General features: G+C 39.5%; 106 protein-coding genes, 2 tRNA genes and 1 pseudogene (2 of these 109 cut by a window edge). 13 read left to right on the top strand and 96 right to left on the bottom strand.

Annotation, left to right across the window (positions count from 1 at the left end):
• The 8 genes from WAA20_RS06270 to WAA20_RS06235 all read right to left on the bottom strand — a co-directional run.
• On the bottom strand, positions 1-902 hold the 5' portion of the coding sequence (locus WAA20_RS06270; RefSeq protein ID WP_073384758.1) for a S8 family serine peptidase. It extends 1,135 nt beyond the left edge of the window; 902 of the gene's 2,037 nt are visible here — the first part of the coding sequence; the start codon lies at positions 900-902; its stop codon lies beyond the left edge, outside the window.
• 32 nt (positions 903-934) lie between these two features.
• Positions 935-1,741: an ATP-binding cassette domain-containing protein gene (locus WAA20_RS06265; protein WP_338802491.1), complete on the bottom strand. Its 807-nt coding sequence runs from the start codon at positions 1,739-1,741 to the stop codon at positions 935-937.
• Between the two features lie 29 nt (positions 1,742-1,770).
• Positions 1,771-3,039 carry a cysteine peptidase family C39 domain-containing protein gene (locus tag WAA20_RS06260; RefSeq protein WP_338802748.1) on the bottom strand — a complete coding sequence of 423 codons (1,269 nt, stop codon included), beginning with the start codon at positions 3,037-3,039 and terminating at the stop codon, positions 1,771-1,773.
• Complete coding sequence (locus WAA20_RS06255) at positions 3,017-3,772, bottom strand: flavodoxin family protein (protein WP_073384760.1); 756 nt, start codon at positions 3,770-3,772, stop codon at positions 3,017-3,019. The genes WAA20_RS06260 and WAA20_RS06255 overlap by 23 nt, the downstream gene beginning before the upstream one ends.
• 141 nt (positions 3,773-3,913) lie before the next feature.
• Complete coding sequence (locus WAA20_RS06250) at positions 3,914-4,147, bottom strand: lichenicidin A2 family type 2 lantibiotic (RefSeq protein WP_073384761.1); 234 nt, start codon at positions 4,145-4,147, stop codon at positions 3,914-3,916.
• Positions 4,148-4,170: 23 nt separating this feature from the next.
• The gene (locus WAA20_RS06245; RefSeq protein WP_073384762.1) at positions 4,171-4,365 is read right to left on the bottom strand and encodes a lichenicidin A2 family type 2 lantibiotic; all 195 of its coding nucleotides are present in this window, start codon (positions 4,363-4,365) and stop codon (positions 4,171-4,173) included.
• A 57-nt stretch (positions 4,366-4,422) separates the two neighbouring features.
• Positions 4,423-7,407, bottom strand: coding sequence for a type 2 lanthipeptide synthetase LanM (gene lanM / locus WAA20_RS06240; protein ID WP_073384763.1), 2,985 nt, complete (start codon positions 7,405-7,407; stop codon positions 4,423-4,425).
• A gap of 200 nt (positions 7,408-7,607) precedes the next feature.
• The gene (locus WAA20_RS06235) at positions 7,608-8,324 is read right to left on the bottom strand and encodes a LytTR family DNA-binding domain-containing protein (protein WP_073384764.1); all 717 of its coding nucleotides are present in this window, start codon (positions 8,322-8,324) and stop codon (positions 7,608-7,610) included.
• A 437-nt stretch (positions 8,325-8,761) separates the two neighbouring features.
• Between WAA20_RS06235 and WAA20_RS06230 the strand changes: the two genes are divergently transcribed.
• The 5 genes from WAA20_RS06230 (at position 8,762) to WAA20_RS06210 (ending at position 12,580) form a co-directional block, all read left to right on the top strand.
• Positions 8,762-8,983, top strand: a complete 222-nt coding sequence (locus WAA20_RS06230; RefSeq protein ID WP_073384765.1) for a helix-turn-helix transcriptional regulator — start codon at positions 8,762-8,764, stop codon at positions 8,981-8,983.
• Entirely contained in the window at positions 8,980-9,297 is a 318-nt protein-coding gene (locus WAA20_RS06225; protein WP_073384766.1) for a hypothetical protein, read from the top strand. Before WAA20_RS06230 ends, WAA20_RS06225 begins: the two co-directional genes overlap by 4 nt.
• 490 nt (positions 9,298-9,787) lie before the next feature.
• Positions 9,788-10,354: a hypothetical protein gene (locus WAA20_RS06220; RefSeq protein WP_073384767.1), complete on the top strand. Its 567-nt coding sequence runs from the start codon at positions 9,788-9,790 to the stop codon at positions 10,352-10,354.
• Between the two features lie 248 nt (positions 10,355-10,602).
• On the top strand, positions 10,603-11,907 hold the full coding sequence (locus tag WAA20_RS06215; protein WP_073384768.1) for an ATP/GTP-binding protein: 1,305 nt from the start codon (positions 10,603-10,605) through the stop codon (positions 11,905-11,907).
• A 4-nt stretch (positions 11,908-11,911) separates the two neighbouring features.
• Positions 11,912-12,580 (top strand): RloB domain-containing protein, encoded by a 669-nt coding sequence (locus WAA20_RS06210; protein ID WP_073384769.1) that lies wholly within the window; start codon positions 11,912-11,914, stop codon positions 12,578-12,580.
• A gap of 134 nt (positions 12,581-12,714) precedes the next feature.
• Here WAA20_RS06210 and WAA20_RS06205 read toward each other — a convergent pair whose 3' ends face one another.
• The 17 genes from WAA20_RS06205 to WAA20_RS06130 form a co-directional block, all read right to left on the bottom strand.
• Positions 12,715-14,730: a hypothetical protein gene (locus WAA20_RS06205; RefSeq protein WP_073384770.1), complete on the bottom strand. Its 2,016-nt coding sequence runs from the start codon at positions 14,728-14,730 to the stop codon at positions 12,715-12,717.
• Complete coding sequence (locus WAA20_RS06200; RefSeq protein ID WP_073384771.1) at positions 14,717-15,208, bottom strand: hypothetical protein; 492 nt, start codon at positions 15,206-15,208, stop codon at positions 14,717-14,719. Before WAA20_RS06200 ends, WAA20_RS06205 begins: the two co-directional genes overlap by 14 nt.
• Before the next feature lie 3 nt (positions 15,209-15,211).
• Entirely contained in the window at positions 15,212-16,156 is a 945-nt protein-coding gene (locus WAA20_RS06195; RefSeq protein WP_073384772.1) for a hypothetical protein, read from the bottom strand.
• A gap of 4 nt (positions 16,157-16,160) precedes the next feature.
• A complete protein-coding gene (locus WAA20_RS06190; RefSeq protein WP_139263571.1) occupies positions 16,161-16,355 on the bottom strand; it encodes a hypothetical protein in 195 nt (64 codons plus the stop codon).
• 295 nt (positions 16,356-16,650) lie between these two features.
• Positions 16,651-18,099 (bottom strand): hypothetical protein, encoded by a 1,449-nt coding sequence (locus tag WAA20_RS06185; protein ID WP_073384774.1) that lies wholly within the window; start codon positions 18,097-18,099, stop codon positions 16,651-16,653.
• Entirely contained in the window at positions 18,099-18,314 is a 216-nt protein-coding gene (locus WAA20_RS06180; protein ID WP_073384775.1) for a helix-turn-helix transcriptional regulator, read from the bottom strand. The genes WAA20_RS06185 and WAA20_RS06180 overlap by 1 nt, the downstream gene beginning before the upstream one ends.
• A gap of 529 nt (positions 18,315-18,843) precedes the next feature.
• Complete coding sequence (locus WAA20_RS06175) at positions 18,844-19,683, bottom strand: hypothetical protein (RefSeq protein WP_073384776.1); 840 nt, start codon at positions 19,681-19,683, stop codon at positions 18,844-18,846.
• Positions 19,684-19,802: 119 nt separating this feature from the next.
• On the bottom strand, positions 19,803-20,651 hold the full coding sequence (locus WAA20_RS06170) for a hypothetical protein (protein ID WP_073384777.1): 849 nt from the start codon (positions 20,649-20,651) through the stop codon (positions 19,803-19,805).
• Between the two features lie 26 nt (positions 20,652-20,677).
• Entirely contained in the window at positions 20,678-20,833 is a 156-nt protein-coding gene (locus tag WAA20_RS06165) for a hypothetical protein (RefSeq protein ID WP_338802481.1), read from the bottom strand.
• 19 nt (positions 20,834-20,852) lie between these two features.
• Complete coding sequence (locus tag WAA20_RS06160; RefSeq protein ID WP_073384778.1) at positions 20,853-21,137, bottom strand: accessory gene regulator B family protein; 285 nt, start codon at positions 21,135-21,137, stop codon at positions 20,853-20,855.
• Between the two features lie 17 nt (positions 21,138-21,154).
• The gene (locus WAA20_RS21045; RefSeq protein WP_081373618.1) at positions 21,155-21,298 is read right to left on the bottom strand and encodes an accessory gene regulator B family protein; all 144 of its coding nucleotides are present in this window, start codon (positions 21,296-21,298) and stop codon (positions 21,155-21,157) included.
• A gap of 141 nt (positions 21,299-21,439) precedes the next feature.
• Entirely contained in the window at positions 21,440-23,140 is a 1,701-nt protein-coding gene (locus WAA20_RS06155; protein ID WP_073384779.1) for an ABC transporter ATP-binding protein, read from the bottom strand.
• A 157-nt stretch (positions 23,141-23,297) separates the two neighbouring features.
• Positions 23,298-24,506 (bottom strand): S8 family serine peptidase, encoded by a 1,209-nt coding sequence (locus WAA20_RS06150; RefSeq protein ID WP_338802477.1) that lies wholly within the window; start codon positions 24,504-24,506, stop codon positions 23,298-23,300.
• Positions 24,507-24,509: 3 nt separating this feature from the next.
• Complete coding sequence (locus WAA20_RS06145) at positions 24,510-24,752, bottom strand: hypothetical protein (protein WP_073384781.1); 243 nt, start codon at positions 24,750-24,752, stop codon at positions 24,510-24,512.
• Positions 24,753-24,763: 11 nt separating this feature from the next.
• Positions 24,764-25,819 carry a TIGR04066 family peptide maturation system protein gene (locus WAA20_RS06140; protein ID WP_073384782.1) on the bottom strand — a complete coding sequence of 352 codons (1,056 nt, stop codon included), beginning with the start codon at positions 25,817-25,819 and terminating at the stop codon, positions 24,764-24,766.
• Between the two features lie 5 nt (positions 25,820-25,824).
• Positions 25,825-27,300, bottom strand: coding sequence for a Cys-rich peptide radical SAM maturase CcpM (gene ccpM / locus WAA20_RS06135; RefSeq protein WP_242951122.1), 1,476 nt, complete (start codon positions 27,298-27,300; stop codon positions 25,825-25,827).
• 310 nt (positions 27,301-27,610) lie between these two features.
• Complete coding sequence (locus tag WAA20_RS06130) at positions 27,611-28,183, bottom strand: hypothetical protein (RefSeq protein WP_073384785.1); 573 nt, start codon at positions 28,181-28,183, stop codon at positions 27,611-27,613.
• A 473-nt stretch (positions 28,184-28,656) separates the two neighbouring features.
• Here WAA20_RS06130 and WAA20_RS06125 point away from each other — a divergent pair, with 473 nt between their 5' ends.
• From WAA20_RS06125 to WAA20_RS06115, 3 genes are all read left to right on the top strand, one after another.
• Complete coding sequence (locus WAA20_RS06125) at positions 28,657-29,175, top strand: DUF6431 domain-containing protein (protein WP_139263575.1); 519 nt, start codon at positions 28,657-28,659, stop codon at positions 29,173-29,175.
• 62 nt (positions 29,176-29,237) lie between these two features.
• On the top strand, positions 29,238-30,482 hold the full coding sequence (locus tag WAA20_RS06120) for a DDE-type integrase/transposase/recombinase (RefSeq protein ID WP_026512086.1): 1,245 nt from the start codon (positions 29,238-29,240) through the stop codon (positions 30,480-30,482).
• Complete coding sequence (locus WAA20_RS06115; protein WP_073384787.1) at positions 30,482-31,285, top strand: AAA family ATPase; 804 nt, start codon at positions 30,482-30,484, stop codon at positions 31,283-31,285. The genes WAA20_RS06120 and WAA20_RS06115 overlap by 1 nt, the downstream gene beginning before the upstream one ends.
• 180 nt (positions 31,286-31,465) lie before the next feature.
• On the opposite strand, the gene WAA20_RS06110 is transcribed toward WAA20_RS06115, so the two are convergent.
• The 37 genes from WAA20_RS06110 to tnpA all read right to left on the bottom strand — a co-directional run bounded on the left by WAA20_RS06110 (position 31,466) and on the right by tnpA (position 75,000).
• Positions 31,466-31,720, bottom strand: coding sequence for a hypothetical protein (locus WAA20_RS06110; protein WP_139263577.1), 255 nt, complete (start codon positions 31,718-31,720; stop codon positions 31,466-31,468).
• Positions 31,721-31,733: 13 nt separating this feature from the next.
• The gene (locus tag WAA20_RS06105; protein WP_073384789.1) at positions 31,734-32,843 is read right to left on the bottom strand and encodes a TIGR04066 family peptide maturation system protein; all 1,110 of its coding nucleotides are present in this window, start codon (positions 32,841-32,843) and stop codon (positions 31,734-31,736) included.
• A 20-nt stretch (positions 32,844-32,863) separates the two neighbouring features.
• Positions 32,864-34,282, bottom strand: a complete 1,419-nt coding sequence (ccpM, locus tag WAA20_RS06100; protein WP_073384790.1) for a Cys-rich peptide radical SAM maturase CcpM — start codon at positions 34,280-34,282, stop codon at positions 32,864-32,866.
• A 57-nt stretch (positions 34,283-34,339) separates the two neighbouring features.
• Positions 34,340-34,483 carry a hypothetical protein gene (locus WAA20_RS06095; RefSeq protein WP_167562633.1) on the bottom strand — a complete coding sequence of 48 codons (144 nt, stop codon included), beginning with the start codon at positions 34,481-34,483 and terminating at the stop codon, positions 34,340-34,342.
• A gap of 118 nt (positions 34,484-34,601) precedes the next feature.
• Entirely contained in the window at positions 34,602-35,375 is a 774-nt protein-coding gene (locus WAA20_RS06090; protein ID WP_081373621.1) for a hypothetical protein, read from the bottom strand.
• Between the two features lie 50 nt (positions 35,376-35,425).
• The gene (locus WAA20_RS06085; protein WP_073384791.1) at positions 35,426-36,262 is read right to left on the bottom strand and encodes a FlxA-like family protein; all 837 of its coding nucleotides are present in this window, start codon (positions 36,260-36,262) and stop codon (positions 35,426-35,428) included.
• Between the two features lie 261 nt (positions 36,263-36,523).
• Positions 36,524-37,897, bottom strand: a complete 1,374-nt coding sequence (locus tag WAA20_RS06080; protein WP_073384792.1) for a sensor histidine kinase — start codon at positions 37,895-37,897, stop codon at positions 36,524-36,526.
• The gene (locus tag WAA20_RS06075) at positions 37,894-38,607 is read right to left on the bottom strand and encodes a LytTR family DNA-binding domain-containing protein (protein WP_073384793.1); all 714 of its coding nucleotides are present in this window, start codon (positions 38,605-38,607) and stop codon (positions 37,894-37,896) included. The genes WAA20_RS06080 and WAA20_RS06075 overlap by 4 nt, the downstream gene beginning before the upstream one ends.
• 202 nt (positions 38,608-38,809) lie before the next feature.
• Positions 38,810-40,204: a nucleotidyltransferase domain-containing protein gene (locus WAA20_RS06070; RefSeq protein ID WP_073384794.1), complete on the bottom strand. Its 1,395-nt coding sequence runs from the start codon at positions 40,202-40,204 to the stop codon at positions 38,810-38,812.
• A gap of 55 nt (positions 40,205-40,259) precedes the next feature.
• Complete coding sequence (locus WAA20_RS06065; protein ID WP_242951129.1) at positions 40,260-46,370, bottom strand: YodL domain-containing protein; 6,111 nt, start codon at positions 46,368-46,370, stop codon at positions 40,260-40,262.
• Between the two features lie 1,478 nt (positions 46,371-47,848).
• Positions 47,849-48,184, bottom strand: a complete 336-nt coding sequence (locus WAA20_RS06060) for a TnpV protein (protein ID WP_330392021.1) — start codon at positions 48,182-48,184, stop codon at positions 47,849-47,851.
• 1,030 nt (positions 48,185-49,214) lie between these two features.
• Complete coding sequence (locus WAA20_RS06055) at positions 49,215-50,345, bottom strand: DUF5688 family protein (protein ID WP_073384795.1); 1,131 nt, start codon at positions 50,343-50,345, stop codon at positions 49,215-49,217.
• Positions 50,342-50,497 (bottom strand): hypothetical protein, encoded by a 156-nt coding sequence (locus WAA20_RS06050; RefSeq protein WP_167562635.1) that lies wholly within the window; start codon positions 50,495-50,497, stop codon positions 50,342-50,344. The genes WAA20_RS06055 and WAA20_RS06050 overlap by 4 nt, the downstream gene beginning before the upstream one ends.
• Positions 50,484-51,014: a hypothetical protein gene (locus WAA20_RS06045; RefSeq protein WP_073384796.1), complete on the bottom strand. Its 531-nt coding sequence runs from the start codon at positions 51,012-51,014 to the stop codon at positions 50,484-50,486. The genes WAA20_RS06050 and WAA20_RS06045 overlap by 14 nt, the downstream gene beginning before the upstream one ends.
• Before the next feature lie 5 nt (positions 51,015-51,019).
• Positions 51,020-53,119, bottom strand: a complete 2,100-nt coding sequence (locus tag WAA20_RS06040) for a type IA DNA topoisomerase (protein ID WP_073384797.1) — start codon at positions 53,117-53,119, stop codon at positions 51,020-51,022.
• 10 nt (positions 53,120-53,129) lie between these two features.
• Complete coding sequence (locus tag WAA20_RS06035) at positions 53,130-53,618, bottom strand: hypothetical protein (RefSeq protein WP_073384798.1); 489 nt, start codon at positions 53,616-53,618, stop codon at positions 53,130-53,132.
• 6 nt (positions 53,619-53,624) lie between these two features.
• Positions 53,625-55,298, bottom strand: a complete 1,674-nt coding sequence (locus WAA20_RS06030; RefSeq protein ID WP_073384799.1) for a CD1107 family mobile element protein — start codon at positions 55,296-55,298, stop codon at positions 53,625-53,627.
• A gap of 58 nt (positions 55,299-55,356) precedes the next feature.
• Positions 55,357-55,671: a hypothetical protein gene (locus WAA20_RS06025; protein WP_073384800.1), complete on the bottom strand. Its 315-nt coding sequence runs from the start codon at positions 55,669-55,671 to the stop codon at positions 55,357-55,359.
• 12 nt (positions 55,672-55,683) lie between these two features.
• Positions 55,684-58,176: a CD1108 family mobile element protein gene (locus tag WAA20_RS06020; RefSeq protein ID WP_073384801.1), complete on the bottom strand. Its 2,493-nt coding sequence runs from the start codon at positions 58,174-58,176 to the stop codon at positions 55,684-55,686.
• A 13-nt stretch (positions 58,177-58,189) separates the two neighbouring features.
• Positions 58,190-60,742: a VirB4-like conjugal transfer ATPase, CD1110 family gene (locus WAA20_RS06015; protein WP_330393593.1), complete on the bottom strand. Its 2,553-nt coding sequence runs from the start codon at positions 60,740-60,742 to the stop codon at positions 58,190-58,192.
• Positions 60,654-61,097 (bottom strand): PrgI family protein, encoded by a 444-nt coding sequence (locus WAA20_RS06010; RefSeq protein ID WP_073385026.1) that lies wholly within the window; start codon positions 61,095-61,097, stop codon positions 60,654-60,656. The genes WAA20_RS06015 and WAA20_RS06010 overlap by 89 nt, the downstream gene beginning before the upstream one ends.
• An 80-nt stretch (positions 61,098-61,177) precedes the next feature.
• The gene (locus WAA20_RS06005) at positions 61,178-62,050 is read right to left on the bottom strand and encodes a VirB6/TrbL-like conjugal transfer protein, CD1112 family (protein ID WP_073384802.1); all 873 of its coding nucleotides are present in this window, start codon (positions 62,048-62,050) and stop codon (positions 61,178-61,180) included.
• 17 nt (positions 62,051-62,067) lie between these two features.
• Positions 62,068-62,283 (bottom strand): Maff2 family mobile element protein, encoded by a 216-nt coding sequence (locus tag WAA20_RS06000; RefSeq protein ID WP_073385030.1) that lies wholly within the window; start codon positions 62,281-62,283, stop codon positions 62,068-62,070.
• A 321-nt stretch (positions 62,284-62,604) separates the two neighbouring features.
• Positions 62,605-64,509 (bottom strand): VirD4-like conjugal transfer protein, CD1115 family, encoded by a 1,905-nt coding sequence (locus tag WAA20_RS05995; protein ID WP_081373625.1) that lies wholly within the window; start codon positions 64,507-64,509, stop codon positions 62,605-62,607.
• Positions 64,506-64,982 carry a PcfB family protein gene (locus WAA20_RS05990; protein ID WP_073384803.1) on the bottom strand — a complete coding sequence of 159 codons (477 nt, stop codon included), beginning with the start codon at positions 64,980-64,982 and terminating at the stop codon, positions 64,506-64,508. Before WAA20_RS05990 ends, WAA20_RS05995 begins: the two co-directional genes overlap by 4 nt.
• A 253-nt stretch (positions 64,983-65,235) precedes the next feature.
• The gene (locus tag WAA20_RS05985) at positions 65,236-66,189 is read right to left on the bottom strand and encodes a macro domain-containing protein (RefSeq protein ID WP_073384804.1); all 954 of its coding nucleotides are present in this window, start codon (positions 66,187-66,189) and stop codon (positions 65,236-65,238) included.
• Positions 66,182-66,790, bottom strand: a complete 609-nt coding sequence (locus WAA20_RS05980; protein ID WP_073384805.1) for a hypothetical protein — start codon at positions 66,788-66,790, stop codon at positions 66,182-66,184. The genes WAA20_RS05985 and WAA20_RS05980 overlap by 8 nt, the downstream gene beginning before the upstream one ends.
• 119 nt (positions 66,791-66,909) lie before the next feature.
• On the bottom strand, positions 66,910-67,566 hold the full coding sequence (locus WAA20_RS05975; RefSeq protein ID WP_073384806.1) for a hypothetical protein: 657 nt from the start codon (positions 67,564-67,566) through the stop codon (positions 66,910-66,912).
• Positions 67,567-67,653: 87 nt separating this feature from the next.
• A complete protein-coding gene (locus tag WAA20_RS05970; protein WP_073384807.1) occupies positions 67,654-68,889 on the bottom strand; it encodes a zinc-ribbon domain-containing protein in 1,236 nt (411 codons plus the stop codon).
• A gap of 4 nt (positions 68,890-68,893) precedes the next feature.
• Entirely contained in the window at positions 68,894-69,214 is a 321-nt protein-coding gene (locus tag WAA20_RS05965; protein ID WP_242951123.1) for a DUF6050 family protein, read from the bottom strand.
• A complete protein-coding gene (locus WAA20_RS05960; RefSeq protein ID WP_073384808.1) occupies positions 69,207-70,331 on the bottom strand; it encodes a DUF6017 domain-containing protein in 1,125 nt (374 codons plus the stop codon). Before WAA20_RS05960 ends, WAA20_RS05965 begins: the two co-directional genes overlap by 8 nt.
• 2 nt (positions 70,332-70,333) lie before the next feature.
• Positions 70,334-71,254 (bottom strand): ParB/RepB/Spo0J family partition protein, encoded by a 921-nt coding sequence (locus WAA20_RS05955; protein WP_073384809.1) that lies wholly within the window; start codon positions 71,252-71,254, stop codon positions 70,334-70,336.
• Complete coding sequence (locus tag WAA20_RS05950) at positions 71,244-72,029, bottom strand: AAA family ATPase (protein ID WP_073384810.1); 786 nt, start codon at positions 72,027-72,029, stop codon at positions 71,244-71,246. The genes WAA20_RS05955 and WAA20_RS05950 overlap by 11 nt, the downstream gene beginning before the upstream one ends.
• An 18-nt stretch (positions 72,030-72,047) precedes the next feature.
• Complete coding sequence (locus WAA20_RS05945) at positions 72,048-72,245, bottom strand: hypothetical protein (protein ID WP_073384811.1); 198 nt, start codon at positions 72,243-72,245, stop codon at positions 72,048-72,050.
• Positions 72,246-72,615: 370 nt separating this feature from the next.
• Positions 72,616-73,614 carry a serine hydrolase gene (locus WAA20_RS05940; protein ID WP_073384812.1) on the bottom strand — a complete coding sequence of 333 codons (999 nt, stop codon included), beginning with the start codon at positions 73,612-73,614 and terminating at the stop codon, positions 72,616-72,618.
• 122 nt (positions 73,615-73,736) lie between these two features.
• Positions 73,737-74,516 (bottom strand): GNAT family N-acetyltransferase, encoded by a 780-nt coding sequence (locus WAA20_RS05935; RefSeq protein ID WP_081373626.1) that lies wholly within the window; start codon positions 74,514-74,516, stop codon positions 73,737-73,739.
• 79 nt (positions 74,517-74,595) lie between these two features.
• On the bottom strand, positions 74,596-75,000 hold the full coding sequence (gene tnpA / locus WAA20_RS05930) for an IS200/IS605 family transposase (RefSeq protein ID WP_073384813.1): 405 nt from the start codon (positions 74,998-75,000) through the stop codon (positions 74,596-74,598).
• Positions 75,001-75,230: 230 nt separating this feature from the next.
• On the opposite strand from tnpA, the gene WAA20_RS05925 reads away from it, so the two are divergent.
• Complete coding sequence (locus WAA20_RS05925; RefSeq protein WP_027203693.1) at positions 75,231-76,370, top strand: RNA-guided endonuclease TnpB family protein; 1,140 nt, start codon at positions 75,231-75,233, stop codon at positions 76,368-76,370.
• 153 nt (positions 76,371-76,523) lie between these two features.
• On the opposite strand, the gene WAA20_RS05920 is transcribed toward WAA20_RS05925, so the two are convergent.
• The 14 genes and pseudogenes from WAA20_RS05920 to WAA20_RS05855 form a co-directional block, all read right to left on the bottom strand.
• Positions 76,524-77,342, bottom strand: coding sequence for an ATP-binding protein (locus tag WAA20_RS05920; RefSeq protein WP_073384814.1), 819 nt, complete (start codon positions 77,340-77,342; stop codon positions 76,524-76,526).
• A 152-nt stretch (positions 77,343-77,494) separates the two neighbouring features.
• Positions 77,495-78,586: a hypothetical protein gene (locus tag WAA20_RS05915; protein WP_073384815.1), complete on the bottom strand. Its 1,092-nt coding sequence runs from the start codon at positions 78,584-78,586 to the stop codon at positions 77,495-77,497.
• A 15-nt stretch (positions 78,587-78,601) separates the two neighbouring features.
• Positions 78,602-79,273 (bottom strand): Type 1 glutamine amidotransferase-like domain-containing protein, encoded by a 672-nt coding sequence (locus tag WAA20_RS05910; RefSeq protein WP_073384816.1) that lies wholly within the window; start codon positions 79,271-79,273, stop codon positions 78,602-78,604.
• Between the two features lie 171 nt (positions 79,274-79,444).
• Positions 79,445-79,642, bottom strand: a complete 198-nt coding sequence (locus WAA20_RS05905; RefSeq protein WP_073384817.1) for a hypothetical protein — start codon at positions 79,640-79,642, stop codon at positions 79,445-79,447.
• Between the two features lie 13 nt (positions 79,643-79,655).
• The gene (locus tag WAA20_RS05900; protein WP_073384818.1) at positions 79,656-79,883 is read right to left on the bottom strand and encodes a hypothetical protein; all 228 of its coding nucleotides are present in this window, start codon (positions 79,881-79,883) and stop codon (positions 79,656-79,658) included.
• Between the two features lie 28 nt (positions 79,884-79,911).
• Complete coding sequence (locus WAA20_RS05895) at positions 79,912-80,394, bottom strand: GNAT family N-acetyltransferase (RefSeq protein ID WP_073384819.1); 483 nt, start codon at positions 80,392-80,394, stop codon at positions 79,912-79,914.
• A 45-nt stretch (positions 80,395-80,439) separates the two neighbouring features.
• On the bottom strand, positions 80,440-80,979 hold the full coding sequence (locus tag WAA20_RS05890) for a hypothetical protein (protein ID WP_073384820.1): 540 nt from the start codon (positions 80,977-80,979) through the stop codon (positions 80,440-80,442).
• A gap of 53 nt (positions 80,980-81,032) precedes the next feature.
• On the bottom strand, positions 81,033-81,761 hold the full coding sequence (locus WAA20_RS05885; protein ID WP_073384821.1) for a class I SAM-dependent methyltransferase: 729 nt from the start codon (positions 81,759-81,761) through the stop codon (positions 81,033-81,035).
• Between the two features lie 118 nt (positions 81,762-81,879).
• A tRNA-Met gene (locus WAA20_RS05880) sits at positions 81,880-81,955 on the bottom strand.
• 158 nt (positions 81,956-82,113) lie between these two features.
• Positions 82,114-82,198 (bottom strand) — tRNA-Ser (locus WAA20_RS05875).
• A 167-nt stretch (positions 82,199-82,365) separates the two neighbouring features.
• Positions 82,366-82,878, bottom strand: coding sequence for an RNA 2',3'-cyclic phosphodiesterase (gene thpR, locus WAA20_RS05870; protein WP_073384822.1), 513 nt, complete (start codon positions 82,876-82,878; stop codon positions 82,366-82,368).
• Positions 82,856-83,173, bottom strand: coding sequence for an HNH endonuclease signature motif containing protein (locus tag WAA20_RS05865; RefSeq protein WP_073384823.1), 318 nt, complete (start codon positions 83,171-83,173; stop codon positions 82,856-82,858). The genes thpR and WAA20_RS05865 overlap by 23 nt, the downstream gene beginning before the upstream one ends.
• Positions 83,174-83,417: 244 nt before the next feature.
• A pseudogene (locus WAA20_RS05860) lies at positions 83,418-83,564 on the bottom strand (RNA-splicing ligase RtcB); the annotation flags it as partial.
• A gap of 56 nt (positions 83,565-83,620) precedes the next feature.
• Positions 83,621-85,108 carry a DUF2828 family protein gene (locus WAA20_RS05855; RefSeq protein ID WP_073384824.1) on the bottom strand — a complete coding sequence of 496 codons (1,488 nt, stop codon included), beginning with the start codon at positions 85,106-85,108 and terminating at the stop codon, positions 83,621-83,623.
• 340 nt (positions 85,109-85,448) lie between these two features.
• On the opposite strand from WAA20_RS05855, the gene WAA20_RS05850 reads away from it, so the two are divergent.
• Complete coding sequence (locus tag WAA20_RS05850; protein ID WP_073384825.1) at positions 85,449-86,435, top strand: WYL domain-containing protein; 987 nt, start codon at positions 85,449-85,451, stop codon at positions 86,433-86,435.
• A gap of 118 nt (positions 86,436-86,553) precedes the next feature.
• Here WAA20_RS05850 and WAA20_RS05845 read toward each other — a convergent pair whose 3' ends face one another.
• The 14 genes from WAA20_RS05845 to WAA20_RS05780 form a co-directional block, all read right to left on the bottom strand.
• Positions 86,554-87,447: a DnaJ domain-containing protein gene (locus WAA20_RS05845; protein WP_073384827.1), complete on the bottom strand. Its 894-nt coding sequence runs from the start codon at positions 87,445-87,447 to the stop codon at positions 86,554-86,556.
• Positions 87,448-87,629: 182 nt separating this feature from the next.
• Complete coding sequence (locus WAA20_RS05840) at positions 87,630-88,799, bottom strand: HipA domain-containing protein (protein WP_073384829.1); 1,170 nt, start codon at positions 88,797-88,799, stop codon at positions 87,630-87,632.
• A 1-nt stretch (position 88,800) separates the two neighbouring features.
• The gene (locus tag WAA20_RS05835) at positions 88,801-89,208 is read right to left on the bottom strand and encodes a hypothetical protein (protein ID WP_073384831.1); all 408 of its coding nucleotides are present in this window, start codon (positions 89,206-89,208) and stop codon (positions 88,801-88,803) included.
• A 116-nt stretch (positions 89,209-89,324) separates the two neighbouring features.
• Positions 89,325-90,347, bottom strand: coding sequence for an NAD-dependent epimerase/dehydratase family protein (locus WAA20_RS05830; RefSeq protein WP_073384833.1), 1,023 nt, complete (start codon positions 90,345-90,347; stop codon positions 89,325-89,327).
• Between the two features lie 162 nt (positions 90,348-90,509).
• Complete coding sequence (locus tag WAA20_RS05825; RefSeq protein ID WP_073384835.1) at positions 90,510-90,788, bottom strand: LuxR C-terminal-related transcriptional regulator; 279 nt, start codon at positions 90,786-90,788, stop codon at positions 90,510-90,512.
• Positions 90,785-91,261: a hypothetical protein gene (locus WAA20_RS05820; protein ID WP_073384837.1), complete on the bottom strand. Its 477-nt coding sequence runs from the start codon at positions 91,259-91,261 to the stop codon at positions 90,785-90,787. Before WAA20_RS05820 ends, WAA20_RS05825 begins: the two co-directional genes overlap by 4 nt.
• A gap of 468 nt (positions 91,262-91,729) precedes the next feature.
• A complete protein-coding gene (locus WAA20_RS05815; protein WP_073384839.1) occupies positions 91,730-94,192 on the bottom strand; it encodes an HD domain-containing phosphohydrolase in 2,463 nt (820 codons plus the stop codon).
• Positions 94,193-94,203: 11 nt separating this feature from the next.
• Positions 94,204-94,962, bottom strand: a complete 759-nt coding sequence (locus WAA20_RS05810) for a response regulator (RefSeq protein WP_073384842.1) — start codon at positions 94,960-94,962, stop codon at positions 94,204-94,206.
• Positions 94,963-94,990: 28 nt separating this feature from the next.
• Complete coding sequence (locus tag WAA20_RS05805) at positions 94,991-99,274, bottom strand: response regulator (protein WP_073384845.1); 4,284 nt, start codon at positions 99,272-99,274, stop codon at positions 94,991-94,993.
• Positions 99,275-99,361: 87 nt separating this feature from the next.
• A complete protein-coding gene (locus WAA20_RS05800; protein WP_073385038.1) occupies positions 99,362-101,446 on the bottom strand; it encodes an HD domain-containing phosphohydrolase in 2,085 nt (694 codons plus the stop codon).
• A 188-nt stretch (positions 101,447-101,634) separates the two neighbouring features.
• On the bottom strand, positions 101,635-102,426 hold the full coding sequence (locus WAA20_RS05795) for an ABC transporter permease subunit (RefSeq protein WP_073384847.1): 792 nt from the start codon (positions 102,424-102,426) through the stop codon (positions 101,635-101,637).
• A gap of 67 nt (positions 102,427-102,493) precedes the next feature.
• Positions 102,494-103,189: an ABC transporter ATP-binding protein gene (locus tag WAA20_RS05790; RefSeq protein ID WP_073384849.1), complete on the bottom strand. Its 696-nt coding sequence runs from the start codon at positions 103,187-103,189 to the stop codon at positions 102,494-102,496.
• Between the two features lie 159 nt (positions 103,190-103,348).
• Complete coding sequence (locus WAA20_RS05785; protein ID WP_073384851.1) at positions 103,349-103,816, bottom strand: DUF3021 domain-containing protein; 468 nt, start codon at positions 103,814-103,816, stop codon at positions 103,349-103,351.
• 2 nt (positions 103,817-103,818) lie between these two features.
• Positions 103,819-104,259 carry a LytTR family DNA-binding domain-containing protein gene (locus WAA20_RS05780; protein WP_073384854.1) on the bottom strand — a complete coding sequence of 147 codons (441 nt, stop codon included), beginning with the start codon at positions 104,257-104,259 and terminating at the stop codon, positions 103,819-103,821.
• Between the two features lie 431 nt (positions 104,260-104,690).
• On the opposite strand from WAA20_RS05780, the gene WAA20_RS05775 reads away from it, so the two are divergent.
• Positions 104,691-105,644, top strand: a complete 954-nt coding sequence (locus WAA20_RS05775) for a hypothetical protein (protein WP_073384856.1) — start codon at positions 104,691-104,693, stop codon at positions 105,642-105,644.
• A 216-nt stretch (positions 105,645-105,860) separates the two neighbouring features.
• Here WAA20_RS05775 and WAA20_RS05770 read toward each other — a convergent pair whose 3' ends face one another.
• From WAA20_RS05770 to WAA20_RS05755, 4 genes are all read right to left on the bottom strand, one after another.
• The gene (locus tag WAA20_RS05770; RefSeq protein WP_073384859.1) at positions 105,861-106,520 is read right to left on the bottom strand and encodes a lysoplasmalogenase; all 660 of its coding nucleotides are present in this window, start codon (positions 106,518-106,520) and stop codon (positions 105,861-105,863) included.
• 227 nt (positions 106,521-106,747) lie between these two features.
• On the bottom strand, positions 106,748-108,748 hold the full coding sequence (locus WAA20_RS05765; RefSeq protein ID WP_073384861.1) for an aminopeptidase: 2,001 nt from the start codon (positions 108,746-108,748) through the stop codon (positions 106,748-106,750).
• Positions 108,749-108,936: 188 nt separating this feature from the next.
• On the bottom strand, positions 108,937-109,200 hold the full coding sequence (locus WAA20_RS05760; RefSeq protein ID WP_073384863.1) for a hypothetical protein: 264 nt from the start codon (positions 109,198-109,200) through the stop codon (positions 108,937-108,939).
• Positions 109,201-109,248: 48 nt separating this feature from the next.
• On the bottom strand, positions 109,249-109,659 hold the full coding sequence (locus WAA20_RS05755; RefSeq protein WP_073384866.1) for a hypothetical protein: 411 nt from the start codon (positions 109,657-109,659) through the stop codon (positions 109,249-109,251).
• Positions 109,660-109,992: 333 nt separating this feature from the next.
• On the opposite strand from WAA20_RS05755, the gene WAA20_RS05750 reads away from it, so the two are divergent.
• Both WAA20_RS05750 and WAA20_RS05745 read left to right on the top strand, forming a co-directional pair.
• Positions 109,993-111,366 carry a CapA family protein gene (locus tag WAA20_RS05750; protein WP_073384868.1) on the top strand — a complete coding sequence of 458 codons (1,374 nt, stop codon included), beginning with the start codon at positions 109,993-109,995 and terminating at the stop codon, positions 111,364-111,366.
• Between the two features lie 137 nt (positions 111,367-111,503).
• A complete protein-coding gene (locus WAA20_RS05745; RefSeq protein WP_073384878.1) occupies positions 111,504-112,373 on the top strand; it encodes a hypothetical protein in 870 nt (289 codons plus the stop codon).
• A gap of 139 nt (positions 112,374-112,512) precedes the next feature.
• Here WAA20_RS05745 and WAA20_RS05740 read toward each other — a convergent pair whose 3' ends face one another.
• The gene (locus WAA20_RS05740) at positions 112,513-115,068 is read right to left on the bottom strand and encodes a glycoside hydrolase family 2 protein (RefSeq protein WP_167562636.1); all 2,556 of its coding nucleotides are present in this window, start codon (positions 115,066-115,068) and stop codon (positions 112,513-112,515) included.
• Positions 115,069-115,158: 90 nt separating this feature from the next.
• Positions 115,159-115,343: the 3' portion of a LacI family DNA-binding transcriptional regulator gene (locus tag WAA20_RS05735; RefSeq protein WP_073384882.1), read on the bottom strand. It continues 877 nt past the right edge of the window; only the last 185 of its 1,062 coding nucleotides appear in the window; its start codon lies off the right edge, out of view; the stop codon is at positions 115,159-115,161.

Below are 115,343 nucleotides of genomic sequence, written 5' to 3'. Positions count from 1 at the left end.
TTATAATTATCTAAATTTATGCCATAATTTCCAGCAGAAGCTACTACAATGACATTTCTATTTTGAGCATATCGAATAACTCTTTTGTATGCATTTATTATCAATTTTTCGCTTGATTCGGAAAGGCATTTATACGTCCCTAAACTAATATTTATTATATCATTACCATCGTTAACCGCATCTATTATTGCTTTTATCGCCCATATTGATTCGCCGGTAGAATCCCCTAATACTTTGTAAGGTGTTATCTCCACTTTTGGAGCCATCTGACAAATTAGCCCGGCCATCATAGTCCCATGCGTATTATAATCATAAAGAGTTTGATCCCCTTCAACATATGACTTCGCATTATCCCAATTAATTCTATTTTTTATATATGGATGATTCCCATCTACCCCACTATCAATCAGAGCGACCTTAACACCATCACCTTCTGTATATGAAAACGATTTCCTTTCACCTGTTATTTCATCTATATGCCATGACAAACGTTCGAACAAAGAAAAATCTTCATTTTCACACATTATCTTCTCATTTATTTTATCATCTTCTCCAACTAAATCCGTGACATAATTATTTGTTGCATTAATTTCTGGCAACTCCCCAACCAACTCTACACATGTTTTTATATTTGCTCCTTCTATTAGTTCCGATTCGCTCATTTCCCCATTATATTCCAAATGCAAAAGATTTATCTCTTTGCATTCATCTATATGAAGAGTAGAATTGAATTCTAAGAGCTTATCCTTTACTTCATCTATAGTAACATCATCATTCAGAAGCAAATCAATTTTTTCATTAGATTCACATGCCATAACATCCATGTTTGCATATGCACCAATTGTCAAAATAATAAACATTTGTACTACTAAAAACTTAACACATTGTAAAAACAATCTCATCCTTACCTCCAACATCATACTTATGTATTATTTTATCCGTTTGCATTATATAATCTTGCATAATAGCCATTTTGCTTCAATAGTTCATCATGCCTTCCAATCTCTACAATTCGACCTTTATCCATAACTATTATTTTGTCAAACTTCTCTATGGTAGATAGCCTATGTGCTGCAACTACCATTGTTATGTTCATTTTGATCAAATTTTCCATTACTATTTTTTCAGATTCATTATCCAATGCACTTGTAGGCTCATCTAAAAAAATAGCTTTAGGATCTGATACAATTGTTCTGGCAATGGCCACTCTTTGCCTTTGTCCTCCGGAAAGATTTTGACCACCTTCAGAAATCATTGTGTCTAACCCCAAAGGAAAGCTGTACACTAACTCATCCAACTTTGATGCTTTTATACTGTAAGATATCTTCTCGTCTGTATAGTCACGTCCCATGCAGATATTATCTCTAAAGGATCCGTTAAACAGCATACTCTCTTGTAAAACAATACCAATTTTTTCACGCATATTATATATATCAAGGTCACGAATGTCTTTTTTATCATATAAGATTGTACCGGAAGTAGGCTGATATAAACCTGACATAACTTTTAATAATGTTGATTTTCCCGAGCCACTCTCTCCTACTATAGCTATTTTCTGTCCAGATTTTATCCTAAGCGATATATCACTAACAGCAAACGGTGAAAAAGAACTATATTTATACGAAATATTATTCAGCTCTATTTCGCCCGAATAGTTGTCTATTTTTTTATCTCCTGTAAAAGACGCTTCATCCGGTGTATCTAGGATATCAACCAATCGATCAATATATAACTTGACCATTAACAATTGAGCATAGGAGTTCATTATCGTTAAAATAGGTCTAATAAATGATTGTCCGATTGTACAAAAAGCAATAATCCCCCTAATGTAACCTCTTCTTTACTGACTAAAAAATATCCAACCAATATAATTAATAATGGATAAAATGAATATATTGACTGGGACAGATTGGAAAATACCGAATTACAATTCGCTCTACTCTTTTCATATTCCACTTGCTTATCAAAATTTTCTTTCCACTTATTAAATATATTTTTTTGCGAATTTGTTGACTTAATTGTAAATACATTATTTATTAATTCATTAACGAGATCTTGGGATTTGGTTACTACTACAATCTCATTTTGCTGAATCTTATAGTTGACTTTTGCATTTGCAAATGATGATATACATAATATCCCCGCAATTATCAATGTTACAAGCGACAACTTAGGACTATATAGAATCATGGCGAATAAATAGATAAAAAAGAAAAACAAATCTATCGCAAGTTCCATCATCTGATCAACCAATATTTGTCTGATATATGAATTTGAATTTATCCTATATATTATTTCTCCTTTACTTCTGTTCACAAAATATGAATAAGGTAAATGTAACAATCTTTCTATAGTGTCACCCAAAAAGCCTTTATCAAAGGATGTCTGCATAATTGTTATAACTCTTGTTCTGACAAAGTTGGAAAAAAAATAACAAATGAAAACCAGAAACACCGATAGAACTATAACTCTTGGGTTGAAACTATCTGTTCCTTCAAAGCTATCAATCACTTGCTGTGTAATATAGGGGATTGCTAGGCTTAAAACCTGAACAATCATTGATATTAACAGAGTCGCAAATAATAGTCCCTTATTTCTTCTTATATTATTTTTTATTACATAGTGCAGTCTTGGAATCTGTATTTTTCTATGCCTACCGTTTAATACGTATAATGCAATTTGGGAATAATTACTTTGAAATTCCTGTCTGCCAATTGTCTTTCTACCATTTGAAGGGTCGATAATAACTACCTTTTCGCGAGTTATCTTTTCTACAATAATAAAATGTCTCTTCTTCCAAAATGCTATAAAAGGAACCGGTAAAGTCTCCACATCCAATCCATCCGTTTTTACCGCCCTTGAATCAACGCCATTTTCACTCAAAACTGTTTTTAACTGTAATAGGTTATACCCTCCATTTGGGACACCATATTTTTCCCTTAAATATGTAAGCTTTGTTTTTTTTGCAAAAAAATCTATAATCATAGCCGCACATGCCAAGCCACATTCAGAATGCTCACATTGCTGCTGAAATCTCACTTTCAACGTAACAACCTCCAGTATTCTTTTTTTCTAAGTAATCACTGAATGTTTGATAATTCAACATTCCCATATTCTTCCAATAATTATATTCACCAGGATCAATACCGAGTTTTGTTTTATATTCACGCTGCAACTTAATTACTTGCTTCATTCTGTCAAATACTTTTTCTATGTCTTTATTTGATTGAGGCGGTAACTCTGCATATTCTTTAATTCGTTCAGAAATCTGCGATGCAACTTCATCAAGCCATTCTTCATTGTTTATTTGATTTGGAATAACCGCAGCATTTGAAGTAGCAATTATATTTCCACCCATTCCAGTTATTATCTCTCCCAGTGCTTTAATTACAGTCTTATTCCCATTACTATTACATGTACTCAAAATTACTGTTGGTTTACCTTGTAACCTTAATGTGTGCGCCCACCATGAGCATTTATCAAGTATCAATTTCAAATCTGCTGTAAAATAATGCAAGTAAACAGGTGACGCAATAACAAATACATCTGATTTCAGTATTTTATTTTGAAGATTAATTAGTTCATCATTCGCTACACATTTGCATTTGCTAAAGCAAGTGTTACATCCAATGCATGGTTCAATCCTATAGTCCTGAGGAAATGCATATTCCATTACATAACTATTACCCATCCTTTCCTCAATTGATTTAACAAATTTATAGGTATTTCCATTCTTTTGTCTGCTTCCAATTAATACAAATATTTGCTTCACTACTCATTTACCTCACCATGTATAGTTCTAATCAACCTTTACTGTTTTCTATGTATTGAATATCGGATTAAAGAATTGCTTTATTTTTCAATAAAGCAATTCTTTATTATCCAAAATACTATTTATATTTTCCTGTATTTCTTAGCACTTTATCGCTGAAAGTACCGCACTTCCAATTGCAGATAATGAACCAGATATAGCAACAGCGCAATTATTTGAAGACTGCTGTGCCGCTGCTACTGTAAGAGCTACGCAGGCAGGTGATGTAGTAAACTCTGCGCCAAGATCCCCCGATCCCTGTACCATTGTCATCTCTGCAACGCTCATATCCTCAAAAGTTTCTCCAACAATTCTGTTCATATTTTCCTGTGTCATAAATAAATCCTCCATAGTTATTTTTAACATGTTCCTTTAATTGTTTTTACAACCTGTATTGCCCCTGCCGCGGAACCAACAGCAGCAGACACCGCAAGAAGTGTTGCAATCACAGATTCTCCCTCAAGATCTCCTGATCCCTGTACCATTGCCATTTCAGCAATGCTCATGTCTTCAAAAGAATCTCCAACGATATTTTTCATATCAACACTAGACATCATTTTTCTCCTTTCTCACATTTTTATTTCAAAATCAAAAAAGAACTGTACACATTCTTAATTGACTTCAAGCAAGAGAACATTATCAATGTGTTTTGCTAAATACATATACATCCATGCTATCCCAACATATCCGTCAAATAAGCCTTTAGACGTAATTCCTGCAATATGCGGCAAATCATATCCTTCATATAAGGACTTCGAATATATATCTGACAACCATTCTTCCATCTTCTTTAGCCATTTACTTTCTCCTGAGTATTCATATATCATTTTCATGGTAGTAATAACACTTCCGTTTCCATGGCATAATGTATCATTACTAACAGTTTTATCTAAAAGTTTTTCGAATTTTTCAATAAGACCAGCAATTTCACTATCATCAACACATTTTTCCTCAATTTTTCGAAGCGCCAACCTAGCCTGAATCATTCCGGACAATCCCCAACACCATTTATAGTTGTCCTTATTTTTTACACTTATCTGCATTTCTTTTTTTAGCATTTTCTTTGCCAATTCGTTTGATATAACCTTAGAAGAGAATAAGCCATAAACAATTCCACTGATACCATGTGCAATCCCTGCTTTATTAAATACATCTGGATTCTTGATGCGTTTTAGCAACTCTCTTCCAAATTTATCTATTAGAGTCCTATCCACATATTCGTCTCCAAGCACTTCTTCCATCAGCACAAACAACCTTAAAATGCCTGCTAATCCAGAAATATAATCATTACCCTTTATTCCCGTTATATCTTCATCACTTAATCCTCTTAGTTTCTCTGAAGAAAATCTAATAAAATCTTCATTCTCAATTGTACCAAGGTATCTTTTTTCAAGAATCATTGGATAAATCGGGGATAGCCAACCAGTAAATGCACTTTCAAACATGGTGTTCTTCGTTTGTTCTATAGCTGTATTAATTGTTTCTTTATACTTCCCTAAATAAAGGCCATCCCCAGTACATATATACATTTGCAAAAACAGAATGGCCACACCACTTAATCCACCATACAATGAGGCATCCATTGGTATCAGCTTCCATTTCTTTTCAGAGTCACAATCAAGATTAATAAATGAACACCTATCTTTTCTGATATATTGTTCTGACGATAACTGATGTATTATTTTTTCAGCCTGCCTAAAACAATCCACCTTACGAGTATTCTTTAATAAGCATCTTCTTGCGACCTTCATATTTAAATATGGATTTGGAATATCTAATGCCAATAATAGAATTCCTTGCTGTCTCAAAATCTCTTCTTCAGTTAACGATGATATTTTCTCAACAGCTAAATCATAGCCAGATTTATTATGATAATCTTTATATATATTTCCTTGACTATCTATTAAATCTCTTGAATCAACATAAGAGAAAAAAATCGGAATATCATTGAAAAGCATATCTCCTATCTCGCTCTTAACAATACGTTTATCCCGGTACGGATATGCCCACACATTCATCATCAGTCTTTCTCTATACTTCATTTTCCGATTATAATTAGGATGGTTCGCATATCTTATCATTGATGCATATTTTTCAGTCGATTTAGCGAGAAAACGAATTTTATTCCCCTTAAAGATACTGATCTTCTCAATACATTCAGCTTTGTTACAAAAAACAAACTCTATAAATTCTGTAAAACCCTCATAAATGTAAAAGTTGTACCTTTTAACATCTGCTTCACTTTTCTCACCGATTTGAGGAATATTTTTTCCACCAAGAAATTTACTGGCTTCTTTCTCATAATGAAAATCTGAAGTATTAACATTCTTCGGAACAAGAATTTTAGTTTCAACTTCTGTCTCTCTCCCATTTAAAGCACTAAGATCTACTGTATCTGACAATCCTATATGTGCCTGTCTTGGAAGAAGAAAAGAATTAGCAACAGACTTTGTTTCAAGATAATTGAAGAGGTCCCAAAATACCGAATCTCCTTCTACTTGCGTTTCTGCCTGAAACAGTGTCTCCAAGTCAATAATTATAGGATATTCACCACATGCAATAACATTTTCCAAATGTAAATCATTAATATTTAGCAAGTAACATATTGCTATTAAATAACCGAATCTAGTATAAAATCTCTCTATCTGCTCCTCACTTGTGCAATACGCCGATTCTATGAATTCGTTATAGCAATAGTCTTTCCTATATATTCCCTTGGGAATGATTACATCCAAAAGCCCTGACTTTTCGCTACACCACCTAGTAAATTCTTCAAATGCCAAACTGATATCTAAATTTTTAGGTTTATATACCAGTTTCTTTCCATCAAATATCAACACAGAAACAGAATTACCTCCTCCATGCGAATCACCCGAAGAAAGCTTTATATCAGTAAGGCTTAAATCTTTTTTATTTAAAAATCTGCATATTTCCTCATAATCTTTATCTATTCTTTTTAACAATTCCGAATAATTCTTTACAAAAAAATTCGTTCTAATCGTTGCAACTCTTGCTGCAACAGGATACTCTGCATAGAATTCATAGAATTTTTCTTTAGAATAAAAGCTTTTTTCCAAGAACTCCTCAAACTGCTCATTTTGGTTTTCGGAAGCAAACGAATATGCATCTTTGAACGTAGCCAGCTTTACAGCTACCAGCTTTCCAACAACGTTAAACATTTCTATCGCATGAGAAGTAATAAACGCCTCAATTACATTTTCTGCAACTGTTAGTTTTGTTAATTCAGAAACAACACTCTTCACCTTTTGGCTAAAATATTTGCAAAATGGCAATGTGACATGGTTTACACCTGCTTTATAATCGATGTTTTCATAATCAAACTCTTCCAAAATTGAACAGAAGAGGTTATACCACTCATCGCCTTCCATATATTCATCATCAAGATTTTGTACAGAATATGCGAATTGTTCCTTTGTCATATTGCACAGGGATAACATTTCAGAAAAATATTTATCCGATAAAAGTGTTTTAGCCTTTCTCCATTCAGCCAATTCAGCATAATCAACTTGTTTTTCAGCAGTATAGTACTTGCTTTTCTCCTGAATCGTTCTTGCATTGTCAATGATCACATTCATGACTAATTCCCTTCACATCTATTTTTGTAATCAATCTTATTTACATTACATATATTATCAATTTAGTTCTTACCATTAGCGTAATTCGGAGTAAACATAATAAAAAAAGGAACTAACTGCATTTTGTTTACAATTAATTCCTTTTTTATAACTATAATCTTTATCATTTTCCAACAAATACAATAAGCATATCGTATTCATCATGTTCTCGTCTTAACGATGTAGCTTAAATATGTTTTGTTGAAGTCTTTATATTTTAGTCTGCTAATTGTAAGTTTATCTCCGGTGCTCAAAGTAACTTCATCATGATTATACGATTCAACCTGAGCTAGATTTATAAGAAAAGATTTGTAGCATCTGTAAAATTTGTGAGCAGACAGACGTCCCTCAATTGCTCCAAGTGTTTCATGACATTCCATTTCCTGTCGGCCATCACAAAAATGTAAAATACAATTTTTACCCATGCCTTCAATGTAGGATATAATACTTTCCTTAAAAAAATAGTTTTCTCCATCTAACCTTATTTTTAATACATTATCTGCTTCTATGTCTTTTATAAAAGCGTTTAGAACATCAAAAAACTTCTTCTTGTCAATAGGTTTTGTCAGGAAGCGAAATGTACCCACCTCAAATGTATCAAATACAATTGATGGATAACTTGTAACGAAAACTAACGCTGAATTCTTATCATATAATCGTATCTTCTTGGCAATCTCAATCCCATTATCACCATTGTTTTCAAATTCATAATCCATAAAAATCAGATCATACTTCTCATTGGAATCAATCAACTTTTCTCCAGAATCGTACTCATTAATCGTGTATTCAATGTTCTTTTTAAGAGAATACTCCAAAATTCTCTTTTTAATATCTCCACGTATAAATTTAGAATCATCACATATTGCTATTTTAATCATCATCTTCTCTCCAAATCTTATGAGCAAAAAATAAACACTTTTGATTCCGTAGTTACATATGTATAATTGTTGTCATAATTATGCCAAATCAACAATAAATTATCAATCATTGCCACAGTATTTAGCTATTCCTTCCAGTAAATTACTGAATTATCCTTAGTGTGCGAATTTATCACTTTTTTCTACCATAACAATAGCTGTAACAATATTTATTGAGTATAAGTTCATCGTTCATCTATGCATCCGGTACATGCAATTGCCCTCTCTTTCAGTACACTCATGATGTTATGGTCTATTTTGATTAAATGCGGATTTTCTCAAATAACTATTGACATATAACTATTCTTGTGTTAGCATGAAATTACCTTCATGTGAAGTACGCTTCATGTGAACGATGTTTCATGTACATGATGAACTACTATACTCAAGGAGGTCTAATGAAAAATCAAATAAAAGAGCTTCGAAATGCCAAAAACATGACACAAGTTGAACTGGCTAATCTAGTCGATGTGTCATCAAGAACTATTATTTCTCTTGAGAATGGTAAATACAATCCATCTTTAGTTCTTGCCTACAAAATCGCTAAGATATTTGATGTAACAATTGAACAACTTTATTATTTGGACAAAGTTATTGAAATGGAGGCTATCAAACAATGAGCAATCAACTTCTTTTTCTTATTCTTACTATTTTGGCTTTAGTCTTTACTCTAGGAATGTACATCTACAGAGCTGTAAAGCAGGTCAAATATAAAGATGATGAACGTTGGAAAAATGTTCTTCTTCACGCTAAAAGAATTGCTGAAATATCAAATTGGGGGCTGATTATCGCTATATTCATATGCATGATAATCCCATCTATTCAAGAATACCCTATCATGCTAAAAAGAGTCGCCCTTTTGGGGCTTCTATATTTTGGCTTGCATAACCTCATGGAATGGGTTGGAATTATTTATTTTGACCACAAGCTTTGATAAACAATATCCAGCAAAGAATAAAGCATATTTAACATAAAAAACTAGGATTAAATTGTTGAAAAAAACAACTTGGTTCTATTTTTCGAATACTTTAAACCACCCTAATAGATACCCACCTCCGTCCTCCATATATTAACGGATAGATGGACTGGAGAAGATTTGAGAATAATAGTTCACAGATTATTAACAGTACACGGTATCAATGTGGTCAAATTTAGCTGTAAATCCGCATAAACACTGGATTTAACACATCTTAACATTTAAGAAAACGTGCCTAACTCCTTAATCTATATGCCTCAACAAATTGTTAATAATCTATCAACGCCCGAAATCCTTTATTTTTCGGGCGTTTTTTAATTAAAATTTTCGTAATTATTTTATAAAAGGGGTTGACAAAATCCAAAATTTGCCGCTTCGCGGCCTTAAAAAAAGGGATCTGTTTCCGTTCGCATCCGGAACATCAATTCAAATTTTGGAGGTGTTCATTATGACAAAGAATGAAATCAGTAGTCTGATCATCCAGACAATCAAAGACTACCTGCCAACCCCATCTCGCCTTGATCTGTTCAAGGCAAGTAATCATTATGTCAGAAATCGTTTACTATCCATGCTTCACATAATTATGTATCCGTTTTTCTCAAGCAAGGCTTCTATGGCTACAAACCTTACAAACATCAGACGTGAATTCTGCTCATTTACTACCTTTCCGAAAAAAATCAGTAAGCAGGCAATTTCATATGCCAGACAATGGATCAATCCTATTCTTTTTAAGGAACTGTTCAATATCTCTGTTGATACTTTTTATAATAATCTCACTATTCGTAAGCTATGGCATGGTTTCCATATCTATGCTATTGATGGTTCCAGATTTGAACTTCCCAATTCAAAAAAGAACTTTGATGAGTTTGGTGAACTCTTCAATTCGCATAATCCGGATGTAAAATTCACTCAGGCTCTCGCATCCTTGGCTTATGATGTCCTCGATGATTATATTGTCCACGCTACAATAAACAGGTACCTTTCTTCTGAAAGAGATGCTGCCATGCTTCAGTAATTTCGTCAGTTTACGGGTCAACAAGTTCGGCTGTATCACCAGCCCAGTCAACCTCAACCTATTCACCGGGCTTCGGTTGATATGCATGGTAGCACGACGCTTGTTTTCGTCTAGTTGTATATAATAACAGAACCGGGAATGAAATAGCTCCATATTATTTAATTTTGGCGTTATTTTCGATTTTTTCACATTTTTGCCTTGAATAAATTCTAATAATGTGTATAATATAAAATTGGAGGTGATAAGCCATGCTTATGCGATTCAAGGTAAAAAATTATAGATCCATCAAGGAAGAAGCTGTCCTTGATCTCGAAGCAGTTGGTCTGAAAGACCATAGAGAATGCCTTATCAAATATAAGAGCAATAATTATCTGCCTGTAATATCCATTAATGGCAAGAACGGCGGAGGCAAAAGCAATGTCATCAGAGCCATGTGGGTTGCTGTTCAGTTTATCAGAAATGCTCAAATGACTCAGATAGAAACTGCCGAGATTCCTGTCACTCCATTTGCCCTGGATGATGTTTCAAAAGACTTACCAACTAGTTTTGATTTCGAGTATGAATGTGATGGAATTTGGTATCAGTATGGTTTTTCAGCCACAAGAACCGCAATCACGGAAGAACATCTGAACTGGGCTCCCAAAGGGCAGATTTCCAAAGTCTTTTCCAGAACAGGTCAGGATTTCGTTTATCCGGCCAATAATGAAAAGAAGATGAAGGAAATGATTCAAAAAGCAGTTGCTCCAAATCAGCTGTTCTTTGCAGTGTCCTGCACCATGAATTATCAACCATGCATTTCCGCCATGAAATGGTTTCGCTCAAAAGTTTTCTTTTCCAGGGATTATTCCGATATAGGCCGAAGTATACTTGATTATGGAGAAGACAAACAGATGCTCCAATCCATTGTCAATATTGCAAAAATTGCCGACATTGGAATATCTAACATGGAATTTGAATTTAACAGCCATGAAATTGCATCTCTTGATGATCTTGGATTGAAAGTGGCTCCCGAACAAATTCCCCAATTAAAAAAAGCCTTAGAACAGTTTAGAAAAAATCTGAACATTGACGCTGATGGAAATGGTGGAATGTTGAAGGTAAGCGAGTTAAAAGCAACTTCCATGCACCGGGGAATAGATAACAATGGCAATGAAAGAGATTATCCGCTTTCCTTGATGGATGAATCAGACGGCACCATCAAATTGATGGCTAGATCTATGGCTATAGAACAGGCTCTACGTGAAGGCGGGATTTTTATTGTTGATGAGATAGAAAACCGCTTGCATCCTATTCTGGTAGAATATATTCTCAACCGGTTTCAAAATCAGAAGCAATCGACTGGCGCACAGCTAATATTCACGACTCACAGTACAGATATACTTAATCGTGAATTATTGCGCCGGGATCAGTACTATTTTGTTGATAAGAATAATCGGACAGGAGCAACTGAGTTGTATTCCTTAGCAGAATTTTCGCCACGCAACGACGAAAGAATCGGTAAGGCTTATCTTGTAGGTAAGTATGGGGCAATCCCTTATGTAATGGAGGGATAGGATTATGGCCAGGAAAACAAATACCAGAGAACGGAAGCCTTACATTATTGTTTTTTGGGAAGGCGAAAGCGAAGAAGCCTATATGAAATTCATGCGAAATGAGTTTCACGAGCACCTGAACCTTACTGTGAATCCGCAGAAAGGCGTATTTGATGCAGCCAAAAAGGCTTTTAGCACATCCGGAATATACGCCGATGACACTGCATTGGTGGATGAAATATGGTTCGTATTTGACACCGAGCCAGAATTGCGTGGGAAATGGGATGAATACTATGCCACCATCCGTAAACTTAGAAAAATATGCAAGCGGTCAAATATCCGGCTGCTGATGACAAAAGGATGCATTGAATACTACTTCATGCTCCACTACGAACAGACAGCTCCACAAATCATAAGTCCTGCGGACAAAGAGCGAGTCCTTAACGATCTGAAGAAAAAGCACTGCACAAATTATAAAAAGGGCGATACTGCTAGCATATACGAAATTGCCCGGAACTATCCTACCGCTGTAAAAAACGGAATTTGGAGTCTAAAACGGCTTGAGGATGAGGTGGAAGATATTCTGATTAAGAACGATGAACGTGATCGCAAGCTTTTCATCACTGACCAGACTTTTTCCAATGTTCATGAGGGGATTGAATATCTATACCATCTAAAAGATAAAAGCCAATAGCAAAATCACTATAGCGCAAAATATCAGCGGATTATCAAAACTGGTAATCCACTGATATTTATATAGGAGCATTTACCCTAGAAAAAACAAACGTACAATACTTCTATCAGTTTAATATGTACCAAAGAAATGTTTTAAGCAAAAGCTCTATCTTCTATGTGAATAAAATTGATTTTATTTTGCAGCGAATCTACCACCCGCTTAATATCCTCACTATTTAACGTAATTCCTACTATTATCTGTTCTTCATTTGCCATATTTATTGAGTTTATAAAAAATGATTTCATATCTTCAGCACCAATGCTATGCTGACCAGGTTCATCAAAAATCATAATCCCCGGCCAATTGGCTTTTACTGTCTTTGATGTTTGCGCCAAAGCCATAGTATATGCCCAAATAGCTCTAATATTATCACTTGCTGAAGAATCAAACTTCATATCAAAATCATCTATTACCGGCATATAATTGTCCTTAGAAATATCAATATTCAAAAGATTATCTACGCTCGTATAGTTATACGCTTTAAGATTTTCTACAAATCTATCTTTGAATTCACGTATAGTATTTATATCGTCTTGATCACATACTTCTTGAGGCAGCATACTCTTTTCTTTCTGCAAATCATTCCACTCATTGCTTGCTTTTACAAAATCATTCAAAACACTATTGATCTGTATTTTAAATTCATTAAGTATTTCAATATGCCTCTCAATTTCAATCCTTTTATATATAATAGTCTCCGAATAATCATCGTCCACAGAATACACATCTCTACGTAATGATTTCGCCAATCTTAAAAGAGTTATTTTTCTACTTCTTAACGACTCAATAGCTTCCTCTAGTTTTTTGATCCGCTCCTTATAATGACTAGCCCAAAAAACTATCATTTCTTTTTGAGCTTTCAAATGATTGATACTTTCATCAAAACTCATAACAAAGGTATCATGCTGTATCGGAAGCAAAGAGTCATGTATTTTTTGTCCACAGACTGGGCATTTTTCTCCAAACACTTCTATTTCCTTATCACTACCCAAATCTTGAAGTCTTTTGGCATCTTTATTATTCTTAATGTCATTATTTAGAATCCATAAATTATCTTGTGCAGTTTTAACTTTTCTTCTGCACCCTGACAACTCTGCACATAAATCTTTCTCTTCCGTATCTATATCTGCGAGTTCAGCTTCTACAGACTGTAATTCTGTCTGCAATTGCTCATAATTATCTACTATCCGTGGGCGCTTTGTTTCAAGTATCTCATGCTCTCTCTCTAATTCTTTAATCCAATCATCTATACTTATTTCTTTACCAACAGATCTCTTTATAATTGTTTTTTCGACAAAATTTGACGGCAATATTTCGGGTTTTGATGGTATGGTATCAACTCTGCATTGCGCCTTAGCCTCTTCTACCAACAATAGCTTATACATGGACGTCCATCGTTCGGTCTGATACCTTTCTCGATTTAATATTTCACTTCTTTTTCTCTCATTTTCAAATGTATGCAAGTTTAGCAAGTATTCTGTAACCCTTTTTTTGGGGTCTCTTATCCCAAGATACGGTATTCCAGCATATATAGAAGACCATCCCTTTTTTTGTTCAATAAACAACGCAGCAAATACTAATTGAAGATACAACTTTCTATCTTTTCCATCCGAAGCTGGAACCATAGGCAATTCAGCACCAATAAATTTTTCCAAAAAGGTGTGAAACCCTTTTTCGTTTGTAGCTGCATTGGGCATATGCACATAATAATCTTCAAATCCAGTGCCATCATCATTTATCATATTTATACCTGAAAAAAACACAGTTACCAGCCTGGTATCTCTTCTCTCATCCTTAGCCGAGCGGTAAAGTGTAACGGTGTCATTTCCATTATTTATTTCAAGATATACTGCGGAAGATAATACATTCCAGCTTCTTTTTTCATCTTGAATTTTAGTCTTATATACAGATGTCAAAACCTTTTCATTTATACCACCTATTATTTCTTCAAAACCAAGTGCATAATATATTCCCGCAAGTATTGAACTCTTTCCTTTGGTATTATCATCACTAGCAATAAGGTTAAGACCGGTCTTAAATTCCTTATCAAATGTATACGTTTTGTTGGTCGCGGTAATTTTTATCAATAATCTGTTAATCTTCATCATTAAGTATCTGCCACCTTTCGTGCATCTCAGATATCATCTCTTCTGTCAAATTAATAGAAATATCGTCTAATACATTTTTTTCCTCCATAAGCAAACAATAATCTCGCATTATTTTATCAACTAATAATCTCCCTTTAGGCAATAATTTATATCTACCATTTACCTGCTGAGTTACTAATTTGTAAGCCATTGAATACTCCAGTGCCCTATTAACACTCGGATTAAAATGTACACATAAATCCATCTTCCCATGCTGATGTATAAATTTTCGCAAATCACCTAATTCCTTGTCATTTTCTAGCACACTAAAGAGAATATGAATTTTCACAAGCGAGCACCCTCGTCTGCCTCCACACATTTTTAGAATCATGCAAAGTAATGATACTTTGTAACTTATTCTATAGTTGTACGGAATAGCATCAGGCTTCATATCAAATATTATTCCATTTTGAGTTAATTCATGTAATTCTTTACTCATACCTTACCTTCTAAATTGCATCGAACAATCAGCAAGCCAACTACTTATTAGGTCTAACTTAAGTTCACCAATAGAAGCAGCTGAAATATACGGAAAATTCCCCTCAAGTTTCCTTTGAAATTCATCCATAATATCATTAAACAATTTTTGGTTCATTCCGCTATCAGTATTCATTCTCGTTTTCAATGATACCTCTTTTTTGTATGACTGTTCTAATGCCATAATATTTTCATATGTATCAATATCATCATTCCTTAGCTTTTCTAAAAGTTCAATGCCCGTAACATATGATTCCAGGAAAGTATGTAAAAGTTCTTTGTAATCATCATCTTCATCATCGCAGCCCATCACCGCTTTTACTTTTCTGCTTACGTTTGCTACTTTTTCACTATCACATTTGCTCCAGTCAATTTCATCTTTTTTCAATACTGTGAAATCCAGCTTCACTCCTAAATTTGCACGTACTGTTGTAGATATTTCAACCTTAAAATCATCTATTATTTTAATTAAAATAACGAAGTCATCGCATATATAATCACATTGATCCTCATGTGTCTTTTTATATTCCAATACTTCTTTTCTTTTAGCTTCAGCATGTTGTAAAATTCGCTTATCTTTATATTCTGGCACAACCAAATGCCACTCATGAACATTTCTAACGCCTAAGCTCTTAAGAGTCCTTGAATAGTCAGGATTAATAAATTTTGATATATCTTTCGATAGCTTATTTCTTAGGTGTTCATATAATTCATCATCAGCATACTGTTTTTCAGGGCAATAGCATTGATACACAATTCCCGACTGTGTAAAACCTTCTATTCCTCCATCTCCGCAATATGCGGCGGGAATAGACTGAAAGCCCTCATTTTTGTATCTTAATCTATAGCATGCAGTACAAAGATTTTCCCATTCATCGCCATTTAAATATGGCTCAATAAAATCCAGCATCTTGTCACCTTCTCAACAATCTAATTGATTTTTCTTTATGCGATAAAATAGCATCCTGATCAACCACTATTTGCTTATTTGTATCGATTAATACAATTTTTACTAAATTACATAATGAATATTTCTTTATTATTCGAACTTGATAAGCACCCCAATATAATGCTTCATCTATTATTTCTTTATCTACGATTTTTCTCAATTCCAACTTTCCTACTTAATGGCCGATTTTACTGTAATATAATCATCTATTCGTTATACATCCGTAATAAATCCACCTCAAATATAATCTTATCATACAATGCTTTATGTCATAATAATTACCCTGTTATAGAACTGCACAAAAAAACAAAATACAATTTCCGTTCATGACATTATCCCCAATGTGATAAGAACATTTCTACGAAACATTCAGAAGATCCATCATTTGATTGGCTTAAATACATATTTTTTAAACAAACCAAACTCAATTTCACAGTTCCTCTGAATCACAGAAATCATTCACTAACCATATCTTTTACTCTTGTCTTTAAATCACTAACATATTTTTCATAACAAGAAATAATACCATTTTCAGTAGTTGCCTTAACATAATTCATATCATCCCACTCTTCGGGATTGCTAACCTGTTGTTTTAAGGAAACAAGGAAGCTTGTATTTTGTAAGACCATATGTTCAATCTGACGCAAAGACACTATTTTTATATGACTATGAATATACTGTCTTTCCTCTTCTGATAAATCTTTTGAAAAGAACACCTCGTCATATACCGCTTTTCTTGAAACGTATGAATCATCCCATACTACCACAACACCAAATATTTTATGTTTTTCATATGGTTTGTCTAGTGAGTAATGTCCATTAATATAGTTATTCACTTGGATATAGATCTCAATAATAGCGTCAGAATATAGCTTTATATTCTTATCTATTTCGTACTGATCAAATTTTCTTACTTTTAAACTTGGAGAAAGCGCTTTCGTATCATAAAATACACAATAATCATTCTCTGCAACTAGCACATCCGAAGTTCGTTTATCGTCCTTTCCGATTTTATACTCAATCTCAGGACTAATCCACGTAACTGTAGAAACCTCAGAGTATATATCATACAGATATTTCTCTAATACTTCTTTCCCAAAACTATTTCTTAATGCATTATTGCTCATGGTAAGGCGTTGAAGTAATGATTCGGTCACCGCATTGATCATCAAATATGGAAGAGGAATATAATTATATTCCTCTCCTCCAATTATTGGCCAAAGATACTGAACCTTTAATCCATAGTAATAATCCGTTATAGTGTCCTTATATGTTTCTCTCACCCTTTCGAGATAGGCCTCTTTATTTATCTGAAGAGCTGTCATCACTTTATTATCTGATAATGCAATCTGCAGTAATCTTGCTCTTTCAGCTTCGTCAATTCCAGTTCCATTACAGAACGAAATGTATACAGCAAATGCGAATTTATCAAATGCTTTATACTCTGTCGAAAATGTATCGTAGAATAGTTTTCGAAAGCTCACTTTATCATTTTCAAAGCCAAAGATATACGCATATCTGAATAGTTTTTGTAATGCTAACCCTTGGGTAGGAAACTGTTGAATTGCTGATATCATAAAGAAAACTTCTGGATAAGTTCCATTCTGTTCCGCAATTGTTAACTCAGGATGCCAATAATTTCTTAAAACAGTAATAACTTTCGCAAATACATCACTGGTAATAAGCTCCGTAGAAGAATCATCATTATAGACTATTGCAAACATCGCAAAAGTCTCCAATTCCCAAGGCATAATATTTTCTTTCAATGCCCGACTCATACTCACTTCTGAAATATCCATAATCCTACTTGCGTATTTTTGGCATACAAGCATTTTACTTTCTAATGAAAAATTCTTTAATATCTCTATATATGACAAATCCTTTAATACCAAATCGTTTTCCATCAATTAACATCCCTCTCAACATATTGTAATTCAATATCATACCCCAGTGCCTCCATCATCTTAACGAAGGTATTATTGACCACACTTTCATTTTTCTTGATCACTCGATTCACATAGGTTTTGGTGGTGTCAATCTCTTCCGCCAGCTTTGCTTGCGTCTTCCCTTGTTCAATACACTTTACTTTCACGTCCACTTCAATATTGTTTCTGACCATTATCTTACTCCTAGCAAAAGCACTTGTTATACGAATTGTATAATTAATAGCATACCATTTCCCTATGATTTTTCAATCGAATGCACAAAAAATGTACAAAAAAGGCCTGTCACCTCTGACAAGCCTCGAACTTTTTCGCATCTATTTCCCGGATGAGCCTATATGCCCTCCAAATAATCATATCGAAATCACTTGGTCAACTTCGTTTACGCGAAGCTTTCTTATTTCTTCTTTCAGTTCAGCTCCTACCATTCTGCTCAGTATCAGCCATTCTCTCTTCAAAAACTCATTTTATAGCGTATGCAGTATCCCCACATAGATAGGCTGTCAACTATTACTCCGGCCACAATAAATCGACACAATCTATTGTTAAACACCTTGCTAAACCAATAGATCAATAGCCTAAACATGTCTATTTTTAATGACCGGGGTAATATAATATTTATCTCATTTTTTCTTGCTTCTTCAACAGTTAATAGATGAGAACCAAATACTCGAACACTTTAAAATTTTATAAACCATTGCTTATTTAATCAACAGTACTCATTTTCGGAAACTCTATATCAAAAATATCTTCACCATAAGGGATATCCAGTTTGCGTTGTTCATTCAATACATACTCTTTCCCTCCAATTTTAAATACAGAACCAACCTCATATTTATTGAACAGCGCGGTTCCTCTTTTTACAAACATATCATATGTTGCATCATACTCAAACTGTCTTACAGTAACCCCCGCATTCCCATTTGAAAAAAAGTATTCCTGTTTGTTTTCCCCAATTTCAACTGAAAAAAATCCTTTTGTGATCCCCGCATCATTTAATAACTGTTTCTGTTCCTCTTGAGAATAGTATAGTCCAATGTATGTACCATCTCTCGATAGCATATTCCAAAACTTGCAAATTTGATAACTTTTATTATTTTGCCTCCCTGAAATCAAATCCGAATATGGTTGTTCAAGTCGATTATTGGCACAAGAAAAAACATGTTTTAAACCACTCCTGTCTTGATAACCATAATAGCTCATATTATTAAGAATAATTCTGTTTTTATTTGCTTTAATAGAACAGCATCTACTATAATCGACTCTTGGCAAGTCCTTTTTTAAGTACTCTTCGTTATTCACAAAAATGCTCTCAACTGTCTCTCTTTTTTGTTTCAAAATACTCTCAGTATTAAAATTTATAATGTCTATTGATGAATCTGGACATTTTTTCTTAATTGTAGCCTTTTCATATGTTGGGCTAGTTAAAATGTCAGCGTGGATATATTGATCCCGGATTTCACTTTTTCCACTTTTGTCCTCACTTCTTCTGCTTGATTTATATCCAATATTTTGCACGTGCCCGCCAACACCTGATATTCTCATGTTTTTTCTCATCTCCTTTTCAGTAATTACGCAGACCGTACAATGAGGCGCATCACCATGCTGTACGGTCTACGTATAGCATCCCATAAAATGGATATAAGTTTAAGTGCAATAGATAATCAATCTACCATCGTTGAATATACAGGATAAACAAAATCAATCCTCAAAACCGGGGTAAATGTTGTAACCTTGTTATACCCAAATATTGCAGACCACATGGCTGATGCCGGCATATTTAACCCTACTAATCCACTTTTATCCCATGTATATGTATTTAAATTGATAGTATTTCCACTTGTCCCATTACTCAATTGGATTGAGCTTACATCAGTAGAACGAACGTTCTTCATTCTAACAGAATATACCACTGCATCTTCAGGAAAAGATGATAAATTTCCAGCGAAATGACCCGTTTGACTTCCACCTCCAGATGTCATAGAAATGGATCCTTCTACACAACTGATATCACTGCTAGACACTGAATATGTGGGACTCCCTATCGAGAACAAATAGCTTTTTGAAGTCGATACTACGCCTACTATATTTACATAATAATAACCATCCGCACTTATATTCAAGCTATACGCTGTAGGTCCAAAGCCAACTTTAGTATATGTCCCAGCTCTTACTGTTGAACCATTCGAATCTTTCACTTCATAATCAAATGAATTTCCGTTGCATGTTAAGTATTTGACACCACTGGTAAGATATACCACAAACCAATCTTCATCCGTATTAGATGTATATCCATTAATAACATGTTGGCCAGTATAAGATCCATTTACCGTACCAGCGGCTGTTTCATTATTTGCACTAATTGACTGTGCTGCAGCCATAGTATCGTTTGGCTCAACCTCATTTGTGCTTTCAGCTCTCGCTGTAATTCCAGTTATACTTATAAAAAGCATCACAATACCAATAGCAAGAAATGTTTTTACTATACGATTTAAATAAATACTTGAATTCATATTAATACCTCCTAATCGACATGTATTTACTGCTTACTGTTCCAAATATATTTCTCTTTTTGCTTTATCCCACTGTCTATTGGTCTCTCCGGCTGATGCAATATTCCCGCACAGATGGGTACCCAACTATAGCTGTTTGCCTTATCTTCCGCCATCATTGCCATCACCTGAAGTAAAGCCATTTTCACCATCTTTTTTCTATCATCTCACCACCTCCTGTTTTGTTATTTTTGCTACCACATCACATAAAGCACATAATATAATTCCCCAGGACATAAAGCATGTGTACTGCTCAGATGCCCCTAACGTCCATAGAGACACTATAATAAATGTTTCTAATAACAGCATATACCTAGCTGATTTTTGGGATTCCTTGAGTACATGCTCACTATAATTCATGTTCGGATGATTAATTGTACCTACTACTAGCATTATTAAAACAAAAGAAGAAACAAACGCTACATAAGACAAAATCTGATTTGGCATGATTTTATCTCCAAATATCATGTTCTATATAAAATAAGCATTGACTCTAAATAACACAAACAGAAATTTCCGGCATGATATCCAACAGTATATCTTCTCAGCAACATAAAGATCGACAAAAAGAAAATCGAATGAATTACCTTCCTAAAATTTATTTGCATATTGTTTTTTAGCTATGTACATTAATAATCGTCCTTTTTATGCATATTAGATATCATTCTGTCTATTTCTCAATACACATATCACTCATCTATAGAAATCTATCTTCCTTAATTAGTTATGCATTATACTATTATTAAAACTCATAGTTCCCTTTGAATTTGTTTATATAAATCTGATTCGATTAGCTCTTCATAGCCTGAGTTCCAAACTATTTTCCCCGTATCTATAAGAATAATCTGATCCATTTCCTTTAACACTGATTCCCTATGGCTGATTACAATAACCGTCTTTTCCTTCAGTCTGGTACGCAGTAAGGAATTAATCTGCAGCTCTGAGGAAACATCCGCATTGGATGTTGCCTCATCTAATATGAATATAGGCCTATCCAACACTATTGCTCTGGCAAGAGCCACCTTCTGCTTCTGTCCTCCAGATAGCATAGCTCCATTTGCACCAACATTATAATCAAGCGATACTTCTTTTATAAAGTCCACAAGTCCGCTGTCTTCACAGGCTTTATTTATGGTTTCATCATCTATATCCTTATAAAGACGAATATTATTTCTTATGGTATCATTGAACAAATACACATCTTGACTTACCACCGAAAACAATTCTCGATATTTAATCAAGGATATTTCTTCAATATTAATATCACCAACCCTAATATTACCCACCTGCGGTTTACGGAGACGTAAAAGAAGCTCAATAAGCGTACTCTTTCCACATCCATTTTTACCAACAAATGCTATCTTATGACCTTTCAATATACATAAATTTATATCCTCAACGGCAGGTATCTTCTCGTCATAAGAAAAAGTAACTTTGTCAAATATAACCTCATCCCAAACAGGGAGTTCTTTTCCATCTGCACCGCTTTCTTCTGGCTCTGACAAAAAATCATAATATCTTTTGGTAGAGGGAATTATTCCAGAAAGAAGGTATTTTATATTCAATATTGCAGATATGGGACCGGTAACATACGCACTATAAGTAATGAATGCAAAAACAGTTCCTATAGTCAACCCCAAATCAAATACAAGATTTGCTCCAACAATATATATCACAAGTATCATAGCTTGCATCATAATAGAATCAATACCCATGTTCCATTGAGACAGCATATTCAATCCTTTAAGTTTTCCAATAACTTTTTTCTGTTTAACTGAAAACTCCCCTTGTTTTTGGCATATTATGCCAAGGAGCCTTACTTCCCGCACTCCTCCTATCGTATCACCAAACCATCCTGCATAATCTTTATTAGCTTCAATAAATTGATCCATCTTTTCTTTTCGTTTCTTTGCAAAAAACTTCATGACTATATATTTTATCGGAATAATCACAAGAACAATAGCTGTCATTCGGTAGTCAAGAATGAACAGACCTATAATCCCTCCGATAATACTAAATATTTGTGTCACAACAAAAAACATTCCCTCATCAGCAATAGATGTAATAGCAGAAATATCCATATTTAGACTACTAAAAGTCTCCGCATAATTTTGCTTATCATAATACCCAATCTTAATGTGTAACAAATGGTTAAAAGCCTCTTCATTGAGTTTATACTGTATTTTCGCAGATAATCCTATCCTTAACTTTTCAGTAAATAAATCCAAAACTGTAATCATCGTAAAAATCAAAAAAGATGCTAATGCAAAAAAGATGATGAGATTTTTATTACCAGCAATAAATCCATCATCCATAATCTTTCTGCTTACTAACGGAATAGCAAAATTAAGTATCGTTGATACTATTAAGCCTCCCATAATCAGGCTTATTGTAAGTTTATATTTTGTAATTAACTTTACTAATCTAATAACGGCTTGTTTATCTGTCATATTTTCCCCTAAAAACCTTATAAAACACTGATAATACAGTGTAAAACAGATCTCATATTTTCTTTTTTCAAATTTGAAAATGTAATGCTCTCCTTATCACTGCTTGGAACATTTATAGACAAATTAAGTCCCTTTTTATCTCTCATCAATTCAATTATCAAATCCGACTCATCAAAACCATATCCTGATATTCACTAATTTTTTTCTCGCCAATCAAAATGATGTCTGATTGCTGATTATTAGTTTGCCAATAAATATAGTCTTCTATTTTATTCTTATTAACATCTTCTTGCGGCAAGTATTCTAAATCGTATAACACACTATCTATGGAGTCACAACCAACATATGCATTATACCCTTCGTCCGCAAACTGCTTTTTCAAAGAGTCAAGAAAACTTATAATATCTACATCTTTTTCGTAAAAGAAATAAGCAATGGGAACATCTATTACCCCTGTCTTTTCTTTAGATAACATTATTCGATTTTTTTGCACATTGCTGCTCCAAAAATGATATTCATATTCACAAATATTTAGATTATCCCTACCCAAATAAACAATATGCTTACCAAAACTAAAATACGAATTGAACTCTTCTTTATTACATAAAACAATAGTATCTACATCATTGATACAGGTCTGTAAATCTCTAGTATCTACCCCAAAATAAAACATAGCTTCCCGCCCCTGATATTCTGGCGATACCCATGCCGTTTCTATCCAATCAGGGGCATAAAGAAACATATTCATTTTCTTAGATAATTCTCGCCTGATTTTATCAATAGTCATAAACCCCTTTTTTTCAATTAAGTTCCCAACCATAGCTGTGACATAAGGTGCCGCAAAACTGTTCCCTTTATCACCAAAAAAAGAAACGCTTTCCATTTCTATTTCGTGTCCTGGCGGCGCAAAAAAATCAATTCCTTTTTGGATACACATATCTATATTTGTATCCAAAATATCTCCTGCCGATACGCCGATTACATTTGAAAACGACGCTGGATAAGATGTATATCCATCATTTGATGATGCTGCTATAATAATCATTCCCTGATTTGCGTAGTGGTTTACTATTTTGCGTATAAACTCCTTATCTCGAAAATGAGTAGTACCAAAACTAATATTAACAATCCTTGCCCCACATAAATAACACTTTTCTAATCCATTAGGAAGATCCGTAATTGAACCTATTCCATTTGCATCTAATATCTTTTTACTTATAATTTGAATGTCAATCCCATATTTGATTATTATTTCCGCACACTTTTCTCCATGCGATAGCATCATTTCCTTCTGCTGTATTCTATCTTCGTCTCGTCTAATAATACTGTCTTTAGCTATTTCGCTATCAAGTATTCCTATTTTCATCCATCACACCTTCTTATCCAAAACCGAATTGACCATATTATCAATATAATCAAATCGCCGAGTAATAATATCTTTTTCATCAAAATCCACATCAAATTCTTCTTGAATTTCAAAAAATAAACGCAACAAGTCACGTGGCAACAATCCATTCCTTGGGTCCAACAAACTTATTCCCTCTTCAATTTTTATACAGTTATACTTCAAAATCGAATTTATAATCCATTCTCTTACTTGTTGTTCCATCATATTCTTGCTCCCTAGAATTGTTCATAATCGGCAAATCGCTTTAACTGTTCTTCAATACGATTAAAAAACATCATATCGTCTAAATCTTTTTCATGCCAGTATTTACCCTCTATATCAGATACTGTACTGTCAGAAACGTATGCATATGTCAGTTCTCTAGAATACAGAGAATTTGAAACAATCGTAAAATTTGAAATATAAAAATCATCAATCTCCGTATTGTACCTATATTTAAAGAAATTATTCATTTCGTCCTTAAACTCATCTGAATATTCACCATGCATAAGCGCTAAAATTGTATAATCTACGTCTACTGCATTCATCACTTCATATGCTATAATCCCCATATTAAAAGGGTGTTTTTTGTTTAAAGGTAAAATAGGCTCCGGTACTCCAATTATTATCACATCTGGTTTTTCAGTCTTGCTAATCAGCCTAACATATTCGTTATATTTAAATATTTTCTCTTGATTAGAATATTTATTATTGAACATAAAATCAGGTGTTGAATGAAATCCAAATAGCTCACCGGCTTTTTTTGAGGCAATCTGCGACACTCTATATCCTTTTTTGATAAAATTGGTTCCCAGATATAATTGGATATCAAATTTAGAAACATTATATCCTGTTCCTAAAATTGCTATTATAGGAACACTAATATCCCTCTTTTCAAGACTTTCGGCCTCTTCAACACTGATTTCCGTCACAAGTTTTATATCATGTATATCTTTAATCAGAGGACTACATTCAGAATTATTCTTCATTAATGCATCATCATATTTACCAGTAGCAAGAACAACTTCTATGCCTTTTTGTACAAACAACTTAAGCGCCTTGTCATAGTCTTCAAACGACAAGGTATTGCAATCCACAAAGAAGACTCTATCAATCTCTACTGGATAACTCTTCGCATCGTCAAGCAAAATAATTCTATCATCTTTAGGGTTGTTCACATCCTTAAAAAAACTCCCATAAGAAATCAGGTAAGAATACTTATATTTACAAAGCTTCTCATACTTACACAAACATCTATTGTCTACTGAATATGGAAATAATCCTATTCTCAATGAACCTACACCTCCTCAAATTCACATCCATATTTTTTTAGTACGATATAATTTCTTATGGTATTTTCCACATTTTCTTTTGTTTGCGTGCACCATTTCAATCTTGCCGATGCATCTATTTTTCCATCCTTTTGTGCTTTAGCAACACATTGATAACACATCTTATAACACCAACAATTTTTACATTGCTCTGTAGTCAGCTGTGCTATATTCAAAATACTTAATGCTTTATCAATTGCTATTCCCTCTTCAAGATTGCCTATGCATAAATCATCTGATGTTTCATCTACTCTTTCACATGGGAAAAATTTCCCATCAACGGTCACAAAAAACCTTTGTATTCCGGGCAAACACTGACCACCAGGGCTTATTCTATCCTCAAATCCCTCTTTACCCACATATCTGTCGCACATCGTTTGCTTAATTGATGAGATCTCACTACCAAAAACTGTCGGCTTATATACGTTAAACATTTCTTTCTTACAAGCATATAAAAACACTTTAAAAACCTCATAGTTAGCATCTGCATAGTTTTTATAATCATATTGGATAGCATCTTTCCTATTAACCTGATTTACAAAAGTACCATTTACGCCAATATTCTTTACTGTATCATAACTCATAAAGAAATCATTTGAACATCCGACATCTTGAGACATATCAATTACAGCATTGAATGCAATTCTCTCTATAGCTTCCGGAAATCTTTCTTTTATAGCCTCTATATTTTTCATAACTGTATCGAAAGAGCCCTCATTGCTATTTGCAAACACTCGATTTTTATTATGAATTTCTTTCGGTCCATCTAAACTAACAGTAATATTGAATCCATTTTCAATCAAAAAATCTGCTATATCCAAATTAAGCAGTGTAGCGTTTGTAGTTATGTTGAAATTAATTTTTTTACCACCAAATATTCCTCTAGCATAAGTAACTATTTCTTTAATTAAACTGATTTCCAATAAAGGCTCACCGCCATAGAAACCTATTGAAATATCACTACTATTGGAAGAATGGCTTGCCAAAAAATCAATCGCTTTTTTAGCCGTGTCTACAGACATCCTTGCTTTGGTATGTGTACGATTAATATAACTTCCAGAATAAACACAATACTTGCATCGCAAATTACAATTCTGCGTCACTTGAAGAATAATCGATGACATATTACCATTTAGGAGATCCTGCAAAACTTCCGCTTCAAAATGTGATACACTGTTTATTATTCTCTTTTCAGACAAATACCCATGCCCTGTTAGAAATTGTATGGTTTCTCTTAAAGATTCAGGTATTTCACGATCTATATTATCCTTCCATTCAGATAAAAAAAGATACAATTCTCTCGAAATAGATACTATAGAATTAATATTCACATCATATAAATAACACTTCTTTCCTTCTTCAAAAAGATAATAATTTGGTTTTTTCATGCGCATATACATTCTCCTAAAAGCAGAAGACCTTGCTTGAATTTCTTCACGCAAGGTCTCCTCAATACGCCGCCCTCTACTAAGAATTCAGGAGCAAAATGGGACCTCTGCTTTGCACACCAGTAGTATTGTACTGAGCATCATTTGCAATTTGGATACCATTCGCTTCACCAATGCTGTGACAATTTTGGCATTTACATGCGCAAAAACACGTACAAGAACAAGATGCATATGCCATAAATGTGCCACTCTCCATTTTCATTTTCTTTCCTAACATGGTGTTTTCCTCCTTTCCCTTATACTATAGAAATTTGACAAGTCGTCAAATTCTACACTTTTTTGCATATATTATTTAGACTTTTTATTATCCCCTGACATCAAAACTACCTGCTTTTCCACTTGTCTGTAAAGAAAGTTTCATCACAAAATCCCCTGTTAAATCTTCAAGACTTTTTCCACGCATTTCCATTGCGAATGTATCTTGATCCGATTCAATTTTTTTCTGCTCTATCTTTTTTTCACTTGCTTTTTTTTCTGACTTTTTTTCTTCAATCTTTGCTAACCATTCATCTATTTCAGAATCAGTTCCTCCTCCACCATTAAACACTCCTGTGGTTGTCATCGTACTATACTCTTCTCCAAATTCAATAGACACAGATTTCAGTGTGGACCCATGCGCTATAGCTGCTTTCTGAGCAGTTCTAATATAGTCTGTAACTTTTCCCAATTCTCTCTCTAGCCATTCTCCAGTTTTTTCATCTGCCATAGCTTTCCGTAATAATCCACCCGTTATAGAAACAGCCGCATTTTTCCCTGGAGTAAGACATCCATACTTATTTGTAAGATAATTTGAATACTCTCTCACATTGTTTGGCTTTTTATTATTAGTTACCCAATTATTCACTGAATACTGATTATTCGCAGTAGTAACTTTCATGTCATAAACCTCCTTCATCATATCTTTCATAATTATCAAGTATTATTTCCTTATAATCCGAAGCAAATCCAAATACTGTTCCCCCGTCAATGGATTAGGTTCTTTAAGTTCATCTGGCGTGCCAAGTTTGTGTAAAATTGATTTAATAATATCAATAGTCTTCTTAACAAGGTATCTCAAGTTCTCACCTCTTTTCACTAATAATAGTCCTATCATAAAACCAAATACCATAGATGGCATTAATTGTTGTTTGTTACTTTACCTGCGTTCTAAATTCTGTTTTTGAATCACTTTATTTAAAGGTGTGGACTTATTTATTCTGGTGCATAATACGCCAGATTATTTAATGCCATGCCTTTTGTGTTATCATGGGAAAGTTACTGACAATAAAAGGCAGGATCCCTCCCCGACCAAAGTTTGGTATCCTGCCTTAGCAACTCCGTACACAGAAGTGTACGAAAACATGCAAGACAATGATAACCCTTTACGTCGAAGAAAACAATCCGATTACACCATGTTTCTACAACTCTGTCCTAAACAATCTCCAGTTCCATCAGCTCAAATGCCCTTGTGGTCAGTCAGGCTGCCTATCCGTCCATGGTTATTACAACAGATATGTTAAAACCGAGGATGGAAAAGTAATGTTCAGGATCTGCCGTGTGAAATGCGATCAGTGTGGACGCACTCACGCTATCCTTCTGTCATCAATGGTTCCTTATTCCCAGATATCATTCCAGGATCACCTTCAGATAATCACAGCTCATGAAAAAGAGACGCTTTCAAGCATCACTCTTTCCTCAGCTCTGTCTTTTGACGAGAGCAACTTTAGATACATCATCAGGATGTACCTGAAGCACTGGAAACAACGGCTTATCTCCGAACGTATTTCTGTTGATAGCGAAAGCCTTATAAGCAGCTGTTTTCAATACTTCAAGCGTCAGTTCATGCAGATTAAATGTACTCCAAATATCCTTTTCTTAAATACCACATAACCTGGCACGAACTCTCTCCTGATCCTCCATATACTTAAGAAAAAACGAAAGGAGGATCCGCCATGGATCAGGAAAAACAACAAAACATTGCTCTTATGAGATACTCTGTTATCTCTCCAATCATTTCAGGTCTCTGGGAAGACTACTCATCCCTTACGGCTTTCTTTAATGACGCCTCAGCCAAGGGAGTTTTAGCTCCTGATGGCTCGGTCAAGCACTTTGCACCACAGACCATTGAGCGCTGGTACCGTAACTACAAGAAAGGCGGTTTTGATGCTCTCATCCCTACAGGCCGTGTGGATCAGGGTCTGCCCCGAAAGCTGGATGCAGATCTTCAGGAACAGATCAGATATCTCAAAACCAACTACCCCCGCATGTCCGCAGCATCTATCCACAGACAGCTTCAGGATAACGGAAGCATAAAAGTAGGCACTGTTTCAGAATCAACAGTCAACCGCTACGTCAATCAGCTCTCACTTGAAATGAAGACCACCACAAACCCTGACATGCGACGTTACGAGCGCCCACACATCAACGAGGTATGGTGCGGAGATTCAAGCGTTGGCCCCTATCTTAAGACCGATGATGGCAAGAAGCATAAAGTCTACATCATTGCCCTTATCGATGATGCAAGCAGGTTCATCGTAGGCATAGATGTTTTCTTCAATGACAACTTTGTTAACCTCATGTCTGTCATAAAATCAGCAGTTGCAAAGTATGGACGTCCACAGATGTTCAACTTTGACAATGGCAGTTCCTACAAGAACAAGCAGATGGAACTCCTTGCCGCCCGCATCGGCTCAGTCATCCATTATGACCAGCCTTACACGCCTACACAGAAAGCAAAGATCGAGCGCTGGTTCCGCACCATGAAAGATCAGTGGATGTCAGGCCTCGACATCAGGGATTTCCATTCCCTCGATGAACTCAGAGGTAATCTCTTTGCCTATGTGCAGAAGTACAATCAGACCGTACATTCTTCCTTAAACGGAAGATCACCGCAGGACAGATACTTCTCAGAACCAAATCTTTTCCACCGCCTCAGCGATGAAGAGATAGACCACTCCTTCCTCCTCGAAATCGAAAGAAGAGTCTCGGCTGATAATGTCATCACCATAGACCAGGTTGAATACGAAGTGGACTGCCGTTTTTCAAAGCAGCATATCAAGCTCCGCTATTCTCCAGGGCTTGACGAAATTTACATTGTTGAAGCCGATGGAACACTTACGCCAATCCGTCTCCTAAACAAAGTGGAGAATTCCAAAGTTAAGAGAGACAAGGTACATATCTGCAGAGGAGAAGACTGATGGAATACTTTACACGCTACGGGCTTGAGTTTAACCCATTTATCAAGAACTCAAGGGAGATAATCGTTGATACCGCAGAACACAGGGAAGCCCTGTTCCGCCTTGACTACCTGGCCAAGACCAAAGGATTCGGCCTGCTCACCGGAAGTCCCGGTAGAGGCAAGACAACTGTCATAAGGCACTGGTCATCATCGCTGAATCCCTCGCTGTATAAAGTTATATATTCAAGTCTTTCCACCCTGACCCCGAATGATTTCTACAGAAATCTTGTTTCAGAGTTTGGCGCCCAGCCTGCATTCAAGAAACCAAGTAATTTCAAGATCATCCAGGAAGAAGTCACACGCCTGTCCGTTGAAAAGAGGAAAACGCCTGTGATCATCATTGATGAAGCGAACTATATCAACAATGCCATCCTTAACGATCTCAAGATTCTTTTTAACTTTGAGATGGATTCCAGGGACAGAGCAGTCATTCTGCTTGCCGGACTTCCGAACCTTAATTCCACACTTGGGCTTGGTATTCATGAACCCCTCAGGCAGAGAATCGTCATGAACTACAACCTTGATGGTGTGACCAAGGAAGAAGGCCGCAGCTATATCTCTGAAAAGCTCAAAGGTGCTGGCTGTAATCAGACCATCTTTGATGATGCAGCAATGGAAGCAATACTCAACGCAGCTGATGGTACTCCGCGTCTCATAAACAAGTACTGTAACGCCAGCCTCCTTATAGGTGACAGCGCCAAAGCTGATCTCATTACAACCGACATCGTCATGCAGGCAGTCAATGACTGCGAACTTGGTTAGGATTACATCCCTCACTCATTTAAAGTGCGTGAGGGATGATTTCATTTATATAATCTGAAAATCAGGTGTCAAACAATCTGACTGAACCCTTTGTCTGACCCCCTATGCAGCCTCATTTAAAGTGAAGATTGAGGACTCATTTAATGTGCCGGACAACAATTAATATCAAATCTATTATTTTTACATCATATTCATACAGTCCAAAATAGTCTCTGCAATCCCACCTACAGTTACAAGATTATGCTTCTTTATCACATTTTCCGAAATCCTTATTGTATACTTTTCTTGTATATCAATATACAAATACACCATATCTCTTGGATTTATATAGTATGGTTTTCCAAATATATTCGCATTTATATCATCAATCTTTTTCCCAGTTAATGAAAATATATTTGAACACACCTCACGCTCTATCGCTTTTTTATCCACCATTACTCTATTTCCCTTATAAAACCGAAATATTTGCATATTCCTGTAATGTTGATACAAGTTTTTTTATGGATTTTTCCTTCGTCTTGTTATCAAAAATAGTAAATGTACTTGTCCCATCCGTTTTCTCAATAACAAATTGAGTATTACATGTAATATATGACAGTTCCTTATCTGATTTAGATACTGGGTAATTGAGTGCAAAATTGCTTACATATACCTGATCCACCTCATAATCATATTTGTTGTAAAGTTGATTTATAACGTCATTCAAATATCCCTGCATATTATCTACATAAAGTGAGTTAAATATGATGTAATCAGCCATAACCGCATGGGAAACATAATAGTTTAATATGCCAAATTCGTTATGGAAGAAATCATCATATGGAAAAGCTCCTCCTGGCACTCCAATAATTATCACATCAGGATTTTCTTCCTTGTACAGTTGCAAAATATATTTATTAAATCTAATAATCTTAGTGGATTCTGAATCTTCGCCGTAGCTAAACATAAAATCCGGAAATGCATGAAATCCATAAAACTCAGAATAATTTTTGCTGCCAATTTGAGTTATCTTATAATTTCTTTTATGTAATTCTCTCCTCAATTCCAATTGCACATCAAACTTACAGCATCTCTCTCCAGCTCCGATGACAAGTATTATAGGAGCAGGTACCTTTTCTATAGTTCTATCATTTATGTCAATATCATCATTTAACCGTATTTTATTTCCGTCATATAACTTCAAATTTGGGTTATTGTGTGTTTTTTCAAGCAACAGCTTTTGAACTGATAAGCTCAATTTTCGTAGCACAATAACTTCTATCCCTTTTAATAAGGCATCTTCTATTTTATGTATAATTTCTGTTTCCGATATCGGTAAAAATGATTCTGTTATTATTAAAATATCTGCATTTTTTATCAAGCGATTATAATCGGATTCGACACAAATCTTTGTAGCTATCCCTATCTTAGCTCCTGCATCTTCACCCTCATATCCCCATCCTCTCGGTGCGACACAAAATAATCTCAGGTCTTCTTTATTAAGATAAACCGTCATATCCATGTGCTGTAAAACATGAATATCCGTTACATCGTATGGATATAGGACAACTCTCTTCAAAAGATTTCCTCCTACGAACTCTACAGAAAATATATATTGTTATCTTCTGCTTCAACTTCTTTAATCAAACAATAATCCAGAAATAAATTTTCCGTCGCCGATTTAACCGCTTCACAATGTGATAGCCTAGCTTTTTCTGAAAGCCGATCTCCACATTCTGAAAAAAGTACACACTGATAACAAAATCGACTACACCAACAATTTTTACACTCATTCTGAGTAGTTTTACCTATATTCAAAATGTTATAAATCTTTTGATAATCAAAGCCATTTTCAATATTTCCAATAACTATTTCTGGTATATTTTCATTTAGTTTTTCACAAGGATAAAAGTCTCCATTAACATTTACAAACAATTTGTGTATACCAGGAATACAAGGTCCACCTGGGTGACCTGAATCTTCGTAATTATAACCCTCGCTCCTGCCTTTAAGCCGCATTTTTATCACATCATAATACGACTTAACAATCGGAGATATCTCTTTTTCTGATATGAAACCACACTTACTTAATAGAAGCTTAAATACTTCATATTGATATGCTTTATCATATTCTTCATTGTAGCCAAGCATATCATCATCCTTAATTCCTTCAGCAGCAATGTCACTAAAGAAAGTATTAGATTCTTTGACGCTATCATAGTTTGTGAAGAATTCATTTAAGCATCCATAATCCCCCTGTCCATCAACAACACAGTTAAACATTATCTCCTTCATATAATCCGGATAATGCTTTTGTATAAGCTGAATGTTTTTCATTACCTTGTCAAAGCTTCCTTTACCACTCATTAGTTTTCTATTCTTATCATGTAATTCTCGTGGTCCATCTAAGCTTATCGTCATTTTAAAATGATGACTTGCAAGAAAAGATATTTTCTCTTGATCCAGTAATGTTGCATTTGTTGTTATATGATAATTGACTTTTTTACCTTCTCCTTTGACTTCTGTATATTCAACTATTTTTTTTATAAGATCATATTGGATAATCGGTTCTCCACCATAAAACCCGATATTAATTTCTCGCTTGTCAAAAGAATGTTTTATATAAAAATCTATGGCCTTTTTTGCCACCTCAATAGTCATATTTTTATTGCTATGTATTCTGTTATAATAGCTTCCAGAATATGGACAATAATTACATCTTAGGTTGCATTGTTGAGTAATCTGCAATGTCAACATTTCAATTGAACCATTTAGGTTTTCCAACAGCATTTGTGAAGCTGGATGTTCTATACCCTTCCATTTTTCACTACTAAGCATTCCTGCCATTTCAAGCGTTTCTAATTCTCTCCTTATATTCCCATTATTACAATGCTTTTTCTTTCCTTCGGATAAATAATCATATAAATCCGATGACACCCTGACTATGGCATTTGTATTAACATCATAAAAATATTTTGCTTTTGGCGTTTCAAAACAATGTATGAATGGTTTATTCATATTCTGCCTCATAGCGAGACGGGCTGCTGTTTTATAACAACAGCCCTGTCCATGGAATTAGTCTCTCTGCAATTTCTGGTTAGTGTACTTGGATGATGTACTATTTACATGAACAGTACATCCACAATTTGTACACATGCAATACATGCGCATGTCCATGGAACTCGCTTTTCTTCTTACCTTTTTTCCAAGTTTCTGCATCAAATTTGTACCTCCTTCCGGTTCAACACATTCACAAATCTATGTATAATAGAACACATAGACCATTTACTTTTTAAAGAGAGTACGCTTATCCTCTCGCTCCCTTCAAAACATCACCCTATTCCTTTGTGTCAATCTTCCCAGACACAAGCCGTGACAAGGCGGAAGAATATGTGCCGCTGCTCGTATAAGTCCCACCGGCATTTGCCGCAGCCATGGCTATAGTATTTCCTTTGGACATCATTTTATCTGCGTAGGAATTATGCCCGGTGAACAGCGTCTTCAATGTGGATATATCAGCTTCTTTCAGCTTATCTTCGTCCAGTTCAAGCTTGTTTCCGCTTCCTACAGAAATCCCCACCTTATTCAGCAGTCTTTCGCTCATGGATGTATTCTTGGTCATCCACGCAGCATTACGCAGGACATTCTTGTTATTAGATTCTCCTGCCCTTTCAACCGTAGCATTATAATCGTCAATAAAGGAATTCAACGCCTTGGTTATGGCCTTCCAGTCATAATCCTCTTTTTCTGTTTCTTCCCCGGTCTTTTCGTCCTTTTCCTTTATGGTTTTCTTCTCCCATAGCGAATCCTGCATCAACGCCTGAGCAGATTTCGCCATAGAGCCTGCATTTCCAGCCATAAGAGAAAGCATCGGCTTGCTGTCTCCACCCAAAGAAGCCTGTTCAGCCTTTTCCTTCGCATAATAAGCCTTCATGAGCTTTCCGTAGGTTCCATTTTTGATCATGGCATAATCAGAAAGATTAAAAGCACTGCTGTTATCAGACGATACGCTTAAGCCCTCAAGAAACGCATTGGAATAATTCTTATATTTGCTGGCATAAGAATCATCAAAATAATCATTGCTTCCGGCGTATTCCCGTATTGTAGACATAACCCAGACCTCCTTATCTTAAATCAGCATCCATGCGCAAACACTTCATATCAAATCTTCACATCAACATTATTCCCGGCAGGCTCTGCCACAGAACCCGTACTCACCGAAACACCCTCTGAAACTACATCAATCGGCTCATATTCATGATCTGTTCCATGTACAGCTTCAACCTGGGCACCATCATCCTCAGAAACAACGCCGGGCTGCTTATCTTCTTTATCAGTCTTGTCCTTCTTATCAGTCTTATCCTTACTTTCAGCCTTCTCGGTCTTCGCAGCTTCCTGGTCTGCCTTGGCAGCCTCTTCCATTTTCTTATTTGCGTCGGACAGGATCTCCATCTGAGAGGCTGTTATATCCTCAGCCTTTTTCTCAACCTCTGCAAGCTCTTCCCTCTTTTTCGTAGTATCGCCGCCCCGTGCTTCATCCAGCTTGATTTCGGACTCTAAAACTCCGGCCTTGCCTTCCATCTCAGACTTCACCGCCCCCTGCACCTTGACCTGATGCATGGATGAATCAGCTGAAATGATAGCCTGCATACTGGCACTTGACATCCCAGTGCCACCTTTAGTTTTTCTTGCAGCCTGTCTGCTGCCTCCAAGCATATCATCCATGGAAGAGCCGCTCTTCTGCTGGTTCTCCTTCCTCTGCTCAATCTGATGCTGCCGGAGCTGGTTCTGTAAGTCGCTGATCTGCTGCTGAATCTCCTGTCGCTTCTTCATCTTTTCTTCCAGCGACATCTCCTTATTCTCGCCAAGCTCCTGCATCTGTTTCTGAGCATTCGCTATCTGATTCTGGATATTTTTACTAAATGCATCCTTTCCCTGTTTTGACGGCATTTGGATAATTCCAGTACTTGTTTGATTGTTAACACTTCCTACTCTCATGATTTTGCCCTCCTTTGGCTTATTGTGTGCTTCTGAAATCCGTTTCATTTATACGTAGTAGTCTGTTTTCTAAATGCAACTACGATATGAACGCTATTAAACTGTTCCTCATATTGTTGTTTTTATGCCATAGTTCCTTATTCGTTCAATCATTGCAAGCAATATAAAATCGTCCTTTTCTATTCTCATTTTCGGATGTTTTCATCCCAATATAAATCACTTTGAAGTGAACGGCAGGATTTTCGAGGTAAACGGTAAAAATTACTCTGGTATCATCATCATGGCCGTAAAAATAACCATATCTCTATCCTGCTCAATTTGGATAGTTCCAAAATACTTTTCAGCAATTCTCTTTATATTCATAAGTCCATACCCATGTGTTTCCTTGTCCTTCTTAGAGGTTTCTGGATAGCCTGTCTCTAAATTCATATTAAGCATATGCGAATAACTGTTTTTCACCTGTATCAAAAAAGCATTATTATTTTTCCATGATTTTACCTCAATGATTGGATTTTCACTTTCAAGTGAAGCTCTAATTGCGTTTGATAAAGCATTATTCAAAATAACACCAATGTCTATGGATTCAACTTTCCCATTTGTTGGATAACTGAATTTCTCATAAAACTTAATTCCTGATTCTTCAGCCTCTCTCTTCTTCTCAGATATAACTATATCCGTGACTGGATTTCCCGTTTTAACATTTATATCTGGCATAGGAAACCCATTCTGCCATTCATTAAGATAAGCTATTGCCTCGTCATTCTCTGCTTTGTCAAGAAGATTTCCCAGTACCATGATATGGTCATTGATATCATGCTTTATCCCACGTATATCAGAATATATCTTCTCCATTGCATGGACATGACCAGTTAATTCTTCTATCTGCTTAGATATAAGCACATTCTGCAGAGCATCTTCCTGTGATTGCTTGATATGTTGATATGAGCGCATAACTGTAATAGCGGCGAGAAATGCTATTACTCCAAACAGTGCACGAATTACGTCATAAATCGGATAATTATTCCAAATATATTCACCAGACACTTTCACATACGCATCAGACATAAATGCACTAATCCAATATCCTGCTATTATCGCAACATAAGGAGATACAAGCAGCGTCAGCTCTCTCCATTCCATTATTTCTAATTTCCTTAAGTAAATTTTTTCTGCAATTATTATTTCTAAAAATAACAATACATTTTCTGTGATAATTAACAAAAACAATGCCACTACAAAAAGAATAAAGCGACTCTGCTCATTTACAGACGAATTCGCATAGGTTAGTTTACTTATCAGTTCCCATGGTAATGAAGCAACAACATTTGACACCCAAAGAAACATATAAATTGTCAAAGATAAAAAAATCTTCTGCGGAATATTTCTTCTTTCAACAAGCAACGAGGATAAACAGATTGATACTATACCAATAATATAGGCAGAAATACTCGACATCTTAAATGGTGTCAGGTATAAAAAAGTCATGACCAAAAAGAAAACAATTCCTGTTATCACCGCCATATATTTTTTTAAAACGTATGGAACATAAAAGCGTGCGACAAGAATGCCACTAAACAATAAGCCTATTACAGCAGATACAATATTCGCTATCTCCCACATTTTTTCTACATTCATGCCTGAACCCTCCTACGGCCATATTCCAAGTATGCCTTAATAAATCCATCATATTCTCTTCTAGCGATAGGAATATTATCGCCATTTATCATGGTGACCGATGTTCTATCATAACGTTCCACATATTTCATATTTATAAGATATGATCTATGTATACGATGAAAGTCCCTTCCAACAAGCACCTCTAGTGCTGATAACTGTCCATAGTATTCAATGTTTTCTTGTTTTGTGTGAAGAATAGTTTTCCTATCAAACACCTCTGCATATATCAGCTTCGACAAGCCAACTCGAATGTGCTCTGTTCCAGACTGTATTTCAATATATTTATCACGGATGCCCTGTGACTTTTCTAGATATCTCAATTCCTCTGCTGCATCTTCAAGCACAGATTTAAGCTTTTCATCGGACACTGGTTTGACAAGAAAGTGAAAAGCATGAAAATCAAATGAATTGAATACTTGACTTTCTTCACCTGTTATAAATATTAAAATCTTTCGCCAGCCTTTATCTCTCAAGACCTTTGCTACTTCCATACCGTCTAATTTCGGCATCTTGATATCCAGCAACAAAATATCCGGAAATATTTCCGCTTCAATAAGACTAGCACCTGATGTATAAACCATAATCTCCGCATCGGGGAAAAGATTTTCAACTTTCTCGGCAAGAATGGAACATATTCTTTTTTCATCATCGCATATAGCAATTCTCATAGTCATCTCCTCCTGCGCATATTTTATAATATTATCGGATTATACATCACGTTTTTTCTATCAATGGAGTGAACGGTCGATTTTTTGAAGTGAATGGTTAATATTTTCATAACAAATGACGTTATATATTATTCGACCCTTTTCCCAATAAAAAAACAGGTAGTTGTACCCTATCTGTGTACAACCGCCTGTTATGTCTATTTTATACTTCTATTTGTGAAGCTAGCACCTCACGTTGCACCTTTCGCTGCTTTTCGGGTTGGGGGACTGTACCTCTCTCTGCCACGATAGCTTTCTTCTCAGCTAACCTTGCTCTAAGAGACGGTCTTCCCTTATATCTACGCTTCCTCTCTTCTTCCTCAATCCTCTCAAGTTCGGCATTTCGGATTTCCTTGCGCTCTTCCGCCTTGGGAACGGTGTTGCTCAGATAGTTGTCAATCTGGTTAAGGTTCTCCTCTTCCAGCTCCTCAACTTTGGCAAGCGGCTTATATTCTGCCAGCTTTATCAAGAGTTCTGCAGCCTTACGGACATTCTCGATATTATCACTCTGCGAAAGCACATCCCCTAAATACTTCTTATAATCCATGGAATTACCACTGCGTATATCAGCGGCGATATTCTGTACCTGCACCTCCCAGTTATCTACCGTATCCTTGTACTCATACGGATCAAAATCACTGGAGAATCTATCTATCTCCGCCGCAAGTTTAGCCGCTTCGTCCACATATACAGGCTTAATGGCATCCAAATCCACAGCCTGATCTGAAAGCTGTCTGCCATATTCCCCATGTCCAGGCAGATTTCCAACAACCTCTGCATCAGGAAATGCCTCAATAAGCTGTGTCAGCTTCGATACCGCTTCTGCATTATTGCTGATATCAGGAAGGTATCCAAGGTCATTGAGGTCAATCCTGTTTCCATATAAGAAGTCCCACTGGACATCATCCATCTCACCTGTCCCAACGGTATGCACATTGATTCCAACTGCCGAAATCATGTTCATATGATCTGGCGATATAGCATCATATATCGCCTTTGCTTCTTCAATAGTTGCTATGTTTTCATGGTACTTACCCATGCTGTGAAACTCGCCGCATTCTGCCACCGTATAGGTTACAATCGTTTCTGCCTTCTGTGGAAAATCCAACACCTTACTCTGTTCCGATTCTACTGCCATCTGCACCTGCTTCTCCGCAAGATAAGCCTCCACTCCAATTAAATACTCTGAAAGGCTTCCCGACTGCTCCTGCGATATGGGATTTATGTCAAGAGCTACGCCTCCCATGACAATTCCATCCTCATGAAGCAGATTAAACAAGGTATCCTCCCGCTCCGAGCCGCTGAAATACAAAACAACATCAAGGTCGGAGCCTTCCGTTTCCATCCCACGGCAACGGCTTCCCGATACCACTACATCCTCTATTGTCACATCAAGGCTGTATTCTGTTATCAGCTCCTGTACGTGATTCTTCACAAAAGATTCAATCGTATCCGGGTCCATCGTCCCAAGTTCATGGAACATCTCTTTTGTCTTATCCTTAAATGCGCTTATGACTGCCGCATCATTAAGGCTGCTATTCATGTTTTCATTATCCATTACTGTCCGCCTTTCTATGGGGCTTCGAAGATTTCTCCCCGAAGCCCCATGTAATTTAAGATATAACTGTCTCTTTTTTCTTCTGAATACCAGGATTATTCTTGTCCATAGCTGCCACGATATCTTTTTTCTCATTAAGCCTTGCAATGAGAGACCGCCTTTCTTCTATTTCTGCAGGCTTTGAACCAGTTTTATCCTCATCATCAGCATCCAAGAGGTTTTCTTTCTCTGGAATATCCCCATCAGAAACAGCCTCTGCCTCATCTTCATGTACACTTGTTTCTGAAAGTTTTTCATTTTTCTCAGTTTCAGACTCCTGCTTCGGTGCATCTTCATCAAGATCAACTGCATCCTCGCCTTTTTCATCCATATCCAATAGGCTGTTCAGTTCAGCAAGCCTTGCAAGCTTATCTGAGAGTTCCTGTTCCTGTGGGAAAGGCTTTTCAACCTCGATTTTTGCCGTTTCAAGCTGCTGCTCCACGTTTGCGAGCTTTGCTATCGCATCCTCAAGCTGCTTTGTCATGCCCTCCATGACATTGCCGATACGTGTAATATTACCGGACGGATCAGAGCCTATCTCCACACCATGACTAAGATTTCCTTTCATGTTCAGAGTAAATTTCCTGCTGAAAGAATCGAAGGTTACATTCATCTTCATGCCAAGATAATCGCCTAACGGAACGGCCACATTCGCCTGCTTCATTTCTTTGCAGATACCAATGATTGCTATTCCAGCTTCCTTCCTGTCATCATAGGTCTTGCCTACCACGGTCATGGAAAACAAATCCTTGTCGGCAGGCTTATTGGCATTATAAGTAGCTATATCAGCCTTCATTCCGGCAATACGCTCCTTCAATGCTGATATCTGCTGTGGATAGTTCTTTGCGATGTTATCCTCCAGTCGGTATTTCTGACTGGTATGGTTCGCTTTCATGAGCTTCAGCTTCGATACCTGGATATCCAAGTCCATCTTTTCCTTAATGTACGGATTACCTGTTGCCAATGCCTTGACCTCCGCATAGGTGAGCGCAGCCTCGTCAATATCCTCACAGCTTCTGACCGGAGATTTACTGGTCATGATCTGCCCGATGAATTTCTGCTTATTCTCAATAAGCTGCCATGAGTAGGCATCAAATGTGCCTTCCGTGACATATCGGAAGATCTTCACCTTCGGATTGGTATTACCCTGTCGCAAGATACGACCTTCCTGCTGTTCAATGTCAGACGGTCTCCACGGCACATCCAAGTGATGAAGTGCTATCAGCCTGTCCTGCACATTCGTACCGGCTCCCATCTTCTGCGTTGATCCCAACAAAAAACGGACCTGTCCGCTTCTTACTTTGCCAAACAGCTCCGCTTTCCTCGCCTCGGTATTCGCATCATGGATAAAGGCTATTTCTTCCGGTGGTACTCCTTTTGCTATCAGCTTGTCTCTGATATCCTCATAAACATTAAAGGTTCCGTCCCCTTTGGGTGTCGAAAGGTCGCAAAAAATGAGTTGGGCTGACCGCTTATCTTTTGTCTCCTCCCATATCTCAAATGCCTTCTCCACACATACGCTGGACTTACTGTTAGGATCATCCGGCAGCATATCGTTCATAAGACGCTGATCCAGAGCAAGCTTTCTGCCGTCGTTAGTAATTTTAAGCATATTATCAACAGAAGAGTCCACCATACGGTTACGCACCCGCTCAGCCCTGTCTGCAAGGGACGCCACCATTTCCTTTTGTGCTTCTGACGGCTTAAGCGTTACATTCTCATACTCTGCTTCCGGCACAGGGAGCTTAAGCATATCGGGAGTCTGGATATCGGCACTCTCCTTAAAGAGTGCGATCAGCTCAGGCAGGTTAAAGAACTTTGCAAACCTTGTCTTTGCCCTGTATCCGGTTCCCTCCGGTGCAAGCTCTATCGCCGTCTGTGTATCACCGAAGTTAGCCGCCCATGCATCAAATTGTCCCAGTCCCAGCTTTTGAAGCGTACCATACTGAAGATATCTCATGTTGGTGTAAAGCTCCGTCATGCTGTTGCTAATCGGCGTTCCGGTTGCAAAGGTCACGCCTTTACCGCCTGTCAGTTCATCAAGGTACTGGCATTTATTGAACATATCCTGCGACTTCTGCGCCTCTGTCTGTGCGATACCTGCCACATTCCTCATTTTGGTATACAGGAACAAATTCTTGTACGAATGCGATTCGTCCACAAAAAGTCTGTCAACTCCAAGCTGCTCAAAGGTTACGACATTATCCTTACGGCTCTGGTCATTGAGTTTATCGAGCTTTGTCATAAGCTGCTTCTTAGATTTTTCCATCTGCTTGATGGTATATCGCTCACCCCTGTCTGCCTTCGCCTGTGCTATGGCTTCTGTGATCTCATCTATCTGCCGCTCCAGTATTGCCACCTGTCTTTCCTGTGACAGAGGGATCTTTTCAAACTGCGTATGACCAATGATCACAGCATCATAATCGCCTGTTGCTATACGGGAGCAGAACTTCTTACGGTTAGCAGGCTCAAAGTCCTTCTTCGTTGCCGCAAGTATATTTGCTCCGGGATACAGACGCAGGAAATCACTCGCCCACTGCTCTGTCAAATGGTTCGGTACTACAAACAATGACTTCTGTGCAAGCCCAAGCCTTTTAAGCTCCATAGCCGCCGCAGTCATTTCAAAGGTCTTGCCCGCACCTACGCAATGAGCAAGAAGTGTGTTATCTCCATACAGCACATGGGCTACCGCATTTTTCTGATGAGGTTTCAGCTCTATATCCGGTGTCATACCCGGGAACTGCAAGTGTGATCCGTCATATTCCCTTGGTCTTGTGGAATTGAAACGCTCATTATAGACCTTTACAAGATTGGCTCTCCGCTCCGAATCCTTAAAAATCCAGTCCTTAAAGGCTTCACGAATTGCCTCCTGCTTCTGTGCTGCAAGCGTGGTCTCCTTCTTATTCAGTACCCTCTTTTCCTTGCCATCCTCCACGATGGTATCATAGATCCGCACATCCTTAAGGTTCAGGCTATCCTCCAGTATCTTATAGGCATTCGCCCTACTTGTACCAAAGGTCATGTTGGCAAGGGTATTGCCATAGTCTGCATTCTTACCCTTTACATTCCAAAGCCCGGTCACATCCGAATACTGTATGCCCATGACATTCCGGTTAAAAAGATATCCAGGCGTCTGGAAGGTCTCACGCATGAAGTCCTCAATATACTTCGGGTCAACCCATGTTGCCCCAAGACGGACTTCTATATCCGATGCTTCAAGGTCTTTCGGCATCACCTGTTCAAGATGCACCACATTTACCTGATACTCCGGGTGATTCTCCGCATAGTTCTTTGCTATGGTAAGCTTCTCACGGACATTGCCGGACAGATACTCATCTGCCGTCTCCCACTGGTCTGTCAAAGGATTCTGAAAGATTACTCCTGCAAGCTCCTCGGTTATGGCTTCTTTTTCCTTTCCCGTAAGCTCTGCCATATAGTCAAGGTCTACCTTGGCTTTTTCAGCCAGGGAGACCGCCAGTGCCTCGCTTGCGGTATCAACGCTTGTCACCACCTCTGCGTGTTTGATGGTACGCTTCGTGAACATATCTGCTTTACCGAGGAACTTGCCTTCATCGTCCAGCTTCTCCAAAGAACATAACAGACAATAGCTGCTGTCCTGATTAAAAGCTCTCTTATTGGTCTGGGAACTGATAAGCCCGTATTTATCGGAAAACTTATCATATAATCCGTTCAGTTCTGCCTGTTTCTCCGTAATGGCTGCATCGGGATAATCCTCCATCTGCATCTGAATAAGTTCCTGCGTACAGTCACGGATAGCGATCATACCTTTGATGCGGTCTTCCATGGTATCTGACACATCGGCAGGCTTCATAACGGAATTCTCACGATAATACACATGATCATCCACCATACAAAAGCTGTAATTCTTCACATTCGGATCTGCCGGGATTACTTCAAGGTCAGACTTTCCAAGCTCGTCCGCTGAAAGCTCCACCGCTTCATATTCCGCATGGATATTGCTGATGGCTTCACGAAGCTGTTCCTCAAATGGTCTGCTCTCATCCGGCACACAGGTACTCTCCATACCAAAAGGCCCGGATACCATCTCCATCTTTCCTACGATCATCTCCGGATGGTCTGCAAAATACTGGTTCATGGCGATACCGTTTGCATCCATTCCAAGATGCACCCAGTCCGGCTCGATATCCATAAGCCTGTCCCTTTTCTGGAAAAAAAGAATGTCGGACGTTACTTCTGTACCGGCATTCTCCTTAAAAGCTGTATTAGGTAATCTCACCGCTCCGAGCAGTTCTGCCCTCTGAGCAAGATATTTCCTGACTTGCGGGTTTTGCTTATCCATGGTTCCCTTGCTTGTAACAAATGCTACGATACCGCCCGGTCTTACCTTATCCAAGGTCTTTGCAAAGAAATAATCATGGATCTGGAAATTCAGCTTATCATAGGGCTTATCGCTTACCTTATAATTACCGAACGGCACATTTCCAACCGCCACATCAAAGAAATCATTCTGAAAATCGGTCTTTTCATAACCGCTGATACGTACATCTGCCTGCGGATATAGCTGTTTTGCGATACGGCCTGTCAGATCATCAAGCTCAACTCCATATAACTTGCTGTCCTTCATCTCCTCCGGCAACATACCGAAAAAGTTTCCTACACCCATGGCAGGCTCAAGGATATTTCCCTTTTCAAATCCCATCTGTCCCAGTGCTTCATAGATGTTTCTTATGATCACAGGGCTTGTAAAGTGGGCATTTAAGGTACTTTCCCTTGCGGAATTGTACTCCTCCGGTGTCAAAATGCTCTTTAATTCCTGATACTCTGCAGACCAGTTGCTCTTAGTTTCATCAAAGGCATCTGCCAAGCCTCCCCAGCCGACATACTGTGATAAAATCTGCTGTTCCTCCGGCGTTGCTGTCCTGTGTTCGTCCTCGATCTGCTTCAAGGTTGTAATCGCCCTGATATTGTCACGGAACTTTTCCTTTGCGCTGCCTTTTCCCAGGTCATCATCTGTAATGCGGAAATTCTTTGCTTCAATCCTTGCCGTCTCAGATAGTTCTGCCTCTCTTGCGTTATAGGATTCCCAGAACCTTCCGACAAGCCTCCTTGGAAAGCTCTCATCATCCATAAACTCATACTGGATTTTCTTAACTGCATCAAGGCTATCAGCTTTTTCAATCTTCTTTTCATACTGCCCGACCCTGACTTCATCAGAAAGCTTCTCTTCCAGCTTGCGAAGCTCCGGTTCAGAAAGCCTTTCGTAAATATCGTTACCTTCAGTATGGATGGAAAAGCTCTCCTCATCACCGTCATGCCTTGTGACCTCATAACGGATCTTCTGACGCTCTCCACGGATATCGGCTTCAAGCTCATACTCCGCTGTATGCCCGAAATTGCTGTACTCCGCTCCGATATAAGAAATATTCTGTATATCCTCTGCGGTAAGCTCTGTGTTATGGAACTTCTCCCAGTCCTCTTCCGATACATAGGTAAGCTCGTCAAAATCAAGGTACTTAAGCTCATTTTCTATAAGGTCGGTAAGGGTATCATATTCATTCTGAGAAATGATCTGGCCGTCAATCGCAAGACGGATGCTGTTATGCTCAAGGTCTACAGAAGCCTGTATCGGGTACTCTTTTCCATCTGCTTCATCCGTAAGGTCGGTATAAGCTATCTCCACATTGGAAAGGTCAGAGAAATCCGCATCATGGTCATACTCCCTGTAGCAGAATTCATTGATAAGTTCCTTTGCCTGCTCCTGTTCCGGTGTAAGGACTGCTTCTTTCTCCCGAAGAAACTCCGGCACTTCCGAAAATCCAAATGAATCCACGAAATATGCTTTATCCTCACCATTCTGATGCAGCACCACCACATCCGATACTGACATGGATCGTCCCTTGTAATCTACGGGATGGTCTACGTTGAACTTCTCATAAAGATCATCGAGGGTAGTTCCTTCCTCCAGTTCTCCGGTATAGACAGCTTCATAATTTGCCGCATCAACAGACAGTCCTCTGTTCTGCAGGTGCTCCAGATTTTCAAAGATGATATCCCGTCTGTCTTCAGCTTCATCCGATATCTGATAAATTGTATATGTTGAAGATTCCTGCTCTAAAGCCTGCCCTTTAAGCACTTCTCCTCGCATGGTCTCGTCAACATACTCCTGCGCCTCTTCAAGAGTTCTGAAGGTCTCCGTTGGAGCTGCAAAAGAATCAGCAATCGGATGAATCCCATATGAGCCATCTTCCTCACGGTCTATCCATACATACTGACCTGAAGGGAGCTTTGTTGCCCACTCCTGGGGATTATCATTTTCATCATCCGCTTCATGGACTATCGACCAGCGGCTGTTTTCTCCCCGTCCGACAGGAGGACCGAATTCGGGATTGTGATCTGCCTCTTTGCTTTCCGGCTCTTCCTGTGCATCCCCGGCTTCAATGGCATCAACAAGTTTTTCCTGCTCATCAGCAAGAGCTTCCTTTTCCTGCTCCTTTTTATACTCCGCATAGGCTTCCTTTGCCTTGGGAGACAGATACTTATCCTCTGCAATCAGTTCACGGATACGCTTTTCCACCACATTCCAGTTAAGAAGCACGGATGTATAAGGCTCCATGATACTTCCTTTGTCAAGCTGAATGCCCTTTGCATCATGGTCTTCCCAGCTCTTGTCATTTCCGATCAGTGCATCTGACTGACCACCAGTACCGTATTCGCTCTTAAGGAACGCTACATTATCCTTGCTGTCATGCCCCTCCTTAAAATAATCATAGATACGGAAAAGCCCCTGCGATACGCCACTTCCATGGGTTAGCCTGCTGTCAATCTCATCCTGCGTGATGAAGTTTTCAAGCCTTACATTTACCTCATCTGCAAGAGGAAACTCCCTACGCTCAGCATCGAGGTCGGCAATCTCTGAAAGCAGATATTCCGTCTCTTTTACATATCTCCACCGAAGTTGAATCTCTCCGCTCTCTATCCTGTCAGCAGCCCTGCCGATTTCCTCTGCAAGCAACTCCCTTCCCTCATGGGTAGATAAAAGCTCTGCGATATGTGCCTGACTGTCGGGATAATTACTTCCCTGGATAGAAAGAGAATCCGGCATATCATCTATGCCGTCACGGAAAAAGAAATAAATCTGATCAGCCACCCTCGCCCGCTCGGTACTGTCCACAAGAAAGGCTTCATTTCTTGACATATATGAGCCGTTTTCAACCATCTGACGGGTGAACTCTTCCACAAGGCTCCAGCTATAGGTAGTGGCAAAGTCCACCTGAGCAGAGTTCCCCGGTGCGATGCTCATTCCGTTTTCGTTATACCAGACAGATACCCTCTGCCCGTCAAATTCAAAACCCTTGCCTGTCGTTCCGATCTCGTTCTTAATGAAATCCGTCATTTCCGCAGCATCTTTTCCTGCCTGGTACTTCGCATAGATGCGCTTGCGGTTATTCTCTTTACCGCCACCGGACCTTATCACATCAAGAAGCTGATCGTCTTTTAACATAAAAACAGCGGGAGCCTTCGTTTTCACGCTTGCTTCCGCTGCTGCTATCGTTCCAACCTGCTCCGCAAATGAGGGGAACAGGTCAAACATATTCAGTTGTTCGGGTTCTGCATCCGGAGGGTTTAGCTGTAGATCAGCTCCGATAAAACTATCTCCTCCGCTGATGCCCGGATGTTGTTCATCAGACCCACCCACTTCATCTGGTCTGATGCTTTCAGGGCTTCGTTCACTCCCTGGGACTTCGCCATCTGATCGGTCAGAAGATCCATCCTCTCCTCTGCCTGCTTCTGAATCATCAGGCAGTGCTCCTTCAGATTCCCTTCTAACATCATCCCGCTGTAGGTTCCTCTCCTGTGTTCCTTTAAGAAGTTCCTCCGCATCAGTCCGTACTTGGTTAAGGGTTCCTCCGGCTCGCTGTTCGCGATCAGATTCGGGATCAGATAATCCCCGCTCTGCATGTAAGTCAGTTCCATGGTCATTTCCTCCTTGTTCTGAAATATTAGCGCTTTCGCCTTTTTCATAATCATCGGTGGAAATATCACCTTGCCGCTCGCTTTCACGCTTTAAAGCATTATATTCATTCTGAGCCTCATTTGCAAGCGTATTTTCGCTTTTTTCTACGGCTTGTGATATATTCTCCGTTTGTCTTTCTACTTCGCCATATCGGGCGATATGACGCTCCTGTGCCGTTACCGCTCTTCCAATTTCCATAAGCACCGGCTCAGTCATTTCCGATACTGCATTTCCCAGTACCGACAGTGTTTTCACATCGCTGAACTCATGCAGATAACGGAAATCAAAATCATAAAGTTCTGTATCCACACCGCACCTTGTAAGAAGCGTATATGCGATGGAATCTCTCATGGTCTCCTGCAATCTCATTTCAAGATTCAGTTCATCATATCCATACAGAAAGCTTCCATCCACCCTGTCCTGCAGATCAGGCATTACATCCCTGTAATAATCATCCGCAATACGGTGTGCCAGTTCCACAAGCCTGTCTCCAAACGGTCTGCTTGCATCCGTTTTTCCATATATATTTTCAAGTCTGTTAATAACAGTCTGCTCATTCCGTTCCCTGACCTGCCAGATATACGGGAGCCTGCCAACATTCCATCCGGGATGCACATTTGACACATCAAATACATAACGAAGTCTCGGTCTGCCGCTGCTCTCATCCAAAAGGGCAATACCTTTGGAGCCTTTGTTCACCCAGCAGTTCATCTTCTGATTCCATGTTTCAAGCTCCGCACACGCTGTGGCATCCGGTCTCTGCGCATATATAAGCAGCTGATCCATGAATGGATACCGGTATAGTCTTCCGGATGTGGTAAGGAAGCCTTTCCATTCTTCCTTATCCGCAGAAAGCTCCTGTGCCGTAGCCTGTGCAAGCCATTTTATTTCATCATATTTTCTTGCCATAGCTCATTTTCTCCTTATATAAATTATGGGAGAAGGACAAAAATGTCCCTCTCCCAAAGTCTGTGGTCACGCCAGAGCCTGCTGTCCCCTATCATTCTTCATCTGGTGCGCATCCATGCTTACATCAGCCTTGGCAACGATATCCTTTTTCTGCGCAAGCCTTTCTTTAAGAGAAGGACGCTCCTTTTTCTCAGACTTGCTGTTCTCAACCGAATCCTTTCCTTCTCTGGCCGCTACCCTCTCCTCTGCTTTATCCGCACGGAAAAGCTCATGCTCTTTTGCATCGTAGGCATACACATGGTCAGAAAGCCTTTCTTCAGGTGCAACCTGTGTGGCATTTACTTCCCTAACCATGTTCTCAAGTGTTTTAAGATCTGCCTGCTCTGTCTTGGGTACGATCAACACCTCATGCACACTTGAAGGCAGAATATAATAGTCCTGACCAAGCTTCTCCGTAATATCATCCATGACCTTATCATTAAGGAGAACTGCCGCACCATTTAACTTATCGGAATTGGAAAGCACATACATCATCTCATCCTGTATAGGAGGAATCATGCCAGCGATGGCTTCTCTTGCCTCTTCCTCGCTCATGCCACTTCGAATCATATCGGGCATCATCATATCCACCATGGTTTCCGTCATACTCTTGAATGTCGCAGGAGTAAGGGTGTCCATGTTTTCAAGGGCGATCTTGTGGAGCTGTTCCACATCCACGCCATAGCCCTCCATTAGCCTGTTGGTGATAGGTGCAGACATCATGCCGCTTTCTTCCTTTCCGATTGCGATATGATAAGTCACTGCAAGATCATCCACCATAGTATGCGGTTTATCCTCAAGATACTCTGCATTCTGTTCTGCATTCACAAGACGGCAGGTAATGCGGTCCTTTACGCTGTCAAAATCAGTAAGCCTGCTCACATCAAAATCATGTGACACTTCATGTTGAACTCGGATGTCCGCAATCGAAGCAAGGATATCATCCATAGATCTGCCCTCTTCATGCTGCTCATAAAACTGGTTGAGATAGATATTAGGAGCAATGTTGCTGTCCTCAAGCTTGACCATGAGTCCGTCAAGCTTCTGGTCATTATTCTTAACAACCATCTGGATGGAAACATCCGCATCTGCATACTTTTCCGGCAAAAAATCTTTAATCCTTGTCGTTACTTCGTTCTTGAATTCCTCATAATTCATGCCTTTTCTCCTCCCTTTGATTCTGCTTCTTTCTGCATCTGTGCCTTTTTTTCCAGTTTTTTCATTCCTTGGAGATAGGCAGTAAAACGAGCCTTACCGCCATTTTCTCTCTTCTTCTCAATGTCTGTTGCAATTACGTTATTTGTTGCCATCTCTTTCTTCCTCCTTGTCATGCTTAACAATAAAATCAAAATAATCATCCGGTGTCTTGCCATTAAATATGCAGTCTACATCCTCAGCGCACCTGTTTATTAGATCCAGATTATCCTCATACTGGTTGCACAGATGCTGGATTTCTGAAACCTTTTCCGCATTGGAAATGTTCCTTCTTCTGATAATTCTTTCAACATCCTCTGTCTTGGCTTTCATGACAGTACTGACATTCCTGATACCCTCCAACATATATCTGATGAATGCCACATCACTCTTCAAGAAGTAACAGTCGCCATCATCTGAAGCACTTGGATTATAATCATTCAAACCGTCAAGCTCAGCTTCCTCTTCCGATGTAAAGGAATAATCCTCATTGCCAAAACAATCCTCTTCTTCTGACTCATCGCAGAGATACTTTTTTCTCTTATCCCTATACTTCTTGACCGCTGCAGTTACAGCACAAGCCGTAGTTCCTGCCACAAGTGCCGCCATTAAAACTTTCACATTTTTCTTCATGCCACTCACTCTCCCTTCTTTCGTTCTGGAAATTCGAAGCTGAATTTGAACTGGAAGCCGCTCTTTTCATCACCATCTTTATTGGTATAGTCGTATGCTTCCACTCCTTCAGGCTTAAGGTATGCGTCATAAGTTCCGCCTTTCTTGCTCTTAAGTCCTTTCATGAGAATCTTCTCTCCGTTGAGCAGCTTCTTCACCTGCTCATCATCCAGCTTCTTTCCAATGGCATAGCCGAGGCTCATTCCACACTTTTCAGTGCAATAGACGCCAAACTTGCCTACAACTACATCCCCGCCACACTTCGGGCATTTTCCGATTGCGTTTTCTGATCCAAACATCTTTTTTCCCTCCTCTTTTACGCAACTATATGTTTTTACTAAATCTGTTACCATGTCTCTGATACCTTTCATAAAGGCATCTGCGCTCATCTCTCCCTTTGAAACAAGGACAAGCGCATTCTCCCAATCCGCCGTCATCTGTGGTGACTTCACCACATCCGGAAGGATTGCAATGAGCTTCATTCCGTCATCCGTAGGAACGAGCTTTTTCTTATCACGTTTTACAAAACCGTCATGCACGAGCTTTTCAATGATGTCCGCTCTTGTGGCAGGCGTACCAAGCCCCTTTCGCTCCACTTCATCGTCCATCTCTGACGCACCGGCAGTTTCCATATATTTTAAAAGCGTATCTTCCGTAAATGGTTTTGGTGGCTGTGTGAAGCCTTCCACCACCTTCGAATTCACATCACGGAATGTCTGCCCCTCCCGGAACTGTGGCAAAACCTCTTCCTCATCTTCGGGATTTGATCTGACCTTGAACCTGTCAGCAAGCATTTTTTCATATTTTTTATAACCGTCAGATATGACAGTCTTTCCGCTTGCGTGGAATAAATAACCTCCGCAGGATAATTCCACTTTCACTCCCTTATACTCATGCCTGCCCGCTGTCGCACATAAAACACGATATGAAATGAGGGAAAGAATCTTCTTCTCTCCCTCTGCTAGTTCATCCATATTGAATTTTGTTATTTCCATTGTAGGAATAATAGCGTGATGGTCAGTGACCTTCTTGCTGTTAAGGATTCTTCCGATATCCGGAGAATAATCCTGTGGCTGCTTTACTACATTTTTGAATACTGCTTCAATCACATTTACACTGGTCTGCCCCATATCATCGGACAGGTACTGGCTGTCCGTTCTCGGATAGGTACAAAGCCGTTTTTCATAAAGGCTCTGAGTGTATTCCAGTGTCTGCTTCGCCGTAAATCCAAAAATACGGTTCGCATCCCTTTGAAGTGTTGTCAGGTCATAGAGCCTTGGCGGCGCCATGCTTTTATTCTCCTCTTCCACTTTTGTGACACGCACCTCGTCAAAGATAGCAGCCCCCTCTACAGCAGTTGCTTCATCCTTCGTCTTGAACTTTTCCGATACTGCATCCATGCCATTCACATTAATGTGGCAGGTATAAAAAGGTTCTTTCTTAAAACCCTGTATTGCAGCTTCCCTGTCCACAAGCATTGCAAGTGTCGGCGTCTGCACCCTGCCAACTTTCAGGAGCCTGTTATACAGCACAGTAAATAGTCTTGTGCCATTGATACCAACAAGCCAGTCTGCCTGCTGTCTGCACAATGCACTCTGATACAGGTCATTGTACATATATCCGGGACGCAGGTTACCAAAACCCTCTTTTATAGCACTTTCTTCCATGGATGAAAGCCACAGGCGCTTGATAGGCTTATCGCATCCCGCCATTTCGTATACAAGCCGGAAGATCAGTTCTCCCTCACGCCCGGCATCAGTAGCACAGATTGTCTCTGTGACTTCTTTATCGTGCATGAGCTTCTTCAAAACTTTAAACTGAGCCTTGGTATCTTTTTTTATTTCATACTTCCATGTTTTCGGCATGATCGGTAGCGAACCATAAGACCATTTCTTTAATAACGCATCATACAATTCCGGCTGTGCCAACTCAACCAGATGACCAACGCACCACGAAATGATATATCCGTTTCCTTCAATATAGCCGTCTTTAACTTCTTTTGCACCAAGTGCATCGGCATACGCTCTGGCCACACTTGGTTTTTCCGTAATCACAAGCCTGCTCATAAGCGCCTCCTTATAATGACGCTTCCTTTGACTTGCTGGCAGCCTTCTGTGGCACATCGTGCTTCTGCTGCGATACTTCAGCCTTCTTATCTGAAAGCCTGTCCTTCAGGGATTCTCTTGGCTTCTCGTCCTTGTCCTTACTCCTTGCCTTATAAAATTCAACCATTCCTTTCAGCTCTTTATTAGAAACCTTGGTCTTATCAGTCTCCCAGATTTTCTTCCCATCAGCGTCTTCGCCAATGCAATGATCTTTACGCACTGTGGTATGTCCATCAGCAGGAAGCTTCAGCCACATGCCCTTTCCAAACTTATCCTCATGCACTGCGTTTGCCTTTACAACAAAAGTTGCCCATGGTGTATGATCGTTCTCATCCTTGTTCGGGATAAGGATCTGTTTATATTCCTTACCATCTTTTCCGGTAAAAGGCTCTCCCACACATCCTTTTCCAAACTTAAGGGTAACCTCTTCCATCTTTGTTTTTTCTACTGTCTGTTCCATAGATTTTTACTCCTCCTCTGTATCAGCATCTTCAACTGTTTCTGTAACATCTTCTTCCGATATGTCATTTGCCGGTCTTGAAGGTTCACCATCATATTCTCTGTCGAGGAAATCATCTTCCTCATCTTTTTCCTCTTCGGCATCGTCCGGGTAAACCTCTTCATCAGGATCTTCGTCCTCATCTTCGTAGAAATCACCGTCCTGCTTCTTCTTTACGACCTTAAAATAATAGGCCGCTCCGATCACGCCACCGCCAAGGATTGCCATGATGATATACCCCAAAATCGGATTGCTCTTTACGGGCTTCTCTGGTTCTTCCGGTTCTTCGCTTTCCTGTTCCTCTGATGGTTCTTCGACCTGTTCTGCAGGCGTTTCTACCTCATGGGTGTCATCAATGTCAGTGTTATTATTTGGAAGCGCACTCTCTGCCACAGGAATCTGTGATTCAAGGGCTGCGGAATTCTTAGGTAGAGTCTCAGAATTATCCGTTGTCACATTCAAAAGGTCATTCTCTGTAATCTCTGTAAGGAAATATACCATCTCCTCTTCCCCATCACGGTCAATGACCAAGTAAAACACCTTGCCGCTTGCAGCCTCGATGGTATAGAACTCTTTTCCCTGTTTCTTATCCTCACTGTCCTCTGACAATGCCGCCTCCTCTTCATCAGCCTTCTTAAACTCTTCTTTTTTCTGAGCTTCAGGAGAAGCTTTTGTACCCACACTGTCAGAAATATTTCCATCGGCATCAGTCTTTGTATGCTCTGTGACCGTGGCAGTTGCACTTGAAGGCTTTGTCGCCTCCGCATTTACCGGAAGCTGTTCCGCAGGATTTGTATTATCACTTGAATTCGGATCCTTGTAATATGGATTCTTTGTCTTGTAAACTTCAGATACATTGCCTGCTTTATCCATGGCTGTAATAGTAAAATACTCATATCCAGCATCAAACTGGGAAAGACGGATGTTTACCGTACCGTTTGTAATGTCAGTGAACTCATAGCCGTTCACATATATTACCTTTATTCCGGAGTCGTTGTCCGATGCCTGGATAGTAAGAAGCCCATCGGACACAGCCGCATTTAATGTTGGCTTGCTTGTATCAAAGCACTTAATGGAACGGCTTCTTTCATAGCTCTTATCCCTTGCATCCGTCACAAGCACATATACTGTGCAGTTCTCAGAAATCTCAAGGAACATATCCTCAGTAACATCGTTATAGCTTCCGTTCTGTCCGATCTTTGCTTTTACTGACTTTATCGCAAAATTTCCGGTATCAAGGATATCCTCTGCCTTAAATGTGACCTTTACAGAAGTTCCACTTGAATACCATCCGCTTGGGACTTTTATAGTAATCTTCACACTTGGCTCCTTATAAGCGCAATTCTTATAATCTGCACTACATACAGGACAGTCCTTGTCATATTCATACTGGCTGCATTTGCTGCCACAGATACAAACATCAGTCTGACCATTTTCAGACTGCCCTTCACTGGAATTGTCCAAACTTCCGCTTTCTGAAGAACTGTCGCCTGACGAATCTTCTTCGGAACCATTTTCTGATACACTTTCTCCTTCAGATGCTGCATGATTGCTGCTATCACCCGTGCTGCTCTCTCCTGCATTATTTCCGCTGACAGATTCTTCTGCATAAGCAGAAATTGCTGTTGAATTGTTCGCCATAAACGCCCCTATCGGCAATGCAAAAAGCATTATTGATAAAATGAGCGATGCCATAATCCTAACTGATAACTTTCTTTGCATTTTCGTTTGTCTCCTCTTCATTTTCTGAATCCTCTGCCCCGCCTTCATCCGCAGGCAGGGCATCTGTTGTCTCTTTCTCCCTCGCAGCAAGGATCTTTGCAACCTCTTTTTCCGAAAGGCTGTTAAACACCGCAAGCTGCTCAGGCGTAATATGTTTCTTTCTGATAATCTTCATAGCTTCCGCATCGTCCGCTTCCTGTTCGAGCCTTGCCCAGTATTTTTCACGCTCTGTGTAATACTCTTTTTTCTCTGCGGCATGGATGCGGTTTTTCCTGATTGTCTCTCTTTTCAAAAAACTGCCTCCTTAATGTCCCGGCAATCTGCCAAAAGCATAGAAATGGCTCTGCCAGTATGGTGTATTGATTGAGGAATACTTGATAGGGTCTCCGCAATGAATCATCTGCCCGCCACCCACATATATTCCTACGTGTGTCACAGGATTTCCCGAATTATAAGTGCCCGTGAAAAAGATAATGTCTCCGGCTCTCGCTTCTGATGCGCTAATATGCTGGCACTGGTTATAAATACCCTGTGCCGTGGTACGTGGCAGATTGTAGTATCCGCTGTGCGTTACCACATAACACACAAAGCCCGAACAGTCGAAGCTCGTTGATGGACTACTTCCACCCCAAACATAAGGGTATCCAAGATAGTTCTCCGCCTCTGCGATAAGCGCAGCTACATCACCACTTCCGCCTATCGGATCTGTTGTGCCGTATATTGAGCCGTTACCGTTCTCAAAATAAAAGAGCGGATTGTAATACTCACCGCCCGACAAACACTCCAGATGCAGATGGCTTCCTGTCACCGCTCCTGTACTTCCTGTCTTTCCGATGACTGCGCCGTGCTTTACCGTCTGGCCTGCGCTGACATTCATGCTCTCCAGATGGGCATACTTCGTTACAAAGCCCTTAGAATCCGTGATCACGATATAATTCCCGTAATCATCGTTATACTCAGCCGTTGTGACCGCTCCATCATGTCCGGCATACACTTCCGTTCCCTCCGGCACTGCTATATCAATACCCCTGTGGAACTGGTTTTCTCCAGTGATGGGATTCTTCCTATAACCGTAATAGCTCTTTATAAGGCTGTACCAGTCCGTATCAAGAGGCGTGTAAAACTGCTGCAATGCACCATTGGTCTGCTGATATGCCGCATATAACACGCTCGCATCATCATTCCCGGTAAGACGCTCCGCAACGATATCCTCCAAAGGCTTTCTTGTAAGCTCCACATCAAGGATAGTCACGGTATATTCCTCTTCCACTTCTTCCTCTTCTCCGGTTTCTTCATTGGTCTGTGTGACCGTCCTTGTCCTTGTTTCTTCTCTTGGCGTAAGTGTCAGCTCATACATCTCATCAAACAATGACTCAATCTCTGCATCACAGTCTGCAGCAACAACATCCACTTTTATCGCCGAAAGATAATTAATCAGCGTGAATGGGTTATGCCCGATCTCTTCGAGGTTATAGTTATACTCGTCGTAATCTGGATAGTCCGTTTCAATATTGTCGATGGTGTTCTGCAATGCCATTTCCCTTGAAGTCATAGCTTCATCCGATGCGTCAAGCTGCGCAGGCTGGCTCTGATAGCTTCCTGCCATGGTTGCGGAAAGACCTCCGTTAAGCACGGCAGAGCAGCTTGATATACCCGCCGCAATGAGCATAAAAAAGAGTCCGAACAAGCCTATTGTTGCTATCGCCCCGATATGCTTCCTTGCGAACTCTGCTACCTTTCGTGCCATATTTGTTGTTGTCTTTGCCGCCTTCTGTGCGTATCCGGCTGCCTGCTTAGCCTCTGCCGAACCTTTCTTTATAGCCTTGGCGTACTCCCTTTTGATCCGCTGTTTCTGCAGACGCTTTTGAAGAAGCTTCTTCTTCATCTGCGGGTTGTCCTCCAGATATTTCTGATACCGGAAGTTCACCTCTGCCTTAAACTGCTTCTTTTCAGCAATAGCTACCTTTTTTACACGCTTTGCCTGTACGCCCTGCCTGATATTCTTTGCATGGACAATCACGGCTTCGCCTGCCTCCTCTGACCTGTGGGCTGCCTCCACTCCGGAGTTGTCTTTTTCATTTTCAGTAATCTTCTGATGGGCTATGCCCTGGGCTTCCATCATCGTCCTGCGGCTTGCTGCTGTTACCGGATTATCCCTTTTCGCTTTCTTTATGACCTTGTTGGTCTGAAGCTCATAAGTGGTCTTTCCGGTCTTTTCATCAAAGTGGCGCACCAACTTATATTCCTTGCGCTGTGGCAACTTTTTCCTTGCTTTCTTCGTTTTGTCTGCGGTTTTCTCCACTTTCTTCTGAAGAGTTTCAAGTTTCTTACTGCCTGCCACCTCTGCTCCGGCCTCTTCCACAAAGCCTGCCTTGCCATGGAAATCACCATCCGACTGGATGAAACTGCCCTTAACACGGACACGGCTCTCATGCTGCCTGTGCTTTCTGAGCGCCCTTGTTTCCTCACGCTGAGAAGCATACTCAGTATTCTTTTCATCTTCATTTTCATGTCTGCTGAAAAATTCCTGATTGACCTTTCTGCTCTTCTCCTCCGCTTTGGCCGCCGCATTTACAGGCGCAGCATTAAACATCTCCTGTGCTTCGCTTACTGCCTTTGCTTTGTGCATACCGCTTTTTGCCGCACTGCTTTTCATCTTTACCTCTGCGGATCCCGCAGGACCCGCACGTGCTTTCTTAAAATCCCCGGCATCGGCTTTTGCATCAAACTTTTCCTGCTTCATCGCGTTCTGTACTGATGCTGCCTGCCTTGCTGCACTCTTCTTATTCTTCGCCATCCGTATCATCTCCCTACTCTGTATCTGCCGTCTGCTCCTCACTCTCAGGTGGACGGGTATTCATGATTGCGTAGGTCTTGGTATCTGTCGGATACCTGTCTGCAAAAGGAATTACCACATCATTAAAGAGAATAAGTCCGCATCCGGATTCAGAGTTGGTAACATACTGAAGCTGCTTCTCTGAAAGTCCCAGTTTATCTGCCAGGATCACCTGATCCTTCGCATTCTGGTTAAGAAGATATACAAAGTCCGAGTTACCAAGTATACCCTCAATCTCCTCTGAACGCAGGAAGTCGCCTACGTTCTGTGTAAGACCTGTCGGGATGCCGCCCCACTTTCTGAAACGCTTCCATATTTCCACGGAATACTGCGCTGTCTGCTTGTCACGAAGGAGCAAGTGAAACTCATCACAGTAATAGCGGGTAGCCACCCTGCGCTCACGGTTCCTTGAAACCCTGTTCCACACTGCATCCTGCACGATCAGCATACCCAGCTCTTTAAGCTGTTTTCCAAGGTCTCTGATATCAAAGCAGACAATACGGTTCTGGGAATCCACATTTGTCCTGTGGTTGAAATAGTTCTGGGAACCATGCACATATAACACAAGGCTGTTAGCAATACGCACGGCCTTCTGCTTTGCGTCGATTGCAAGTTCCTCTGATACCGCCTTATCCGGTTCATACTTTACGAGAGCGTTATAGAGATCTTCCAGTATAGGCATCTTCTCCGGTCTCGGATCCTTGAAATACTCATCGTATATACCCTCGATACAACGGTCAATGATACCCTTTTCATCATTGGCAAGACCTGTCTCACCGCCTGCGATGGCATCACAGAGCGTGATCAGAAAGTCTGATTTCAGTTTCAAAGCCTCTCTGTCATTCTTGTGGGAAAGCTGTATATCCATTGGATTCAGATAATCCTTTGAATTGGTTGCCAGCTTCACCACCTCGCCGCCAAGTGCCTTTACCAGAGGAAAATACTCGCCCTCGGGATCACAGATCAAAATATCGTCCCTTGATACAAGAAAACTTCCCAATATCTCACGCTTTGCGGAGAACGACTTACCGGACCCAGGCGTACCTAAGATTACGCCGTTCGGAGTACGCAGCTTCTTACGGTCTGCCATGATCATATTGTTGGATAAGGCATTAAGCCCGTAATACAACGACTGCCCCGACTGGAAAAGCTCCTGTGTATTGAACGGAACAAGGATCGCCAGGTTCTTTGTGATAAGATGCCTGCCTTCTCCCGTATTATTGATACCGATGGGAGCCGCAGCGTTCATAGCTACTTCCTGCTTATACTGAAGATCTATAAGACGGCAATTTGCCTGCTGGATGATACCGGATATACGCTGTGACACGCTTTCCAGTTCCTTCTTGTTCCTTCCAAAGCCCGATATCAATATTGTTGTCCAGATAAGCTTCTGGTTGCTTGTATTCAGATCATCCAAAAGCTCCATGGTGTTCTTTTCATACAGAACAATGTCCGTGGGAAGGATGTCCATGTCATATCCGGCACGTACCGCTTTCTTCTGCTCGTCAATCTTTGTCTTCTGAACATCCGACAATGCCCTTTTAAGGAGCTTTATAGCTTCGATAGGCTCTATGGTTCTCATATGAATGGATATGGAGATATTGCTGTCAATATCCAAGAGCCTTTTAAGCAGCTCATCATTGAGCTTTGGGGATATGATATCCAGATACTTTGTCGCACCAAACATATGCCCCATCTTGTATCTGCCGGGAAAACGGAATTCAAAGCCCTGCGGTGCGATATAATCTTTCACGCTGTTACCGGACTCCGCCATCTCCTTAAATGAAAAATGGAAAGGCTCCATCTTATCCTGATTGAAGAATTCATACAGGATTTTTAAGCGTTCCTTTCCGTCAAGGCATTTTGCGTTCGTACCAAGGTTTTTAAGATTCTTGATGATATCAACCTCAATGCTGATGAACCTCTGTCTTGCTTCCCTGATATTCTCCGCTTCAATGCCTACTATGATATATTTGCTTTTGATGACTCCGTTATTGCCCTTTGCGGAGAGTTTCTTTAACATATCCGAAAACTCCTCCCGGATATCGTCAAACTTATCTCCCTGCGGAGCGATCTCAAACTGTGCCGCCAGTGTTTCCTCATTCACATGCCTGTTAAAGAGGAATATCTGAAAGCTGATGGTCGGATCGAAATAATTGATGAGCTGTGAATACAGCCCCAGGATATCCGCCCTCTCCTCTTCATCGAGGAGCACGTAGTTTAGATCATAAAACTCGATCATCTTCGTGTAATAGTTCTTATGTACCTTGCAGATGCCATCGCTGTACATCTTGTCAAAGGTTATGGTCTGCTGCGTGGAAATCTGCTTTCCGGACTGACCATTATCTCCGGAGAGCGTTTTCTTTAGCTTCTTGAGCTTTAAGAATTCCGTGAGCGTAAGCCCCGTGAATCTCTCGAATAACGACTTGCCCCCCGCCTTACTCTTTATTGTCTTTTGAGGCTGTTTTGAACTTTTCTGCGACTTTGCCGTAGCGCCCTTCTTTCCATTGTTTCTGCTTGCGTTCAAGAGCTTCCACCTCCTTTTCCATAGATTCTCTTTCTCTTAACTGCTCGTAGAGGTTTTCCACCTTATACCTTCGTATCCCGGGCCGGATGAACTTCATCTCTATGACCTGCTTTAGATACTGCTCCGCAGGCACTCCGTCCTTTTCATACATTGCTATGAAGAAGAACGGGAGCATGACTGCCACCATAAGCAGGGCAGCCACGTCCGTCCCGATTACCTTTCTTGTCAGAAGATAAAATGGTACTCCCACCACAGCAGCCGCTCCAAAGCAAATGACCTGACGCTTCGTGAAGTTCCCGATGAACTTCTGCTTTATTGCTTTTGGGTCTTTTGCAACATCTACTGCGATTGCCATAATATTAGTAACCAAAATTTCTTTTCAGCCATGAAATGTTCATTTCTGCTTAATTTCGGTGTTCCTCCTTCCTCTTAAATTCATGAAGCGTGTAAAATGCTTTTTGCAAGTGAACCGGTCTTAAACAGTGAGAAGCACAGGACAACGGTATAAGCCATTACCTGCCATAATGCAGAGTGCAAGTTGCTTGCCACCGCTATAGAACTAACCAATGCTGCATAGATCGCCACACACACCATGATGAAAAATCCCTGAAATGCCAATGCAATACATCCTTTGATATAATTATTGCCAATACTGCCCCACTCATGATTTACAAGAGTCGCAAATGGGACTGGAGCTACCGAAACATAAAGATATATCTCAATCATACGTCCGTATAAAATGACGGTGATCAAAACGGACATGATCTTCATACAAAAACTGCAAAGCATTGTTTCTATGCCAAGACCTATCAATTCTCCAATTTCCATCGTTGATAGTTGAGATGAAAACATTGACTGTATGGTTGCTCCTACGTCAATCGAAGTGGATCCTGATATGGCTCCCGCAGCAGAATTCACCATATGTCCGCCGACATCAAAAATAGCCATGACAATATCTGAAGTCTTTGACAAAAGCATTACAGCAATGCAAGCCTTGAAGAGATACCTGAAAAAGAGTGAAGTATCAAACTCATGCATATTGTTTTTATCAATGACCATAGTTATCAGTTCATAGCAAAGGACATATGTAATGATTATCCCGGCTATTGGAACAACCACAGTATCTGACAAGTTTTTAATCATATTGAAGATACTTGCATTCCAAACGCTGGGGGTCTTGCTAACCTCTCCGGCTATTGTGCCCACCTTTGTATTCACATCAGTGAACATGCCGTCAAGGTTAGACATTACCCACCCCTGCAACATTTCCTTTATGAGTTCGGTAATCTTTTCAACGATAGTGTTCATCTATCGTTTTATTCTCCTTATGCGAAGAGGGTTGTGAGCTGAGGGATCACCGTCTGGGCAATGATTACGATACCTCCGCCCGCCATCAGCTGCTTGATTCCCTGTGATTTAGCACCTGGATTGTCGTTGCCGTAACCTTCTAAGAGGTTTATAATTCCCCATACTGCAACGCCCGCTCCAATGGCGGTTACAACGGTCTTAAGAGCTGTTACGCTATTAGTAAAAAAAGTCATGATTTTTTCGAAAACCGACACTTATGTCAGTTTTCATCCTCCTTCCAAATTTGTGAATTGATTTTGATAGTTTCTTTTGGAAGGCATAAAAAAGCCTGTGCTCATATATCTGATTTCTGATACAATAAGCACAGGTCTGGTTTATGCCATTCCTGCATGGGCAGGCGATGCAGTAAGCTTGGTAGGCACACATCGTCTGCTCCTGTTTTTGTCGGAATCCGCATCAGGGTCTATTATCACCCGTCTAGCTTCATCCTATGAAGTTGTAGCGGCTCCGGCATCAGGTTTGCTCATTAAGAGTCCATTTATCCTTGCACCTATTCAGTTTTCCTTTGTGGCATCATACTCAAATGCCTCATCCACCTCGTCATCCGGCTTTACCACGGCATGACACAGGTTCTTGACATATTTTTCAATGTCAAATTCATTCTTCTTGTCATAATCGGACAGCTTCCTGTACTGCTTATGCTTCGTAATATCAAACTTATCTGAGAAAAAAGGTCTCACGCCCCTAAGCTGCATGATACATTTTCCGCCGTCCATGACTGCAATCTCATCCTGGCTCATCAGTTCTTTCCCAGTCTTCTGGTAATTGAGGCCATAGGACTGGCTTGTTCCTCTTGTATCCGAAGTATTATATAGGTCAATTGTTTCCTTACCGAGAATTTCTGCCATTTCTTTTAAGGTTGTTTTTTCCTTTCCTCCCAAAAACAGGGTAGTGTCTGCATTTCCCTCGATTGTGTCCGCATTATCCTTATAAATAGCCTTGAGCTGGGACTTTGACTGCAAAATAATAGAAGCCGATATCTCACGCGATCTTATGGTCGCTATCAGCTTCTCAAACTTTGGAATCTGCCCGATATTTGCAAATTCGTCCAAAAGACATCTGACATGTATCGGCAGTCTCCCGTTATAAACATTGTCTGCTATCTCGCAGAGCAGATTAAATAGCTGAGTGTACATGATACTTACTATAAAATTGAAAGTATCATCTGTATCTGAGATGATGACGAACAGAGCCGTTTTCTCTATACCAAGCCTGTCAAGCTCAAGCTCATCATAGCTTGTAAGCTCCCTTAACTCTGCGATATCAAATGGGGCAAGCCTCGCACCGCATGAAATCAGTATGGATTTAGCGGTCTTGCCGGCGGCCAATTTATATTTTTTATATTGCCGCACTGCGAAGTGATTCGGATCCTTCGCTTCAAGCTCATCAAAGAGCAGATCCACGGGATTTTTAAAGCTTTCATCGTCCTCCCTCGCTTCACTGGCATCGATCATATCAATGAGCATGGAAAAATTCTGCTCGCTTTCCGGAGCCTCATACCAGATAAAGCCTATGTATGCTGTATATAACAGTTTCTCGGCTTTCACCCAAAAATCTTCCCCGGACTGCTGACCCTCGCCTTTCGTATTTACTATGATCGTATTTACCAGTTTTAAGATATCCTTTTCGCTGCGAAGATATGCGAAAGGATTGTAGTGCATGGAACGTGAGAAGTTGATAGTGTTCAGAACTTTTATCTTATATGGTTCATAAATGATCTTTCCTTTCTTGTTTCTCATCACATTTCCGTTGTCATCAAGCTTTGGCGTACCCTTTTGGAGCATTTTGCCGCACTCGATTAAAACGGTTCCTTTCGGATCTGTGACTACATAGGAGCTGTGCATCTGCATCAAATTTGGCTTCACATAAAAGCGTGTCTTTCCTGAGCCTGAACCACCTATTACGAGAACGTTTTTATTCCTCGCATATTTAGGAGAACTTGGTCTTCCCGACATCATCAACCGTTCCGTTGCAGTTAAAATGATATTATTCTCAAATATCGGATCCATATATGGCTCGATATCCTTGACATTACCCCACCTAGCAGAGCCATACTCCACTCCGTGTCTGAACTTCTTTGCGTTCTTCGCCTTGAAATACACAACCAGGCGGAACCCCACTCCACACGCCATTCCAAAAAGCAGATCCATTGGATTGAAGCTCGGCAAAGGATTGGTAAATGCCTCTCCCATCCTGGCAGCCGCATCCATGAGCCTGGGGAACAAATCTCCTTTCGTCTGTCTGAACATCCATACCGCTTTATCGCAGACATATCCGACCAGCACATACGGTATGCTCATTTTAATCAGCTTAGCCCTATCCGTGCCTTTCAATTTTTTCCGTAAGGATTCAGGGATGTTCCTCAAGTCTTTTACAATTCCATCAACCACCTTACTCATAGGCTCTGTCCCCGATTCTTGGTTTTTTCTCTGGCACGTTCCCTATTCATATTTTGAGTCCAGAGTTCCTTATAACGGTTCAGCCTATCCCTTACGGATTCCCGATTCTGCTTCTTTTCATTCACATGCACAAATTCCTTAAATGCCATTGCAATCACATCGGCATCCCTGCCCTTGAAAAAAACAACATACTTTGGCGGATCCACAGTCTTATCCTTCTTTACGGCAAAATCAACATTGTACTTCTTAGCAACACGCTCAAAGGACTTGATATTGTTCTCCGTAATCTCCATGGTATTCGCACCCTGATCCTTGCCCATGAGCTTTCGCACGGAAATCTTCCCATGCTGCAATGATTTTTTGTGCTTCCTATGATTCAGGTATGCAATCATTGCCTTTTTCAGCACATCAGCTGTCAGTTTGGAGGTTCTGATAACAAGGGCAATGGATTTTTGTGTTACTTCTTCCTGCATTATCTTCCTCCTGTAATTTAATTCTCTGGTTCTCTTCTTTTCCAGGGAGGCACCAGCAGCCTCCGTAAGTATATTTTCCTCATTGTATTCCTTTCTTCCGGTTCCTTACCGAATCATATACAATAACGCACAAAAAGGAGCAGCCTTTATTTCCCATAAAGAGATATAAAAACTGCTCCTATCACTGTAAATATTTAATTACCTACTACTATAACACTAATACAAATTCTTATATTTATTGCAAACGTTTCTTCTATTTGAAGTTACACTTATAATCAATATACTTTTTAACTTGATTCATATCCACTCTACCATCAAGATAATCTTTTGGCCTAATACCAATAATCAGTTTACGCGCTATCTTCTCATCTACATCTATATATCGTTCAACTGTATACTCAACCACCTTTTCAATTGTCGCTTCTCGAATTGCAGCTCGTCCAGTTCCTATCAACGGCATAGCCAAGTCATCACAATGTCCCAATTTACTTATAGTCGAAAATAATCCTTTCATAGCAATTTCGACATTTTCATAGCTCTGATTTATTGGTTTTCCATACTCATTAACATCGTTAATAGCAACGAAATAATAGTGTTTGTCCTTATAATCAATCTTAGCCACAGTACCAATAGGATATTTCTTAACAGTTCCATGAATATCGTTACTGTTCTCGAAAGTCTTTTCCTGTAATAATAAACTCTTTTCAATAGCATCATCCAAGTCATTGAGCTTATTTCTAAAATATCGTAGTTGAAATGCACCCTGAACACTTTGCGGACTAATATACTCTCCATCCATAATGGTCCGAAAAAAAGTATTAGTTGGTATTACATAACTCGATGCATTAACACAAAATATATCGTTAACTGTTGCCACTATCTGCACATCGTCATCTTCTATAGTTCCTTTACAACTAATTATATTATGATTGTGTATAAGAGAAGCGATAATCCCAACAATAACTAAGATAATTAAATGTCCTTTCAACCAAACTTCTACCTTGTCAACCCCCATCAAGTCTTTTACCAGTACTGAAAAAGCGTATAATGAAGAGATATATCCTATTGTTGAATAAAACAACTTCCAGATAGCAGAAAGTGATTTTTTTTCACCAATTAAACATTTACACCAGACTCTAATTATGTCTGTCTTATTTTTTACTACTTGCTTAATATATAATTTATCTTTTTCGGTAATTTTATTCATATCCAAGAGCTGCCTTTATGTACATGTAATCGCCCACTTTGTTGCCATATTTATCCTTTTTCCAAAATGGATGCGCATCACTTTCATAGTCACTCATATATGATGGCAACCATTCCGCCTGATTATTTAGAGAGTTATACACTATGATTATGTTCTTATTCTTTCTCACCGCCTGTCGAAATTCATGTTCGAGATAAGAATAGTCGTTGATGTTTCCTATATCTCCGTCTGGATCAGCCTTTGATGTCGAATCCCATTTACATGTTGATGTACCCTTGGTATTTTGCTTATATGGTGTACAATCACACCCAGGTCCTTCAGACAATCTCCTGCAAGAACTTCCTGCGGTACGAGAAGATGTCTTATCACCGACAATAAAAATGACCGCGGAAGAAACATTAATTTGATTATTAAACTCTTTCTTTAAATCGCACGGACGACAATCTTCATCCTCGGACACACTTCCAGATGCTACTTGAGCAGTATCTATAAAATCTGTTTTATGTTTATTATCCTGTCCCCAAGCACGTAATTCATCAACTACCGCCTGATCCCCATCATTTGGAGCATAATCTGCACTAATATATACTCGTTTACTCATTTCAATTCACCTCTACTTTAATCTAATAGTTTTATGGTATCATTCTTACAAAACATAGTCCATCTAAAAAGTAAACAAAAATATTATATTGTACTATTTTATGGTTATTTTTCAAAAAATCATTTAAGCAAATAAATGGTATAAAGGTTTGCAAAGACTACGCCATTCTCAACCTTGAGGTCATCTAAAAGAAGGCATTGGAACAGTACATTCCTTATATGATCATCATTCAGCTTGAAAAGCTCCCTGTATTTCTCAGAAGCCGCCTGCACCTTTCCCTCATCGCCTGCCATATTCTTTCTATATTCAAGGCAGTCCGCATAGAGATTGCGAATCTGATATTTTCCAAGATAAAAGGCATAAACCTCTTTACCATCATATATTTTTTTACATTTACCGAGTTCCTCTTCGCCTATGGAAAAGGCACATACGCATGTCTCTATCACAGTCTTACCGTTGTAATCCGGCTTAAGCTTTCCGCCATACCAATTAATATGCTGATATATATCTTCCCTTCCTGTTGCAAATGCAGCCCTGTGAAAATCGATTTTTCCAAGGAACACATCCATATAAACATTATTGGCAGTAAGCGTGTCATTCCATATGAGTTTCTTATACTCCTTAACACGTAGCAGGTATTGGAGTACATTAAGCAATCTGTCCCTACTGTCAATTTCTCTAATCCCTTCTTCCGGTATAATCATACCGTCAAACATAAGTGGGGTACAGCCTTTCTCAATTTCCTTTGCTACAAGCGTTTTCAAATCCTTGATCATTTTTGCCTCCTTAATACCGTAGAATATAAAAGGGAGCAGTTTCATTTTTCGTAACGCTCTGAACCTGCTCCCCATCACTGTTTTTATTCATATTTGTTTTTCCAAATACCGCTTAAATAAGTTTTTTCTGTCCGCTTCCACATTTGTTTCTATATCAATTCCCAAAACATGGAGTGCAAGCGAAATAGCCTCTACCAATGCTTCATCTGAATTATCGAGCCTTGTGATGTTTACACAATCCTCATACCCTTTATCTTTCTGTTTTAATATACGTATCAGTTTTATCTTTGACTTTTTGCAGAGCATAGTTTTCGCATATTCCCACTGATACCCATCTTTTGTATTATGAAACGGTTTTGATATTTCAATTACCGCATTCTTTTCCTTTATGTAATTAGTAAGCGGAACCCCTATCAGTTCTTCTTCATCTATAATCACCGTATAACCGGCACCTGAAAGATAATGCCGCAGGAGCATATCAGGGAACTCTTTTTCAAACTCCCTTCTGCATATATGGCACGGTTCTTTATCTATAGCCCTGTCAGCTACTTTTGCTCTCCATCTGTGTCCATGACTACATCGCCACCATACATATCGAAGAGAATTTCGGCTAATCTCCTTGGGTGTAATGGTCTTGTTTCTGTCATAATCCCATTCAACAAGCAGTTTCGGATCTGTTGTTGCAAGATCATTTGTGCCTGTCTTGACCACTCTGTCCGCACAGACCGGACAGGAAGATCCCTTTACCCGACTGTCTATCACCGCCATCCACTCATATCCACATACCCGGCACCTCCACCAAACATTTTTTCGTGACTTTGGGAAAACTTCATCTGCCCGTTTCGGGGCATTCTTTTCAGACCACTCCTCCGCCAGCTCAGGATACTTGCTAGCAAGGTCGTTAAATCCCTTGTACAGCAAATGCCCTTCACAATATGGACAATTGCTTCCGTAATACCTGTCTGCCACCTTTGCAATCCATTCATGCCCATGGATGCACCGCCACCACACAGATTTATTCGTACATGGAAGTACCATGTCCGGCATCAGCGGATGATTCTTTTCAGACCATTCAGATTTAAGCTCCGGCTTCATTGTGGCAAGGTCATTAAATCCTTTCAGAAGCTGATTCCCGCTGCAAAACGGACAATCCGAACCATTTACCCTGTTTTTCACTATCGCCATCCATTCATGTCCACAGGAACCTTTCCACCAGACACGCTTGTGGGAACCAACCGTTACATCTGCCGGTACGAGTGGAAGATTTTTATCGCTCCATTGCAAAACCAGCTGTGGACATTTTTCTGCTATTGTATCTTTCATACCATCACAGCCTCCCTGCTATGACCTGTAACGTTGTAATACCAGCTTTTACTACGGTTACGACGGCAACAAAGCCTCCAATGATTCCACCTATGATACAGTCCAATGCAATTACGCCAAGAGAACCAGCTATGCCATAATTTCTAGGGATCAGCCATAGCCACATACGCCTGATGCCAAAGGGAAAGCCGACAAGAATCCAAAACAGAAAGAAGTCAAAGCCTTCCGGCTTATTGCAAACGGGATAACAGAACATAACCATAAATCCAATTGCTGCAAGCGGTATTATTACCTTGAAAAGCATTGCTGATAATCTCTCACTCATTTACGATTCTCCTCGTCATTTCTTCGTCAATCATCATCTCGATCCCTACCTGCCTTGCTTCTGCTTCCTCAACCTGCATGTCAACCCTGACCTCGTCCTCGCTCTTTTTCTTTTCAATCATCTTAAACCATTCCTCGCTGTGCATATCGTGGTGGACAAGCTGAGTGTAGAAATTATCCATCGTGGTAGGAGCATTAAAAAGCGTTGCAATCATGTATTTCTTAATGTTGCGAATCTCTCCAAGGTTCTCTGCGACCTTCCACATCGCATATTCAACATGGCCTGAGTTTAACGACAGGAAACGCTTTTTTATAATGCACTGTGGGTATTCCGTGCCTCCAATGACCAGTTTGTCGCGCTTTCCTACTACCATTTCAACGATTACCTGGAACATTTCCTCGTAACGGTTATTGTGTTCTGCCTGATACCTTGGAGCATAATCGTAATAATCAATGTTTGCCTTGATCTGGTCTATGAGTTTTTCAACCTCATCTTCATCGCTATCGCAAGAAGATTTATCCACAGCTTCCTGCGCCTCTGTAGTATTGCCAGTAACCTTGATAAGATTATGATTAGTCTCACTAAAGTTATGTATATTTAAAAGAGTATTATTAGGTGCGGATTTTCCCACTTCTAGAGCTTGGTTTTTCATATCTCTAGAGCTTGCTTTTTCCTCTATCAAGAGATTGTTTTTTCCGTTTTCAGAAATAAGTTTTCCACAGGCATCCCTTTTTTTAGAGGACGATATTTCCGACTTCTTGGTTACAAAATTCTTCACGTAAATGATGTCTGGTTTGCCCTGCCCCCTTCTTTTTTTCTCAATCAAACCGAAATCTATGAGATTTTTCAGCGTAGATCTGGCCTTATCAGGGCTGCAATTACGCAAAAGCTTCTGAATTGATTCCAACGACCTTATTACATAGGTTCTTCCATCTTCATCAACCCATCCGTTCTGCTTTGAAAGGGCAACCTGCTCATGTAAGAAACCGTACAAAACGCATTCTGCCAGACCTAATTCTTCGTAGTCAGGATCCTCAAAAAACACCTTTGGTGTCTTCAAAAATCGAAATTGCTCACTCTCTGCACCGGAGTAATAATCGTATTCAAACTTTGCCATAATCAGATACCCCCGTGCTTTTTTCGGTAATCTTCGAGAAGCCTTACAATCAGACTCTCTATCTCTGCATCGCTCACATCGGCCGGAAAGTATTGCATGATGACTTCATGCTTGATTACAACATTCCTTTCCTTAATGCCCGCTACCGCCAGTAAAGCATGGAGCGCTTCCTTGGTGCATGACTTTTCCTGTGACAGTTTTTTTATCTGCTGTGCCTGTGACAATGACGGAACTACGTTATCCTCATTCATCACTTCCATTAAAAGATGCTGTTCATTCGGACTTATATAAGATAACTCGACAGCAGGGTTAAACTTAATCTTTTTGCAGTCTACCATCTCCAATAGTTCAGGCAGAAGTTCCGTAAGACGGATATATCTCTGAATGGTTCTTGCGCTGTCACTGTTTCCCTCGCTGAGCTGGTTCACGCTCCATAAATTCTCGCCAACTTGGCGAGAATTATTTGCATCCGGACGCCCCGCCTTATTCTGCCTCTTTATCGCGTCAAGCTTCATTTTGTAAGCATACGCTTTTTCACTTGGAAGAATCTCTTCTCTCTGGAGGTTGGCATCCACCATGGCGATGACAGCTTCATCGTCAGTCAGATCCCTGATGATGACAGGAACCGTTTCAAGACCAACTATTTCAGCAGCGTGTCTGCGCCTGTGCCCGGATATCACTTCATATCCTCCCTCCGGCCTATTGCGGACCATAATCGGCACAAGGATACCGTTTTCCCTAATGCTCTCAACTGTCTGCAGCATCTTATCATCATCCAAAACTTTGAACGGATGATTCTGGAATGGAAAAAGCTCTCCAATCGGTACTTCAAGCACCTGCCCTGTCTGCTCCTGATCTATACCAAAGAGTGAATCAAGATTTTTAAGCTGTACCCGCCCAGGAAGAGGTTTCTTAGCAGCCATGTTCCAGCACCTCCCTTGTCAGCTCTTCAAAAGCCTTTGCGACTTTGCCTTTGCCATCGTGCTTATAAATACTTACTCCAAATGCAGTACATTCCTTTGCCCTTACAGACTCAGGAATCATTACATCAAAGACCTTTATCTGGCTTCCGTATGCCTCACGAAGCTTGCCGATTATATCCTTTTCGTGATTTGTCCGGGTATTGACTTTATTTATGACTATGCCTTCTACCTGGAGCTTGCGATTAAGTTTTCTCTTAGTCGATCCTATTGAAGCAAGCAGCTGTTGCAGTCCAGCCATTGAAAGATATGAAGCCTCCACAGGAATGATCACTGAATCAGCGGCTGTCAATACATTGATCGTCACCAAGTTAAGGCTAGGGGAGCAGTCTATTAAAATATAATCATACTCATCCCTGACACTCGACACAAATGCGTCAAGCAGATGTTCCCTGCTTAATGCGTTCATGATCATGTAGTCCATTCCTGCAAGCTTGATGTTACAAGGCATGATATCTACGCCTTCCTCGTTATGCAGGATATATTCCTCCGGCTCGATCTGTTCTTCCATAATCTCACGTTCAATAAATGAAGCAAGAGTGTTCTCTAATTCATCCGCATTATCAATTCCAAGACTTGAAGTAAGATTGCCCTGCGGATCTGCGTCTATAACCATTACTTTCTTTCCATTCATGGCAAGCCCGACGCTTAAATTGCTTGCCACGGCGGTCTTTCCGACTCCGCCTTTCTGGTTTGCTATTGCGATTACTTTTGACATAACCGTATCCCTCCATTGTTATCCTGCTACCTTTGCTTCCCTGGCAGCTATCTTAGTTTTTTTATCAACATCCGTGAAAACACGGAAGATTCTGTTTGTTCCCTTATTCTTCAAGGGCTGTGACTTGCTTGTAATCTGATAAACTTTATCTTTCTCCATGTGCTCAAGGTAATCCTTGAGTTCATAAGTAGGTCCCGAAATTCTAATTTTCAACATCTTTTTTCATTCCTCCTCTGATTGGATATAATTTCTGTCTCATTTCGGGAACGGTCATTCTTCGCATCGCTCTCACTGCACCTGTCGCTGCACAAGTTCTCATGTTCACTACCTCCTTGGTTTTATTAGCCAACTTTTTTATTTTGACCATAACAAAAGGACACTCTCAAAAGATTTCTCTTTTAGAAAGTGTCCTTAATTTTGCAAATATTTGATTGACTACCCAAGGTGTAAATGCATTATCATGTACTGTCCTGCATCTACCATTGGAACTTTTGTGGCACTTTTGTGGTACCTAAGCTCCTTTTACCACCGCAAACCCTTGATTTTCCTAGGGTTTATCACTTAGTTGACTTCAAGGTCGGGATTTCTATAACATACTCACAATCGTCGGCAATACTTTTTGTTCTATAAATTCCACTCTGTCAAAAATCCTGGGCTTAAATGTACCGGTCATTCCCACCGATACATTCATCTCTTTGTTTACATAGATGATATTTCCGCTGTCGCCAATAGCAGCGTAAACTTCTCTGTCATCATAGGGCTTATACCATAAGTAGCCGTAATTCATGAAGCCAAATCGCTCGCCAAGCTTAATATGAGGTGTCAGCATGTCTTTTAAGTATTCTTCAGAGATGATTCTCTTGTCGCCATAAAGACCGCCATCAAGCACAAGGCTGCCGAGTACAGCCATATCTTTGGCCGACATACACAGTCCCCAACCTGCAGTAACGCAGCCCTTAGGATCAGTGTACCATTCATATTTCCTTGGATTCTTATTCATGAAGAAATCGAACTGATCTTCCTTGGAGCTGTCTCCGTGTGGTATTCGCTTCGGAAGTTCCAGTGGCTCAAACAGATTCCTGTTGGCAAAATCGATGCACTTCTCGCCTGTCGCCCTCTCGATAATTCCTGCAAGAATCTGAATACCAAGCGTAGCATATCTGAACTCACCCGTTATTCCGTTGCGACCCCCAAGATTATCAAGTATCGCCAGAGTAAAGTCCGGTGAAGTACAGACTTTCTTCCAAGGCTCTGACTTACCTTTATAGGGAGCTGTCATAGTGAGCAGGTGCCTTATCGTGACATCGTATATGGTCTTCTCCCCACGCTTTACAGTGTAATCAGGAAAATAGTCCATTACTTTCTGGTCTATACTTTTGATATAGCCCTTATCCAGAGCTATTCCTGCCAGTAGTCCCATAACACCTTTTGTAACTGAATTGACATTCATGGCATCCAGTGTCTTAAATCCGTGCCAGCAGTCATCATAGGCTGTTTTTCCATCTTTGATCGCATAGATCTGACATACATTACTCTCATTACCTGTGTTCTGTAAGATGTATCTGTGCAGCTGTTCTTTATTCATCAAAAAAGCCTCCTCTTAGGAAAGATTTGGACGTCCTAAGAAAAGGCTAATATGATTAAAAATTGTTTTCAAGTATAATCTTAAAAGACTTTATCATTCAAATTTTTCAAGCTTCCCATCACTTATATTTCAATCATTTTCTGGATGCCATTTTGTATCACAGTAAATCCCAGCTTCTGATAGAATCCTTCTTTGCCTTTGGCAGAAACTCCACCAATAGTCGTGAATTTACCTGTGGAAGAATTCTTTATGGCGTAATCAACCAGGTGATCAACTATCATAGTACCAATGCCAAGACCCTGGTACTGTGGCAAGACTATTATTTCCTGCAGGTACCAGTACATAGCACCGTCACCTACAAGCCTGCCCATTCCTATAAGTTCTCCATCTTTTAATACAGATACATTTATAAGACCGTTCTGAAGAGCTTTTCTGACGTGCTCCACTGGAATATCTGCAAATCCGGTAGCTACTCTGAGTCTTACAAAGTCTTCAGGCTTCAAAACATTATCAACAAGTTCGATCTTAGTGCCCAGATATTCCTTGATCAGAGCAATATCTTTCTTATCCTTGTCTCGACCAAGCTCTTTTTTCATAAGGACAAGACCTTTGATAGAGATTACAGGGATATTATCAACTATATCAATTGTATCTTTAATCCAGTTTTCGAATACCTCTATATTTTCACCGATCTTAAACTTCCTATTGCCGCTTTCTGTCAGCGAATATGGGTATCCATCTGACTCAAGGATATCTGCCATCTTAGATGTACATCCCATATCTATATCATGAGTCTTTTCGCGGATTCCGTATAAAGCCATAGCACTTCCTGTTATCACCCAATATTCACCGCGGCTATATGGAAAGTCATTTAATATACTGATTATATCTTGTTTATTCATAAATAAAATCCTTTCGGTTGTCGTAGGCGGAAACCCACTGCCCTTGGGCGGTGGGAGGAGCCTTGTAAATTCGTAGCTATTAACCTTGGTTCTCGATATATTTTTGTATAGTTGTTGAGGATACTTCGCCTATACTGCAAGCAAAATAACCATCTGACCAAAATATCTTATGCTTCCAGTAACACTTAGATAAAAAGTTTGGATATTTCTGCCATAGATAGTGTGTGGTCTGTTGCTTAATAAGCTTTACTATGTCGCATACTCTATCTGTAGTATCGTAACTTATCAGAAAATGTATATGGTCTTTGTCGGTTTCCATAGCTATAATGCCGTAACCTTTAGAATTACAGATATCATATATTTGCTGTTTAGCATCGTCAGCAATAGAGCCTTTAAGTATCTGTTTGCGGTACTTAGTGACTAGAACTATATGCACTTTTAGACTGTACTTGCGTCTGTTGCGATGATTATATCTGTTGTCCATAGGATGTATTTACGGCAAAGCTTCGATTTTTACAGCGACTCCATTATTGGTGTCGTAATCATCTACTATTAGCATTCTGTTATCAATTTCAACGTCATAGCCTGCATCTTGTAAAGCTTTGATTATTTTGTATTTAACTTGGTTTTCCTTGTAAAATCGCCTTACAAATAATTGATTTTCACTAATAAATATTGTATTATATATTTAGTGAAATAACAATGAGGTACACTATGGAACAGATGACAGTTACAGCTAAAATTCAGATATCTGTTAATGCAGACAGTAAGGTTTTTCTTGATGAAACCATGTCTGTTTATTCTGATGCCTGTAATTATGTATCTGACTATGTGTTCCGCACTCACGACCTAAAGCAGTTCTCACTTAACAAGGCTTTGTACTCTACACTCCGAGAAATGTTTGGACTCAAATCTCAGATGGCTCAGTCCGTATTTAAGACTGTCATTGCAAGATATAAGACCATCCTCGAAAATCAGAAAGAGTGGATTCAGCCATCCTTCAAAAAACCACAGTATGACCTTGTTTGGAACAGAGATTATTCCCTTACACAAAACTGCTTTTCAGTAAATACACTGAATGGACGTGTTAAGTTGCCCTATTTCGCTGAAGGCATGGCAAAATACTTTGATCACGACATCTATAAGTTTGGAACTGCCAAGCTTGTAAATAAGCATGGTAAGTATTTTTTGCATATCCCCGTAACCTACGATGTCGAAGAAAGTAATGTTTCTGACATCTGTAATGTCGTTGGTATTGACAGAGGTATAAACTTTGTCGTTGCTACTTATGACAGTAAGCACAAGTCTGGATTTGTAAGCGGTAAAGCCATCAAGCAGAAACGTGCTCATTATTCTAAGCTTCGTAAAGAACTCCAAATGTGTCAGACACCATCTTCAAGACGTAGATTAAAAGCTATCGGTCAGCGAGAAAACCGTTGGATGCAGGATGTTAACCACCAGGTATCAAAGGCACTCGTTGAATCCAACCCAAAGCATACGCTCTTTGTTCTTGAAGATTTGTCAGGCGTTCGTAATGCTACAGAGTGTGTCAGAACCAAAGACCGCTACGTTTCCGTATCGTGGTCTTTCTATGACCTTGAACAGAAACTTATCTACAAAGCTAAACAGAATCAGTCTACTGTTATTAAGGTTGACCCTCGTTATACGAGTCAGTGCTGTCCTGTATGTGGACACATTGAAAAAGCCAATCGTGATAAGAAATTGCATCTGTTTACTTGTAAGAACTGTGGCTATAAATCAAACGATGACCGCATTGGAGCTATGAATCTGTACCGCATGGGAATCAACTATCTTGAAGATAGTCAAGTACCTGATACAGTTACGGCAGAGTAAATCTTTGTCGTAAGGGGCGGTGTCAACCGTCCCATGATGCGACCCCACGGAAGTTACACCGACAAAATGTAGGAGTTATTGCAACGAACTACAGGGGAGTCGCAAGCCACGTACCTTTAGGTGCGTGGTAGTTGACGTTGCCTCTTGAATTGATTACTTTATAAATCTGAGCAAAAAGTCTGCAATTCCAATAACCGTAAAGCCCTGCTCGTCTCTTGTTTCATTAATAGGCCTATTGATTACTAATATCTTCTGTACCTGATCGTTTAGCATGATATATGGCCTAACCTCTCTTGCCTTTGTATCAGCATTTGATATGTCCGCGGTTACTTGAATATAGTATGATCTCACTCCCTTTGTAGCGTAAAAATCCACTTCATTAGTTCTTCTAACAGACTTTCCATTCTTATCTTTTTCAACAGAATCAAAAGCTCCAACGTTTACAGTATAGCCATTATAGCAAAGTTCGTTATAAACAATGTTTTCCAGCATCTGTCCTTCATCAGGGAAAGCAAAATTAAGCCTGGCATTGCGAAGTCCAGTATCGCAGAAATAATACTTTCTTAATGCTCCAATCTCTTTCCTGCCTTTAAGATCATATCGTGACGCTTCTCGTAGTATAAAAGCATCCTTAAAATATTCTATGTAGTTTTCTACAGTTGTTCTGTTTATTTTTTCATGTCGTACGCTCACGAAGGTTTTTGCAATCTTATCAGCGTTTAACAAAGCCCCCGTTGAAGAACTGATTATATTACAGAGTTCATCTAACGCCTCGCTCTTTTTTAGATGATTTCTCTCCACAATATCACTAAAATACGTAGTCTGAAAAAGGTTCTTTAGGTATTCTTTTCTTTCCTCATCGCTCTTTAAAACAGCAAGAGGCATTCCTCCATACTGGATATATGAATAAATCGCATCTGTTGCCGATCCTCCCACATACTCAAAGTATTCTTCAAAGGATAATGGTGCCAATGCAATGATTCTTAATCAAGGATTTTGTAGAATTCTACATTTTTTAACAGTAAAGCAGCCACATCTTATCATTTTCAAAACTATAAAAAGTGACTGCCCATAAATCCCATATTTAAACCATTTTACAAGTCCCTCTTAGTCAACCGCACCATTCAAACAAAAGATTCAAAAGCCGTCGTCTTCAGCTCACTAAGATCAAGACCGTTCTCTGCTCCATAATACATACGCTCAAAATATTTTATAAGGAGCCTTACATCCTCTTCGATCACAGCATGGCCTTCCTTGTGAAAATGTACTGCAATATTATCGCCAAGGCCCTTTTCCTCATAGACTGCACTTGCCTTCTTATAACATTCCCACATTGCAGGAGCGTTGACCCAGTCTTCTCCGGTATAGGCTGCAATTATGAAATAGTATCTGACTTTGTCCATAGCCAGTATAGGAAGATATTCCTGATCTATAGGGATATCCTGTGGATCACGGTATTTAAGAAAGTTGTCATTAAACCACCCTCGTTCAGCCTCAGACTGAAGACAATCTAATGGTTCATTTTGGCCATACGTATATTCTTTCGGACCACCTACGCTACTAAAATCATAGCTTTTCCCTTCAGAGATACAGTTATATAAAGCCAGGCCTCCGGCTCCGGAACAGGTTGGAATAGTCACCCGGAATCTTTCATCAAAAGCGCCGCAGACAGCTGTTGCCTTCCCCCATCTAGATACGCCTGTCACCATTGATGCATCGGCATTCAGTGAATATTCCTTGTTAAGGCCAGCATATACCGCGTCCAGAACCTTGGATGCTCCCCATGCCCAGGCCATCAAAACTCCTGTCTGCTCGGATTCATCTTCGCCATAAGGATACAGGTCATAAAAAGCTCCCTGATGCCTTGTATCATCAGATGCAATTTTACCTATTTCCAGGACCAATACAGCATATCCATGGGAAAGAAAATATTCTATCGGTTGGATGGGATGCATGCATATGATAAAGGGAGCACCTTCCGAAAAAAGAGGAGTGTTTTCCACTTTTGGTCTGTGCAGATGCACTATGAATTCTGTCTTCCTATCAGCTGCTTCGATCTTTATCCTGATTAGGTCACCGCCAATGACTTCGAAAGGATTTTTAGGATCAGCTTTCTTAGTATCCGGGCCTAGCAATTCATAAGAAACTTTCTCCCCTTTTCTCCATATGCCATACATATTCTTTTGATAAAATTCACGGATTTCTTCTTTTTCCATTATCTCCCCCATCTCCTACTGCTCCAACTCTTTGATGTCTTCCTCGGTGAGTGCCTGAAGTTTTCTGTCCTTAACGCGGTAGATCGTTCCCACCACATCAATATGGCCACCCTTGATAAAGAAGGCACTCATATCCTCCATAGCGTATACAGTACGGTTCTCAGACATTCTAAGAGTCTTCTCGTAGCGCCATGTGTCTTCCGGGTCATGGTGGCAGCTAACTGTTATGTTAGTAAATCCAAGTCCGTCAAAGGCTTCCATTGACTCAGAGAAATCCACTGTCTTACGAGCCATGTTCATGGATCCTGCACTAACGCCGAAAATTGCAGCATGACAGTCTATCAAAGCTTCATAACAACCCTTTTCACGAATCAAATTAAGCTGATCCTCGCAGGCACCTCCGCCCATGAGAAAAATACAATCTGCATTCTGCACCAGCTCTTTGGCCATCTCAGGTTCTGTACGCTTATCGATCACGCAGTGCTTCTCAAATGGCAATCCCTGCTCTGCGAACATCTCGTACATGCCGTCACAGTCGTCATCATTTTGGTCATAGTTAAGCGGACACGCAGTGATAAAAACAATGCTCTTACGCTCTGGTAGTTCTGTGCGAAGCCTCTCTGCAATTTCCTTAGAAAAGTGATGCTCAGGAAATCCGCTAAATAGCGCCAAAAATCCCTTTCTCATACAATTCCTATTCCCCTAACGTATTCTTATTTTTTATTCTTTTGATAATGTCAGTATCATATCCGGAAGGACTACTGCACGCCCATAATCATACTGTTTTTGCTGTTCTTCATTTGGTCTAACCAGTGCATTAACTTTTCTTTCATGTTCTTTCCTTACTCAATGCGTATTTTATTTATAATCAGCTGATACTTCTGCAAAAGACCTATTACCATTTATATAGTCTGCATAAGCAGTCTCAGCATCTTTCCCACGGAAAACTTTACATAGTCCGCACATATCACAGTCTGCAATACAGGGGAATCTCTCTTTAATATATGCTCTGCGTTCTTCACTCGTAGATTCTTGTATCTCAGGTGCGCTTGCCATAAGCCATCTCTCCTTAATGAATCTGTCTGTCCTGACGATATTTCTCCATGTACTCCATGTTTATCTCGCGGATTTCTTTTTTGCCATCAATATAGTCCTGATAAATATCCCAAGGACTTCCGCCGCCAAGCCAGCATGAAGAGCAGTTTTCACAGCCACCACCACAGTCTAGAGAGCTTTTTACTATCTGCTCGCGTTCTTCTCTTGTTGTGTCCTTGATAAGAATTGATTTTCTTTCCATAGCATCGCCTCCTTAGGTTATTAGGGGTCTACAGATTTTTCATAAAGAATCTGTTCATGGTACTATGAACTACCTCTTTAGGACGCTCTATCTCTTTATAGCCCTTCTTCTCATAGATATGAATAGCGGCTTGAAGGTTATTATGAGTCTCCAGATATGAAGCTTTGTAACCTGCTTCTCGCATCTTGTCTTCGATAAAATCTATCATTTCATAGCCAAGTCCGGAACCTTTTGCCGAATCTGTAAGATATAGTTTTTGCAGTTCAGCGGTATCTTTCATAGGCTCAAATCTATCATATCCTATTCCGCCAATGACTTCACCTATATCATCCTCAATGACGTAGTAACTTCGCTCATCATTGCCATAATAATCACTAAGGTGGTCTAGTCCCTCATCGAAATATACCGTTCCGGGAATATCAAGATTAAATTTTTTCAGGTTATCTCTTACAAGCGCTGCAACTGCCACATTGTCAGACTCTTTCATTTCTCTGAATCTAAGTTTTGTCATATACATTCCTCAATAGTTGAATTGTTCTAGTCTTATAGAACATTACTATTCAACAGTGTTCATAGATTTCACTTCAAAGAAAAGGATTATTGAAAATACTACCTCAGTCAGGGCAAAAGCTCCTGCCAAAACAGTTGCTGTAAAGATGTGTCCAACTATAAGAGCCATAATTGGAAGAAATATAGCAACTACTCTATATGCTATTGATCTGTATAACCACGAGTATGGTAAAAGATGCGCTCCAAAAACCATGCCATATACCATAACCATCTTTTCAGGAACTGCATTGAATACCCACATGACAATCAGAATATAGAGAAACTGATTCAAGGTGAATAGGAATCCAAGATTCCCCAAAGGATTCTTTTTAGAAAATAAATCCACTTTTATGATTTTACTGATCAACATAGCTAATGGCATCAATGGACAAGAACAACAAAATACAAATAAATTTTTAGTCTGTAATGGTAGCTCTAGACACGTCACTATCAATATCAGTGTCCATATAATTACTGATGCAATAATAAAAGGAAGTCCTTTCTTCTGTTCTTTTGCAATGTCATTTCTTAATTCATCAATATTCATAAACCATGTACCCTTTCAGCCCTCACTTTAGTTCCCAAAATAGAAATGCTATATCAATTGTATTTCTTTTCTAAAATCAGATGATTATAAAAAGCAATCTTTTTGAATTCATCCATTGCATCAGCTTTAGTTTCAAGCTCAAGCATTGACTGATACCACTCATCTGTGAATTTGATCTCGTTATTTGAAGAAAGACCAAACAAGGACCTAATTCCATAAGCATCAACAAGTTTCATTGCATCCGCCAATGAATTCACAAGATGATCATTGTTATACAGGTGTCTGTTTCCAAACACAGTGCCCTCATCACTATTATCATTTAATACGTGAAGAGCTGCCTGCGGTTTATCATTTAGTACTGCATATGCTAAGACTTTTCCTAGTTCATTGTGCTTTACAATAGACAATCTTCCGCCTGGTTTCAGAACTCTGACCAGCTCATTTAAAACTTCATCAACACTTTCAACATACTCTAATACATTGTGGCAAATCACGTAATCGTATGTGTTCTCAGGAATAGTCTGTAAATATTCGATTCCTTGTGATACCAGCGTATAGTCATTGTCCTTAACTCTCAGACTATACATTTCTTCATTAGGTTCTACAGCAGTCACATCGTGATATTTAGCATAATGATTTGATGTGATACAAAAACCTGCGCCAAAATCTAATATCTTAACCTTCTTGTCATTTGAAATATCTAACTGTCTGTAAATAAGGTCGTAGAACATTCTCCCCCAAGGCTGTTCTACCATGTTTCTGTAATCTTTAATTGTCCCCACTATGTACGTCCTCCCGGAAGCTTTATTTTTTCAATAAATCTTCTCTTAATAATATCTTTTTTCAAATAATAAATAAAGCCATAAACACGCAATTTCTGCATATTTATGGCTTACAAGATACCTGAAACCGGACTCGAACCGGTGACCCTCTACGTATGAAGCAGATGCTCTGCACTACTGAGCTACAACAGCGCAGTGCTCCCCACGGGGGTTGAACCCGCATTTCTCGGCTTAAAATAATTCCTCTTAACTTTCTGCTGCCTTTGGCAGCTCCGTTGTTTTGTCTTTCTTATGATCTTATTATCTTATGGTCAGATCAGTTTGTATAGTGTCATCGGATGACACTATATAGCGCCGTGAACAGGGATCGAACCTGTCTTCCCGTGAAGGAAACCTCTGATTAGCAATCAGGTGCCTTACCGCTCGGCCATCACGGCTAAGACTTGTAAATAGCCTGCGGAGTAGCAAAGCCGAACACATCCTGCAAGTCCCTGACAGACATGCCTGCTACCACCCGTAAATCTGTAATTTTCTGTCCCATTGACAACCGTTCTCACTTCGAAGAGTTTCAACTATTTCTTTAAGTCTATCTATCTCTGCCATTTTAAAATGCCCTCACATATCCAATTTCTGTATAAACCATACCATGCCTGCCCTGCTCGGACTTCATCAGTGATATGCCATTAACTCGCATTTTTTCTTCTACAACTTCATCCGGCAGTATCGGGATATCTTTAGCGCCGGATGCCCTTCTGACAAGAGTTATATGAGACATATATTTCCTGTTATCAAAATCAATGTCATTATCTGAAAGAGCATGCCTAAGGCGCTTCACATAATCATTAAGACTTGGATTATCTTCTACATTGGCAAATACCATGTCTTTAAAGCGCCTCATCCCTGATACCTTTATGGTAAAAGACCTAAGCGGCACATCCCGCATTATTTCTTCTATCTTTTCAGGCTCGTCGCTTTCCCCTATGAACACCAGCGTCATGTGAAGGTTCTCTTCATGGGTGAAATTACCGTTTATACCACATCTCATAAGATCATCCTGCATCTCTATAAGAGCGTCAGTCATGTTCTCATCAAATTTAATCGCTATAAACAGGCGCATAATTCTCTTTCTCCCATTCAGCTTTATATTCATTAGCATCTACATAGAATACGCTCTTAAGGTAAGGATAATACTCCTCTGCTGCCACGAGTCTGGAGCCCTTCTGCTTATTGCAGCTCTTGCACAAAGGAAGGAGATTCCTTTCATCATCCGCTCCGCCCCTGTATTTAGGCACAAAATGTTCTATTGTTATCTTTTCAAAAGGAACAACTTTTCCGCAACGTGCGCACACACCATCAGTCTTGCCTAAAACCATTCGCTTAATCTCAGCTTTTCTTAGCTTTTGTCCCTTCATACGCATTTCCTCCAGCGTAGCTATATCAAAGGTTCTTAGCTTCCCAACCTGTAAACATTATGATTTCAGAATCAAAGGAGACTCCTACTTATAAATATTTCTGGAGTCAGCAGAAAATGTTAATGCATTTTCTATGATAATACCACATAATATGTGGTTAATTAACCCATTTTACCCACATAATATGTGGTTTTTAGTATGTGCTTTACATATTTTATTTGCTTAACTTTTTACTATATTATTGGTATAAATCAGGCATAATCCTTATCTTTGAACCTTCCGTCATAGGGTAGTCGCACATTCGTCTTATCTGCTCTATTGCCTCGTCCTCGACTACCTTGGCATAACAAAGAGCAGTATTTACCTTTCCTTTAATTTCTATAGTATTCATATCTATTATTCCAATCCTGACTGGGAGTCTTCATTCTCCCAGCCGTCTTTAAAAGTTTACGCTGCTATCCTTTCATAGCGCTCTGATGTAAGAACGCTCATCATAAACTTATATGGCTCTAAGTCACCCTCTTTAAGCATTGAAAAGATCTGTGGGCTACAGCCTGATACAAGCGCTACTCCCCTATCATTCACCTTAACAGGATGCTGTGTACTGCGGCTGTTAACATTCCAGAAAACTATCTGAGGAAGTTTAAAGCCGAATTCTGCAAATAGTGCTTTGGCATTCTCAAAGTTTGTAACATCAGAATCACGTGCGCAGCAGTCAAACTCCATATCAGAGATTATGTAGAGTTTCTCAGGCATATCAGCCTGTGTCAGTCTGTTAGCTACAGCAGTATTCAATATCAGATCGAAAGTTTTTTCAATATTGGTATTGCTACACTCATTAAATCCCATGCAGTATCGAACCTGCTCCACGATATCTCTACCCTTGATCTCAATGAGTCTTGGATTTGCTGAGAATGTTATGAAGTGATTTTTAAAAGCACCAGTATTACGCTGGGCAAAATAGATACCAAGTGACTGTGCAACTGCCGCAGGGCATGGATCATCATTCCAGTACATTGAACCCGAACCATCAACTACTGCAAGGGAATTCTCTGCACCTGCATAGTTCTCAAGCGCATTCCATGTAGCATTCATGGCACGTCTCTCAATCTCAGAAATTTCCTTTCTTCTTATAACAGGAGCTATCACGTCGTAAGGAGTAAGTGTGCCTGTGTGCATAACAGAAGGATTCACCTCCGCTTTCTGCACAAAAGCTTTATACCTCTCCTGATCGTTTCTAATGAAAGCCTTTCTGTATTTATAGAGAGCCTTTGAAGGCTGCTTCTCATAGTCGAAAGAATAGTCTTTTTCTCTAAGGTTATTCTCTATGATCCTTATCTGGGCTCTTAAAGCAACGAGTGTTTTACGATACTTTGCATCAGTCATATTCATAGCTCTTGCTATCTTCTTTGCATTAGCAACAGTTTCCTTATTGCTTGCATTTATAGAAGGAAGCCATTTTGCAAGGAGAGATACGCCCTCACCAGTCTCTTTATTTTGATCAAAAGAGATGCTTTTCATAATCTCTATATCAGCTTTCAAAGTCTTTTCTATGTAATCCATGACCTCTTTTTCTACAGGTGTATCAAGAAGAGCAAGAAGGTCATCGTATCTGCCGTATTCAGCTACATGTTCAATGTTTCTTCTTACAGATTCAGGCTCAGCTGCTGCCAGATATTTAAGGATTACCTTGAACACTCTTCTCTCACCAAGGCCGCCTCTAATATCTCTTGCAAAGAAAAGCATCTTCATTGCAAGATCAGCATCTTCAGCGTATGCTCTTACAAATCTTTTTATGATCTCTTCATCAGATGCACTTCTAAGTGCGCCGATTGTTGCAAAAAGATCCAGGCAGTCGGAATTTGTTGATACATATGTTACTGCACCGTTTTCTGTATATGTTTTATTTGCTTCTTTCTTTAAAAAGTTCAACATTGTTTTCTCCTCCTAAATCAAGGTGCCCCGGGAATTAACCCGGATTCATGATTGACAGTCATTTTTAGTTGCTGTAAGCACCTTTTTATTCAAGACACAACTCCCGAAGGAGTGGGTGGGATTTGAACCCACAAGCAAGACCCTAAAGCCTTGCCCTAACCAATCAGCCGTAGTAATTGCTGTGTGTGTCTTTCGCTTTGTTGTGACTTAATGATATCGCTTTAAGTTGGAGATAAAAAGATGCAGATTGACTTGATTCTACAACCCCAATATAATGTTATATATACGTATATTTCATTTATTTTATGTATTTTTGCAACCCCAATTAAGAGGCACCCCCATGACTGAGAAATATAAAATCTACCTTTCAGAAGATACAAGATCAAGACTTATAAACGACGCAGAGCTCTTTGAGTTCACTAAAAAGGACGAGTCCGTGAATCTCAATGCTTTCTTAAAGACACTGATCGTCAACTATTTTGACCGCTACAGGAAAGACAGCGAAAGTCTCCTTTCAAACATCAAGCAGGATCTTTCCAGCATCACATCAATAAGTGATAAGGATGCTGCTGCCCTTGCTGACAAGATCATAAGCACCTATATAAAAGCTGACAGCTCACAAAGTGGCAAGAACTCTGCCCTCACCCTGACTGTAAGCGGTTCTTCTTATGAGATTTTGAGAATTATTGAGAACAATATGCTTAAAGACACTTCTCTGTCACAGTATCTTAAGGACATGTTCAATTCCTATCTGTCCATACCAAGAAGTGAACGAGAAGCCATAATATTCAAAGACTCTTACGAAGATATCCAAAGAGCACTTAACGAGCACAAGATACTCTCTTTTACCAACACAACATCAGGTGATGAAGTGTCCTATCTCGTGGAGCCATATGTAATTGCACCATCCAAGGAAGAACAGTGTAACTATCTGATATGCAAAGACGTATATTATAAGAAGCCAAGAACATTCAGAATCTCCAGGCTCAGAAGCGTCTTCGTAACCTCTGATACTTTTGATATAGATCCAGAATTACAAAAAGAGCTCCAGGAAAAAGCGATCCGGAGCCCTCATTCAGTATCTTTAACAGTTCAGGCAGTAGTACGCCTGAATAAATATGGAGTTAAAAAGTTTAAAGCTATAACCAAGAACAGACCTATTGTTTCCAAAATCGAAGGCGATCTCTACTACTTCGACTGGCCGGAACTTCAGTTGCAGGAATACTTTGAGCGTTTTGGAAGAGATGCTATCATTATTAAGCCAGCATCTCTCAAAAACAGGATCAAAAGATTCTACTATAATGGATTAAGAGCATATAACAAGTAATAGTAAGAGCAATACAGTACTTACGATCCTTCTGCTGATATTCATGATCATCTGCGGTACCACAGCAATCTTATGAATTCTTTTCAGATTACAAGCAAATGCTTCAATTTACCTATTGTCATTTTTCTTTTAACAACTGCTTTATAAGCATATCATTGGAAACAGCTATATCCGTCAGCCTCTTTGGCAGCGCCAATTCTATTATGACCTTCACAAGGTTGCTGCCTCGGCGACTGTTTTCAATCTTTTTAAGAATGCTATGAGCTTCAATCTGCGGATTTTTTAAAAGCGGAAGCAAAACATAATACAGTTCGTCCTGATCAAAGGATATGTCTCCTATCTTTTTGCCAGTCACTATCTCACAGGCTACAGCACGTTCATCCTTAACGACGATGCTCGCAGGCTCTCCAATGATCAGGCTTAGAGCTTTTATATCTAATATATTATTTTTAATATATCCATTAAATTGATAGACTTCATTATCCTTATCTTCTCGAACCAGCTTACCAATCTTTCTTGCCGAATCAGCCGGAAGAACATATTCTTGCATCATGAGATGAAAGATATCTTTTATCCTGTCTGCTGTAGGCATAACATCATAATCTGTTATGACTTCCTTACAGGCTTCCAGCACACTCTTTGAAAACAAGCTGAACTCTTCCATATCCGGATCCCAGACAAATCTACCTCGAGCCATCTTGGATAATGGCAACTCCTCATCATACATTTTGAACTGAACGTAGATATTTCTTTCCGAAAATGCCGACTTATTCTCAATAGCATCCCAGGTAAACTCATAGGTATCGAGAACAGGCTTTCCTTCGGATTCTTTGATCTTTTTATACGCTTCGATGATTTGTCTTATTTTTTCATCGTCATCCGGATTTCTTTTCCTAGATGGATCAGAATCCGGATGATACATAATGAGAAGCTTTTTGTATTTTGTTTTTATCTTCCGGTCATCATCCTTTTTAGATATGCCAAGAATCTTATAGGCTTCTTTTAGTGTCATACGAATAATATTTTTTGTCTCTTTCTATTTTAAGAAACTCGTAGTAAAGTCTCATATTCACACTCCGCAATAACTCTCATACCCCAGTATTATTTCATCAAAATGACTGAACATAAGATGGTGCTAATAGTTTTATACTTCACCGCTTATACTCCATATTCTCTAGCTTTATGACATATGGTTCAAAATCTTATCTGGCTCAAGTTTTCCCCAGCTGCAAACTTCTCGTACATATCTATTTTCCTTTTATACATTTCAAGCACAAAGGAAATTCTCTCTTCACTAACCTGTGAATCCTTAAGATACATCTCTTTGATATACTCCGGACTAGGCAATAGTTGCACATCAATAAGCTTCTTATTCTGTACATATTTAAGCAATTCGAGCTCTGTTTCTTTAAATCCCTGCGTATCCTGAGACAATACGTACTTATCTGTCACAGGAACTATATCCCTTCCAACAAGCATACTCTTCCCACTGTCATAGATTGGTGCCATGGATATGAATTTAAGAGTATTAGCATCACGTAAAACGGATATATTGGTCAGATGTCTGTCACGATTACTGAAAATAAAATCTATCAAGATTTCAAACTCCAAATACTCTCTGACAGAATCTCCGTCCAGTCCGTTTTTCTCGCAAACATTTATAAAGTGCTCATATCTAGAAAGATTGTTTGGTTTCTGCTCACTAGTCATTACCGCGTATGCAGAAACCAGTTCTTTCTCTTGAGATGTAAATAATTCTGAAATGCAACCAAAATCATAGTTTTTGCCATCTATATGAAGCAATGAATATTGCACCGCATCCTTGCCCTGAGCTTTGATTGCCTTGCTTATGATAACTTCATTAATGCTCTCACTGGAGTAAATATCATGATTACCTTTAACAAGCTTCCTAATACCACCGTCAATGATCCATGTCTTCTCCAGATTACCCTGAAGAGAGGAATTAGGCTGATACTCCAAAGTCTCATTGTCATTATAGTTAATTTTCCCAAGCAAAAGGTTTTCCTTGAAATCATTGTCAAAAAGGTTTACCTTTTCCCAAGTAAGATCTGTCCCCAAAGGCCTTATCCAGTAATAGTCAGTCAAACTAAGCCCCAGATTATGCGTAAGAAAAAGGCCTGTAGTCTCAATGCCATTGTCTCTAAGCATTTTCTCTATCTTACCTTGCTTAATCGGAATAGCACGATCTCGCCACCACTCTATAACGCCCCTTGGACTTGTTCTGTTCTGGAGTGGCATAAGAGCCATGTTTTCTTTCTTTCCTAATCTGATAATATTTCCATCCACGCCGATCTGAAGCATCATTACTTCTTCATTTTTTCGCATCAGAGTAAACATTGCCATATCACTCACCACCTAACAGTTCATTTTCGTATTCATTTTCCAGAGACATCCAGGCATAGTCTGAAACAAAGCTACTCGGAACATCTTTTTGCTCTTCCAACTTCTTAATCTTCCTGACTCCATCAACAATGTAATCTATTTCATAATGGTCATCACCCGACAAAAGAAGTCTTCCGGAGATGTCATATTCGTCGCTATGAGTAGTTTCAATAAGAATTTCTCCTCTATCGCGATAGATTGCTTCCATAATCGCTCTATTCACAAATTCGCCCATAGTTTCGCCCATAGCCTCAGCATGAGCTTTTATGAAGTCCAGATTACCTTTATCCGTACGAACTCTGATCTGATCAGTAGAACTTACATATCTTCGCGTTGCCTCTTTCTGTGCTTCTGTATAAATCGCGCCCATATCTTTTCACCTCGCAAAAATATAGATACACTATATCTATATTTATAGTGTATCTATACATGCCATAAGTGTCAATATAGTTAATTCAGCTTTGTCTTCATCTGAATTTTTATACATCAAACGCTTTTCTTAGCTGCTTCAAGAGCTTCGATAACCTTGTCGCAGAATGCATCAAATTCAGGATCTTCTTCATATTTTTCAGGATGTGCAAGCACATACTCGAGAGCTATGCGGACTCCCTTATGATAAGGAATTGTTGTGGTCATCTGTGGTACGAGCCTCTTAAGTTTACTATTGTCAAAGATAACAGATACTGACTTATCACCAAGAAGGCTGCCCCTGAAATCGTAGCCATACTTAGCTCCAACCTCGCTCAAAAAGTCGGAAGATACATGATATGGCTTAAGCTCTACGCCAAGAGCATCTGCTATTGTCCTGTAGATCTGATCCCAGGAAAGGATCTCATCTCCTGTTATCTGGAAAGCTTCGCCTATAGCATGTCTGTTACCCATAAGACCGGTAAATCCAACCGCAAAATCTCTATTAAAAGTAAGTGCCCACAATGATGAGCCATCACCCTGAATGATAACCTGCTTACCCTGCTGCATACGCCTTATAACCTGATAAAAACCTTTGTTTCCATGAACTCCTAACGGAATATTTCTTTCATCATAGGTGTGACTTGGTCTTACTATAGTTACAGGAAAGCCTTCTTCTCTGTACTTGCCAAGCAGATATTCTTCACAGGCTATCTTGTTTCTGGAGTATTCCCAATAAGGATTAGCCAGAGTTGTTCCCTCTGTTATCACATGATGTGCTGCAGGCTTATTATATGCAGATGCTGAACTTATGAAAATATACTGTTTCGTTCTGCCATTAAACAGCCTGTAGTCACGTTCAACCGCCTTTACATCAAATGCTATAAAGTCGCTAACTACATCAAACTCCATACCATCAAGCTTTGCACGTATATCTTCTTCGTTATTGATATCCCCAGTTATCTGTTTGACATTTGCCGGAACTTCAGCATTACGATTACCCCTATTTAAAAGATATACCTCCCACAAAGGATCCTCAGAAAGTCTCCTGACTATTCCCATGCTTATAGTTCCTGTACCGCCTATAAATAATGCCTTCATTTATTAACCCTCCTTATGTATGACAGGCACCACCCTTTTTTGGCACCGATGTCATCTCTAGATACTATCAACTATATCAATAATACCATTCCCCCACTTATCAAAAATCTCTATCTTTTCCCCATTTTTAATTTTGCATTTAATATTTCCAATTTTAAATTTCTATTTCTGAGAATTATGATTATCACATACTACATCTTCATTTGACGATTTCGCCGTAAACAACTCCTGAAATTCTTTCCTCCCCGGAACCCATGCCTTTTCGTAAATATGAGTAAAATGATTTTTGACAGTCTGTTCTGAGATTCCGAACATATATGCTATCCTTCTGTTAGAAAATCCGGACACCTTTAGAAACCCCAGTTCCAACTCACGTTTGGTTAAGCCGAATTTCTGAGCAGTTTTGAGATATTGTTCCTTTGTTATCTCAATCTTCATCATTCGCCTAAATCCATCTCTTCATTCATCTTACGTTCCGCATTCAGCCTTAGCGGCAGAAGCAAAAACTCAATAATGACAGCATAGAACCCTGCTAGAAGACATACTGCCAAATTAGGACCTATAAGCCTCGGATCATCCAATCTGCCAAGAATCAGCATCCCCGAAATGAATATCGCAAAAAGCGCCCCAAATATAGTAAGCTTCTGTGCCGCGTCAACAGCCTCAATTATATTCTTGAGCTGCAACAGACTATACTGCTTTATTCCAACCGAAAACGCCCTTATAAAATCCTTCCACTCTCCCATGATCAGCAGCCCCGGAATCAGCACAAGCAATATTAACAACAATGACGGCAGATCAATAAACCATACAATAGCCGCCAATCCCCAACTGCCCATAAATATATTAAAAACAAATATTCCAATAATCAGTATCAATTCTCCGATCAAGACCAATCTAATATTTCTCTTCATAACAATCGCTCCTTATCTGACAAATTCGACATATAATAGCTATTCCTATCTTGACCTTATCACATGCTCATACGGAATTATATAGTACCTTTTTACGGATTATTGCACACATTAAGATTACTGTTCAAAGGAAGCGGAACAAAACGTGTTATACGTACGAATTCATTGCATTATATGTGCGAAATAAAATGCGCAATAACCCCCAAAAGCATCATCGACAACTTGAATATTCCTGAGCAGGGTGGCAGTTACTAAATGATTTTATGGTCTTTGAAAATTTTATTAAATTCAAGAGTATGGTAGATGGAGATTTATATTCCCGCTTAGGGTCCGCATGTCTGAGCGAAGCGAGTTTCGGACCCTGGGAATAGAAATCTCCAGATATCATGCCTTGAATTTTATAAAATTTTCATGACCAAAAAATCATTTAGTAACTGCCACCCTACTCAGGAATAGGCAAAGCCCCCATTATCTGATTCGAATATCTGTCAGGGCGCAGCGATCACCTGTGAGGGCCACGTATACTTTACTGGGATTATCTTTGATATTAGTGGTGCATTCGATGTAGATTCCCATATTTTCAGTCTTGGTTATGATTCGGTTACCCTTTTTCTGGAAGCTGACTGTGCTTTCAACGCCTTGTTTGTTCTTCTCTTTCCACGTATCCCACCCAGGGAACGTGTCTTTCTTTTTCATTATAAAGTTATTATCAGAATAGTCAGATGTGCACTCAATTTCTCCATTTAGCTTTATCAGAGCATACTCATGGTAATCTTCACCCTTAATACGCCCATCACCTGAGCTGTAAATAACTACATACGGGCAGTGCCAGATAAAGCTTGCTACAGGAAGACTTACGCTGTGGAATATCAGTTTCATCTCTCTGTCAAGTTCTATACCTTCTGTATATGCAGAGCAAGTCTGGTTGATCTGAATATTCTTGATATCAGATTCATAGTGATCTATATAGCTAACTTCATCAGCAATTCTCGGAATATATGAAGCGTCAACGATCTCATCTGTCTGTTCTATGGCAATGTCACTTATCTTGCAGTGTTCGCCGGTTATGCCAATATACAGAGATGTTGCACCGTCTCTAAAAGCTATAACGATTTCTCTTGTTCCGCCTGGGCTCTTCATATTGAGTTTTATGTGATCTTCATATCTCGCAGCAGCTATCTCATATCTTGAAGCATTTTTCTCGTAACCTATAGCAGATGTATCATGTCTTGAAGCTATTTTCTTGTATACTGCAGCAGATGTATCATGTATTCCTTTTTCTTGTACTTCTTTGACCAGTTTTCCATCTGATGATCCGTCAACAACACTCACAGACACCTTCCGTGCAGCAGTATTTACAACATGGCCGTCAAACCATACTTCACAAAATTCCTGATACTTATATGCTTCTATAGCTTTTGCATCTTTATGTATACGTCTGTCAAAAGAGTCAAATATGATAATTGAAGGAGCGGTAAACTGTCCTTCTGTGACGATATCCTCACTACTGTCAAAAGATATATTTGTTATTGCGCTTCCCACAGGTATGCCAAGGGATACCTTGTCCCTGTATTCACCGCAGATAAGCTTTTTTTCTACAAGTGATATATCATCATGACTCTTCCTACTGGTTTCTTCATCAATGATGCCTACCATAAGTCCTGCATAAAGAGGGTCAAACTCAGCTCCTGCTCCTTTTACAAAGGCTTCTCTTGCAACGAAGTCAGGTCTTGCATCGCGGTATCTCTTTTTACTGGTCATGGTGACATAGGCATCTGCAACAGCTACCACTCTGGCGATCTCCGGGATATCCGCTCCCTTTCGGCCCTCAGGATAGCCTGTTCCGTTATATCGTTCATGGCTGTAACCGGCGCCAAGGCTAAGATATGGGTACTCTGTAATGTTTGACAGGATTTCTTTGCCAAGGACAGGCTTTTGTCTGATCGCTTCAAAGTCAAGCTGCGTGGGATCTGCCCCATTCTTTATGACAGAATCGGGAATACCAATAAGGCCGACATCATGAAGAAGGCCTGCATAGTAGGCTTTCTTGCAATCCTCTTCACTCTTGCCGGCAAGCTTCGCAAGCTTTTGTGAATATTCCGCAACTCTTACAGCATGACCTTTAGTGAAGTCATCTTTTTGCTCAACTGCAGATACAAAGGCCTTAGCCGTCTGGTCAAAGAGGCGTTCCATTCGTCTCTTTTCCCCCTGCATATCCTGAATCTCGATCTGATGAGCGTGCTCAACTGTGTTATTAATATCAAGATAAGTGAATATATAAAGACTTATTGATACCAGTACCATTGCCATATTCACGATAGAGATACCGTAAGCGAAAAACTGTATCAAAGCGAAGGTAATGGGAACAAATATATATATGACCATGGACACGTAGATAAGCCTGCTAAATTGCTTTTTGTACTTTCTTATGACCGTATACTGAATAATCGGGCCTATTAAGGGAATTATATAGGAAATAAAGAACCAGTCTCCTCTTTGATATAAATTGTTGTGGTCAAAAGTATAATAGAGACCGGTAAATGCTGAGATTATCGCCATAAGCATCGCCATGACAGACATGATATTGACGATAATAAGCCTTCGTGGAAGTGGAGAAAGCTTTCCTTCAGCCGACAGATAGTCGCATATAAACAGGTTGAAGCCAACGACTATGGTAGGAGTCAGAATGAAGACCATCAGATTAGAAAAGCGCACCATATAATATGCCTTATGGCTTATGTCACCTGCATAAATATAGGCAAGTCTGTCAAACCATAAAAGGAACATGGCTGTAAGCTCCATCAGGATAAGTATCCATTTTCTCCTTTTGGAAAGGAATCTCGTGATCAAAAGTAAAAGAGCCAGTATTCCGCAACTTCCACAGAGAACAAGCATTATATTAAGTTGGTTTTCTCTGATAAATTCAAACATAGAACACCTTTTTATGAATGCAGGATAAAGAACTCTTCAAGCTTATCCAAAAGTTCATCCTTTTGTATCGTCTTCAGAAAATACCCTTCGGGCTTAAGGGCTACAACTTTCATAACGCTTTCCTTATCGCCTTTACCTGTCAGGAACATGACAGGGATGACCTTGGTCTCTTCGTCACTTCTTAGCATTTCAAGGACCTGAGGTCCGCTTGTAACAGGCATTTCATGATCCAGGAGGATTAAGTCAACTTTGTTTTTGCCAAGCCATTTGATCGCCTGAAGACCTGAATTAGCCATAAACACTTTGTACTTGTCTTTGAGCCACTCTCTGACTATTCCAAGATAGTTGGGGTCATCGTCAACTACAAGGATGCTCTTTTTGAACTCACCCAGTCTTACTTTGGTAAAATAGTCCTTTATAGTATTAACATAGGTGGCATTATCAACAGGTCTGGAAAAAACGCTGTAGATAAGATCACCAGGAATCAGCTTTGATACCTGCTGCAGGTCGTTTTGCTCTCCAATAAGGATCATCTGCATGCTTTTTTCACTAAGCTTGTCCACAAGAAAATGCAGGATATCATCTCCTGGAATATCGCCTTCATCCATATAGAGTGTGACCATGGACGAGTCATCAAGCTTTTTGAATATCTCGTTTATGATACATGGCACATATTCGCACGAAATCCCCGCGTCCCTGGTCTTACCCACAAGCACGCGCACTATAAAAGATTCTTTTAATGCAATTACGATCGTCTGATTCTCCGCCATCTTAAGCCTCACATGAGTTAATCTCCGATTAACTCCTTTCTCCTATTATTGTCTCCATACCATCCCAGTCAAATGCTTTGAGCATCTTTCCGAGTTTGCCAATTATCTCTGAATCTTTTTCAGGAAGTTTGTATTCCTTGAGATTATTAAGTATCAGTTCTACGCTGTCATAGTCCATCTGCGGTATAACATCCTTAAGAGCGCTGTATGCATCTTCAAGTTCAGAAGGATCGATTTCTTTTTTGTCCTTGTCCTGTGCTGCATTCTGGCTAGATTCAAGTCTTGATAGCTTGTCTTTAAAAGACAGGTATTCTGTGAGCATATCTGCATTTATAAGATCTATGAACTGCTTATCCTGCTTATTGCCCGCTTCCTCAAGATCGGCACATATCTTGGAGAATCCCAGTGCGCCTATGATCCTTGCAGAGCTCTTAAGAGCATGGACTTTGATCGTATATAGTCTTAAATCTCCTGCATCATAAGCATCGCCTATGACTTTGGCATTTCCATCGATGGTCTCAAGGAAAAGCTTTAATGAGAAAATATATGATGAAATGCCGCCTGAATTCTTGATTCCTTCTTCTACCGTGATCTCAGGAATATCATATAGCCAGCTAAACTCTTCAGGCATAGAAGTAAGTTCTTCTACTTCATCTTCCGCTTCTGGAGTTAACATGATTTCCTTAGGCAGATGCTCCATAATAGCTGATTCAAGAGCTTTACTGTCAACAGGCTTAGCCAGATATCCTGTAAATCCCTTGGACTTATAGAACTCTTCTCCTACGGATGCGTTAGCTGTAAGCGCATAAACAGGGATATCGGGATCGTTTTGACGGATTCTTCCTATTGTTTCTATTCCGTCCATTCCGGGCATCATGTGATCAAGGAATACTATGTTGAACTTTGTAGTCTTCATCTTCTCAAGACATTCTTCGCCGCTGCCTGCAGTAGTTACAAATATCTTGGTTGCCTTAAGAAGTCCCTTCATAACACTTAAGTTCATTGGATTATCATCAACTACAAGGACGTCTGCATCAGGTGCTATGAATTTAGGTACATAAGGCCCTTTTGCTGTGTCTTCACTATGTTCTACAAAAAGACCTATAGGGGTATCATCAACTATTTTTTGCCTTATATTAAGAGTAAACTCAGAGCCTTCACCATAAACGCTTTCGCAGGTCAGGCTTCCGCCCATGATCTGGGCGAATTTTCTTGAGATATCAAGTCCAAGGCCGGTTCCCTGAATGCTGCTGTTCTTCTGCTCTTCAAGCCTTTCGTATGCTGTAAAGAGCTTATCCATGTCTTCCTGTTTAATGCCCATTCCTGTATCTTTTACCACAAAAGATATATCGGCATTATCATCTTCTCTTTCATTAAGGGATACTATAAGTATGAACCCTCCATGTTTTGTATATTTAACAGCATTGGTAAGAAGGTTAAGGACTATCTGTTTGATCTTGCCTGCATCTCCGTAAAGCTTTGTCGGCATGATCTCATCAATTACCACATCAAAGGTCAGCTCTTTTTCATTACTCTTGACCCTTATCATGGATACAACGCTTCTTATAAGCTCAGCTACGTCATATTCCTGCTCTACAAGGTGCATCTTGCCTGACTCGATCTTGGACATGTCAAGAAGATCATTTATAAGACCAAGAAGAGTATCTGCGGCATTTTTTATATCAAAAGCATAGTTCATCATGGACATGAAATATCCTTTTGGAACGCCTGTTGCATCTTCTCTCATGATCATTTCGTTCATGCCAAGAATTGTGTTTATCGGAGTTCTGACTTCATGTGAGATATTTGCAAGGAACCTTGTCTTGGCTGTATTAGCCCTCTGGGCTTCATCCCTTGCCCTGCTGATCTCTTCGTACTGCTTGCGGATGACGGTTCCCTTCATAACGCGCCATACAATGATACCTGTAAATATGGCAGTCAGAATTATACCCATTACTCTGAATATCATCAGTTCAAAGAATTTTGGCTGTTTTATTATTATGTAGCTCTGATCCACCATTGCGGAGGTGTTGCTACCTGCAAGAACCTGTATGTGAAGTGTATAGGTTCCATGTTTCATTCTAGTATATTCAAGCGGAGTAAGTTTACTTTTGGAAACCTGTATGGCATCTTCCAGATTGCCATCCATATAGATATGAACCTGTGGATCCACAACTGTATAATCAAGAACGGCTACTGATATCTTGATTCTCGCATCAGTTGCCGGTAGTACGTATCTTCCCTGCTCATCGATAAGGATCCTTTCATCGCCGCAGTATACAGATTTTACGGCTGCCTTTACCATCATTTTCTCTTCAAAAAAGTGGTCAATGTTAACTTTACAGACTCCCTGTCTTCCTGCAAAATAGAGATTGCCGTCATCATCAACAGCGCTGTAGGAGTTAGATGTTGGCTTACATGGAAGTCCGTTTGAAAGGTCAAAAAGCCTATAGTCATCTATAGCATCGCCTATCATCTTATCTCTACTTATAGTATAAACTCCGAACGAAGATAGTATCCATATATTATTGTTACTATCGCTATACATGTCATAATTGTTATTATTTGGGAAAGTGCTGACGATACTAAATTCGCCCCTTTTAAGATAACCTATACCATTGGACAGGATTACCCAGTAAAGGTCTTCCTTATCATCTTTTTTGATTCTCTGAACCACTTCGCTGGTAAGGCCGTCTTCGCGCCCTAGTCTTCTTACACTTTCATCTGTTATGACGTACAGGCCGTCGCCATCAGTTCCAACAAGGATCTCGCCGTTATCGCCTTCTTCTACAGTCAGAAATATAGTATTCTTGATACCATCATCAGCGCCTACAACTCTTTGTACAAGGCCGTCCTTAATAATGACAAGTCCGCCGTTAGTGCCTGCCGCTATAGAACCATCCGATATCTCTTTTGCGCATCTTATCTCATTACTTGGAAGGCCTTCTTCCATGGTGTAGCTCTTGATCGCGCCATCTTTTGAACAGCACACAAGTCCAAGGCCGTTGCTATAGGTCGATATCCAGAGATTGTCTTTACTATCTGCGCTAATGCATCTGATCCTGGTACCATCAAGATAATCTGTAAGGTTATTGATGACCAGTCTTCCGTCAGGGTCAAGGATATAGAGTCCGCTATCTGTGCCTGCATACAGGTTGCCATCCAAAAGACAGGTGGCGTTAGTTGTTTGCTGTGGCATCTGCGTACTGACTGAAAGATCCTGGAAGTTGCAGGATATGATCTTCATGATTCCCATAGTAGAAGAAGCCAGCCATATATTACCCTGAAAATCTGAGGTGGACATCTCGATACCACTGTCCATAGGCAGGTTTTCTACAAGGTGGAATCTTTCACTCTCATCAATATATCCCAGCTGACTTGTTGATGAGATCCATATCCTGTCGCAGTCATAGCTGATCCAGTGAATGGACTTAATTGGAGTTGTCGATATAAGCTTCATTTCTTTTGCCTTCTTACCGAACTCACCATGATAGATCGTTCCGTCATTCGTGCACAAGTATACGTATCCATCCTGCGCAGGATCTGCAAGGATAGTTGTGATGGTCCTGTCACACAGGTCACCTGCTTTATATACCTTATCTATATTTTTATTTTTTATGGAAAAAACTGTACCGTCCTTGGTAGATCCGTAGACAGTTCCAGCTGAGTCTGAATCAAGCTTAAGGACTCGTTCATTACCAAAAAGCTCTTCACCAATGATATGTATGTTAAGATCTGTATCAGCGTAGCAGACTCCTGCTGTAGTTCCAATATAGATATTGCCTTCAAGATCCTCGGCAAAGTGTCTTATTGATGATGAAGGAAGGCCTTCTTTATAAGTTATCCATGTGGCTCTTTCGCCTTCTATCATTACTACGCCGTTGTCGTTAGTGCCTATCCAGATGCGGCCTTTACTATCTTCAAACAGTCCTCTTCCGCTGGTAAGTCCTTCTGAATAGTCGATCCTGTCAAAAACTATTCCGTCATATCTGTAAATACCGCTATAGCTTCCGATCCAGATGTATCCGTCACTGGAACCAAGGATATAGTTGGCTTCTGATGTCAGAAGGCCGTTTTTTTCATCATAGATAACTGCAGAATATCCAAGGGAAGAAGACTGGCCTGTTACAGCAAAGCCTCCGCCGATAAGGGCAGCGTCTTCTGCGTCCTGGGACATTTCGACGTTGCTGCCATAAGCACTTATGCTGAAGCAATCAGCAATAAGCGTTATGGCGCAAAGAGACGCAATAAGGGCAATAACACTAAGAGAAGATGCTACTAATTTATTTTTTTTAGTAAAAAAACTAAGCATGCTTCTAACCTCTGGAAACTAAATCGCCTGTAACGAATCCAAATAAAATACTCACTTACGAACCAAACTTCTTATAAACTGAACCATTCATGAACTGAATTTATTAAGTACCATCTTCACATCAGATATCGCCTCAAGGAAGACTTCCACGCACTTAGGATCAAACTGCCTTCCGGATTCCTCGGTTATGATGCTGATGGATTTTTCAAGTGAAAATGCGGGTTTATAAACTCTTGGAGATGTGAGGGCATCGAAAACGTCCGCTACAGCCATGATCCTTGCTGAAAGCGGGATGACCTGTCCGTGAAGGCCCTCAGGATATCCTTTTCCGTCCCATCTTTCGTGATGGTAGGCTGCCATGTTCCTTGCTTCTTTGAGATAGTTCTCTCCTTTTACAGTACTGATGGCATTTTCCATGATGTTTTTGCCGGCTGTAGTGTGAGTTTTCATTATCTCGAACTCTTCAGGTGTGAGCTTTCCCGGTTTATTAAGGATTCCATCCGGGATGTTGATCTTGCCTATATCGTGGAGAGGGGCAGATCTTACTACATCGGACATAAATTTAGGCGTTATCTTTTCTGCGTAGTAGCCTTTTTTCTTAAGACCTTCGACGATTATTTTCACATAAAGAGCTGTCTTTTGAATGTGCTCGCCTGTGTCCGAATCTCTTTTTTCAACCATATCAGCCATGGTGATGATAAGGCCGTCCTGCATCTTTAAAGTTGCTTCCGAAAGCTTTCTAAGGTCCCTGATCTGTTCGGAAATGTTGAGGGTCATGTTGCAAATGGAATCATAGAGCTTTTCAAGTTCATCATTGGTCTTAATCTCAAGAGATCTTATGGTCTTTACATTTTCATCAAGCTGCTCCTGCTCGTAGCCAAGATGTGTAAAATCGTCCACGCACTTGGCCATGCTCCTTATCGGGTAAGACATGCAAATGTTGGTAAACCACATATTGTTGGACAAAACCAGGATGAAGAAGCCTAGGAATATCAGGAAGAATCTGAGCGTAAAGTTCTGCATGTAATCCGCCATATAAGTTACGGAAACGTCCGCTATGGCATAACAGATAAACTCTCCATCTTCATCTGTGATCGGGTAAAAGACGGATCTCTTCCAATCAGTGATAGTGCCATGTTCTATGGGATTTATGTTTTCTCCCTTTAACAGATTGGGGATATATTCAATGATCTCATCATCATATTCAAAGACAGCATCGTTCTCGCCATTAAGGCTTTCTTGAGGCTCAACCTCGAAGATAACCCTGCCTTCTTTTTCACCAAACTTTACAAGGCGTATCGCTTCTACAGACTCGAAGCTGTCTATGATCTTCTTGATAAGAGCCTCTGTCTCCTTATACTTAGAGTCTGTATTGGTGTTTATGACGGTATGCTTTAAATCGTCTTTGTTGACCATTTCAGATAGGAGCCTAAGGGAATTGTATGCGTCAACTGTCAGTGTTTCTTTATATTTGGAAAAATAGAGTCTTACGCCGCTCCATCCCGTAACGACAACAAGAAGGACAGACGTTAAGATGAGCATGGCAGTTGCCCTTTTTTGAAGTGAATGATTAAGGCCTTTGCCCCATTCTTTTAATTTACTAAGATCATCACTATTAAGAGGTCGCTGTTTCCAGTCTCCTTGTTCGAATTGCTTTTTGACCTCGTCCGGGAGAATCTTCAATATTAGCCACGCCAGAGCAACAGCAAGGCCCTTATCAAATATTTCGACAAAAATAGTGAAGATAAAATAAGCCCAGAACATGGGGATTCCGATGGATGAAGAAAGCATCAGTACAGCTTCTGAATTTTTGGCAGCCTGCGCTCCCTCTAACAAAAACCAGCTGATACTGGAACTGATGATGCCTGTGGCGAATGCTATGATCAGGACAAAAACGATAACTTTGGAAATCTTTTTATGGAGATTGTTCCTGACAAACCATGTGGTCAGGATCGCGATAATGGCGTTGATAAAGCCAAAATAGATAAAATTGGCATGTATTAGTGCCATGATGGCATTCGAAGCAACAGCTGTAAGGATTCCGGGGAAAAGACCTACAGCTGCTGACACGGCAATAGTACCCATGGTGTCGAGATAGAATGGAAGTCCGAGCCTAAGCATAATGCAGGCAAAGACTACATTCACCAGGATACCTACACCGGATAAAAACATACGTTGCCATAAACCGCTTTTAATTATCTTATCAAATCTAAATGAAGCCATAAGCCACCATAGACTAAAAAAATCACCACAAACCGCATATCATATATCGGCTTGTGGTGGAGATTTGTAAAGGAGGTATCGCCTATCCCGGAGGGTGGAAGCTGATAAATGGATAAAACTAGTTTATCAGCATAGGATTAGCTGGCAAGGTCTCTTCGGTTGTAGTTCCAGAAAGCGAAAATCAGTCCGGAAATTAGAAGAATTATTGCAAGAATAATAGATTTGGTTTGAACCTCTACGTCGGTGAATATCTCGGCAGCGTTGGCGTAGGAATAGGGGCCGATGAAGAGGTAGTCTTTGAGGTCGGGGATTACGCGACCCATTACGTCGAAGGAGTAGAATAAAAGGGCCATTCCAAGGCCGAGGCCCATTCGGTTTTTGCCGGGGAAGGATGAGAGGGCAAAGCAGATTCCGGCTACCTCTGCATTCATGAGCAGTTGTCTTGCCATGAAGGTTAAGAACTGGTCGGTGGGGATGTCTTCTCCTAGAATGTTAAAACCTATAAGATAGCAGATGGTGCAGACTGCGGTGAATACAACAAGCATTATTGCGACGCATATGGCTTTGGCGGTAAGTACTTTGCTTCTGGATAAGGGAAGTGAAAAGATGAATTCGCCGGTGTGGGCGTCTTCTTCTTTTGAAATTATGTTTATAGCTATTATTGCTGCAAACATGCCGCTTCCAAGGCCGTGTACTGCGCCTATTTCTGTTGCGAAGTATCCTTTAAGGGATGCTATGCTTAAGGTGCTCATTCCGAAGGCATCGGAAAAGGCTCCCATGTTGGAGAAGGCATCTGCCATGTCTTTCATCTCGCCTTCCATTGAGCTGTAAAGGAGGATGCAGGAAAGGCCAAGGATTCCGACGGATAAGCTCCAGATTAGCAGGCTTTTTATGTTAAGTAATAATTCTCTTTTTAAAACTGATTTCATATTTGGTTCTCCCTTTTATAAATTTACGACTTTTTGTCACTTCGTTCCAAAAGTCATGTAAATAGGCCTATTCTTCTTCATCTTCGTAGAAACTAAGGAACGTCTCGTCATCAATATGCGGTGTATCCAGCATTGTAAGTCTTCCTTCTCTCATGATTGCTGCATTTTTACAGTATTTGTCGACTTCTGACAGGACATGGGTTGACAGGAGGCAGGTTGCGCCTTGATCTACATATTCATTTATCAGTGCAAAAAAGTTCTTTTGCATAAGGGGGTCGAGGCCGCCGGTTGGTTCATCGAATATGAAGAGTTTGGGCTTGTGCTGCATTGCGCATACTATGCTGACTTTTTTTCTGTTACCAAGAGATAACTGTTTTATCTTCTTTTTAGTATCAACTTTAAGTCTTTCGCATAGTTTTCTTGCTTCTTCGCTGCAGTCCATGCCTCTTACATCTGCTGCGTATTTGATAACGTCTGCAACCTTCATTGAATCGTAGAACCAGGCTTCAGATGGCATATAGCCTACTTCTCTTAAGATTTTCTCGTGATCTTTAATGCTGTCCATTCCAAGGATCTTTATGCTTCCTTCGTTTATTTTCAGAAAGCCAAGCATGGATCTTATGGTTGTGGACTTTCCTGCGCCATTTGGTCCGAGGAATCCAAAAATGTCACCTTTTTGGACGTTTAAAGATACATCTATTACTCCTCTGCTTTTTCCATAACTTTTTGTGAGATGGCTTATCTCTATCACATTTTCTTTCATGATCATCTTCTCCCTTTAGACTATTGGATTTAATTTAATTTCAAGCTCCCAATGTCTGATTTTTTGAATTGCATATATGCGGTCCTTACACTTTATTCATAACAAAAATAAAAAACGGGAACAATACATGTTCCCGTAAGATGCACTATTTGGCCTTTATCATTCACTTTTTTTGTGCTGTGTCTGGAATAATTTCAGATCTTCGTTGAGTTTTTTATCATCTATTATGCGCTTACATTTATATATCAGGTATACGCAGAAGTACACAAGCAATATATATGCGCCGAAAAAAAGGCTGACCATAATGCTCTTGTCAAACCAGTTAAAGAGCCAAGAGAGGAAAGTGTAAACAACGGTGCAGATGATAATTCCAAGTACTTCTTTGCCTCCGAGCGAGTCCGCCTCATCGAAGTTCCACAGAAGGTAGACTTGTATGTATCCTATTATGTAGCAAGTAAAGATGAGCTCTGCCATATGGAGGATGCTTGCGTCGTAGACTCCGTTTATGATCTTGTATACACAGTAAAAAAACAAAAAGGCAAAGAAATAAAGACATGCTTTAAACTCGATACCGATCTCTTTGGTAAGGTATAGCTCCCAGAGGGTAGGCTTTTTATTGTTATTCATATTCAACCTCCTCCTTTTAATAATCTTCTAAATTCAGATGCATATCGTCTTGATATTATGATATGCTCGCCGCCTTCCATCGTGGCATCTATTCTGTTGGAAGAAAGGCTTTTTAGGGCTTTAACCCTGTTAACGTTAATGACCATAGACTTACTGCATCTAAAAAAGCTGCCGTCATCATAGTCTGTCATGAATGAGTTCAGGGTGCCGTCTATCTTCAGGACTTTGTCGCCTGTGTAAGCAAAGACTTTGTCGTCCACTGACTCGAGGTACAAGAGCTTGCCGATCCTGGTGCCTTCTGTGCCCGTGTCGGTCTTACCCCAGAGCTTATCATCGGTCCCTTCGAGGATACCTATTACTTTTTTCATAGAAGGGGTAAGGTCTTTATAACGAATAGTTACATACTCCTCTCCTTCCGGAATCTGCTTAATGTCTATTTTCATCGATTTATCAACTTCCACTTTCAGGAATATTCAAGGTTTTGATGATACTTTATATGTGCTATGTTTTTAGTAATTCTTTTTCTATTGGTATATATAAATCATACCATGCTATAGGTATATAGGAAAAGTAAAGCCTTTAGGGGAAGATTCCACTGAAATAATCCTCGAGCGTTATCCGTACGAGGAGTGTTCAGGGGCATCGTATGTTTAATCGTACAGCTACCTGGTGCATTCAATCCCTACAATGCGAACCGCCACAGCCCCTACGACGAGAGGCAAGGTAGCTCGAGGATTATTTCAGCGGAATCTTCCGGCACAACCTACATTTTTAAATTAAATATCGTTTCTTCATGTGGCAAATGACGATTTATGTTGCCATATGGCAGTTCATTTGTTAGTATGTTACAGACAACGTAAGGAGGTGTTAACAAATGCGCAACAAACTATTTATTCTACTTACAGCCTCAACATTAGTACTTGGAGGCTGTGCTACTTCTTCAGTTGACACTGAAGACACAAACGAGGAGAATATCGAAACATCTGAAGGGTCTTCTATTGGAGACGAAGGTGAAGAACTTGATATTGACGACACAGAAGTTGAATCTGATGATGTATCAGATGATGATTCTGCTTCCGAAGATGAAGCAGGCGAAGAAGACTACTCATCCCAGATCAAAGCTGAGGTTGATGAGGTTGTAGCATCCTCTTCATCATTAACAGATGAGATCAATGGAATATGCGATCTTTATGAAAAGTATGAAAATCTTAGAATGGATGGCGAAACTCAGGTTGAGATGGATTCTCTTAGCATAAATCTTCTTTATGTATGGCAGGCAGAGACAGAAAGTCTTCTTGATCGTATCAAGGAAGCTGATGGATCTCAGTATGAGACAATCTATGCAACATACACAGATTGGGAACAGTATGTAGATGACATTTCTGAGAAGATGGCTTACGAGTATGAAGGCGGTTCTATTCAGGGCATGATCATCACAACATACAGCGCTGAGCGTTATAGAAACGAAGCTGTTAAGCTTGCAGAAAAGCTTGCTGTAATAAATGGCGAGAGCGATTTTGAAGCTCCTGATTTTGGTATCGTTGGCTACTATGGTTCATATGATAGCTTTGATACTTGCGTCATCTGCACAGAAGGCATGGAAAGCGGATCTTACAGTCTTCTCATCTGTATAAAGGGCAAAGAAGACATCCAGGCTTATTTTACAGCAGAATCAAATGATTTTGGATCATACGAATTCACTAACGATGATGGTTCTATAAAAGGTACTATTTCGTTAAAAAGCGGAGCAGGTATGCAGATCACAGAAGCTCCAGATGAGTACAGCGACCTTATTGGTACCGGATTTGTCTTTGATGAAGTATACTAATTCAATACTATATTAAGGATTTCACTGTACCTTTTGACACGCTCTTCTAAAAGTGTGAAAAAGCTTTCATAAAATATAGTATAAAAACACAAACTATAAAGCAGTATAATTTTTAAAGTCTATAACAACACAAATAAACAATAATACATAAAAATAACCAAATCCTACCTCCACAAAAGGCGCCAGAGATTCTATTTCTCCGGCGCCTTATATATTTCAAACATATTTGAGACTTAGTGCAATGAGAACCTGTCCTGCATAATAAAGCAATATATGAATTATTCGTATACTTCTCTTAGGATCAGAACCGAATGTATTTAGTATCAGTAATACATCACTTATCAGAAAAAGAAATGTTCCAAGTGCAAATACAAAAGTAAATGATCCAGGGGATGCTATCACATTGCCAATAGCTACTGCATTTAAAAGCATGATCGCTTCGAGGTAAATGGCTCCTGCAATCTTGATCTTTCTAGAAGTAGTTATTCTCTTATACATCCATATGATCAGAAATACTGTGAGTATCATTCCAATCACAAAACAGACTGGCCAATTTGAAGATATCGTCAAAATTGCAATCAGATATACGATATGCCCTGCCAGAAAAACAGCAATTCCAAGCAGATATATTAGCAACTCTTTTTTCTTTAACACAAATCTAATATTTAATAATACATCTGCTACGCATCCAAGTATCAGGCCATATACCAGAATCCTGGCAACTTCCCCGCCCCCACTGCACAGTAGTCCTAAAAGCACAAAGCAAACAGATGCCAGCCCCTTAAAAATAAGAGCTGACACATATTTTTTCCTGGTTTCTATATAAAGAAATGCTCCTACGAAGATAGCGCATAAAACTATAAGAATGAACTGCATAGTCAGTTCCTCCATCCTTTTATATATCGACCATTCATGGACTAATATTGAGTGATGTATAGATAATACCAAAGGAGTTCTCTATTTTGAGAAAGATGGTAAGGTATACGGTGTGTATACAAATAATATTTTTGATGATTATGAATAATAATCAGCTGGATAATAATTATGGGGCTTGCACATTTTAAGTGCAGGCCCCATCTACTGTCATATGAATGGTACGGCTTTTAGTTCAGCTCTTCAAGTGCCTCGTTAAGGAACTCTGTACCTTCAAGTACAAATCTTCCGTCCTTAATGATAGTCTTTTCATATCCGTCCTTGCCGTATACTGTGATCTCACCAAGTTCGTTGTAAGGAACTGTGATATCTGTATGGCAGCCGAAGTATGCCTTTTCGGGATCTTCGTTTCTGAGAGCACTTACTTCGTTTTCTCTTGCGATTATTTCTTTTCCGTCAGGGTTAAATACTGCGTGGTCTTCGCTGTGTGAATAGCATGTATCACCAAATGCGAAGTGAGGGCCTGTCTTCTCTGCGATGAGGATCGGAAGCTTAGCCTGGATATCGTGCTTGATACCCATTACATAAGCAACTGTGTTAGTTCCGATAGCAAACTCACCCATAGCAAGAGTTTCATGGTTTCTCATGATCTCATCGTCTACAAGCTTTCTGCCGTCAGCGGGATTCTCAAAGTTATTGCATGAGAAATCAGTAACCATACCATCCTTAACAGTGAAGGAAAGGTCTGTATATTTGAGGCCGTTAATGAATACTTCTTTTACATGAAGAAGGCCGTTTGTTCCATTAAGAACAGGTGATGTGAATACCTCGCCAAGAGGGATATTTACGTCATCAAGGCAGTTTTCAAAGTTTGTTTCCTTCTCAGGATTTTTGAGCTCATGGAATGAAACTGTGATGTCTGTCTTGTTGCCATTCATACCTTTGATAACAGCATGATCGCCAAGGTCCAGTGCATCGATAAGTGCCTGCTGGATCTTCTGATACTTTTCTCTTGGAAGAGTATTGATCTTAACTGTATCAGCAAAGATCTGCTCAAACTTATCACCGATTTCAGGAACAGGATAAGCGATGATCGCAAAGCTTCTTTCCTCGCCAGGAAGGAACTCTGTACGAAGGAGTGCGCTCTTATTTACAAGTGATGCAAAAAGAGGTCTCTGCTGTTCATTATATGCAAGTGCTTCTTTTTTGCTTACAGGCTCAAAATCTCTCTCTCCGAAGATTTCGATAGCTGCCGGTCCACCGTGAGAACGTACCTTATCTTTAATGCTTTCATAAGCCTTGCGGAAAGCAGAAAGATATTTTTCCAGATAAGCTTCATCAAGATAGAGAGCCATATCCTGCTTGTGGTCAAAGTCGCTCTGCTTGTTCTCTGCTCCGGAATCTACGATGAATGTGCTTGCAAGTCCCATCTCTTTGAACTGGGCTACAGCAGTCTTGACCATCTTTTCAAAACCTACGTTATAGTAAAAGCAAGCTGATGTCTTCTTACTAAAGTCTACGCCCATAACTTCAAAGCCTTTGCGGTAGCCCTTTGTAAGGGTGCCTGCCATTGCTGTAAGCTCTTCTTCAGACAGGGAATCGATGAACTTTGCAGTTCTTACTTCATTCTCTGAAACAGGAAGTCCATACAGATACAGGAATCTGTAATCACCTGGTTTTACGTGGTCTAAGATATCCATGACTTTCTGATTGTCAGGATCATACTGTCTATGGATTGCTTCATTTGCAACCATGTCAATTACTTCTGTCTGGTGCTTAGAAACAGCTTTCTTCCACTCTTCTACATCTGCACCGTTCTTGTAAAGGTTGTAGATCTCAAGGAAAAGCTCTAAAGCTACAACAAATCTTTCTTTTCTGTTATTAAAGATATGTGTGTTTCCAAATACAAGCTTATCTGCAAGGAAAGCAATGATCTGTCCCTTGTCGCCAAACTCTGCAACAGCCTTTGCAGGGTTTACAAAAGAGTTTTCATAGTTACTTTCAAGCTTCCAGCTGTAGAGCGCATCATTGCCTGCCTGCATTGCGTCTGCATCAAGTTCATAAAAAGAGCCGTCTGCGAGCTTATCGTATGTTTCAAACTGGAGTGATACAAGCTTTGCAGCCTGTGCAAAAAAGCTGTCTTCCTTCTCAGATGTGAAGATTGCAGCTATTTCAGCCTTGACCTTGGCAAGGCGTTCGTTAAGGTCTTGGGTATTTAATGTGTTAATCATTTTCCTATTCTATATCCTTTCATTCGTTATATTTTTATAATCATCATATATATCTAATATCATGTTAGATAATGATAACACAGCAAAGTCCAAAATTCCAGCAAGCTACAAAAATTTATATAAATTTTAAATAAAGAAAAGCCGAAAGCTCATTGCGAAGCTTTCGGCTTTCTTTTTCTTTATTCCATTTAAAGGGGCTTTTTACGAGGCTTCTTTTTGCTTATTATGCCACTGATAATCCTGGATACTACTCCGATAATTAAAACTTCAAATCCAACCTCCATCAGAGTTTCTCCAATTCCATAGTCTATGGCATATTGAATCTGAAGATCAGTCGGCGGATCCTGATATGGAATTCCTGCTCTGAACATCCAATAATCTACACCTATCAAAAAAATGATTATTCCGGCGATGATGAAGCCGTTGAATAAGTTTTTTAGAAATTTGATCATTTTTTTATTCTCCCCCTAACCGTTATTATTTTCAAAAATAAATCTCAATTACAATAGTTCCATTTGTTTTAAGAAATCTTCTACTAAAAAGAATCCATCCATTTCTTTTGTCAGTATTATCTTTTTTGCTTTAAGTCTAAATTTAATACCCGCTATCTGAGCTCTACCACCAAAATAATAACTGACACTCTCAATATCATCAAAGAAATAATTATATTTTTTATTTAACACTGAAAAGTAAAATATATCATTCCCATCAAAAATAATTCTTTTATTCTTATATGATAGAAAAAAGTATAGACATCGTATCAAGGCATATACCATTAATGGTGCAAAAAATAATCTTCCAATATAATCTATAAATAATGATCCGATAGATATACCAATACACACTACGCACCAGAATGCCCCTGCAAATAAATACCATTTACATTTTCCCGAGCAAATAATTCTTTTCATACTACCAGCCTCTTGAAAACATATATTCTCCAGTTCACAGCGACTATTTACAAAAACCATTCTTTTTATAATGCCTTTTAAATTCACGCCATATGTATTAAAACATATTTTCATTTAATTGCATCCAAAAACCAATGAAATGCATATTTTATAGGACGAATGACATTTCCAGTATTGCCATAGATTAGTTGACTTTATAATAACTATTTGTTATCGTCAAACTGTAGACTAACCATGTTTGTTCATTTAAATTTTAACAAAGTTCCTCGCTTCTAATCATACATCGGCATAACGTTAACTTCACCTGAGAATTCATTCTGTGGAGAAAGTAAGATGCTTAAAGATAAGAAGGTTAAAAGGATAGTTGAAAGATTTTCTTCTAGTCTCATGCTCACTTCAATAGCTTTTCTTTGCATGTCCTGTGCTTATAACAGTGAGAGGATCGATCCTTCTTGCGGGTATGCATATTCTTACAATTCCACCGATTCCTACATTAGCGAAGATGATACTCCTATGTATTCTCAGGTTTCTGGGGATTCTTTGCCTGGTACTGCTATTTCTGCAAAGGTAATAGATCATTCTGATAAGTATACTTCTTCTATATCTTCTTTTACCAATAATATAGACAGATCTGTATTAGAAGAAAGGCTTCCAAAGACTGTCACTGTAATGATGGTGGGGGATATTCTTTTGCACATGCCGATTGAAGAGACCTGTCATCAGGATGATGGGAGTTATGACTTCTCTTCTCTTTTTGCAAATACATCGGATATTATAAGTAGCGCTGATCTGTCTCTTGTCAATCAGGAGGTCATCATAGGCGGTGAAGAGCTGGGGATATCGGGATACCCTTGCTTTAATGCTCCTTATCAGATTGCTGATGCACTTGCAGATTCAGGATTTGACATAATATGCCATGCGACCAACCATGCTCTTGATAAAGGGACAAAAGGTATCATCAATACGCTAAACTACTGGAATACTGCTCATCCTGAGATCATTACTCTTGGTATATATGATAACGAAGAAGATTCAAAAGACATTACTGTTGTAACTGTTAATGATATTAAGATCGCTATTCTCAACTACACCTACGGAACCAATGGTATTCCGATTCCAAAGAGTATGCCTTACTGCGTTGAAACTCTGAATGAAGATTCTGTGATTGCGGACCTCGACCTTGCTGAAGAGATAGCTGATTTTACTATAGTGTGTCCTCACTGGGGGACTGAATACGTACTGCATCATACCTCCAATCAGGAATACTGGAGTAAGCTCTTCATGGAGCACGGTGCAGATCTTGTAATAGGGACGCATCCCCATGTCATTGAAGATATCGAATACTATCACGATGATGACCATGATATGCTCTGCTATTATTCTATCGGTAACTTTGTAAGCTGGACTTCAAGTAGTGGCAAGGGCGTTCTTAACAGAGTTGTAGGCGGTATAGCCAATGTTACTATTAGAAAAGATTATGATGGAAAAGTATATATTGAAACTTATGACATAATTCCAACTGTATGTCATCTGGAGCCTGTAACTAATGGTGTATCCGTATACCCTCTGGAGTTATATACAGAGGAACTGGCACTTCAAAATAAGATTTCAAAACAGGATTCCTCCTTCACACTTGATAACTGCAACGCACTTGTACAGGATGTTTGGGGCGAATCATGTGAAATGAAGCTTCCGGAAACTGAGTAGATCAAGATAATATATAACCTCTATAGCTTTTCCCTTGGCAATATGTTACATAAGTTTTACGATGTAATAGTTTTTTGTAAAAAACGAGGGGATGATATCTTTATATCTATTATGAAAAAAGCTATGGAGGACATGCAATGAAAAAGATCAAAGCCATTTTATTGATCTCTGCTGCAATAGGTGCAGCTGCTGCATTTACTGGATGCGGCAAACAAAAAGTCGATTTAAATTCTTTTATCAAAGTTGAATCAGAAGGCTATGACGGATATGGTAACGCAAGTTACAGCGTTGATACAGAAAGCCTCGAAGCTGCGTTAGCTTCTATTGTTGATTCTGACAGCAATATTCAGTCTCTTGAAAATCTCATGAGTGGTGAGCTCGATAAAACAGAATCTCTTTCTAATGGTGATACCGTAACCTTTACCTGGAGCATTTCTGAGAATCAGAAAAAAAACATTGAGGATGAGCTTGGTATAGACATCGTATATGAAAGCCTTGAATCAACAATTGAAGGATTACCAAACTACGTTAAAACAGTAGATGAAATTCCTCAATCTGTGCTTGATGTAATGCTAGAGAAATCTGACAAAGTTATAGCAGATATGCAGACAGATGAAGCCACAGAAGCTGAATACTGTGGTAAAGCGCTTTATGAGCACAAAAATTTTGACTCTTATAAAGTTCACACAATAGCTGTCCTTGAGACAGAGAATGGAAGTAATATCGTACTTATTATTTATGAACTCCACTTCTCAGTTCATGGAGATGTTACAACCTATTACCCTACTGCGTTTACTTACATCAAAGATTCTGATGAAGGTTTGGAATCTTCAGATATCAGCTTATCTGACTGGAGAGCATTTATAACTACCAAGGTTGGTGATTATACTTACTATGGACACGATAGTATTGACGAATTTAAGTCAGGCACATTAGACTGGTGGATCAACATCTTACCTTATGGTTTTGATCAGGCGACTGGAAACTATGATTATAAAGAATATTAATTAACTCTAAAACGACTATCATCTGATAAAAAATCTTTTGATGAGATTTTGACATCTTATTTAATTTAACAACCCCAAACGTAGAGCTATAATACTTCTACGTTTGGGGTTTCTTAGTTATAATAAACAATCCTTGTTTTTACCCAAGTTCAATATGTTTCTTTTGACCTTTGATAGTTATATCAAGCCCTATCTGTCTATCGTCTTCTCTTCTTACGAATATGACGCTTCTACCTCTATAGGTCTTCCTTACTGCTGATCTCATATCTGTATTATCTGCAAGGTCTCCGCCGTCAAGACCAAGGATCTCGGCATTATCAGATGCCTTTACACTTATCTCTTCATCTTTAAAGACTACGTCTGTGTCATCCTTGTCTTTAAGCGTGACAATTATCTGATAGATATAGCCTGATCTTGATGAAGCTTCTACAAAACTTTCATCGGTAATTGCATCTGTCCTTTCATATACTGCTACATCCAGGTGATCAGCAACATCAGACGTATATATAGCATCTGACACTAACTTCTCTCCTAAAACATTTGCCTTTTGGACGTTTTCAGCATTATCTGCAGGAGATTCTGTTTCCTTGATATTAACTGACTTCAGATCCCCAACGCTTTCTTTTATCTCAAGCCTTGCCTCAATCTTGCCCTTCTCAAATGCAACTTCAAACCTGAATGACCCGTCTTCTGCTCTTTCAGATGAACTCTTTACCAGTCTGTCATTTATATATAATCTGACACCTTTGATATAGTCATCTTCAGGATCAAGGAAGTATGGTGCATAGCACTTAACTATTACTTTTTCACCTTCTTCATAGTTCCAGGAACGCGACCTGTACAACCATTCAGCTTTTTCTTCATCAGGTCTTTCTGTAAATATTTTGATAAAAGGCTCTGATGTCCACAAACTTTTCCTTTTATAATACTCAGCCTTTGGAAGTCCTGCTGTATTAAGTATTCCTGAATATGCGCCGTGTATAGGCCATCCGTGGGCTTCTCCAAGGTAGTCGATTCCTGTCCAGAGGAACTGGCCGCAAATGTAGTCGTTGCAGGCTGCTGCCTTCCATTCTCTGATGCCGTGTCCGTTTTCGCTTCCAAGGAAGGTCTTGTCAGGGAATCTTGCATGCGACTCTTCATACAGATGTTCTTTGTAGTTATAGCCTACAACACTGAGGCTATCAATAAATCCAAGCTTTGTCGACAGTTCAGGGAATGCTGCTGCCAAAGTCACAGGCCTTGAATCATCAGCTTTTTGTACAATCAAGGATAGCTCTCTGGCAATTTCTGAAAGCCTTGCCATATCAGGCTTATCAGCATTATAGATCATCTCCTGGGCAGGCTTTCCGTTATCGTTATTGCCGGTAAATTCCTTGAATATAGGATTTACGTAAGGGTCATTCGGATAATCGATCTCGTTGCCTATACTCCACATGATAACACTTGGGTGCCTTCTGTCGCGGTCTATCATACCTAGAAGGTCTCTTTCATGCCACTCAGGGAAGTCCTCATAATAGCCCTGATGGCGGGGCGGGTACACATTATGGCCTTTTGCCCACTTGTTCTTACAGTTCTCCCACTCGTCAAAAGCTTCGTCCATAACATAGAATCCAAGTACGTCGCACAGATCATATAGTTCCGGCATATGGGGATTGTGAGAACATCTTATGGCATTGCAGCCGGCTTCTTTTAAGAGTTCAAGGCGCCTTTGCCATACTTCCTGTTTCATGGCACTTCCCAAAGATCCGCCATCATCATGAACACAGACACCGCGCAACTTTGTGGATACTCCGTTACAACTAAATCCTTTATCCGGGTCAAAAGAGATAACTCTTATTCCTGCCTTTTGCTCATCTACAAGGTAGTAATCGCTTCCGTCTATACTATAGTATGTAGATAATTTATATAGATTAGGTATATCAGCAGACCACAGATGAGGCTTATCGACTATACCATCTATCCTAAGTTCAGAGACTTCTTTTGCAGGAACAATCGTTTCTCCAAACAGTTCAATTGAAACTTCTTCAGACTCTGATGCAGATTCTCTTATGCGTTCTTTGATTTTTTCTTCCGGTTCAAGAACGCACCTGACTCTGACTTTCTTTTCTTTATCAGACTTATTCTGAATCTTATTACTTAAACTGATCCTTGCAGATATCCTGCCGGCATCTTCAATCAAAGATTTGGTATCAAGCCACACTCCGTCTATGACCGGTGCCACATTCTCTGATACAGACAGGGTGACTTTTTTGACAATTCCGCTTCCCGTAAACCACCTGGAATCCGCAATGTCTTCGTGGCGCACTCTTACGCTGATGACATTGTCTTCGTCTCCAAATCTGGCATATTCACTTATATCCAGTGAAAAAGATGCATAGCCGGAAGGGCGTTTTCCAAGAAAATATGAATTGAACCACACGCTACTGTTTTTATAGACACTGTCAAAGGTTATACAGATTCTTTTGCCTTGATATCTTGATGGGAGTTTGAAATGGCATCTGTACCATCCTGTTCCACCACGAAGATAGGCGGTTCCGCTGGAATATTCCTTAGAAAAAGAGGCCTCAACCGACCAGTCATGCGGGATCAGCACATCTTCCCACATATGATCGTCAAAGCCTTTGAACCAAGCCTCCTCGGCGTCACCATAATAGAATTTCCAGTTATCTGTTAATATAAGTTTTATGGTATCCATGTTCATCCTCAAATATCGTATGATTTGTCATTTCGTATTTTGGGTCTGATATTCACTTCACAATTTATGTACCAACCAGTTATAAGCCGGTCAATTACGCTTGTAATTACTGGATTTTCTGACCATAAGTCCTGATGGTTTTATAAGGATCTGTCTTTCAGCGCTTTTGCCATCAGCGACACTGATCGCTGTACGAACAAGTGTCTTGCCATATTTCTCATAGTCATAGGCAACTGATGTAAGCCCTGGTTCTGCGACTTCGCACAGATCAGTGT

Origin of the sequence: Butyrivibrio fibrisolvens, from assembly GCF_037113525.1 — a bacterium.
GTDB lineage: Bacteria > Bacillota > Clostridia > Lachnospirales > Lachnospiraceae > Butyrivibrio > Butyrivibrio fibrisolvens.
Note: the sequence above shows the minus strand (reverse complement) of the source record. Positions and strands in the feature narration are given on the sequence as shown.

Bases quoted from the DNA above. Each gene is read 5' to 3' on its own strand.
- WAA20_RS05785 (WP_073384851.1), bottom strand. From the start codon at position 103,816: ATGAATAACAATAAAAAGCCTACCCTCTGGGAGCTATACCTTACCAAA.
- WAA20_RS05745 (WP_073384878.1), top strand. From the start codon at position 111,504: ATGAAAAAGATCAAAGCCATTTTATTGATCTCTGCTGCAATAGGTGCA.
- WAA20_RS05905 (WP_073384817.1), bottom strand. From the start codon at position 79,642: ATGGCAAGCGCACCTGAGATACAAGAATCTACGAGTGAAGAACGCAGA.
- WAA20_RS06165 (WP_338802481.1), bottom strand. From the start codon at position 20,833: ATGGCTTTACTTCAGGTGATGGCAATGATGGCGGAAGATAAGGCAAAC.
- WAA20_RS05760 (WP_073384863.1), bottom strand. From the start codon at position 109,200: ATGATCAAATTTCTAAAAAACTTATTCAACGGCTTCATCATCGCCGGA.
- lanM (WP_073384763.1), bottom strand. From the start codon at position 7,407: ATGAATGTGATCATTGACAATGCAAGAACGATTCAGGAGAAAAGCAAG.
- WAA20_RS06145 (WP_073384781.1), bottom strand. From the start codon at position 24,752: ATGATGGAACAACAAGTAAGAGAATGGATTATAAATTCGATTTTGAAG.
- WAA20_RS05995 (WP_081373625.1), bottom strand. From the start codon at position 64,509: ATGAGTAAGGTGGTTGATGGAATTGTAAAAGACTTGAGGAACATCCCT.
- WAA20_RS05945 (WP_073384811.1), bottom strand. From the start codon at position 72,245: ATGTTGAAAATTAGAATTTCGGGACCTACTTATGAACTCAAGGATTAC.
- WAA20_RS05780 (WP_073384854.1), bottom strand. From the start codon at position 104,259: ATGAAAATAGACATTAAGCAGATTCCGGAAGGAGAGGAGTATGTAACT.
- WAA20_RS06245 (WP_073384762.1), bottom strand. From the start codon at position 4,365: ATGTCTAGTGTTGATATGAAAAATATCGTTGGAGATTCTTTTGAAGAC.
- WAA20_RS05800 (WP_073385038.1), bottom strand. From the start codon at position 101,446: ATGTTTTTATCCGGTGTAGGTATCCTGGTGAATGTAGTCTTTGCCTGC.
- WAA20_RS05810 (WP_073384842.1), bottom strand. From the start codon at position 94,962: ATGGCGGAGAATCAGACGATCGTAATTGCATTAAAAGAATCTTTTATA.
- WAA20_RS06150 (WP_338802477.1), bottom strand. From the start codon at position 24,506: ATGAAAATAGGAATACTTGATAGCGAAATAGCTAAAGACAGTATTATT.
- WAA20_RS06125 (WP_139263575.1), top strand. From the start codon at position 28,657: ATGATAACCCTTTACGTCGAAGAAAACAATCCGATTACACCATGTTTC.
- WAA20_RS06090 (WP_081373621.1), bottom strand. From the start codon at position 35,375: ATGTCTACAATACGGGAATACGCCGGAAGCAATGATTATTTTGATGAT.
- WAA20_RS06010 (WP_073385026.1), bottom strand. From the start codon at position 61,097: ATGGCAATCGCAGTAGATGTTGCAAAAGACCCAAAAGCAATAAAGCAG.
- WAA20_RS06055 (WP_073384795.1), bottom strand. From the start codon at position 50,345: ATGAATTATGAGGAATTCAAGAACGAAGTAACGACAAGGATTAAAGAT.
- WAA20_RS06225 (WP_073384766.1), top strand. From the start codon at position 8,980: ATGAGCAATCAACTTCTTTTTCTTATTCTTACTATTTTGGCTTTAGTC.
- thpR (WP_073384822.1), bottom strand. From the start codon at position 82,878: ATGCGCCTGTTTATAGCGATTAAATTTGATGAGAACATGACTGACGCT.
- WAA20_RS05790 (WP_073384849.1), bottom strand. From the start codon at position 103,189: ATGAAAGAAAATGTGATAGAGATAAGCCATCTCACAAAAAGTTATGGA.
- WAA20_RS05815 (WP_073384839.1), bottom strand. From the start codon at position 94,192: ATGTTTGAATTTATCAGAGAAAACCAACTTAATATAATGCTTGTTCTC.
- WAA20_RS06000 (WP_073385030.1), bottom strand. From the start codon at position 62,283: ATGACTTTTTTTACTAATAGCGTAACAGCTCTTAAGACCGTTGTAACC.
- WAA20_RS06130 (WP_073384785.1), bottom strand. From the start codon at position 28,183: ATGAAAGTTACTACTGCGAATAATCAGTATTCAGTGAATAATTGGGTA.
- WAA20_RS06040 (WP_073384797.1), bottom strand. From the start codon at position 53,119: ATGAGCAGGCTTGTGATTACGGAAAAACCAAGTGTGGCCAGAGCGTAT.
- WAA20_RS06230 (WP_073384765.1), top strand. From the start codon at position 8,762: ATGAAAAATCAAATAAAAGAGCTTCGAAATGCCAAAAACATGACACAA.
- WAA20_RS05775 (WP_073384856.1), top strand. From the start codon at position 104,691: ATGCGCAACAAACTATTTATTCTACTTACAGCCTCAACATTAGTACTT.
- ccpM (WP_073384790.1), bottom strand. From the start codon at position 34,282: ATGAATAAACCATTCATACATTGTTTTGAAACGCCAAAAGCAAAATAT.
- WAA20_RS06155 (WP_073384779.1), bottom strand. From the start codon at position 23,140: ATGACAGATAAACAAGCCGTTATTAGATTAGTAAAGTTAATTACAAAA.
- WAA20_RS06045 (WP_073384796.1), bottom strand. From the start codon at position 51,014: ATGAAGAAAAATGTGAAAGTTTTAATGGCGGCACTTGTGGCAGGAACT.
- WAA20_RS05765 (WP_073384861.1), bottom strand. From the start codon at position 108,748: ATGATTAACACATTAAATACCCAAGACCTTAACGAACGCCTTGCCAAG.
- WAA20_RS06170 (WP_073384777.1), bottom strand. From the start codon at position 20,651: ATGAATTCAAGTATTTATTTAAATCGTATAGTAAAAACATTTCTTGCT.
- WAA20_RS05820 (WP_073384837.1), bottom strand. From the start codon at position 91,261: ATGAAGAGAAATATTAGATTGGTCTTGATCGGAGAATTGATACTGATT.
- WAA20_RS05960 (WP_073384808.1), bottom strand. From the start codon at position 70,331: ATGGCAAAGTTTGAATACGATTATTACTCCGGTGCAGAGAGTGAGCAA.
- WAA20_RS06110 (WP_139263577.1), bottom strand. From the start codon at position 31,720: ATGGTGGATAAAAAAGCGATAGAGCGTGAGGTGTGTTCAAATATATTT.
- tnpA (WP_073384813.1), bottom strand. From the start codon at position 75,000: ATGGACAACAGATATAATCATCGCAACAGACGCAAGTACAGTCTAAAA.
- WAA20_RS05805 (WP_073384845.1), bottom strand. From the start codon at position 99,274: ATGCTTAGTTTTTTTACTAAAAAAAATAAATTAGTAGCATCTTCTCTT.
- WAA20_RS06070 (WP_073384794.1), bottom strand. From the start codon at position 40,204: ATGGATAATGAAAACATGAATAGCAGCCTTAATGATGCGGCAGTCATA.
- WAA20_RS06095 (WP_167562633.1), bottom strand. From the start codon at position 34,483: ATGCAGAAACTTGGAAAAAAGGTAAGAAGAAAAGCGAGTTCCATGGAC.
- WAA20_RS05935 (WP_081373626.1), bottom strand. From the start codon at position 74,516: ATGAATAAACAAGATATAATCAGTATATTAAATGACTTTCCATATAGC.
- WAA20_RS06030 (WP_073384799.1), bottom strand. From the start codon at position 55,298: ATGGCGAACAATTCAACAGCAATTTCTGCTTATGCAGAAGAATCTGTC.
- WAA20_RS05830 (WP_073384833.1), bottom strand. From the start codon at position 90,347: ATGAAGGCATTATTTATAGGCGGTACAGGAACTATAAGCATGGGAATA.
- WAA20_RS06205 (WP_073384770.1), bottom strand. From the start codon at position 14,730: ATGATGAAGATTAACAGATTATTGATAAAAATTACCGCGACCAACAAA.
- WAA20_RS06185 (WP_073384774.1), bottom strand. From the start codon at position 18,099: ATGGAAAACGATTTGGTATTAAAGGATTTGTCATATATAGAGATATTA.
- WAA20_RS05770 (WP_073384859.1), bottom strand. From the start codon at position 106,520: ATGCAGTTCATTCTTATAGTTTTATGCGCTATCTTCGTAGGAGCATTT.
- WAA20_RS05840 (WP_073384829.1), bottom strand. From the start codon at position 88,799: ATGGCAATGTTTACTCTGATGCGAAAAAATGAAGAAGTAATGATGCTT.
- WAA20_RS05925 (WP_027203693.1), top strand. From the start codon at position 75,231: ATGGAACAGATGACAGTTACAGCTAAAATTCAGATATCTGTTAATGCA.
- WAA20_RS06210 (WP_073384769.1), top strand. From the start codon at position 11,912: ATGGCCAGGAAAACAAATACCAGAGAACGGAAGCCTTACATTATTGTT.
- WAA20_RS05895 (WP_073384819.1), bottom strand. From the start codon at position 80,394: ATGACAAAACTTAGATTCAGAGAAATGAAAGAGTCTGACAATGTGGCA.
- WAA20_RS06215 (WP_073384768.1), top strand. From the start codon at position 10,603: ATGCTTATGCGATTCAAGGTAAAAAATTATAGATCCATCAAGGAAGAA.
- WAA20_RS05985 (WP_073384804.1), bottom strand. From the start codon at position 66,189: ATGAATAAAATTACCGAAAAAGATAAATTATATATTAAGCAAGTAGTA.
- WAA20_RS05865 (WP_073384823.1), bottom strand. From the start codon at position 83,173: ATGAAGGGACAAAAGCTAAGAAAAGCTGAGATTAAGCGAATGGTTTTA.
- WAA20_RS05755 (WP_073384866.1), bottom strand. From the start codon at position 109,659: ATGAAAAGAATTATTTGCTCGGGAAAATGTAAATGGTATTTATTTGCA.
- WAA20_RS05845 (WP_073384827.1), bottom strand. From the start codon at position 87,447: ATGACACTAAAAGAAGCCTATAAGATTCTTGGCATATCTAAAAAGGAT.
- WAA20_RS05970 (WP_073384807.1), bottom strand. From the start codon at position 68,889: ATGAAAGATACAATAGCAGAAAAATGTCCACAGCTGGTTTTGCAATGG.
- WAA20_RS06005 (WP_073384802.1), bottom strand. From the start codon at position 62,050: ATGAACACTATCGTTGAAAAGATTACCGAACTCATAAAGGAAATGTTG.
- WAA20_RS06115 (WP_073384787.1), top strand. From the start codon at position 30,482: ATGGAATACTTTACACGCTACGGGCTTGAGTTTAACCCATTTATCAAG.
- WAA20_RS06020 (WP_073384801.1), bottom strand. From the start codon at position 58,176: ATGGCGAAGAATAAGAAGAGTGCAGCAAGGCAGGCAGCATCAGTACAG.
- WAA20_RS05855 (WP_073384824.1), bottom strand. From the start codon at position 85,108: ATGTTGAACTTTTTAAAGAAAGAAGCAAATAAAACATATACAGAAAAC.
- WAA20_RS06065 (WP_242951129.1), bottom strand. From the start codon at position 46,370: ATGCGAGGAGAAGTGCTTAAAGGGCAGGCTTTAGAGCAGGAATCTTCA.
- WAA20_RS05795 (WP_073384847.1), bottom strand. From the start codon at position 102,426: ATGAAATCAGTTTTAAAAAGAGAATTATTACTTAACATAAAAAGCCTG.
- WAA20_RS06035 (WP_073384798.1), bottom strand. From the start codon at position 53,618: ATGGAACAGACAGTAGAAAAAACAAAGATGGAAGAGGTTACCCTTAAG.
- WAA20_RS05740 (WP_167562636.1), bottom strand. From the start codon at position 115,068: ATGGATACCATAAAACTTATATTAACAGATAACTGGAAATTCTATTAT.
- WAA20_RS06200 (WP_073384771.1), bottom strand. From the start codon at position 15,208: ATGAGTAAAGAATTACATGAATTAACTCAAAATGGAATAATATTTGAT.
- WAA20_RS05955 (WP_073384809.1), bottom strand. From the start codon at position 71,254: ATGGCTGCTAAGAAACCTCTTCCTGGGCGGGTACAGCTTAAAAATCTT.
- WAA20_RS05890 (WP_073384820.1), bottom strand. From the start codon at position 80,979: ATGAATATTGATGAATTAAGAAATGACATTGCAAAAGAACAGAAGAAA.
- WAA20_RS06080 (WP_073384792.1), bottom strand. From the start codon at position 37,897: ATGAATGTAGAAAAAATGTGGGAGATAGCGAATATTGTATCTGCTGTA.
- WAA20_RS06160 (WP_073384778.1), bottom strand. From the start codon at position 21,137: ATGCCAAATCAGATTTTGTCTTATGTAGCGTTTGTTTCTTCTTTTGTT.
- WAA20_RS05835 (WP_073384831.1), bottom strand. From the start codon at position 89,208: ATGGGCGCGATTTATACAGAAGCACAGAAAGAGGCAACGCGAAGATAT.
- WAA20_RS06180 (WP_073384775.1), bottom strand. From the start codon at position 18,314: ATGGTCAGAAACAATATTGAAGTGGACGTGAAAGTAAAGTGTATTGAA.
- WAA20_RS06235 (WP_073384764.1), bottom strand. From the start codon at position 8,324: ATGATTAAAATAGCAATATGTGATGATTCTAAATTTATACGTGGAGAT.
- WAA20_RS05900 (WP_073384818.1), bottom strand. From the start codon at position 79,883: ATGGAAAGAAAATCAATTCTTATCAAGGACACAACAAGAGAAGAACGC.
- WAA20_RS06250 (WP_073384761.1), bottom strand. From the start codon at position 4,147: ATGACACAGGAAAATATGAACAGAATTGTTGGAGAAACTTTTGAGGAT.
- WAA20_RS05950 (WP_073384810.1), bottom strand. From the start codon at position 72,029: ATGTCAAAAGTAATCGCAATAGCAAACCAGAAAGGCGGAGTCGGAAAG.
- WAA20_RS05825 (WP_073384835.1), bottom strand. From the start codon at position 90,788: ATGATGAAGATTGAGATAACAAAGGAACAATATCTCAAAACTGCTCAG.
- WAA20_RS06120 (WP_026512086.1), top strand. From the start codon at position 29,238: ATGGATCAGGAAAAACAACAAAACATTGCTCTTATGAGATACTCTGTT.
- WAA20_RS06265 (WP_338802491.1), bottom strand. From the start codon at position 1,741: ATGGTCAAGTTATATATTGATCGATTGGTTGATATCCTAGATACACCG.
- WAA20_RS05910 (WP_073384816.1), bottom strand. From the start codon at position 79,273: ATGAGAAAGGGATTTTTGGCGCTATTTAGCGGATTTCCTGAGCATCAC.
- WAA20_RS05850 (WP_073384825.1), top strand. From the start codon at position 85,449: ATGACTGAGAAATATAAAATCTACCTTTCAGAAGATACAAGATCAAGA.
- WAA20_RS05975 (WP_073384806.1), bottom strand. From the start codon at position 67,566: ATGATCAAGGATTTGAAAACGCTTGTAGCAAAGGAAATTGAGAAAGGC.
- WAA20_RS05750 (WP_073384868.1), top strand. From the start codon at position 109,993: ATGCTTAAAGATAAGAAGGTTAAAAGGATAGTTGAAAGATTTTCTTCT.
- WAA20_RS06195 (WP_073384772.1), bottom strand. From the start codon at position 16,156: ATGCTGGATTTTATTGAGCCATATTTAAATGGCGATGAATGGGAAAAT.
- WAA20_RS06050 (WP_167562635.1), bottom strand. From the start codon at position 50,497: ATGGCAACAAATAACGTAATTGCAACAGACATTGAGAAGAAGAGAGAA.
- WAA20_RS05940 (WP_073384812.1), bottom strand. From the start codon at position 73,614: ATGAATAAAGAACAGCTGCACAGATACATCTTACAGAACACAGGTAAT.
- WAA20_RS05980 (WP_073384805.1), bottom strand. From the start codon at position 66,790: ATGAGTAAACGAGTATATATTAGTGCAGATTATGCTCCAAATGATGGG.
- WAA20_RS05990 (WP_073384803.1), bottom strand. From the start codon at position 64,982: ATGCAGGAAGAAGTAACACAAAAATCCATTGCCCTTGTTATCAGAACC.
- WAA20_RS06060 (WP_330392021.1), bottom strand. From the start codon at position 48,184: ATGCAGAGCGGGGATTATCTGATCCCGAATCTGATCGCGAACAGCGAG.
- WAA20_RS06220 (WP_073384767.1), top strand. From the start codon at position 9,788: ATGACAAAGAATGAAATCAGTAGTCTGATCATCCAGACAATCAAAGAC.
- WAA20_RS05965 (WP_242951123.1), bottom strand. From the start codon at position 69,214: ATGAGTGAGAGATTATCAGCAATGCTTTTCAAGGTAATAATACCGCTT.
- WAA20_RS05915 (WP_073384815.1), bottom strand. From the start codon at position 78,586: ATGGAAAAAGAAGAAATCCGTGAATTTTATCAAAAGAATATGTATGGC.
- WAA20_RS06075 (WP_073384793.1), bottom strand. From the start codon at position 38,607: ATGAGAATTGCTATATGCGATGATGAAAAAAGAATATGTTCCATTCTT.
- WAA20_RS21045 (WP_081373618.1), bottom strand. From the start codon at position 21,298: ATGCAAATAAATTTTAGGAAGGTAATTCATTCGATTTTCTTTTTGTCG.
- WAA20_RS06175 (WP_073384776.1), bottom strand. From the start codon at position 19,683: ATGAGAATATCAGGTGTTGGCGGGCACGTGCAAAATATTGGATATAAA.
- WAA20_RS06085 (WP_073384791.1), bottom strand. From the start codon at position 36,262: ATGAGAGTAGGAAGTGTTAACAATCAAACAAGTACTGGAATTATCCAA.